Origin of the sequence: Paraburkholderia sp. RL17-383-BIF-A (assembly GCF_046028015.1) — a bacterium.
Classification (GTDB): domain Bacteria; phylum Pseudomonadota; class Gammaproteobacteria; order Burkholderiales; family Burkholderiaceae; genus Paraburkholderia.
Map to the genome: position 1 here is coordinate 1 of NZ_JARESR010000029.1, position 109,621 is coordinate 109,621.

The window sequence follows — 109,621 nt, forward strand, 5'->3', positions numbered from 1 at the left end:
GGGGGCGCGCCCACCCGGCTGTTCCGCGCCCCCCCGCCTACTCCAGGGGCGGCACAGGCTCGGGCTTTCTGTTCACACCCGACGGTTATCTGCTCACCAATAGCCACGTCGTACACGGCGCCACCCACATCGAGGTGACGCTTGCCGACGGCGCGAAATTCGACGCCGATCTGGTCGGCGACGATCCCGGCAGCGATCTGGCCGTCTTGCGGATCGGCTCTCCCGAGCCGTTGCCGCACGTCGAACTCGGCGAGTCGTCGAAGCTGCGCGTCGGGCAGATCGCGATAGCGGTCGGCAATCCACTCGGCCTCGCGCAAACCGTCACGACCGGCGTGGTCTCGGCGCTCGGCCGCTCACTGCGTTCGAACTCGGGTCGCATGATCTACGACGTGATCCAGACCGACGCAGCGCTCAATCCCGGCAATTCGGGCGGGCCGCTGATCAATTCCGCGGGTCAGGTGATCGGCGTGAATACCGCGATCATCCCCGGCGCGCAGGCGATCTGTTTTGCCACGGCGATCGACACCGCCAAGTGGGTCATCATGCAGATCTTCGCGCATGGCCGCGTGCGGCGGGCGTACATCGGCGTGGCCGGCACCACCACGCCGCTGTCGCGCCGTGTGCAGCGCTATTTCGGCCTGAACTCGGAAAGCGGCGTGCACGTCATGGAGATCGTCAAAGGCAGCCCGGCCGCGCTCGGCGGTTTGCGCACGGACGATACGATCATTGCGATCGATACGCAGACCGTGCAGGACGTGGACAGCCTGCAGCGCACACTCGATGCATCGCGTATCGACAGACCCGTCAAAGTGACGGTATTGCGCGGCGCGCAGCGGCTCGAATTAACGCTGACACCGGTCGAGCAGGCTGGCTGATGCAAGGGCACTGGGCGCACCCGCGAAGCAAAAAAGCCTCGCGTTCGATTGAACGCGAGGCTTTCCATTAGCGGCGATGCATCTTAGGAAATGCAGCGCCCGACTCCCTGCAACAACGCTTACTGAATAACACGCGTCACACCACGCCCGCGTGGATCGGCTGCGGCTTCCGGCGTATCGCCGTTGACCTTGATCGCCTGGATATCGCCGCTGAAGTCCTGCCCCTCCAGTTTGTAGCCCTTGGCTTCGATCTGCCTGGCCAGTTCACCATCGATCGGCTTGTACGGCTCCCAGAAGATCGTATTCGGCGGCAACAGTTGATGATGAAAGCGCATTGCGGCAACGGCCTGCTGCAGCGGCATGTTGTAGTCGTAGACGTTGTTGATCACCTGGAAGATCGACGTGAAGATGCGCGAGCCGCCCGGTGTGCCGATCACGAGCGAGACCTTGCCGTCCTTCGTGAGAATGGTCGGACTCATCGAGGAGAGCGGCCGCTTCTTCGGTTCGATCGAGTTCGCGTCGCTGCCCACTACGCCGAACATATTCGCGACGCCCGGTTTTGCGGAGAAGTCGTCCATCTCGTCGTTCAGCACGATGCCCGTGCGGTCCGCCACCACGCCCGAACCAAAATAGCCGTTGATGGTGTACGTATTCGACACGGCGTTACCCCACTTGTCGATCACCGAGAAGTGCGTGGTTTCCGCTTTCTCCGGCATCGACGTGCCGAGGCCGGGCTGCACGCTCTTCGTGTCCGAAGGCGCATTCGGATTCACTTCGGCGGCGCGTTTGGCGATATACGCGTCGTCGGTCAGTTGAGCGACGGGCACTTTGTAGAAGTCAGGGTCGCCGAGATACTGCGCACGGTCGGCGAACACGCGCTTTTCGATCTCCGCGATCAGATGCACGTATTGCGCGGAATTCAGCGTGACGTCCTTGAAGTCGGGCGCAATGTCGGCCTTCATCTTCAGCAATTGCACGAGGCCGATGCCGCCCGAACTCGGAGGCGGCGCCGTGTAGACGCGATAGCCATTCCAGTCGGCCTGAATCGGTTCACGCCATACTGCTTTGTACTGCTGCAGATCGGCCTTGGTGATAAGACCGTGACCGCGCATGGACGCCGCGATCAGATCCGCCGTCTTGCCCTGATAGAAGTCTTTGGCGCCTTGATCGGAAATACGCTGCAATACAGCGGCGAGATCCGGTTGCTTGAAGTTGACGCCCTGCTTCAGATTGCCGAAGTAAGTATCGAAGTTGGTCTTGCCGGCGAAGTCTTTCGCGGCATCGTCGCGGCGTTCCTGCAGTTGCTGGCTGACCTCGAAACCATCGCGCGCGTAGTGGATGGCGGGCGCAAGCACCTGCTTCCACGTGAGCTTGCCGAAGCGGCGCTGCGCCTGCCACATGCCGTCGACGGTGCCCGGCACACCCACCGCGCGGTAGCCGAACAGGCTCATGCCTTTGATGACCTCGCCCTTGTCGTCGAGATACATGTTTTTGGTCGCGGCGAGCGGAGCACGCTCGCGATAGTCGAGAAAATACGGCTTGCCGTCGACGTAGAGCGTCATGAACCCGCCGCCGCCGATGTTGCCCGCTTCCGGATACGTCACGGCGAGCGTAAAGGCAATCGCGACCGCTGCGTCGACGGCATTGCCGCCTTCCTTGAAGATCTGCTCGGCAGCATCGGCGCTGAACTTGTCGGCCACCGCGATCGCAGAGGCGGTGAGTACGGCGGGCTGGGCTTTCGCAGGCGGCTTCGCGAGTGCGGGCGTGGCCTCCAGAAAACCGGTCGAGACAGAAACGAGCGTGACCAGCGCGAATCCGCTGACCGACGATTTAACATTGTGGAACAACCTCATTGCCAATCCCCCAAGACGACCTTCGACTAATGATTACAAACATTGCCTTGGGCTTTTACCATGTGAACCGCTCGCTTGCGAAGCCGCTAGTTATCGTAGGGTCGATATAGCGGCACGCAAAGAAGTCGGTTTGGTCGCGCGGAGAATCGCCGCTCGAAACGCCCTGGACAGGCGTGGTCAGCAAAACGCATGCCGCGGCAATGCGCAACATGCGTTCTGCTTATGCGCGGCCGCGACTGCCGCGCGTAATCTCGTCGCCGGCGCCATGCGGCAGCCGCGCAGTGATGGGAATCGACATGAGCGAGAACAGGCCGACCACGAGAAAAGCCGGCCAGAAATCGGAGAACACGATGGCGGAATGACCCTGCACGTTATGCGAAATTTGCAGCACGATGCCCGCGATCGTCACGCCGAGGCCCAGTGAAATCTGCTGGATGACGCTCGCCACGCTCGTCGCGCGCCCCACGTCGCGACTGGGAATGTCCGCATAGGCCAAGGTATTGAGCGACGTGAATTGCAGAGAGGGAAAGAAGCCGCCGAACAGCACGACACCCCAGATCAGCCAGTGCGGCGTGCCGGGAAAAAACAGACCGTATACGGCAATGGCAAGACCCGCGCAAACCGCGTTGAACATTAGTACAGTGCGGAAACCAAACCGCCCGAGAATGCGCGACGCTGCAGCTTTCATGAAAATCGAGCCGAACGCGGACGCGCACGTGATCGACCCTGACTTGAACGCGGTCATGCCCAAGCCTTCCTGCAAGGCAAGCGGCAGCAGAAACGGCACAGCCCCGAAACCGATGCGAAACAGCGAGCCGCCCACCACGCTCGCGTGAAAGCTCGGAATGCGCAACAGCCGCAGATCGAGCACGGGCAATTCGACACGGCTCGCGTACAGCGCGTAAAGCAACAGCAACACCACGCCGACCACGCACATGCCGACCGACACCGTGTTCGACACCAGCTCGCCGCCCACCAGCGAAAGCCCAAGCATGAACAGCGACGCGCCGCTCGCGGACAAAGCGAAGCCGGTCCAGTCGAGCCGGCCGGGATGCGCCTCGCGCACGTTGGCGATGTGTTTGTTCGCCAGCCAGATCCCCAGCAGTCCAATTGGAATGTTGATGAAGAAGATGAGACGCCAATGCAGATAGGTGGTGATGAAACCGCCCAGCGGCGGCCCGACCACGGGTCCGAGCAAAGCCGGCACGGTCAGATAGTTGACCGCGCGAATGAAGTCGGATTTCGGCACGGAACGGAAAATGATGATGCGGCCCACCGGCACCATCATCGCGCCGCCAATGCCTTGCACGAAGCGCGCGACCACAAAGGTGCCGAGCGAGGTGGAGGCCGCGCACATCAGCGAGCCGGCCATGAAAATGCCAATGGCCGTGCGAAACACCGTGCGCGAACCGAAGCGGTCAGCCACCCAGCCGCAGATAGGAATGAAGACGCCGAGGCCGATGACATACGCGGTCACGGCCAGCTTGAGAGTAATGGGATCCTGGCCGAGATCGCGCGCCAGAACGGGCAGCGACGTCACGATGACCGTGCCGTCCACGTTTTCCATGAACATCGCACACGCGACGATCAGCGGAACAATGAAAGTGCCTAAAGCAAGAGGCATTGGCAGGACGACGGGTTGCAACGCCGTCGGTGTAAAGCGTCGATTATGGCATCGCATCGGCAACAGATGTTGTTGCGCAAGGTGTTTTCGTATGCATGCGCGCGCGATGGTTGAGCGCGCAACGAAGCAGCGGACGAGGCGAAACCGCGAGGGATAAGCGCAAAAAAGCTTGGGCCGGCATTCAGCCGGCCCAAGCTCGGATACTTCAGTGTCGACGACAATGCGCCGGAAAACTTAGCGCGACGCGCTCACCAGCGGCTGCAATTGCGGCAGGATCTCGGTGCTCGCGCGAGCCACGTCGTTCGGGAAGTCGATTTCGATCCACGGCGCGCCGGTCACGTCGGCGGTATGGAACACCTGGCTGCGCTCCAGCAGCAGGTCGCGCACCGCCTCTTCGTGCGGCATGTTGGCCCGGCCGCTATCCACATAGCCGGCCACGATTTGCGCGAAGCGTTGCGCGGTTTCCTGACGGAAGCGGAAGAACCCGACCGACTCGCCGATGGCGTCGTACTCCAGATTCACGGCGAGCTGCTTGCGCAGTTCGACCGGCACGTCGTCTTTCAGGCACAGCTTGACCGGCTCGTCGCCGGCTTCGAAATCGCGGTCGATCAACAGGCGGTTCACCGTCTCGCCCGCTACCAGCGCGCTCAGAATGCGCTCGTCGTAAAGCACGTCGGCGTCCATCAACAGCACGTCGCCGCCGCGCGTGAGCGCCTCGGCCACCGTGTGTACCGTCAGCACGCTGCCCAGGTCGTAACGCGTGTTCAGCACGGTCTCGACTTTATGCGGCCAGTTGATGCGCTCCAGTTCCGCCTGCACCGATTCCGGCTGAAAGCCGAGCGCCAGCACAACTTCGGTCACGCCGGCGTTTTCGAGCATTTGCAGATGCCGTTCGAGCAGGCTCACGCCGTCGAATTGCAGCAGGCACTTCGGGAACTGAGCTTGTGGCGGTTGCTGGAGTCGCAGGCCGAGGCCCGCTGCGAGGATGATGGCACGCATGCGCGGTCCTTTGAAAAAATACGGAGATTAATCGACAGCGGGCACGCGCCCCAAGGCGCGGCGCCGTTGCCAGCTTCTTTCGCTGAAGTGCAAAACCAGCAGACCCGGCAAGCCTAGCAGGATTTCGCGCGCGCGCTTGGCGAGCGACAGCGCCAACGCCGCGTCTGGCGGCAAACCGACCAGTGGCGCGAGCAACAGGTAGCCGCCCTCCTGCACGCCGAGCGAGCCGGGAATCATGAATGCGGCGCCGCGAATGGCTTGCCCCAGACTTTCGAGCAACAGTGCGTCGACCCAGTCGACCGGATGGCCGAGAAAGCGCAGCGCGAGCCACACTTCCACCGTGCCGACGATCCAGCCCACGAGACTCATGGCGAAGCTCGCCGCCACGCGGCCGCGTTCGCGGTACATGGCCTGTACGGCGGCGTCGACGGCTTCGGCCCGCGTCATCAACGACGACCAGTCGCGCTTGCCGAACACCTTCGAGACCACGCCGAGCAGCCGGCCGAACAGACCACGCCGCTGCGCATAGTAAAACCCGACGATCATCGCGCCCAGCACGCCGGTGGCGATCAGCGTGGCCGTTTGCAGGTCGTGCAGCGCGCCGTGCGCCGCATAAGCGCCGAACAGCAGCAGGCCGCCCAGCGCGAAGACGATTTGCGCGAGCGCCTGCGCGGTCGTGCTGACGGTGATCGCGGCGGCCGCGTCGCGCATGCGCATGCCACGCTGGGACAATTGCCGCACCATGACCACCGGCCCGCCGATCTGGCCGGCCGGCAACAGGCTATTCACCGATTCGCCGATCCAGCGCGCGAACATCGCGTCGCGCAACGACAGATCGTGATGCACGCCGTCGCGACGGCGTTGGAACAGCACCGAGATCGCGCCGGCGTCGAGAACGAGCGGTACGAGGTGAAAGGCCGCGACGAGCGCGAGCCCCCAGCCGGCGGTAAGCAGCGTCGAGGCGACCGAGCCGAAACCCTGCCACGCGAGCAAGCCGACAAACAACGCCGTCCCGATCGACAGCAGAATCAGGGCCGCGCGGCTCATGCGTGATCCTTCCCGCGCTGGGTCATCTGACGAAAAACCTGGCGGAAACCGAAGTACGCAATCGCGTCCTTCATGTTCGAGATGAAGCGACGCCACGGCCGCATGTTGGGGTCCGTCACGTACTCGAACGTGAGCGACACGCGCATTTCGTTCGGGCCGGCGGGCGTGATGCGGTGGCGCAGCTTGTCGCCGTCGAAAAACACGAGGCCGCCCGGCGGGATCTGCACCGAACCCGGTTGATCCGCGACATTGGGATTGCGCGTGTGCAGTTCGTAGTCGAGCCGGCACGACGATTCGTCGATCACGCCAAGCAGCAGCGTGTAGCGGCGGCCGTCATAGTACGAAGTATCGTAGTGCCAGCCGATGTGGTCGCCTGGCCGGGTGTAGTAGTACAGCGCGTAGGCATGCGGATCGTCGGCAGGCGAAACCTGCAGCTTGTCGCCGCTCAGTTGCTCGAGCCAGCCGATCAATTCCTTCGAGCGGTACAGCTCGGCAATGAACGGCGCGAGGCGGTCGATCGTATGACGGCTGACGCTGCCGCCCTGCTTATGCCCCGGCAAATAGTTGCGGTTCACTTCGTCGAGCAGCGATCGGGCGCTGTGGACGAGCTGCGCCGTGACTTCGGGCGCGAGGAAGTCTTCCAGATAAAGGAACGCGTCCTGGTCGGCAAAATCCTTGCGCAGACGCGAGTTGTCGAACGTGCGCGTGCGGCTCGCGACCGCACGATCGGCATTCGGTGCGGGCGACGCAGCCGGCGAACCTTCTACGGGCACAGGCGCAATCACGTCGTCTTCGGCGTGCATACTCATTCGCTGGCCCACATTTCACTGGTTTCGGAAGCGTCGGCTTTAACGGACGCCGGGCGGGCGGCACGGCGCGCCACACGCCAGTAGTCGACCACCACCCAGGCGGCGAAGAGCGGCGCGCCGATCGACGCCACCACGACGAAGGGCATGACGACGCTCGTCAGCGTGACGATAGGCAGCAGATACAACACGTCTTCGGTTTCGAAACCGCCGACGGACGCCTGCTTCGTGCCCGCCTTGCCGGCCATCTCCTCGATGCGCATGCGCAGGAAAAAGATCAGCGCGATCGCCACGCCGGCCACGGCGCCGAGCACACCCGGGGCAACGTTCAGTGCGCCGATGCGCGTGGCGCCCGCCCCGACGCCCATGCCGACGAACAGCATGACGGTCACGAGCGCGTCGCAAGCGAGGTCGTAAAAATGACCGATCCGGCTCGACTTGCCGCCGATGCGCGCGAGTTCGCCATCCGTATGGTCAACGAAGTTCGACAGCACGATCAGCAAGGCGCCTGCGTTGACCCACGCAAACTCGCCGTGAGCGAGGCACAGCGCGCCTGCCAGCCCGATCAAGAGGCGCAGCGTGGTCAGATGATTGGGCGTGACCCACGTGTTCACAAGCGGAGTCACGAGCCGGCGAGCGAGCCGCGCGTCCCATGTTCTGGGCGGCGGAACGGTAGTTGGAGTTTGGGGTCGCGAATTCATAACCCGGAAATATATACGGGATCGAAAAAGATTGCTTTCTTCGTGTACGTTTCTCGACGCTTCAATCGTTGCCGACGGGTGCCAGCCGCGAAGCAAGATTTGCCGAATCGCGATAAAGTGCAAGGCAGTTGCGCCTGCCACGCGGGAACATTTCGATGCGCAAGCTCTCTCCGGGTCTCGACATCGCGCCCGCCCGTTGCGAACACACTACATCGAATCGGGACGCCGCCCACGCTTATGAAACGCTTTCTTTCGTCTGTACTCCTTGCTCTGGGCGCCGCCGCGCTGCCACTCGTCAGCTACGCCACCGCGCTCGACGCACCGCTCTCCTGTAACGAAAGCGGTCATCAGTTCATTGCCGACCTCGCGCAGCAACAGATGATCGATCCGAAGCCCACGCGCGTGGAAAGCAATTCGATCAACGCTTTCTCGCCCGTGTCGGGCGCGGATCTGACCGCATACGGCTTTCATGTGTTCGCGGTGGTCGGATACGAAAAAGACGACCCGATGTTCCGCGTCGGCGACGGCGAGCCCGTCGCCCGTTCGGCCTATGGCGTCGTGGTGGTCGGCAGCGAGGCCAAGGTGCAGAAAGCGGTGGCCGGCTCGGGCAGCACGGCGATCGTGCATCGCGTAGCGCCGCTCATTACCGCGATTTTCTGCAAGCGGAGTTGAGGCGGGGCGGCTAGGCATGTCGGGTGGAATGGCCAATAGGCGGATAGAAAGCCGACGCACCACCCGTTACAACGACGGCAGATGGATTTTCCGCGGCCTGCCAGGGCGTCTATCTGCCTCCTGTCCAACAGGGCCCAGCCGTGCTGGTCCACTGCATGAGCCAGCCAAGGAGAAACCGCAAATTATCGCGAGATTCCCCTTTGCTGACTCCTCAGCCGGATGGCCTAAGACAGGCCGTCCCGTCTCACAACGTTACAACTTGATCGCCGCCGGGTCCGCTGTCAGATACCCCACCGTCGCGCCGAAGCGGTCCTTGTAGTTCGCCCGCACGAGCGGGTCGAGCGTCGATTTGACCTTGTCGTGCAACGGACTTTCCCAGTCGCCGACGTGCTGGAAGTTGCTCATCACATAAGTCCAGCCGTTGATTTCGTCGACGGCGTGCAGGCCTGTCGACTCGGCGCCCGCCGGGCAAGACAGCACGCGCGCGAGCATCTTCGTATCGACGTTGTACGCCCACAGGAAGTTGTTTACGTGCAGGCCGCTGTCCTCGCCGATAAAGAGCGTGCGCAGCTTTTCCGAGAACTTGAGATTGTCCGGGTTCGCAATGCGCTCCGGATTCGCGGTGTTGCCGAGCGCGTCGGGTGTCGACAGATCCTCGCCGACCAGCGCCGCGGGCGCCGCCATGTCCACCGGCACCCATTCGCTGTTGATCGCGCCACCGCTGCGGTCACGCTGGCCGCCCTTCATATTCAGCGCGTAGACCGCGCCGGCGTTGATCGTCTTGTCGACGGCCACGTCGGTGGAAGCGGCATTGCCGCGCACCATCGACTTCTCGATACGCGACATCGCCGAATACAGCACCTTGTCCTTGATATTGACCGTCGTGCCCTCGAGCTTCGTGAAACCCATGCTGCCGCCGGCCAGCGCCGCATAGCGATGCGTTTCGAGAAAGGTCGCCGCCTGCGTCATGCCGGGCTTGATGCGCACCCAGTTGAAGGTGCCGTTGTAGTTGATCTTCGTGTAGGTCGGATCGAGCGGGTCTTTGGTCGCGACGTCCATGATGTCGCTCGCGCGCAGCCGGTTGGCAAGCGCCTCGATTTCGTCGCTGGTCGCATGACCCAGGTTGATCCACGACAGCGTCGCCGCGCCCGCACCGCTCGCGGACACCTGGGTCCACTTCGCGACGTACAGCGTACCCGCCGACAGATCGGCTTCGCGATCCGCGATGAACATGAACAGGCCGCCGTTGGTCGCGTCGTCGCCCATCAGGACGGTGCGCTTGTCCGGCATCACCTGAATCAGTTCGTGCGAGATACGGCCGAGGCAATAGTGCTTCCTGATCGTGCCGGTGCCATCCGGATTGACGGTCACTTCCGGCAAATGGCCATAGTGATAAGGGTTCGCGGTCGTTTCGTCGCCATACAGACTGCGGCTGAAGCCCTTGAACTGGCTGTTTGTGGCAATCGTGGTGGCGTCCGGCTCGTATTCTTCGCTCGACAGATGCGTGTTCCACGGCGACAGGCTCGCGCCGCAGGTAATCCACAAACCATGTGCCTTCGACGTATCCACGTTGGAATAGCCCGCGAGCGTGAGCTTGCCGGTGGCCGGGTCCTGATCGAGCGTCAGCACGGCGATCGGCGACGGCAGCTGGCCGTACATCGACACCAGACTCTGATCGCGCGTCGTGTATTCGAACTGCACGACGGCGAACACGGCGTTGCCCTTGAGACCTTTCACCGTCGGATTGTCGAGACGGATCAGCGAGCTGCCGTCCGGGCAATCCGAGTAGAACTGCCGCTCCTTGCCCGCAACCGACTTATCGATGATCGGTTGATTGTTGATGTCGAAATAGCCGCCCGCCAGGATCGTCCCACCCTTGATGTTCGGCACGCTGTCGCCGGTCACAAAGAACGGCTGGTACGCGAGCTTGAACGTGCGGCTGCTGCCGTCGCTCAGTTGCACCGTCAAGGTCGAGGCGACCGTGGTCTTCGCCATCGCGGCCGGATCGGCCAGGGTCGGCGCGGCCATGCTGGCGAACGCCGCGGAGACGAAGTTGGCGGCCGGTTTGACCGGCGTCGCCAGATCGTCGCTGCCCCCGCAAGCGGTCAGCATCGAGGCCGTGGCAAGCCCGCCGAGCGGCAGCATCGGCACGCCCGCGATGAGTTTCAGGGCCTTGCGGCGGGAAAGGTCGAACGGCTCTGCCATGTTGTAGTGATCCAGTGTTTGGGTAGCGTGGGTGAATGCACAGCCGGCACGCACTCAGACCCAAACCACATGGTTCACGCTCGCGCCGCTATGACGCGAGGATTCTATGAAGTGAATGTGAAAGTATATTGACAGGCTTCGGTAATGTTCATTTAGCCTTTTGTCAGCCACCCGGCTCACCCAATCCGCTCTCACGCGCGACCGGTTTCTAACCCGGCCGGCGAAACTCGTTCTCGACCCACGCCGCGGCGCTCGCCTTGCTGAGCTTGAAATTGGGCGCGACCTGCACTTGCGCGAGCTGTTCGCCGAAGGTGTCGAGCGCGGTCAGCACGGCGTACGGTTCGTCTTCGTCGGGAACGATGTCGAGCGTGATGTCGAGTTCGTCGTTGCCATCCGCGCTCGCCACCCGCACTTCTTTATGCAGCTGCGCGCGCAGTTGCTGCTCATGGCGGCGCAGCACTTCAGACGCCGTCTTGACCAGCGTGTTGAACGCGGACGTGTCCAGCGGCTTCGGATCTTTCTTGTTGCGGCCCATCGTCCACGGTCCGACGAGGGCGGGTTCCGCTTCGCCGTCCTTGATCATTTCGACGGCCCAGCCTTCGTCGTCTTCATTCTTGATGACGCGCGCGGTCCAACCGTCGTCGCGCCACAGGCGTGCTTCGTGCACGGTTTCGCCCAGTTCGGACGAGCCTTCCGTCGTGAAATCTTCAGGGGAGTCGGACGATGGAAGGGGTGTATCGGTCATTGCAGGTTCACTCACGTTCGCGGGGCGGAAACATTCTCAGGCACGCAATTCTACCCGCCTCACACACGGCGAACGCCGCCCCCTGACGAACGGACAAGCCGGGACCATGCAATCGCCAATGGCAATCGTCAATGCCGCTATTCGCGGAAGCTATAAGCCGATTATAAAAGCCATAAAAAAACGCGGCCCTTGAGCCGCGTATTAAAAGATGAAAAAGACACCCTTGGTCAAGGGGTGAGCCGAATTGTATAACCCTAATTCACGAGGATAGAGCGCATGAAATGGAAGAGTACGTTGCGGAAAACAGAATAAATCCCAATGTATCTCTAAATAAAGCCAACCCTTGCTGCTCATGGTCTGCGACGTGGCGTCGCAGTCTGACAACATCTTTGGTATTGACATGGGCAGAGTGCATTTCTCACCAGACATATTTCTTCTTTATTTATCCGCACTTATCCAATTAACAGCCATCTATTACGAATTTCAAAACTAATTGTTGTGTCATTTGCAATTTAAGATAGGAATAACGGGACTACACTTCGCCCCGGATCGTCAGGCAGCCGGCGTAATCGGCGGTAAGCACTGGGATGCGATTCTCTACGCACTGTTTCGGAGCTATCTAACCATGAAAAAAACCCTCATCGCAGCAGGCCTCCTGGGCGCGGTTGCCATCACCGCCCACGCGCAGAGCAGCGTGACGTTGTACGGCACGCTGGACGCCGGTATCGTGTACTCGAACAACCAGGGCGGCCACAGCAACTGGCAACAAGGCAGCGGCGTGGCATCGGACACGTACTTCGGCCTGCGCGGCAATGAAGATCTGGGCGGCGGTCTGCACGCCATCTTCACGTTGGAAAGCGGCTTCAACCTGAACAACGGCAAGTACTCGGAAAACAACACGATGTTCAATCGCCAGGCCTTCGTCGGTCTGCAGAGCGATAAGTACGGCGCGCTGACGCTTGGCCGTCAATACGACTCCGTGGTCGACTACCTGGCACCGCTGTCCGCAGCCGGCGCGGGTTACGGCAACAACCTCGCGGCTCACCCGCTCGACAACGACAATCTGGACAACTCGTTCTCGATCAAGAATGCCGTGAAGTACACGAGCGCGAATTACGCGGGCCTCAAGTTCGGCGGCCTGTACGGCTTCAGCAACGCGTCCGGCGAGTTCTCGAACAACCGCGCATGGAGCGTGGGTGCTTCCTACGACAACGGTCCGCTGAGCTTTGCCGCGGCTTACCTGCAATTGAACAAGTCGGGCAGCTCGAACCTGAGCGGCGCCGTGTCGCAAGGCGACGGAACCGCAGCAGTCGCGGCCGATCTGCAACGCACGTACGGTGCGGGCATCAACTATACGTACGGCCCGGCGACGGTCGGCTTCGTCTACACGCACACGCAACTGGACGGCATCAGCGGCGTGGACGTCGGTGGCACGACCTTGCCTGGCGTCGCAGGCACCAACCTGCATATGGACAACTACGAAGTGAACGGCCGCTATGCACTGACGCCGGCACTGAGCCTTGCGGCGTCGTACACGTTCACCGACGGCAAGATGTCTGGCTCGAACGGCTCGGGCGATCCGAAGTGGCACACGGTGTCGCTGCAAGGCGACTACGCGCTGAGCAAACGCACCGACGTGTACGTGGAAGGCGTGTACCAGCATGCCTCGGGCGAGCTCGGCAACTTCGGCTCGAACGTCGCGGCGATCAACACGCTGGCGCCCTCGTCGACCGGTAATCAGGTGGCGGCGGCAGTCGGCCTGCGTCACCGCTTCTAAGCCTTTTCAGTGGTCTGTGCGCAGCGAGTCTACCGATTCGCTGCGCAGTCAACCCGCGCGTGACACGATCACGTCGCGGGTTTTTTCATGGCCTTACGTTTGGACACAATGCAGGCGGCTATGACTAGTGACGGCGCGCGCGCCCGGTGGGTATACTGAGCCCGGCTGCCTTCCTTACCGTCACACCTGCGTGTCGTTGCGGCTGAACGGCAGCTTCGTCGCGAAGCATCACGTCGCGTTCAATCGCACTGCGCTTCGCCCGCGCCCCAAGTTCCCGCATACGACCGGGGACGCCGACGACCGGACCATGAAAAGACTTCTCCTGCTTGTCCCCGCTGCTGCCACGCTTGCTGTTCTGGCCGGCTGCGGCTCATCCAGCGGCCCCGCCCGCGACGCGTCCCTGCCGATGATCTACGTGTCTTCATCACGCGCTCCTGCCGACATAGCCGATTGCCTTGAAAGCCGTTTGTCACGCATGCGTACGTCGCGCGTGGGCGGCACTACGGAGATCGCGGTCGGCTCGGATTCGAACAATTCGTATTTCGTCACGCTGACGCCGTCGCACGCAGGATCCGTCATCAAGGTGATGCATCCGGCGAACGCTCCGGACGATCCACCGGAACCGGAAATGCGCTTCGACATTGCACGCTGCGCGACCTGAGCTTCGGTCACACGCGCACGTCTCGAACGCCACGCCGATACGCGATTTTTTTAACTCGCGTGTCGGCTATTTTTTTATCCGCGCATCTGCGAACATAGCCGCCCTTTGTCTTTTACGCGGCGCTGCGCCGCGAGTCTCGATGGCATCCAGCAAGGCACATCACGCTACCGGTTTTGCAGCCGGCGTCATCGCGGCGGCGATCGTCGCGCGCATCGGCGGCGGCGGTTCATTTCATCTTGGGGTGCTGTTGAGTTTCATCACCGGCGTGGCCGGGAGTACGGCGCCGGACTGGCTCGAAGTGGCGTGGTGGTCGCGCGCCCGGCGTTTGTGGATCACGCATCGCACGCTCACGCATTGGGGCGTGGGATGGCTCGCGTTGCTCGCCGTGTCGTACCACTGGCTCGGGCATTCGGTCTATGCCGCGCCGGCGTTCGGATTCGCCTGCGGCGGCCTGATGCATCTGTTTGCCGATTGGCCGAATCCGCTAGGCGTGCCCTGGGTCGCCGGCAGGCATTCGTTGAATCTTTGGAATAGCGGGCACTGCGATCTGATCGTGGTGGCGGCTTCGTGGGCGGCGGCGTGGTTTGTCGGGCAGCACGTCTGGTTGCACGGCGTACATGGGGTTTCTCTGCTGCAGCATTTGAGAATCGGATAAACGTCAGCGCAACGCTGCGGCGAAGTTCGCGGGCGTCACGCCGAGCAGGCGCACAAACGCTCGCGTCATGTGACTCTGATCGGCAAAGCCCGCTGCGGCCGCTGCATCGGCAAGCGCCGCGCCCTGCGCGATGCAGTGCCTCGCGAGTGCCACGCGACGCTGCATTCGGTACGCGTGCGGCGGCAGCCCCGTCTCATGGGCGAAGCCTCGCAACAACTGGAATCGGCTCATGCCGGCATCGGCCGCGAGATCGGCCAGCGTGAGCGGAGAGGATGGATCGTCGTCGATGCGTGCTTTCGCGCGCGCAATCGGCCCCCATGCGTCAGTCGACCGTGCGCGTGCGGGCTGCGTGGCATGCACGCGAACCAGATGGCCGAACAGGTCGAGCAACGCCTCCTCGCGCATCAGCTCGTCCTGCACGGATCGCGCTTCCACCGCGACGGCGAAGAGCCGCTCGAACCAACGCTTCAGCAAGGGATCGTGCGCCACCGGCTGCGTGAGTTCGATTTCGCGCGCCGCCGTGCCCGTCAGTTCGGCCGCGGCGCCGATGAGCATGGCCGGTTCGAAATACAACATGCGCCATGCGCGCCCGCGCTCGTCGAGCGGACTGCCGTCGTGGACTTCGCCGGGGTTGACCATGATCGCGTCGTTGGCTCGCGCTTCGACGAGGCCGCGTCCGCTCGCCGACCGATGCCCGCCGCTGACGATCACGCCAACGCCGAAGCGGTCGTGCGAATGACGTGGAAACGCATGCGCCGTTTCAGCGACCGTCGCTTCGACGCCCGCAATCGCGCAGCGAGGCATGTGAACGCGGCCGCGCGGCATGGTCGCTTCTCAGCCGCTAACGTGAAGTTCGCGCGTCAGGGCACGCCAAGGCTCGCCAGCCGGGCCGCGTATCACTGCCGCCCCTCGTCGGTCCGCTCGCCTTCGCGAATCTTGCCTTGGGACACGCTGCTGCCTGGCGGCACGCTGTGCGTGAGCCACACGTTGCCGCCGATCACCGAGCCACGCCCGATCGTCACGCGCCCGAGGATCGTCGCGCCGGCATAAATCACCACGTCGTCCTCGACGATCGGATGGCGTGCATTACCCTTGATCAACGTGCCGTCGAGGTCCGCGGCGAAACTCTTCGCACCTAGGGTCACTGCCTGATACACCCGCACGCGTTCGCCGATGATCGCGGTCTCACCGATCACGACACCCGTACCGTGGTCGATAAAGAAACTCGGCCCGATCGTCGCGCCCGGGTGAATGTCGATGCCGGTTGCCGAGTGCGCGATCTCGTTGATGAACCGTGCCAGCAGCGGCACACCCAGGCGATGCAACGCGTGGGCGAGCCGATGATGTGTCATCGCCCACACGCCCGGATAGCAGAGCAGAATTTCGGTGATGTGCTGTGCAGCCGGATCGCCGGTGAAAGCTGCCTGTATGTCGCTGACCAGCAGCGCGCGAATGCCTGGCAATTGCGTGCCGAATTCACGCGCCACGTCGAACGCACGCGCTTGCAGATCCGCATCCGGTGTTTCGCCGAACTCGGGCAAGAACCGCAAGGCGCGGCGAATCTGTTCCGCGAGCAGCCGCAACGTGCTTTCAAGCGTGTGGCCGACGTAGTAGTCGACGGTTTCGTCAGTCAGATCAGGCGCGCCGTAATGCGTGGGAAAGAGCGCGGCGCGCAGGCCGGCGACGATGTTGACGACCGCTTCGCGCGAAGGCAGTTCGCGAATGCCGAGCGGATGCCGCGTGCGATGCAATTCTTCACGCGACGCGCGCAGGTCCGCGACGATCTGTTCGAGGCCCCAGTTCTGGGAAGGCACGTTAGGCATAAAGGACAGCGCCGTGCGATGAGCACGGTTCGAAGTGATTATGCCAAGAGATTACCGCGTTTTCCCGCGGCTCGCGCAGCACCGCGCGGGCGCGAGCACGACACGCGGGTCATGAGATACGGCCCATGACGTGCAGGTGCAGGTGCAGGCGCAGGCGCTGCTCAGATGGTCACGCTGCTCGCATCGATCCAGCGCACTGCCCAATCGCGCGCATGGGCAATGGCGCCCGCTTCGTCGGGAAAGCGCAAGTCGGTGGGGAAGAAACGATTAGCGACCAGTTCGCCGTCGCTCGAACGGGAGATGACCACGTAAGGTTGCCAAGTACCATCTCCCGCGCGCGCAGGCGCGCAATTCAACAAATAGCCGCGATGTGTGAATGCAGCATCGAAGTGCATGTGTCACCCGCCCTGACGGCCCCGTAGAATGTTTTGAGTAGCGCGCAGACGGGCTGCCGACTGTGAAAAAACAGCCGTGCCCTGTGTCGTGAATTTAACCGCGCTTCGCTCGTCGGAGTAAGATCATACTCTGTAGAAAATACGCGTCCATTAAAAAAAACGAAAAGAATAGCAGACGCAATCGCCAGCGGAATACCCTGTCACGCCACTGCGGCAAAAGCGCGGTGCGTGCGCAAGTAAATGAGGGTTTGTGCGAGGCGGAACGGGTTTTGCTGCACGTCACACCATGTCCTCTTTAAAGGAGAATGCATGATGAACAGCGATATCAACAAGCCAGCAGATTCGACTCAACCCGCGGCCAGCAGCGGCACGAACTCGACGGAACTGCACAACGACCGCACACATGACAGCACCGTCGACACCGACGGCAAGAATCTCGAAGCCGCGCGCATAGCAGGCCACAGCCCGATCTCGCCCGACGAGATCACCACCAGCAATGCCACCCTTTCGAACAGCGTGCCCGAGGCGCACGACGGTATGGCCGGCTTTGACAGCCGGGTTGGCGGCAATCATCTGCTGCTCGCGCTCGAGCCGGGCTATACGGTCATCGACAAAGGCATGGTCGAGCCCCAGGGCGCGTATTCGGCGGATCATCAATTCGACGATCCGCGCCCGGTCGGCAGCCGTCAGGAACGCGGCCGCATTCATTACGCGCTGAATCATCTGCGGCCTACCCGGCTGATCGAATTACATCGGGTGAAATAAAACATTCGCGTTGCGTCTCTATTTATCGTCGCCGTTTGAATTTCGACGGCGGCCCCGATTAATCCGTATATTGCGAAGCGCGCATCGTTTGATTCACGATGCGCGCTTTTTACTGTGATTAGAAACTCCGGGTTGCAGGACCTGCGCGCTGGCGAGTCTTTTTCCCTCTGACGAGTGTCGGCACAATCGACAGGACGTTAACCCTCAACGGAGCATGAGATGAAAAAAATCGTCGTGATCGGCGCCACGGGCACGTTGGGCCAGGCAGTCAGCGCAGAACTGAAGGCGCGCCATGAGGTGATCGAAGTCGGCGCGACGCGCGGCCAATATCAGGTCGACAGCACCGACCCGGCGAGCGTCGAGCGGCTCTTTCGCGAGATCGGCAAAGTGGACGGCGTCGTCACCACGACCGGCAAAGTGCATTTCGGTCCGCTGCCCGACATGAGCGTCGAACAGTTCTGGGTCGGGTTGCGCGACAAGCTGATGGGGCAGATCAACGTGGTGCTCGCCGCCCAGCAATATGTGAACGACGGCGGCTCGTTCACGCTGACGAGCGGCATCATCGGCGACGAGCCGATTCTGCAGGGCGCGAGCGCGACCACCATGAATCTGGCACTCGAAGGTTTCGTGCGCGGCGCGGCGATCGAATTACCTCGTGCCATTCGCATCAACGTGGTGAGCCCGACCGTGCTCACGGAAGCGATGGACGCTTATGCGCCCTACTTCCGCGGCTTCGAGCCGGTTACGGCGCAACGTGCGGCGATGGCCTATCTGCGCAGTGTGGAAGGCGCGCAAACCGGCCGCGTGTATCGCGTGGGATATTGACGCAAGGATTCGCGCGAGGCGGCCCGGCCGTATCGCGCGCCCCTCTCAGTGTTGTCGCCACTCTGCGGCGGCTACGTCACGCTCTCGACGGCCCTCGATAAACTCAGTGAATCTCCGGCTCGCCCGCGGCGTCCGGCTTCGGCGCTGCATGCGCGCCGCCGCGCTGCAGGAAATCGAAGTCACAACCTTGATTCGCCTGCATCACGTGCGCCTGATGCAGTGCGCCGTAGCCGCGTGTAAAGCGCGGCGCCGGTTTGACCCACGCGGCCTTGCGGCGCGCCAGTTCATCGTCCGTCACCAACAGGTTGAGTCTGCGTTGCGGAACGTCGAGTTCGATCATGTCGCCGCTCTCAATCAGGGCAAACGGCCCGCCGATGAACGACTCCGGCGCCACATGCAGCACGCACGCGCCGTAACTCGTCCCGCTCATGCGCGCGTCCGAGATCCGCACCATATCGCGCACGCCTTTTTGCAGCAACTTCCGCGGTATAGGCAATTGCCCCCATTCAGGCATGCCCGGCGCCCCGACCGGCCCGGCATGCTGAAGCACGATCACGCAGTGCTCGTCGATGTCGAGCATCTCGTCGTCGATGCGCGAGGCCATGTCGTTGTAATCCGCGAACACCACCGCGCGGCCGGTATGCACGAGCAGATGCGGCTCGGCGGCGCCGGGTTTGATCACGGCGCCGTCGGGCGCGATATTGCCGCGTAGCACCGCAAGGCTGCTGTTGGGCAGAAGCGGCTTGTCGCGGCGGCGAATCACCTCGTCGTTGAAAATCTGCGCGCCTTCGAGATTCTCGCCGAGCGTGCGGCCATTGACGGTTTGCTGCGATCGGTCGATCAGTTCACCCAGTTCCGCGAGCAAAGCGCGCAAACCGCCCGCATAGAAAAAGTCCTCCATCAGATACGCGCCGGTCGGACGAATGTTCGCCAGCACCGGCGTGCGGCGCGCAATGTCGTCGTATCGATCGAGCGTCAACTCGATGCCCGCGCGGCGCGCCAGCGCGATCATATGCACGATCGCGTTGGTCGAACCGGAGAGCGCGAGGCACGTGGTCACCGCGTTATCGACGGATCCGGCAGTGAGGAGATCGGAAGGCTTGAGGTCTTCCCACACCATCTCGACGATGCGTACGCCGGTTTTCGCCGCCATCTGCGCATGACGGGAATCCGCGGCGGGGATCGACGCGAAACCGGGCAGCGTGAAGCCGAGCGCTTCGGCCGCGCTCGTCATGGTCGACGCGGTGCCCATCGTCATGCAGTGGCCCGGCGAACGAGCGATGCCGCCTTCGATGCCTTGCCAGTCATCCTGCGTGATCGTGCCCGCGCGCAGTTCGGCCCAATACTTCCACGAGTCGGAGCCGGAGCCGAGCGTCACGCCGTTCCAGTTGCCGCGCAGCATCGGGCCGGCGGGCAGGAAGATGGCCGGCAGGTCCATCGAGATCGCGCCCATCAGCAACGCCGGGGTGGTCTTGTCGCAACCGCCCATCAGCACGACGCCATCAGCGGGATAGGAGCGCAGGGTCTCTTCGGCTTCCATGGCGAGGAAGTTGCGGTACAGCATCGTAGTCGGCTTCTGGAAGGGTTCGGAGAGCGTCTGCACCGGTAGTTCGACCGGAAAGCCGCCGGCCTGCCAGATGCCACGCTTCACTTCCTCGACACGCTGTTTGAAATGGGTGTGGCAAGCGTTGATCTCGCTCCACGTGTTGAGAATTGCTATGACCGGTTTGCCGGCGTATTCCTCGCGGTTGTAGCCCATCTGCGCGGTGCGCGAGCGATGGCCGAACGAGCGCAGATCGTTCACGCCGTACCAGCGGTGACTGCGCAGATCCTCGGGTTGCTTTCTCTTCGTCAATGTCCACTCCACGTTTCTCTTTCGCCCGTTTTTTCGGGTCTGCTTCAGCGCTTCTGTTCCTTCACGCGCGACACGATTTGCGTCGGGCTCACGAATTGCAGGGCGATCAGCACCCAGATCAGCGTGATCGCCATGTAAATCATCGCCATCGCATCGATCGACTGCGGCGCGCGCACGCCGGTCGAAAATACAGCGTAGTACAGCGCGACCACGAGCGTTTGCGTCGCGGGCCCCGCGGTGAAAAATGTCAGCTCGAACATGCCGATGGTCCGCACGAGCACCAACAAGCCGGCCGCCAGCATGCCGGGCACGAGCAGCGGCAGCAGCACGTAGCGGAAATAGCGGAACGTGTTGGCGCCGAAAATGCGCGCCGCCGCTTCGAGATTGGGATCGATCTGTTCGATGAACGGTGTCATCACGAGAATGACGAACGGCAGTGCGGGCACGAGGTTCGCCAGGATCACGCCGCTCAGCGTGCCGGCAAGGCCGACCTTGTACATGACCGTCGCCATCGGAATGCCATACGTGACGGGCGGCACCATCAACGGCAACAGGAAGATCAGCATCGCGAGGCGCTTGCCGGGAAATTGCACGCGCGCAAGCGCATAGGCCGCCGGCACGCCGAGCAGGACCGACAGCAGCACGACTGCGCCGACCACTTCGACGGTCACCCACAACACGCTCGCTAGTTGAAAATCGCTCCACGCCTGCGCATACCAATGCAACGTGAAGCCTTGCGGCAACAGGGTGCCGAACCAGCGCGTCGCCACCGAATTGACCGCCACGGTCGCGATCAGCAGCACCACGTTGAGGAGGAAGAACACCATCGCGCCCCATACGAGCACGCGCCAGACGCGGCCCGGCACGCTGGTGCGCTGCCGGCTGTGGCCGGTACGCTTATCCGGCTCGTGCGCGCCGTCGTCGTGATCTTTCGAAGCCGACGCCGGCCACGAACGCGGTGCCGCGCGATCCTCGGTCGTCATCAGCCTTTGCCTCCCGTCACCGGACCGCTGTAGAAGAAGCGGCGCGCGCCGAGCATCGCCGCAACCACCACGAGTTGCACGAAGCCCATCACCATCGCGATCGCGGAGGCCAATGAATAATCGTAGCTTTCGAATGCGGCCTCGGCGGCGGCGATCGACATGACGCGAGTCGGGCCGGCGGGCGCGCCGAGCAGCACCGCCGAAGGAAACACCGAAAACGCCTGCACGAACGACAGACACGCCGCCATCGTCAACCCCGGCACGAGCAGCGGCAGATAGATGCGGCGAAACTGCTGCCACGGACTGGCGCCGAGCGTCGCCGCCGCGCTCGCGAGCGTCGGGTCGATGCCGGTTACGTACGAGAGCGTCAGCAGAAACGCGAACGGAAAACCCGACACGATCAGCGAGATCAGCACGCCCCAGAAGTTATGCGTGAGGCGCACTTCGCGCGTATAGAGATGCAGACCCTGCAGCGCCTGCGGAAACCAGCCGTTCGGGCCGAAGTACGTGAGCATGCCATCCGCGATCAACACCGTGCCCAGAGTCACGGGAATCACCAGCAGCGTCGTGACCAGCTTCTGATAGCGCGAGTAGCGCCGCAGTGCAAACGCCACCGGCACCGAAACGCCCACGTTGATGAGCGTGGCGGGCACCGCGAGCTTGAGCGTGACGAGAATGGTGGGCCACATCGACGTGTCGGTGAAGAACGCCAGATAGTTGGCCCAGAGGCCGCCGCCGTTCATCGGCCGGAACGACAGCACCAGACCATACGCAAACGGATAAATGAACAACGCGACAATGAAGATCAACGCCGGCGCGACGAGCCACGCCTTGGCGTCGCGCGGCGCGAGCGGCGGCGACAGCGTGGGCGTATTCATGCCGCCTCTGCCTCGTAGACGAGCGTGCGCGAGGGCGGCACACGCAGGCTGATGCGCTCGCCCTCCGCGAATTCTCCGCCCACGCGCGCCCAGATATCGCCGAATGCGGTCTTCACCCGCAGCAACGAATCGCGGCCACCGTATTCGACGGTAGTCACCAGCGCGTCGAAAGCATTGTCCGCGCCGGGCGCGGCGCGTTCCATATCTTCGGGACGCAGCGCGACACTCACGCGTTTGCTGTTGAAACCGACCATTGGCATGCCGATCAAACGTACACCGTTTGCACTCACCAGCACGCCTTCGCCCTGCATGCCTTCGAGTTCGAATTCGGCCACGTTGCGATAGCCCATGAAACGTGCGACATGCAGATTCTGAGGCCGCGTATAGACCTCTTTCGGCGTGGCCACCTGTTGAACCACACCCTCCTTCATCACGACAATGCGGTCGGCCATGGAAAGCGCTTCGTCCTGATCGTGGGTCACGTAGAGCGTCGCGCGTTCGAGCTGGCTATGAATGCGGCGAATCTCCGCCCGCATTTCGATCCGCAGTCTGGTATCGAGGTTCGATAGCGGTTCGTCCATCAGGATCAGCGGCGGCTCGATCACGATTGCGCGCGCAATCGCCACACGCTGCTGCTGGCCGCCGGATAGTTGTCCGGGCAGCTTGCGTTCATGTCCGACCAGTTGCACGAGTTGCAACGCTTCGCGCGCGCGGCGCATGGCGTCGCTCTTGCCGACGCCGCGCATTTTCAGACCGAAGCCGACATTGTCCAGCACGCTCATATGCGGAAATAGCGCGTAGTTCTGAAACACCATGCCGAAGCCGCGCTTCTCCGGCGGCAGCACGTCGATGCGTTTGTCGTCGAGCCAGATGCCGCCGCCGCTCAACGGCTGCAATCCGGCGATGCAATTCAGCGCCGTCGATTTGCCACACCCCGAAGGCCCAAGTAACGCGATGAACTCGCCGCGCCGGATCGTCAGGTCGAGTCCGCGCAGCGCCGCGACCGCGTGGCCTTCAGCATTCGTGAAACTGCGGCTCACCGAATCGAGCCGCAACTGCTCAAAGTGATGCTTCATGGCGGTTTCCTGATGCGCGTGGCGCGTCGTGTCACGCACCACGCGTGGATCGCAACGCCATGCATGCATGGCCACACGCGCAGACTATTTGGTCTTCTGCGCGCCGACCTCGGTGTCCCATTTCTTGAATGCCGCGACCATCGCGGCGGCATTGAGCGGCAATGCATGCGGACGCTCGGTGAGTAGCTTCGCGTATTCCGGCCGGCCGTATTTCTTCAGCACGTCCTGGCTGTGCGCGGGCGCCTGCTCGACGCTCACGCCCTTGATCGCGGGACCAGGATAGAAATAACCGTCGTCGTAGGTCATGGCCTGCTGCGCCGGCTCGAGCATGAAATTCATCAGTTTGTAGAGCACGTCGAGCTTTTCCTTCGGCACGCCTTTCGGAATCACCATGTAATGCGCGTCGTTCACCCACGTCATGTTGTCGAACGCCTGCACGCGGAATTCGGCCGGCACGATGCCGAGCGCGCGCGGATTGATGTCCCAGCCTGTGACCGTCACGGTCATGTCGCGCGTGCCCTCGCCAAGTTCCTTCATCACTGCCGACGTGCCGCCCGGATAGTAAGGAATGCAATCGTTCAGTTGCTTGAGGAAGGCCCACGTCTTGTCCCAACCGTGAATCGGATCCTGCGGATCCTTGTCACCGAGCACGTAGGGCAAGCCCATCAGAAACGTGCGGCCGGGACCGGAGTTCGCCGGCCGTGCGTAGATCAGTTTGTCCGGATGCGCCTTGCACCATTGCAGCAATTGCTCAGGCGTTTTCGGCGGATCGCTGACTTTGGCGGGGTTGTACTCGAGCAGCGGACCGGCCGGCATATAGGCGACCTCGAGCCCGAAACCCTGCGCGAGATCCTGCATCTTGCGCGGGCCCGGCGCGTATTTGTCGAGCACGCCGGGGAACGCCGCTGCGTTGTCGGGCAGCAGCTTCATCCACAGAGACTGTTCGATGCCGGCGGCGAGCGCGTCGGTGCCGGTCAGCACGAGATCGATATCGGAGCGGCCCGCGGCCTGCATCGCCTTGATTTTGCCGGGCAGTTGTGGAGCGGGCGCGTTCGTGAAGGTGAGATTGGCGACGAGGTTCGGATACTTCGCCTTGAAGGCCTCGAAGCCCTTTTGCGTGAGTTGAAGGTCGCCGGCCACGTCGACGATATTGAGCGTGACCGGATCGGCCGCGTGCGCGGCGGATGCGAAGGCGGCGCTCGCCGCGAGACATACGGACACCAGCCTGAGCGCCAACCTGTCTGAAACAGTCATTGCGTCTCCTCGCTTCTTGGTATGTAAGTCCGCCGATCGGTTGCGCTGCGGACGGTGTCTTTCTACCAATGGAACATAGCGAAGCGGGACAGCTGATGTCAAGCAAATGCTCGCGGCAGCTTCCGGCTGCCGAAAATAACAGTTCTGGCGCTGAATCCTTGCCGTTCAATGATTTGCGCGCGGCATCCAAGGGCAAACCCGGAGCCGTTCATGAAATCTGATGACTACTTGCCAGACAACTAGCCGCCTTGCACACCTTGCGTATTCACATAGAGCGAATAAAGCCCGTGGCTTGCCGCCATGAACAGACGGTTGCGATGTCGTCCGCCGAAACACACGTTCGCGCAACGTTCAGGCAACGCGATATGGCCGAGCGGCTCGCCTTGCGGTGTGAAGACGCGTACGCCGTCGAGTTCGTCCGTGCCCATGCCCCAGCCGCACCACAAATTGCCGTGAATATCGACGCGAAAGCCGTCCGGCGTACCCGGACCCGCGTCGATCAACACCCGGTTGTTCGTCAGCGTGGTGCCGGTGCCGGTGCCGGCGCCTTCCACGTCGAACGCGCGGATCTTGCGCGGCTCGCCGCGCGATTCGACGATGTACAGGACCGACTCGTCCGGCGAAAACGCGAGGCCATTGGGTCCCAACACGTCGTCGGCAACCATGGAGACTTCGCCGGTTTGGCCGTCGACCCGGTACACGCATGCCGGCAGTTCGGACTCCTGCCGCTCACCCTCGTAGAAACCGTCGATACCGAAGGTCGGATCGCTGAACCAGATCGACCCGTCCGATTTCACGATCACGTCGTTCGGCGAATTGAAGCGCTTGCCGCGATAACGATCGGCGAGCACGGTGATCGAGCCGTCGTATTCCGTGCGCGTGACGCGGCGCGTCAGATGTTCGCAACTGACGAGGCGGCCTTGCCGGTCGCGCGTATGCCCATTGGCGTTGTTCGACGACTGGCGAAACGTCGACACCGTGCCGCTCGGTTCGTCCCAACGCAGGATCCGGTCGTTCGGAATGTCGCTCCACAGCAGATAACGTCCGTCGCCGAACCAGACCGGCCCCTCGGACCAGCGCGCGCCTTGATACAAACACTCGACGGAGGCGGAAGCGAGAATCAGCGGCTTGAAGCGCGGATCGAACTGACGGATGGAAGGATCGGGATAGCGTCGGCTGTTGTCGGTCATGCTGGCGGTTCAAGTAGGGGTTGGCTTGCGCGAATTCGTGCTCCAACGCGAGCCTCGCGAATTCCCTGTATTGCTTGCGAAGATCGCAGATTACTCTGCCTCTCTTTTGTATGACAATAGAGCCGGTGGGGAACGCATGCTGCGGCAATCGGCTGGCAATGCCGGTCGATTTCGGCAATTAGTGCGATTATGACTGATATTTTGGCAAGGATCGCCAATTAGAATCGTTTCACAATAAAGTTGCCAACGATTGGCATCAAAACGCTGTTGCGAGACATTTAGCGCCATTAACAGCCGGCAAATGTTAATTAGCGCATAAAATCGCGGCAAAACAGGCAACTCACTGATCGCCAAAGTGCGGCCTTAACCTTTTTGTTAGAAATCATTCCGGCTTTGCAAATTAAATTTTAGTGATAGATTGTGCAGATAAAAAACCACCGGACGGAATGCCGACCGCAGTTAACCGCAACGGGATGTTTGCGAGCCTGAGAGAGTAAAAATTGCCGCTACATTTTATCGAGGAGATGGCACCGCTACTGAACGCCGCCGACGAAGCGGAATGGTTCGGTGCAATCTCGGGTCTTGCGGAGACGTGGGGGTTCGACAAGCTGCTGATCGCCATGCTGCCGCGCCCGACGATCCGCCTCGAAGACGCCTATGTGCGTAGCACGTACGCGCCCGTATGGCGCCGTACATATGACGAGCAGGGACTGGTCCATATCGATCCGACCGTGTCGCATTGCGCGACACGCGCGGCGCCGCTGATCTGGTCACCGGATATTTTCACGACCGCGCCGCAGCTTTCCATGTACGAGGAAGCGCGTGCGCAAGGACTGCGCGCCGGCGTGACATTGCCGATTCATGGACCGAACCAGGAAGCCGGCATGATTTGCTTCGTCAATGACAGCAATCCCAACGACGAGTTCTGGCGTCATATCAACGTGGCATTGCCGAATCTGGTACTGCTGCGTGATCTCGTCATTGATACCAGCCAGCGGCATTTGAATACGCACGCCCAGACCTTATTGCCCAAATTGACGCCGCGTGAACGCGAATGCCTGAAATGGACCGCACGCGGCAAATCCACGTGGGAAATATCCCACATCCTGAACTGTTCGGAAGCCGTGGTGAACTTCCACATGAAGAACATCAGAACGAAGTTCGGTGTGAATTCGCGGCGCGCGGCGGCCGTAATCGCAGCCCAGCTCGGGCTTATTGACCCGGGTTGAGCAAAGCGGCGTCACGGCTGTAAAGCACGCGCTCGGCGCGGCCCAGATCGGCGTCGGACACGGTTTTGGTGAAATACAGGCCGAGCAGGATGGCGACCGGCGCCGGGATTTCGGCACCCGACTCGAAACGGCTGCCACGCGACTGCGTCACACCGAAGCGGGCCCAGAAACGGCGCTGACTCTCTTTTTTCTTTTTGCGGTAAGCAATGATCAGAACCCGGTCAACCGCCGTGGAAGGCTCTGCCGGGCGCGTTTGAAGGCCGGTTTGCGGCTGCCAATGATTTTCGAGAAGTTCCATTTTCGTGTCCTGTCGGTTGAGGGCAAGTGCTTGTCTCGAATTCTGCTTTACCCGATAAGCATGCACACCTATCCAGGTAGGTAGGTGGCGGAACGATTCAAAATGCATAAGTTTTCTTGCGTATTGGGTACCCCAACACGTTCAGGAGAACGTCATGCAAACAGCAATCCGGATTGGAATGCGTCAGGAATTCGATAACGAGGACATCAACGAGATGTACCGGCTGCGCGCCCGGGTATTTCACGGGCGGCTCGGGTGGGATATCCCGACTATCGCCGGCATGGAAATCGACGGCTATGACGCGCTCGGGCCGCATTACATGCTGATCCAGGGCGACAACAGGCAGGTGCGCGGCTGTTGGCGCCTGATGCCGACCGAAGGGCCGAATATGCTGAAGGACACTTTCCCGCAATTGCTCCACGGCGCGGCGGCGCCGGTTGGGCGGCATATCTGGGAATTGAGCCGGTTCGCGATCGAAACCGGCGGCGAGGAGCAATCGTTTGGCTTTGCGGACGTCACCATGCAGGCGATTCACGAACTGGTGACATTCGCCGACCAGATGGGCATTACGCGTTATGTCACGGTCACCACCACGCCGATCGAGCGCTTGCTGCGCAAGACCGGCATCGAAATCAGCCGGCTTGGGTCGCCGTTGCAGATCGGCGTGGAGCGGGCCGTGGCGCTCGATATCGCGGTGAGTCCAAAGACCCGTACTGCATTGTTCGGGCCGATCGCCGTTGCTGCCTAGCTGCTGCACCGCAGTTGCTGCGCCGCCATTTCGCCGCAACGGGTGGGGCGGCGCCAGCGCCGGGCCGGGCCTTGCCGGGCTCGCCTCGACCCGCCGGCGCCATGGCGCTTCGGCCCAACCGTTCGGCGTCGGCGCGCGGGAGACTCAGGAGCCGAACATTCTGTCGAGCGCGTTCTCGAGATGCGCTCGCATCGCATTTCCGGCGGCCAGCCCGTCCTTGCGGCGGATCGCTTCGAGCACCGCCTTATGCTCCGCCTGCACGAGTCGCTGCCGCTCTACCGTCTTCACCAGCGAAAGATTGCGCGACAGGTTCATGCTGAAGAGGATCTGCTCTTCGATGAACGACATGACCGTGATGAAAAACGGGTTCTTCGACGCACGCGCCACCGCGAGGTGGAACATGAAGTCGTCCTGGGCGCCGATACCCTGCGTTTCGATGATCCGCTCCAACTGGTCCCATGCATGCTGGATGGCAGCCATGTCGTCGGCATCGGCTTTGAGCGCCGCCTGCTCCGCCGCGCCCGCTTCGGTGACGATGCGGAATTCATAGCAGCGGCGTATGTCGGACAGCGTTTCGAGTGGGGCGAAGCGGCGCACGTCGGGGTCCGGGCGACGCGCGACCGTTGTCCCCGATCCGTGCCGCGTCGCGATGATGCCGTCGGCCCGCAAGCGCGCCAGCGCCTCGCGCACCGTTGGCCGTGATGTGGCAAAACGTTCGGCCAACGCATGCTCGGTTGGCAAGCGCTCCCCTTCCTTGTACTCGCCTTCGACAATGCGGTTGAGGATGTCGCCGTAGATTCTGTCGGGCAAACCCTTCGTTTTGCGCTCGTTCATCGGCGGGCTGCGGCAGCTTGTCTGAGTAGGTTCCAATTGTAAGGCAAACCCGACGCTGGTCTGATCACGTCCCTGCGTCCCGAAGTGCGGCGAATGCCACAGGTTCTGGCCGTCCGGCGCTTATCCGGCAAGACACCTCGACGCAAAATTTGACAAGAGTTTGATTTACATCCAGGTTGAGTGCATGTTCTTCAGCGACCATTTAAGCTTTCGTTGGCAATGAAGTGCCAATCGACGTGGCAATCGCCCCAGCCAATCGAAACGGCAGCGGCATTCAATTCCTCGAGACACGGAGTCGATATGTACACACGCATCCTTGTAGCGGTCGACGGCAGCAGTACCTCGCGCCGTGCGTTCGAAGCAGCGCTTGCGCTCGCCAAATCCAACGGCGCAATCTTGCGGCCGTTCTATGTCGTAGAAAACACGCCGCTTTATTTCGAAGCGCCCGGCTACGATCCCTCCGTATTGCGAAACCGTCTCGTCGAAGAGGGCAAGGAACTCGGCGCTGAATTCGCCAGGACCATGATCGAACACGGCGTGAAGGGCGAGCTGGTGGTAGGCGAGGCGTCGTCGCTCGATGATGTGGCAACGGTAGTGCTCAAAGCCGCCGCCCATTTCAAAGCCGATCTGCTGGTGATGGGCACGCACGGACGGCGCGGCTTTCAACGCCTGATCCTCGGCAGTGTCGCCGAACGCTGCGTGCGCCAGGCGAGCTTGCCCGTGCTGCTGGTTCCATCCGCCGCAGGTAAGACCGGCGACGCAGACTGAATGCAGCGGCGCGCGATGCACGCGGCGTATTCGCTGCTCGTGCGCCCGAGCTACAACGCACGACCTCGTGCAAGAGCGCGAGCAGGGCCTCACCGCTCGTTGCTTATAGCAGTTCCATCAGAATCGCCGCCAGCGATATCGATCAAGATACCTAACTTCCTGAACGCGTCATTTTGTCGCGAAGCAGGCAGTGTGGCCGGTGGGACAATCCTTCTATACCTGACCATTGGCTGCAGAACATGCTCACTCCTACTGCTGTTACGCGCTCCGACGGAACTGCTGAATCCACCGCGTCCGCCGCTAGCGCATTGCCGACGCGCGGCAGCCGCCGTGCGGTGTCGTCAAGGGCAAGCACGCGCACCACTGCGCGCTGTTCGAGTTGCGCCATGCGGCAACTCTGCATGCCTCACGGCCTGTCGCCCGACGAACTCGCGAAACTCGAAACGCTCATATGCTCCGCGCGCTCCGTACCGCGAGGTGAGGCGCTGTATCGCAGCGGGGACCGTTTCGACAATATTTACGCGGTGCGTTCCGGTTCGATGAAAACCATCATGGCGCACCGCGGTGGCCGCGAACAGGTCACGGGTCTGCGGCTCGCCGGCGAAGCGCTCGGCCTCGACGGCATCAGCAACGACGTGCATGCCTGCAGTGCCGTCGCTCTCGAAGACAGCACCGTGTGCATCGTGCCCTACACCGCACTCAAGTCGCTATGCCGGGAAATCAGTTCGATGCAGGAACGCATGCACAAACTGCTGGGGGAGCAGATCGTGCGCGAAGCAGCGCAGATGATGGTGCTCGGCTCGCTCTCGGCGGACGAACGGGTCGCCGCATTCCTGCTCGACGTGTCAGAGCGCAATGCACAGCGGGGGTATTCGTCGGCGGAATTCAATCTGCGCATGACACGCGAAGACATGGGCAGCTACCTCGGCATGACGCTTGAAACCGTGAGCCGCACCCTGTCAAGATTTCAAAAGCGCGGCCTGATCGACACACAGGGCAAGCACATACGGATCGTCGATCTGGAAGGTCTGCGGCGGGTCTAGCCTGCCGGCGGGAGCCCGGCCGATGCTCCCCGCCCACTTCTTTTAACGCGCTTTCGTCTTGGCATGGCTCCTGCGAGCGGGTACAGTCTTTAGTCCGTCCCCCGCAAGGAGACCCGGCGAAATGAATCGCGACCCCGCCCCGCATCACCCGCTCGTCCAGCGCCTGATCGAAGCGCGTCAAGTCACCGACGCACTGTTTTCTATCGTCAAACCCGAGTTTTTGTATGAACGCCCGATCCGTGAGCGCCACCGGATCGTGTTTTACATCGGCCATCTGGAAGCTTTCGATCGTAATCTGCTCGATCAGCGCCTGTGCGATCTGCCCGCGTTCGATCCGCAGCTCGACCAGCTTTTTGCCTTCGGCATCGACCCTGTCGACGGTGGTTTTCCGACCGATCAGCCCAGCGACTGGCCGTCGCGCGACACCGTTCGCGGCTACGGCTTGCGCGCGCGCGAGCAGATCGACCGCGAGCTGGATGCTCTGACGCATGCCGCGCAACCCGGCCGCGACGTCACCCAAGCCGCGACCGCCGGGCAATTGCTGAATGTCGCCATCGAGCACCGGTTGATGCACGCCGAGACGCTGGCGTACATGCTCCATCAGTTGCCGCTTGCGCAGAAGGTCACCGAACTGCGCGAGCCCGTCTTGACGCGCGGCGGAGCACGGGACGCGCTGTCGTCGATGGTGAGCGTGCCGGCCGGCGCGACTGTGCTCGGTATGGCGCGCGAAGGCGGCCGCTTCGGTTGGGACAACGAGTTCGGCGAACTGCGTGTCGACGTGCCCGCCTTCGAGATCGATCGCTACATGGTGACGAACGGCGCGTTTCGCGAGTTCATCGAGGCAGGCGGCTATCGCGAGCCGAAATGGTGGTCGCAAAAGGATTGGGCGTGGAGGGAGGCCGAGCACATCGAGCATCCCGCCTGCTGGTCGCGGCGCGCTCACGGCGAAGATAGCGAAGGCGGCGCGTGGATGCTGCGCACCATGTTCGACGAAGTCCCATTGCCGCTCGACTGGCCCGCGTACGTGAGCCACGCAGAAGCCAGCGCTTACGCCCGCTGGGCAGGCAAGGCGCTCCCCACCGAGGCGCAATGGCAGCGTGCCGCACACGGCGCCCCGCACGCCGCGTCGGGTAATTTCGATTTTCGCAGTTGGAACCCGCAACCGGTGGACGCGTATCCGGATAACGTCAGCGCATTCGGTGTCGAAGGTCAATTCGGTAATGGCTGGGAGTGGACCTCGACGGTGTTCGACGCCCTGCCCGGGTTCGAAGCGTTTTCGTTTTATCTGGGCTATTCCGCTAACTTCTTCGACGGCCAGCATTTTGTGATCAAAGGCGGCTCGGCGCGCACCGCGCAGTGCATGTTGCGGCCGACTTTCCGCAACTGGTTTCAGCCGCATTATCAGTATGTGTATGCGGGGTTTCGGTGCGTCAGGTGATTGACAAATAAAGCATAAGGCCGTTCTACCGGTCACCTTATGCTTTATTTGTCACCACCACATCAACGCTGGAGTCGTTCGGGAACGATCCCTGGCTGAAAAGGACGGGCAGGTTCGCGAACCGCGACCGCGCGACCAACAGCTTTGCCGTCCCGGATGACGGTGCCGCCGTCATGGCCTTCCTGGCAGAACGCACCGTCCGATCGCCGCATACGCGGCGCGCCTACGTCGCCGAGATCCGAAGGCTGATCGCACCTGTTAGCGATGCAGCGGACAGGCTTGCGGCTGTCGATGCCCTCTTCCGCTTCGCCGCTGGCATTGACCTTCGTGACAGGAATCTTCTATCGTCCTCTCTCGCAGAAAACGCCGTATCGGACTTTCGCCCGGCCGCTGCTAAAGCCGGGTTCGACTACCCGGTCATCGAGGGCAGAGAAGTTATCGTTGCTGCCTTGACTGCCTCTCTCGCGACACTGGATACAACGCACTCCGTGACAAACCCACGCGTCACCATCAACGGTGACACGGCGCGCCTGGATGCACTTGTGGAAGCCCTGCATGTCCCACGGGACGATCACACTCGTCACTATCTGATGAAGAACCGCTACGATGTCGAACTGGCAAGAGAGGGCGACGTCTGGGTCATCACGCGGAACACGGTCGACAATGTCTGGCGCTCTGGAGATCCTGCGGTTCTTTCTGTCGTATAGAGTTTGCTTGCCCGGAGACTGAATGGTGGTGTGATCGAGTTACCGTCACCCCCGACACGGCGCGGCTTTGATCGCTTCATTCGGAGCGTCGTAGGCTCTGCGCATAGGTCTGTCGATCACCGAATGACCTAATTGGGCCGATCAGCGGGCGTCCGTTCAGGCTTGGCGATCGACTCGTAAGCCGTCTTTCGCTCCGGGCCATTGGACCGGCTCACGTCAATCAGCTGTCGACCGGCATAGACGCTCCTGAACTGCGTTGACGCATTCCAGCGCGGCCGGCAACACGGAATTCACAGACGAAGTGCTATAGAACAATTGCACGGTCTCAAGAAAGCTCGCGCCAGGCAGGGCGAGGATGGCGAGACCGGCACGGCCTGCTCGCTTGCGCGCGACGGCCAGCGGCATTAACGCCAGAAACGGGTAGTTCGCCAACATGGTCTCGTTGGTCGGCAAGGAAATAGACTGCACGCAGCCATCGGGAAACGCGAGTCCCGACTGGGCCAGCCAGCTTTGCAAAGCGAGGTACGTCGGAGCCTCCTTCGGCGGCAGGATCCAGGGCGAACCGGCCAGGTCTTCCGGTACGACGTTTCTGCGGCTCGCCAGCGGATGATCTCGCCCGCACACCACCACGATCGGGTCGTCCATGATCGCGCGCGACGCAAAATCCCCTTTGCCGAATCCGACCGGCTCGGTGCGGCTCAACACGAAATCGAGTGAGCCGTTCGCGAGCAAGGGAAAGAGCCGGTCGCTAGTCGCTTCGTGCAACGCAACATTGACGTGTGGCGCGCGCCGCTTCAACTCAAGTATCAACTCCGGCGCGAACACCGGCAGCACAGTGGCGACCGCACCCACTGAAATTTTGCCGGAAAGGCCACTAGTGAGCGCGTCCACTTCGTAGCGTGCCTGCTCGAGTTGATGGAACACCTCTCGCGCGCGCTTCGTGAGCGTCTCGCCGACGGCCGTCAACTGAAGCCGGTTGCCGACCCGCGTCATGACCGACACGCCGAGGCCGGCCTCGAGTTCGGCAAGCTGTTTCGATATGGCGGGCTGCGTCACATTCAGCGTTTCGGCAACCAGCCGGATCTGGCCAAGACTGTCGAACAAGGTCAGCAGCCTTAGGTGGCTCAGTTTCAATCCGGCCTGAAAAAAACGCTCGATCGGGTCCACGGGGCTCCTCATTGCGAATAACTTATGGTTATGCGCATTCGATAAAATGTCAATTGCTTGTCATGCGTCCGCGTACCATCATCAAGCTCAGGAGACAGCCGCACTCACAGCGCGCCCTGACATACCCACCATGAATGCCACGAACATACTGTTCATTCTGTCGGACGAACATCAGCACAACTTGATGGGCTGTGCCGGCCACCCCTTCATTCACACACCCAATCTGGATTCGCTCGCTGCGCGCGGCACGCGCTTTTGCAACGCCTATACGCCGTCACCGATCTGTGTGCCGGCGCGTGCGAGCCTTGCGACAGGGCGCTATGTTCACGACATCCGCTGCTGGGATAACGCCATCGCGTACGACGGCGGCACGCCGGGCTGGGCGCAATATCTGACGGCGAGCGGCATGTTGACCGACTCAATCGGCAAACTGCATTACCGGAGCGACGCAGCGCCCGTTGGGTTCCGCCGTCAGCATCATCCCGTGCATATCCTCGATGGGATCGGCCAGGTCTGGGGCTCCGTACGCAATCCGCTGCCGCACACCATGGGCCGCTCACCCCTCTACGACAAGATCGGTCCGGGCCTGTCGAACTACAACCGCTTCGACATGCGCGTGGCCGATACGGCCGTCGAATGGCTCGGCGAGCAGCGCGGCAACACGAAGCCCTGGGTGCTGTTCGCGGGCCTCGTCGCGCCGCATTTCCCGCTGGTGGTGCCGCAGGAATTCCTCGATCTCTACGATCCCGACAACATCGAACTGCCGTTGCTGCATCCGTCCAGCGGTTATGCGCGGCACCCGTGGGTCGAACGGCAGGCGGTCCATATGGACCATGACGCCGCCATCGGCAGCGACGGGCGGCGCCGTCTTGCGATGGCCTGTTATTTCGCGCTGGTCACGTTCCTCGACGCGCAGGTCGGCAAGATTCTCGCAGCGCTGAAATCCAACGGTCTCGACGAAACGACCACGATCATCTACAGCAGCGATCATGGCGATAACCTCGGCAAGCGCGGCATGTGGAACAAATGCCTGATGTACCGCGAGTCGACCGGCGTGCCGATGATTGTCGCGGGCCCCGGTATTCCCAAAGGCAAGGTGTGTGAAACACCGGTGTCGCTGATCGATATCCAGAATACGATTCTGGAGCGCACCGGTTGCGCGGCACCCGGCAACACCAGCCCCGGCGAGTCGCTGGCAAAACTGGCCAATGCGCCGGATCGACCCGGGCGGCTTGCGTTTAGCGAGTACCATGCCGTCGGCTCGGAGACGGCGGCCTATATGCTCGCGGATGCCGACTACAAATACCATCACTACGTCGGCTTGCCGCCCGAGTTGTTCGATCTGCGCCGCGATCCGCAGGAGTTGCGCGACCTCGCGGCGTTGCCGGATTACGCGGGTGTCAAAGACCTGTTCGAGCGGCGTCTGCGGGAACTGCTCGATCCTGAAGGCGTGGACCGGCTCGCGAAAGCGGATCAGGCGCGTCTGGTCGAGGCGTTCGGCGGACGGGAGGCAGCGTTGCGAACCGGCACACCCGCGGCGACGCCCGTGCCGGTCGAATAGGATCCGGCTCAATAGCCGGTGCAGCACACAAGACAAATGATCGACGGAGACAACGCGATGGCCTCAGCAGAACTGGCAGCGACGGCGCATGAGCCGACGCGCCAAACCCGATGGAAGACGGTCATTCTCGCGAGCCTCGGCGGCTCGCTGGAGATTTACGACTTCATCATCTACGGCGTATTTGCCCGTGAAATCGCGCGACAGTTCTTTCCGGCCGCGGACCCGATCGCCTCCTTGATCAGTACCTTCGGCGTGTTCGCGATTGGCTATGTGTCGCGGCCGCTCGGCGGCATCGTGCTCAGCAGTCTCGGCGACCGCTTCGGGCGGCGGCTGGTGTTTCTCGTTTCCGTGCTGGCGATGTCGGCGTCGACTATCGGCATCGGACTGATCCCCGGGTACACGTCGATCGGCGTGATGGCGCCCGCGCTCCTGATTCTGCTGCGCCTCGCGCAAGGTTTTTTCCTCGCGGGCGAATTGCCCTGTTCGATCACCTATGTGGTGGAGGAAATCCCGCAACGCGCGAGTCTCGTGAGCGGGCTCGTCATCTTCTGTCTGAACTCGGGTGTGCTGACGGCGACGCTGATCAGCCTCGCGCTACATGCGGGCTTGAGCGCTGAGGCCGTGTTGTCGTTCGGCTGGCGGATCGCATTTATTTTCGGCGGCGTGATCGGGCTCGTCTCGTACTGGTTGCGTACCTCGCTCGAGCAATCGACGGAATTTCAGCGCTTGCGCAGCCATAAGGTCAAGCGTCCGTTCCGGGTCGTGCTGACGGAGTATCCGAAGCAGGTGGCGGTGGGCGTCGGCGTGGCGGGTATCGTGAATGCGTCGAACAGTCTGCTGTTCGTGGTGTTGCCGTCGTATATGACCACGGTGCTTCATATCTCGCCGGGTCTGGCGAGCGCCGGCCAGAATGTAGGCATTGCGACGATGTCGGCGTCGCTGCTGTTCTTTGCCTGGATCGGCGATCGGGTGGCGTCGCGTCATTGGCATCGCATCGGCTCGATCCTCATGCTGCTCGGCAGTTACCCGTTCTACCGGCTGATCGCCGCCCATGAAATCGATCCGGTCTTCGCGTTCGTCGTGATCGGTTTTGTCGGCGGGCTGGTCAACGGTTCGTATGCCTATCTGCTCGCGGATCTGTTTCCGACCAACGTGCGCTTTAGCGGCATCGCGTTGTCACTCAATCTCGCTACGGTCATCTTCACGGGCATCACGCCGCTCGTTGTGACCCAGTTGTTGCACAAGACGGGTTCAGCGGCTGCCCCGGGGCTTTTTCTGACCGGTATTGCCGTGATTGCGTTGGCTGCCGGATTGGGCTTGAAACGCTTCGGCGGACAGATCGGCCGCGCCTCGGAAAAGCGTTGATCGATACATGACACAGCAGACAAACGATATGACGGACCTGCAACGGACACTCATCGAGCAACTGGGCGAACAGTGCGTGTCGCTCGATGCGGGCGTGCTGGATGCGCACGCCGGCGACTGGAGCGAAGTCGAAAAGCGACGCCCGGAACTGGTGCTGATGCCGCGTACGCCGGACGAAGTGGCCAAGGCGCTCGGCGTACTCTCGAAGCTCCGCCAGAAGGTCGTCGTGCAAGGCGGCCTGACCGGTCTCGCGGGTGGCGCTACGCCACAAGCTGGCGAAGTGGCGGTCTCGCTCGCCAGAATGAATACGATCGAAGAGTTTGACTGCATAGGCGGCACGATCACGGTTCAGGCAGGCATCGCGCTCGAGCAATTGTAAACGCACGTGGAAGCGCAGGGATGGTTTTTTCCGCTTGATCTGGGCGCGCGCGGCTCTTGCCAGATCGGCGGCAATGCGGCGACCAACGCAGGCGGCAATCGCGTCGTGCGCTTCGGCGTAATGCGCGATCTGATTCTCGGCATGGAAGTCGCGCTCGCGGACGGCACCGTTCTTTCGATGATCAACAAGGTCACCAAAAACACCACAGGCATCGATCTGAAACAACTGTTCATCGGCTCCGAAGGCATTCTCGGCGTGATCACCCGGCTCGTGTTGAAACTCGAGCCGAAGCCAACCGTGTCGAATACCGCCTTGTGTGCGCTTGGTTCGTTCGATGCCGCGACACGGTTGCTGAAAGAGCTGCGGCGCCGTTTACCGGCGCTGTCGTCGTTCGAATTGATGTGGGACGATTACATGAGCGCCGCAATGGAGATCGGCGCACTCAAGGCGCCCTTCGCGAACCGCTCACCGGTATACGCGATTGTCGAAACGTTGGGCGCCTCGGAAGAAAGCGAGCGACGAGCGCTCGAAGAAGTCCTCGAATATGCGCTCGAAAGTGAAATCGTCGATGACGTGATCGTCGCGCAGTCCCTCGACCACTCCAGACAGCTATGGGCGTATCGGGAAACCATCGGCGAATTGCTGGTCCGCCTGGCACCGCATGCGGCGTTCGACGTGGGCTTGCCGCTCATTGCGATGGACCGCTTCGTCACAACGATGAGGGAAGCGCTGACGTCGCGTTTCCCGGATCAGACTCATCTGTTCTTCGGCCATCTCGGCGACGGCAACCTGCATCTACTGTCGGGTCCGTACGCTGAAGCTGGAGCAATGCAGGAGGTGGAGCGGCTGCTCTATGAGGGGGTGCGAGCCGCCGACGGATGTATTTCCGCCGAGCACGGCATTGGTGTAGTCAAGCAGGAGTTCCTCCATCTGAGCCGGTCTCCTGAGGAGTCGACCTGATGCTCAAGCTGAAAGCCTTGCTTGATCCGTGCGGAATACTCAATGGCGGCCGGGTAGTCAGTGAACTCGCTTTTCAGTCAAGCGCCAGGAATATCTAGCGTCTGTTGTACTCCAGCAGACGGCCGTTCGGCCGCCATGCGTCGAAGGGCAGCTCCGGGTCGCGAGTACTCATTCACTCGCATCGGCATCTGACATTCAAGGCTACGGGGCGCCCGAATTACCCCCGGGAGCTTCGTGAGCGACTGGCAGCGACCGCTCGCGTGCCGGGCGTATCAATCGCAAAACTGGCTCGGCGGAATGGCATCAACGCGAACATGCTGTTCACCTGGCGGCACGATCGAGATCCGGATCGGTCCTGCGGTGGTTAAAGTGGACGGCCTGGTTGACGCGGATATGCTGCGGATCGTGCTGGATAGTCTGCGCTCATGATCTCCCTACCGGCAGGCACGCGCATCTGGATCTCTGTGGGCGTCACTGATATGCGACGCGGGTTTCAGGGGTTGGCAGCGAAGGCGCAAACAGCGCTTGAGGAGAATCCGCTGGGCGGCTACGTCTACATCTTCCGCGGCCGTCGGGGCGATCTGGTAAAGATTCTCTGGGCCACGGAGGACGGAATCTGGCTGCTCGCGAAGCGGCTTGAGCGAGGCCGTTTTTTATATGGCCCAAGGCCGACGGTGGTAAGGTCCATCTGAGATCTGCGCAACTGTCGATTCTGCTTGAGGGTATCGACTGGCGACAGCCGCTTCGCACTTCCGCACTATCGATGTTGTAAACCGCGCGGCGGACTCGTCAACCATGGCGCATGTCGAACGGCGCCGATCTCCCTGACGATATCGAACTGCTGAAGGCCTTGCTGGTCGTGGCCCATAGTCTGCTTGCCGAGCGCGATGTCGAGATTGGGCGGTTCAAGGCGCAGATCGCGTCAGTCGAAATTAAATTCAGCTTCTGGTTTAATTCTGAAAAAATCGACCACCTTCTGGTTTAAGCGGACAAGCCGAGACAGATATCTAGCCGCAGATTACCGTTCGGCTTTTCCTTATTTTTTCCAGATTTCGCTTTATTCGACAGGTGATGACTAATAAAACCAACGTGCAATATCAGCACGACCGCCACGCCGACGATCCGCATACACCGAAGCCGAACGGTCTTATCAACCCAGCGCCGTTTTCCACGGGGATGTCACTTCGCCGTCAGCACGGCGAGCAGCGACACGCCGCACGGCAATGTACCCCGCGAAACCCAATGACGCTCTGCACTGAAAATCCGATAGAGGAGCATGTTTAGAGCCGCGGCTGGCGTGGCATCGCCGCTCGACCGGTCGTGCTTGAGCAGACGATCGATCAAGCGCACGGCAATCGCCAGCGGAAGCAACAGCGCGTTGAAGTAAGTCATGCGTTCGATTCGATAGCCTGCTTCGTCGGCGCACGCCGCAAGGGCCGCTCGACTGTAGCGTCTATGGTGGTGAAGATAGACGTCGTGCGCGCCCCACAACCATTGGTATGCCGGCACTGTCACGACGATTTTTCCGCTCGGGGCCAGGGTTTCCCGCATACGCGCAAGCGCGCCGACGTCGTCAGCGATGTGCTCGAGGCAATCGAAGAAACAGATCAGGTCGAAAACTTCGCAGTCGAAAGGCACATCGTCCGGGCAACGCCCCGCGCGAACATCGAAACGTGCTCCGGTGCTTTTTGCCGTCAGCATCCGCGCCGTCTCGTCCATCTCCAATCCGCTCACGCTGCCGAACTCGGCCAGCATTTCGAGGTTACCGCCTGTGCCCGAACCGATTTCGAGCACACGGGCGCTCGACGGCAACGCAAGTCGGTTCAACACCGAACGCACCACATCGCGCCGACCGCGGAACCACCAATGTTCGGCCTCGGTCTCGGCCATCTGAAGATAAGCATCAGGGGACATGATTCATACCTCCACAAATCAACGTCCAGCGAAGCGCACGCGCTTACGCGAGGATTCGAGCCGCAATGTGTTCGTCACGCGTGAACTGTTGCGCCCGACAGGCAGCGTGCTGACCTTGCTATTTTCCTGATAGCGGCGGCGCACGAGATAGACTGGCCGCCCTTTCGTCTCGTAGTAGATTCGGCCGATGTATTCGCCGACCACGCCGATTCCCACCAACTCGATACCGCCCAGGAACAGCATCACGGAAAGCAGTGACGCGTAGCCCGGCACTGGGTTGCCGAGCCAAAGCGTGCGCCCGATGATGAAGCCGCCATACACAAAAGCCACCGTGGCGATCGCAAGCCCAATATAGCTCCAACTCCGCAGCGGCACGGTGCTGAAACTCGTAATGCCCTCGAGCGCAAAATTCCACAGACGCCATCCGGAGAACTTCGAATGACCAGCGCTGCGTGGTTCGCGCTGGTACTCGACGATCACTGTCCGATAGCCGACCCAAGCAAAGAGTCCCTTCATGAAGCGCCGCCGCTCCGGCAGGTTTCGCAATGCGTTGACGACCTGGCGGTCCATCAAGCGGAAATCACCGACGTTTTCCGGAAGCTTCACTTCCGATAGGGCATTGTGAACACGATAGTAGATCGCGGCGGCGGTACGTTTCGCGAAAGTGTCGCACGCCCGATTGGTCCGTTTGGCAGCGACAACTTCCGCCCCCTCCCTCCAATGTTCGATCATGACGGGAATCAAGCTCGGCGGATCCTGCAGATCCGCGTCGATCGGGATCACCGCATCGCCCCACGCCTCGTCGATCCCGGCCGTCAGCGCCGCCTCCTTACCGAAGTTTCGCGTCAAATCGATCACACGGATGCGCGTATCGCGCGCGCTGGCAGCGATCAACTTGTCGAGCGTGCCGTCGCTGCTGCCGTCGTTGACGCAGACTATTTCGAACCGCGTCGACGCGATCCCCTCGAGCACCGGAACGATTTCGCTAAAGAATTGGCCGACCGCCTCGCCTTCGTTGTAGAACGGCACTACTACTGAAATCAGCTGCATATTATTTTGTTCAAACATGATTGCCTCCCCGTAAATCCGATTTGATGTCATGAGCCGGTCCGGGCCTTCAACGCATATCGCGCACGTTGACTACCGCCGTTTCCTTCTCTGTTTTAACGGCCGTCACTCGACCCCATAACGCTGGAAGACCGGGGCCGCGCGTCCTTCCAGCACGATGCGCCGCACCAACAGTCCGAGCGTTGTCAGCGAGATCCACGGCAAGAACTGGAAGAGCCCGCAGGCAACGATCAACATGCCCCCAAGCGGGGCGACCCAGAGCACGGCCAGCCATTCCCGCTCACCTCGCTCCCAACCCGCGACCAGCGCATGCCGGCAATACCACGCGATCAAGACACCGAACCATGCGAGGTCGTAGTCGTAGAGATAGGGGCTCATGAGCAGGCTTGCACAGATCAACGTTGCCGCGCGCAGTGAATACGCGCATTCCCGGCTCCAGGCGTAACAGACGGCAGCTGCGGCGAGCAATGCGCACGCGCCTTGCGCTGCGTAGGCGAGCACAGCCGGCGCATGGACCAATGTAGCGAACGCGAATACAGTCGGCACGCGTGCCAGCGTGGCGTGCGCTGACTCGATGCTGTAAGTGGCAATTCCGGTGTTATGCAGGAATGCGGTTAGGGTTTCCGCGCCGAACGCGAGCAAAGCCAACGCAAGTGTGGTCCCGGCCGTCAGCAAGAAAGCGGCGAGCGCGCGCCACGAACGCGAGCACAGTAACGCCAGCGGAAACAGCAGGACCAGTTGTGGCTTCATGCAGAGCAGGCCCAGACAGACCCCTGCAGCAACCGGCCGGGTGCGCAACCACACAAGGCCAGACCCAGCAAGCGCTGCTGTCAGCAAACCGTTCTGCCCGACGCTGATGACGAAAAGCGCACCAGGAAAGAACAGCACCGGCAGCATGGCGTGCCGGTCCGGCACGATGGCCCGGATCACCTTTACGAAGAGCACATATGCGCCACCGAGCCATAACACCGCGGCTGCCTTATACGGAAGCAGCGCGAGTGGAACGATCAGCAGCAGCGTGTTTGGCGGATACAGCCACGGCAGGATGCCATTGACGGTGCCCAGGTACGGCACCGTGCGGATCTCGATGACAGACAGCGCCTGAATGTTGTACGCGTCGACTGCGTGCCCGTGCAATGCAAGAACTGCTGCACTCCAGAACGGCAGGAAATCAACGACGAATGGACTCATGCCGCTCACCTCATTCTGCCGGCTCAGCCGGATCAGATAGATTGCGATGAACAACGCATAGCATCCAAATACGATAATCGGGTATAGCCGCAGACGGTTGGCGTTGAGCCAATGCGGACGCCTCGCCGGCCCCGCTGCGTGCAATGGAGGAAACGGCCGGCATTTGCGCGACGCGCGGCGCAACACGTTCATGTTCATGCCGCCTCCTGCTTATCGAGCCGCACACGCTGAACGATAGTAAGCAAAACGATCAACAGGACTAGCGGCCCGACTTGCGGCAGCTGCATCAGCCGATTGACGTACTCGTATAGCGGCAGCAGCCACGCCAGCACCAGAATGACCTGCTCGCCACGCCGCCAGCCCTTTTCCAGACCACATACCGCAAGGCAGGCAAGCGCCACGCCGAGCCAGGTCAATTCGTAGAACCATAGATAGGGGTTGGCAAGCATTGTCGCCACGGCCAACGCGGCGGCTCGCAGACGCAGATCGTCTGTGAGTTTCCACACATAACATGCGGCCACCGCCGCAATCAGTGCGACGCCGCCTTGCGCGACATAAGCCATGGTGACCGACGCGTCAGCGAGGCGTAACGCGGCGAACGGGGTCGGAGAAGCAAACCAGTACTGCATGCGGCTCTCGAGCACCATCTCCCGCGCGAAGCTCGTGCTGGCTGCGAACGCGTGGAGCGATTGAGTGCCACACACCAGCACACTGAGTGCTCCAAACGCCGCTGCGCTGATCGCCGCTACCCACATGGTTCTCCACGCACGCGCAGCGATCAGCACCACTGGAAACAGCACCGCCAATTGCGGTTTGATCGCCAGCAAGCCGATGCAGATACCGGCCAGTACGGGCTTTTTCTCGGCCCAGCGAACAGCGAAGGCCATCAGCGCAGCGGTCAATAGCGCATTCTGTCCAATGACGGCTGCGACATAGACACCCGGGTATGCCAGCACGACGAGCATCGCAATCCACGGGCGGCGAAAGTGCGCGGAAATACCGCTGACAGCTAGCGTGCCTGTAGCGAACAACCAGGCGCTGACGCACACGAACAATAAATAGCAAAAGGTGTAAGGCAGAAGAGCAAGCGGTGTGACGAGCAGCAATAGCGTTGGCGGATAAAGCCACGGCAGAAAGCCATGATTCACATACGCACCAAAAAGCGCTGATTCTGCCCGTGCAAAAGTAGGGTAATCGTAGACCGCCGCCGGTGAGCCGTTCAACATCATGTGCGACGCGGTCCAGAACACCGAGAAGTCGACGCCCGGCCGGGTGACATCGGTTGCCATGAAACCGCTGCTGGACCAACCCCATGCCGCCAGTACGATGATGTTCATCACCAGCATCGCGCAGCTGTACAGCAGCACGCGTTCACGTGTCAGCCAACTATGGATGCGACGTTCGGCGCCGAACGCTCCCCGATCTGAAAAGTACATGATCCCCGCCTCGCACGAAAGCCGGATATTTTTTTTCATCCGGTCTATCTGATTTTTTGTTTCTATTCCTAAGCGAACGAATGGTTCATCGCACGCTTGTGGTCGGATTCATTGTTGTAGGAAATACGTTGACTTTCAAGCCATCGTTTTCCTCACAGGCAGCGGCACCCGTCAAAAACGCGCGCCACGGGTCAAATTCGACACGTTTTTTCCTGCCCTGGATGTGACGCGTTTCAACTTTGAAACGATTTGGACTCAGAGGACTATGGAAATGCCGCCGATTTCGTCGACGCAAGCGTTCGCACCGGACTAGGGTAAGTCCCAAGACATTTACCGCTGCGCAAGGAACGGCGGGCCTCTGCGGGATTTTTTACCGGACCGATTTCCTCCGGAAATTGTTGCAGATTAGAGCCAACCTGTGCGCCAAGGACGAGAGCGAACCATGATGAAACTGGCCTCACGCCCGTATTTCCTCGCGTTTTGAGAAGCTGGCCCGGTGCTTGCAAAGGAAAGAGCGCGGAAGTCGACGACGTGACGACCGTTGCGATTCAGGCAGCAGGTGCAAGGGAGATCCTGAAAAACGCAACTGGAGTCAGCCACGGGGAAGTTTCTTCACATACGCAGCTGCAACTATCAAGACAGCGCGGATGGCAGGAGAACAGATGGTGGTCGCCGACTAACTAGCGGGCTCCGGCTTAGGCCGGAAGCCAATAACGAGCAATAGAAGTCGAGGACCAAGACATGAAGATCAATCAAATAAAACGACAGGATTGCCGTCGCTACGGCGACACCGGTCTCACGTTCCCTGCAGCACCCACGTCGTTCATTCGCCGCGCGCATCATCGCGCCGCCAACGATATCCACGGACCCTGTGCCTGGCAATTCGCCAGACACGCGCTCCGCAATCTGTTCACTCGCAGCAACTCTTCCGGCCAGATTGGCTGGCACGCATCAGTGTGCACGCCGGCGCGGCCGACCTAGACTCTGCGCCCTTCTTTTTCGCAGTGCCTGTAGTACCTTCCATCAGCCAATTCAGGCCGATGGCTTTTAATTAGCTATCCAAAGGAGTTGACCATGCAACATATCATCGACCATGCCAAGCGTTTCGTTCGTGACGAAGACGGTGTAACCGCCATCGAATACGGGCTGATCGCAGCCTTGATCGCTGTCGTGATCATCGGCGCCGTAACGACCGTCGGCAACAAGCTGAATTCGGTCTTTACGACGATTGGGAATGACCTATAAGCCGCGCGCCGACGGACGATTTCGATGCGTTGATTCGTCCGTCTCCGCCGGGCTTTCCATTCTGACAGCGCTCTACAACCTACATAGGAGAGGGCAATGAATGCGATGAGAGAAGCGGCACGATTCGTTACGCTGATGCAGTCCTTCCGGATTGACGCAGCCCGCATCAAACGTTTCGTGTCGGACGAACAAGGTGTGACGGCCATCGAGTATGGCCTTATCGCCTCGCTAATTGCGGTGGTCATCATCGGTGCCGTAACGCTAGTCGGGACAGACCTGAACGCGGTGTTCACCACGATCGGAAACGACCTGTAGAGACGGGATTTGACGGGTGAGCGGATTTCCGTCTCTCCCGTCTTCCCAGAAATCATTGGGTGTTCAACCGTCGAGCGAATCCGACGACGAACCAATTCGGGAGATAGCCATGTACGCATGGAGAGCCATTGCAAGGCAATTGCTGCGGGATGACGGCGGCGTCACTTCGATCGAATACGCACTGATCGGGTCGCTCATTGCAGTGACGATCCTCGGCGCGATCGCCACGCTTGGCAGCTCCTTGGGCAATCTCTATCAGCGCATTGCGACCAAAGTCGCGACGGCGCTTGGATAAACGCAGACGAACCGAATCGAGACTCGCCATGTTTCTGCCCCCACAACCCATTCCGGCATGCGTGATCGCCCTGGCTATCGTAACGGCCAGCACGGATCTCACATGCCGTCGGATTCCGAACCGCATCATCGCAATTGGCCTCGCCGCTGCATTTCTCGTGCAGGTCTGGTTGAACGGTCCGCTTGCCGGTAGTGCGCACTGGTTAGCGGGTGCCCTGACCGGTTTCGCGGTGTTGCTCCCCTTCTATCTGCTACGGGGCATGGCGGCCGGCGACGTGAAACTGCTCCTGACGATCGGCGCCTGGGTCGGGCCGGCGATGACCGTCCGTATCGCCTTGGCAACATTCGTTGTTGGTGGGATCTGGTCGCTATGCGTCACCCTGCGTCGCGGTCGTACAAGGCAACTGTTCGTGAATCTCTGGTGCATTGTAAGCAGCGCGTGGCGCCCCGGACGACAGATGGCCGGGAATCCTCAGTACCAGCAGATCGAATCGGTTGGATCACTGCCCTACGGTGTCGCCATTGCCGCTGGCACATTAGGTGTGTTGTTCGCATCGGCTGCATAGCCGAGGAAATCCGGGGTTGCCGCCAGCATGGACAGCCAGAACTTTACAGCCTGTGATGCCGGTCACAAACCGGTCCAGGAGAACAGAGCGATGAACCAGCAGAACATTGAAGGCGGGAGTGTCGCACAGGTTACGCACCTCCCCGATCCTGCGCCGTCGTACAGCCGTCATGCGGAGGAATCCACCGTGTCGCTGCGTGCTCCGCGCACGCTCACAGAGACCGGATTGCCGCAGGAGTTCGTGGCGCGGCTCGTACTCAAGTCCGTCCTGCTGCACGGCAAGTCGAGTTTCGCGAATCTCGCCGAGCGGCACAAGCTGTCGGTGGGCGTACTGGACGACGTGCTGGCATTTCTCGTGCGCGAACATCTGGTCGAGATCACCCACCGTGGTGCGAATGACATCGACGTGCAGCTTCGCCTCACGGACAGTGGCCGCAACCTCGCACAAGACGAAATGACACGCTGCAGATATTGCGGCCCTGCTCCCGTCGCGTTCGACGGCTATGCAGCAAGCGTGCGCGAACATTCGATTCGTCGGGTCCGCATCACGCAAGGCGATGTAAGTTCGGCCTTTCGCGACGTGGTCATCGATTACGCGCTGCTCGACGCAGCGGCGACATCGCTCAATGCTGGGCGCCCCCTGATGCTGCACGGCCTCGCGGGCAGCGGCAAGACCTTCCTCGCCGAGCGTCTGGGACTGCTGCTGCGCGGCAATGTGCCGATTCCCTACGCGCTCTACGTCGGCGGCGAAATCGTGCAGCTTTACGACCCACTCGTGCATCGCGATGCGCCCGAGCAAAGTCAGACGCAGGTGGCGGACCGGCGCTGGCGCATGTGCCGCCGCCCGGTAGTGATCTCAGGCGGCGAACTGACGCTCGAAGCGCTCGACCTGCGCCATGACGCCACGGCCGGCTTCTACCAGGCGCCGCCGCACATGAAAGCAAACATGGGGCTGTATATCGTCGATGATCTTGGGCGCCAGCGCATCGCGCCTCACGACCTGCTCAACCGTTGGTTGATGCCGCTCGATCGGGGCGTCGATCAGTACACGCTGCAATCCGGCTCGCGCTTCATTGCCCCTTTCGACGTATGGCCGGTGTTCTCCACCAATTTCGCTCCGACACAATTCGACGAAGCATTCCTGCGTCGTCTCGGCTCGAAGCTGTACGTCGGCCCCTTATCGGTCGATGACTATCGCGCCGTCTTCAACGCGCGTTGCGCTGCCCTCAAGCTCACTGCAGTGCAGACCTCATTCGACTACCTGCTGCACAACCTGCATCTGCCGAGCGGCAAACCGTTCCTGGCCTGCTATCCGGGCGATCTGCTCAGTCTGGTCTCCGCCACGGTGCACTACCGCGGCGCGGCGCGGGAAGTGACGGGGGAAGGACTGCGCGAAGCATGGCACAGCTATTTCGGCACCGCGATGGACCACGACAGTACTTACCCACCTATGACCGACCGGCCGGGCCAGCAGTTGGCAGTCGGTTGACCGGCAAGTATCCAATGACCTACGCAGGAGTATCACCATGAAAAACAGTCGCGCTTTAGTCATGTTGGCCGTCGCCATGGTGGCCGGTCTGGCCGCCGTAGTCTTTGCTTCTCGATGGCTGATACAAACCTCGTCGAACGCGGTTACGCCCATCGCGGTCGCGGCGGGCGACGTCAGTCTCGGCGAGCCGCTCAATGCCAATCTGATTCGCACCGTCAACTGGCCGACGGGAAGTGTGCCGCCTGGCGCGTTCACGGATCCGAAAGCGCTCGAGGGCCGTGTGGTGCGTGCGAGTCTCGGTCGCGGCGAACCCGTGATCGAGTCGAAGCTCGCGCCGATCGGCACCAAGGGCGGCCTCTCCGCCGTCATCGGTGAAGGCAACCGCGCCATCACGGTCCGCGTCAACGATGTGGTCGGCGTAGCGGGCTTCGCCCTGCCGGGCAACTACGTCGACGTCATCGTGAATACCCAGGAGCCGGGCAAGAGCGACGCTCAGCAAAGCATCTCGAAGATCGTGCTGGAAAAGATCCTCGTGCTCGCCGTGGCCCAGCAGGTCAATCGCGACGACACGGCGCCAAAGGTCGTCAACGCGGTCACGCTTGAAGTCTCGCCTGACCAGGCAGAAAAACTCGACCTGGCGCGCAGCGTCGGCACGTTGTCGCTGGTGCTGCGCAACCAGGTTGACAAGGCGACGCTACCGACCGGCGGCGCCACGAAGATCACGCTGCTAGGCACGCCGGTAGCCGCACCAGCCTCGGCACCCGCAGCTTTGCCCGCGCGGCCGGCGCGCGTGCACTACGCCGCACGACCAGCGGCGAAGCGAGATTGCGTCGGCGTGCTCTCGGGTGCGTTGGGCAGTGTGGAATGTTTCTAGGGCGGACGCGGCGGCATCTGCGAAGACGAGCCGCCGCAGTTGACTCAACCAAGGCAAATAACTGAAGTCTCGATCGACCGAAGTCGAGAAACGGGGGCAGGAAAATGAAAACGAAACTGAGGTTCTCAACCGGTGGTGCGATGCGTAGCCGTTCGCTGAGCGGCGTCGTTCTCACCTCGGCGTTGTGCACCGGATTGCTCGTTGCACAAAGTGGCACGGCGCAGGAGGCGGTCGAGGGCCCGGCGCTCGAGAAGGCCCGACCGAATACGCCGCTGCCGGCGGGCCGTGCGCCAATACCGATGATGGTCAGCATGGCGCCCATGCCGGCTGGCGGGGCAGCCGGCGCATCCGTGCCGCTGCGCGGCCCGAACTGCACTGGCGAGGTCCACGAAGAAACCAGCGTGGTCGTGCCGGTCGGGAAGTCGACACTCCTGCCTCTCGCAGAACCGGCACGCAACCGTACGCTCGGCAACCCCACGATCGTGCAAGCCACGCTCGTGTCGCCACGCACACTCTACCTTGTCGGCATGGCTGTCGGCACGACCAACATGATCGTTCAGGGACGCAGCGGCGGATGTCAGATTATCAACGTGATTGTCAACATCGACGCCAACGGCTTGCAGCAATCGCTTGGGCAGTTGTTGCCCGACGAGCGTGGCATCCGTGTATCGACCGCTGCGGGCAACCTGGTTCTCGGGGGGCACGTGTCGAGTTCGCCGTCGGCCCAACAGGCGCTGGAGATCGCGAAGGCGTTTGCGAGCGCACAGCCGACCCAGCAATCGCAGAACGGGTCCGGCACCCTTGGCAACGGGACCAACGTGAACCAGCAGAGTTCGAGCACCAGCAAGCCGGCCGAGGTGATCAACATGATGACGGTGGACGCGCCGCAACAGGTGATGCTCGAAGTCAAGGTCGCCGAAGTGTCGAAAACGCTCATCAACCAATTGGGCTCGGCGCTCAACATCCAGGGCGGCTTCGGCTCATGGAGCGGCGTGCTCGTGAGTAACCTGCTGGCCGGCGTATCGAGCCTCATTTCGGGCAGCAAGGCGAACAACCGCCCATTAAGCTTTGCCATCGATGCGCAGAAGACGGACGACCTCGTCAAGATCCTTGCCGAACCGAACCTCGTCGCCATCAGCGGCCAGGAGGCCACGTTCCTCGCAGGCGGGAAAATCTTCATTCCGGTGCCGCAAAGCAGCAGCACGGGGGCGACGACCATCACTTTGCAGGAAGAAGAGTTCGGTGTCGGCCTGAAGTTCACGCCGACCGTGCTCGCCAACGGCCGAATCAGCCTGAAGGTCGCACCTGAAGTATCCGAGCTGTCGCCGACCGGCATCACGCTCAGCGCGACCAACGTCAGCGGTGTGTCGATTCTGCCGCTCATCACGACGCGCCGTGCTTCCACGATGGTCCAGATGAGCGACGGCGAGTCGTTTGCGATCGGCGGCCTGATGAAGAGCAATGTGACAGGCGCGCTGAAAGCCATTCCCGGCATCGGCGAAGTGCCCGTGCTCGGCGCTCTGGCGCGCAGCACGTCATTCCAGCAGGACCTCACGGAACTCGTGTTCATCATCACGCCGCATCTCGTCAAGCCGCTGCAGACTGCCGACCTGCCACTGCCGACTGACAGCTTCTCGCAGCCGAACGAGGCTGACGTCTACGCAACCGGCAACATGGAAGGGCGTCACCCGAAAATGCGTACCGCGCCTGCCGGCACTCCTCCGGCCGCTTCACCCATGCCAGCCCCGGCTTCGGTGAACCCACCGGCGCCGTTGCCCTCGCCCGCACCGGCGCCGCAACCGCCAACCGGACCCGTCGCAACGGCGTCGCCGCAGTCCAGCGCGCAAGCGGCAGCGCTCGGCGCCGACCGGCCGCGCCTCATGCCGGATGCCACGGCCGGGACTACGGGCCCAGCGGACACACCGCCATCCGCGGAGACCGGAAAAACGGCCCGCGCCACCCGCATCGAAAGCGCCGCGGCAGGGATCGCCTCCCGCAAGGGTCGGCAAGACGTCGCGAACGCGGACGCTTCCAATCACGCGATCGAACATTGATGTGATGCCAAGGGGAATCTCATGAAACACGAACACTTTGCTTTCGCACGCTGGGCCACGCTCATCGTGCCGGTCTGCGCAGCGCTGGGCGGTTGCATGTCCAGCACACCGATCTGGGACGCGCATTTTGGCGAGGCACTCAAATCCGTCACTCAGGCGCAGATCATCGATCCGCACGCGGCTCAACATGCGCAGTCGGCTCAGGGTCTGGACGGCAAATCCGCCGCAGCGGCAATGGGCAACTACGACAAGTCATTTCAACAACCCGCACCCTCGCCGAACGCGTTTGTCATCGGCGTCGGAAGCGGGGGCGGCGGGGCCAGCGGTCAATAAGAACAATATGCACCGGGGGGCAACATGCGTAGCGTCAATCAATCTGGCAGGTGCGGTGCAGCTCGTCGAGGCGAGCGCGGCGCAGTGTCCATCATCGTCGCGTTGTCGCTCGTGGCGCTGATCGGCTTCGTCGGCCTTGCACTCGATCTCGGCAAGCTGTATGTGACCCGAAGCGAGTTGCAGAACAGCGCCGATGCCTGTGCGCTGGCCGCCGCACGCGATCTCACCGGTGCAACAGTCAATCTGTCTGTCTCCGAGGCGGCCGGCATGACTGCCGGCCATCTCAACTACGCGCTGTTCCAGAGCGGCGCCGTGCAGATGACAACAGACAGCAGCGTGCTGTTCAGCGATTCGCTGAACAATCCGTTCCTGCCCAAGAGCTCCGTCGCCACGCCGGCAAACATCAAGTACGCAAAATGCACGACAGCCAAAGCCAATATCGCAAACTGGTTCATACAGGTGCTTGGCGCGTTCAGCGGCACGAGCATAGCGAATGCCACCGTTTCCGCCACGGCCGTCGCAACTGTCGGCGCCGCGCAAACCACCTGCGCGATTCCGGCGTTCATCTGTAAGGCAGGAACCGAAACCACGCCACCGACAGCAGGCGAAACGTATACGGTCGGCCAGTGGATCGCGTCAAAAACCGGTGCGTCGCCGGCGTTCGGCCCTGGCAACTTTGGATGGGCCGCCCTCGACGGCAGCAATAGCGCCAATTCCATCAAGAATGAATTAACCGGGAATTATTGCGCTCTGCCCGCTGCCGGCGCGAACATCGGCTCGGCAGGCAACATGGTCGCCGACTCGGGCGCCTGGAACACACGCTTCGGGATCTACGGCACCTCGTACAAGGGGCCAGCCGACGGCGCACCCGACTTCACCGGATATGCGTACACCGCAACGTCGTGGCCCACGCTGAAGGACGCATACAGCAACTTCGTCAGCAAACGTCAAACGTTTCAGCCTTACCAGGGCGACACGCTCTCCGGCTCCAACACCAAAGGTACATACAGCGCGAGCAACTACCCGCTCGGTGCCGACCGGCGTCTCGCGCTTGCGCCCGAACTGGACTGCGGGGTGCTGGCAAGCAGCCACCAGGCTCCGGTCATTTCCTGGGACTGTGTGCTGATGCTTGACCCGATGGACTCCGGTGGCAACCCGGGCCCGGTCCATCTGGAGTACCGCGGTTCGTCGTCGGCACCGGGAAGCCCGTGTGCGACGCAGGGTGTTCCTGGTTCCGGCAGCTCAGTCGGCCCGCAAGTACCAGTGTTGCTTCAATAGGGGACTGTCATGAACAAACGCTCCAGCCGTCCAGCACGCATGCGCGGTGTCGCCGCCGTGGAATTCGCCATCGTGCTGATACCGCTCGTGACGCTCGTCGCCGGCGTGGCTGAATTCGGCCACGCAATTTACCAGTACGAAGCGCTCACAAAAGCCACCCGCAATGCTGCTCGCTATTTGTCCACTTACCTGCCGTCCGACAGCGCCTACCCACTCGCACAGGCGCAGTGCCTCGCCGTCTACGGCAGTACGACCTGCGCGGCGCCGGGCAGCGGCGCGGAGCTCGTAGCAGGCTTGACGACCGCGATGGTGGTCGTGTGCGACAGTGCTCACACGACCAATTGCGCCGATGCCTCGGACCCCGCGCAGTTCACCAACGTCCCGACGTACGACAACGACAACGGAACCGGTCCTTCGAACGCAGCCGGCAGCATCAACCTCGTCGAGGTCAAGATCAAGGGGTATCCGTACTCACCGATCCTGACCTACTTCAATCTGTCGCAACTGACGTTCGGCAACATCGTCACCGTGATGAGGCAAGTGTCATGAATCCGAGCCCTCTTTCCCGGTCACCGCGACTGCGCGCACAACGCGGCGCGGCCGTGGTGGAATTCGCGCTGGTGGCAGGCATCTTGTGCACCTTACTGATCGGCATTTGCGAAATGGGCCGCGTGCTCTTTTACTGGAACACGGCGAGTGAAGCGGTCCGCCTCGGCGCACGCACCGCCACGGTTTGCGACGCCAATGCCGCGGTGATCAAAAGCAGGATAACAAGCCTGCTGCCTCTGCTCGCCGCATCCAATGTGGCGGTCACGTATACACCGTCCGGTTGCGATTCCGACGCCACCACGGCACGCAGCACGTGCACGTTGGTCACCGTCAGCGTCACCAACGTCAGCGTGAAAACCATGATTCCGTTCGTGCCCCTCACGCTAAAGATGCCACCGCTCACGACCACCCTGCCGCGCGAAAGTCTCGCAACGTCGACGGGCGGCGCCGTCTGTCAATAACACAACACACCCAGGCAGCCACGACCATGATCAATATTCTCATTGCTTCGGAAGACGCCACGCGATTGGCCAAAATCGTGAATCTGATCGGTGAATGCGGCAACTATCGCACGACCCGCGTGGCCGGGAGACCATCCTCGCTCGTTGAACGCGGCGACAGTCTGGACGCCTTCGACGTGCTGATCGTCGATGCAGTGTCACTCGAAACCGCCGAACTTCCGGTCGTCGGCAAGCTGTGCAATCGACGCTCCCAGGTCACATCCATCCTGCTGATTCCAGATGCGTCGCCGCAGACGCTGATCGAAGCCATGCGGGCCGGTTTTCGCGACGTGCTCGGTTGGCCGCTCAACAAGGCTTCGCTCGGTGAGGCGCTGTCGCGCATCGAGAGTCAACTGGCATTGACTGGCACACATGAAACGCAAATCGTCTCATTCCTGTCCTGCAAGGGCGGAGCGGGCACCAGCTTCATCGCCAGCAATGTGGCTCATGCGATCGCCGATAGCCAGCAAAAACGCGTGCTGCTGATCGACCTCAACCAGCTTTACGGAGATGCTGCCTTTCTGGTCACCGACGAAAGACCACCGTCGACGTTGCCGCAGGTGTGCGCGCAGGTGGAGCGGATGGACGCGGCCTTCTTCGATGCCTGCCTCGTCCACGTGAGCGACACCTTTCATATCCTCGCCGGCGCGGGCGATCCGATCAAGGCATCTGAGATCAAGGAAGAAAGGCTCGAATGGATTCTGGGCGTCGCCGTTCCGCGCTACGACATGGTGATCTTCGATCTCGGACAATCGATCAATCCGCTCTCCATCGTGGCGCTTGACCGCAGCAATCAGATCCATCTCGTCTTGCAGGCGAGCATGCCGCACGTACGCGCAGGCCGCCGTCTCCAGGAGATTCTGGCGTCGCTCGCGTATCCGCCTGACCGTACGCGGCTGCTTCTGAACCGTTACACGCGCCATCAGGAACGCGCACGGACCGCGCTCGAGGAGGTTCTCGGCATGCGTCCCTATCAGATCATCCCGGAAGACGCCGACACCGTGTCGGAATCAGTCAATCACGGCGTGCCGGTAGCGAAGCTGAGCCACAACAGCGCGGTGTCACGCAGTCTGCTTGCGCTCGCGAACAACATCGTCAGCCTTTCAGCGGGATCCGAAGAGGCGCGCGTCAAGGCTGAGCCGCTGCTCAGCCGCTTCTTCGGACGCAGCCCGGCACCAAAGCTCAAGGCTATGTAACAGACACCATAGGAGACCATCATGTCGCTGCGTGAACAGATTTCCGCTCAACGCGTGCAGCCGTTCGGCGAACGCGAAAACGGGCAGCACTCGCCAAACCACATGGCACGGACCGCTTATCAGACGCTGAAACGCGAAATACATCAGTGCGTGCTCGAGCGAGTCGAACTGGAACGTCTGGCGCGAATGCCGCCTGAACAGGTCCGTCACGAAATCGGTGCGCTCATTACGCGCATTCTCGAAGAAGAAAAGGCGCCGGCCAACGATCTCGAACGGCGGCAGCTGGTGATCGACGTCTACGACGAGATGTTCGGGTTCGGCCCTCTGGAAAGCCTGCTGCGCGACCCGACGATATCCGACATTCTCGTCAACACGTACAAACACACCTACGTCGAACGAAAAGGCCGACTCGAACTGACCGACGTGAAGTTCTACGACGACGCACACCTGATGAAGGTGATCGAGAAGATCGTGTCGCGCGTGGGACGCCGGATCGATGAATCGAGCCCGATGGTCGACGCACGGCTTCCAGATGGCTCACGGGTAAATGCAATCATTCCGCCCTCCGCGGTGGACGGACCGCTGCTCTCAATCCGGCGGTTTGCGGTCAATCCGCTGCAAATCTCCGACCTCATCGACTTGCAGAGCCTCACACCGCCGATGGCGGAGGTGCTCGATGCACTGGCGCGCGCGAAGGTGAACATTCTGGTGTCGGGGGGAACCGGCAGCGGCAAGACGACGCTGCTCAACGTCCTGTCGGGCTTCATTCCGGACAATGAGCGCATTGTGACGATCGAAGACGCGGCGGAACTGCAAATGCGGCAACAGCACGTGCTGCGGCTCGAAACGCGGCCACCGAATATCGAAGGGCGTGGCGAGATCACGCAGCGCACGCTGGTGCGCAATGCCCTGCGGATGCGACCAGATCGCATCATCCTCGGGGAGGTGCGCGGAGCCGAGGCGCTCGACATGCTCAACGCGATGAACACCGGTCACGAAGGATCGCTTGCCACTATTCACGCGAACACCCCGCGCGATGCGCTGACACGCCTCGAAAACATGATCAACCTCGGGGGCCTGTCGCTGCCGACCAAAACCATGCGTCAGCAGGTTTCATCGGCCATCTCCGTTGTGGTTCAGGCAGCGCGGTTGACCGACGGCCGACGCAAGATCGTGAGCATCCAGGAGATCACCGGCATGGAGGGAGACATCGTCAACATGCAGGAAATCTTCACGTTCAAGCGAACCGGTGTCGATGAGAACGGTATCGTGCGTGGGCGGTTTTGCGCAACCGGCGTACGTCCAAAGTTCGCCGAACGCTTGCAGGCATTCGGCGTCGCGTTGCCCGACCAGACCTACGACCCGGGGCGGCACTTTGAAACCACGTGATCCGGCTGAACCGATCCGCTCTTTTTGAATCGCGCGGTCTAAGGAGACCTGCATGAACCCGATCTTCTACGCATTCGCCGTCTTCCTGTTCCTCGCAGTCGTTCTCGCACTCGAGGGCGGGTACCAGTGGTGGAACAATCGTCACGGCCCTGCAGCCCGCCGGATCGAATCACGTATTCGCGCATTGTCCGCTGGAGGTCAGGTCCACAAGGAACGTTTGACGATCCTGAAGCAGCGCATGTTGAGCGAGTCGGAACTGCTCGACAAGCTGCTGATGCAAATGCCTCGCATCCAGACGCTCGACCTGTGGATTCAGCAAAGCGGACTGAAGTGGTCGATAGCGCGGTTGATCGGCACGACCTTCGCTCTGCCTGCAACCGTACTCGCTCTGGCCACATTCACGCCCGTACCGACGATGTTCGCGGTACTCGCGGCCCTGTGCACGTCGGTACTGCCGTTTCTCCATGTGAGCCGTCAGCGCAGCAAGCGGCTGCGTCAACTTGAACGCCAGTTGCCCGATGTCGCTGACATGATTAGCCGCGCGCTACGCGCCGGACATGCGTTCTCCAGCGCCATCGGCATGGTCGGCTCTGAGTTCGCCGAGCCGATGGGTGCCGAATTCCGCATCACGTTCGACGAAATCAACTATGGCGTCTCACTGAACGAGGCCTTGATGAACCTCGCTACACGCGTACCGATCCGCGATCTGCGTTACTTCGTGATCGCGGTCCTCATTCAGCGGGAGACGGGTGGCAATCTGGCGGAAATACTGGACGGCATTGCAATGCTGATCCGCGAACGGCTGAAGCTGTTCGACAAGATCCGCGTGCTGTCGGCCGAAGGCAAGTTGTCGGCGTGGATACTTGGCCTGCTTCCGTTCGCCACCGCGGGCTTCATGATGGTCCTGAACCCGACTTTCCTCGACGTACTGTGGCAGGACCCGGCCGGCATCAAGATCATAGAGGCTGTGGTGTTCTCCATGTTTTTCGGCGTGCTGTGGATGCGGCGCATCGTGAAAATTCGCGTCTGATAGAGCTTCTCACATGCTCGCCGCGGAACAGAATATTTAGGAGTTGTTCATGCAAACGCTCGACTCGATGCATATGTTGTTGCTGGCCGGCCTTTTCGCGCTGGTGTTCGGCGCGGTATTCGCGGCAATGCTGCTGTTCTCTCCGCGCGATATGCGTCGGCGGATCGAACAGGCAGGAGGAGCCAACCTGCCCATATCAGAACAAGGCAACATGCCAACTGGGTCAGCATGGCTCGAAAAGCTCGCTGAGATCTCACAGCCGATTTCGAAACTATCGGTCCCCGTTGAGGGCTGGGAAAACTCGGCGCTGCGTGTGCAAATGATGAACGCAGGTTGGCGCACGCAGGGGGCCGCAGCACTCTACTTCGCCGCGAAAACCGTGCTTGCGCTCGCGCTGCCGCTGGTTGCGCTTGCGTGGCTCGCCAGTACGCCACTCGCGGCGCAGAAGTACATGTCGATGGCCCTGCTCGCCCTGCTCGGCGCGATCGGCTATTACCTGCCGAATTTCGTGCTGACACGTCGCATCGCATGGCGAAAGCGTGCAATTTTTGAAGATTTTCCCGACGCGCTCGACCTCCTCACAGTCTGTGTCGAAGCGGGCCTCAGCCTCGACGCGGCGCTAGTGAAAGTGGCGGGAGAAATCGAACTGCGAAGCCCAGTGGTCGCAAGCGAACTCCAACTGATGCTACTGGAAATGCGCTCCGGGTTTACCAAGGAGAAAGCGCTACGCAACCTTTCTCTGCGCACCGGCGTGGAGGATGTCGACGCCTTTTGCGCAATGCTGGTTCAAGCCGAACGTTTCGGCACCAGCATCGGCTCCTCGTTGCGCGTACTTTCTGACACCCTGCGCACACGCCGCCGGATGCGTGCCGAAGAGCAGGCCTCGAAGATCGCGTTGAAGCTCCTCTTCCCACTCATTTTCTGCATCTTTCCTGCCCTTCTTACTGTCCTGCTGGGTCCGGCGTTTATTCACATCTACAGGATTCTGCTCCCCACGTTGAGCGGGGGCTAGCACGTGATCAAACGGCTTAGACAGCAAGGGACACGCGAGACGGCATGACGCGCGCCGGACATCGGCGATGTGCATCGAATCTGACTTCCCAGGTATAAGTACGCATTTACCCATCAGCAAGTCGGGACGTTATTCCTGTACATGATCTTTGACCACGACGCTGGAGCAACAGTATCAAGACTATTTTCTTTGGCGTTCACAGCGAGTAGCATCGACATACCAAACGTCGTTGCGCTGTCGATTGTCAGGCTGGCAATGAAAAAAGAAAGTAGGACAGGGGGAGTGTCATGGCAAATTCACCCGACCATTTTCGAACGAGTTCCTGCGTGAGTGCCGACCCGGCGCAGTGCGCCCCCCCACTCCAGCCGGACACCCAGCGCCGGGTGATCTGCGTCGCTCGCGCACCCGACGAAGCGCTGATCGAAGAAATACGTTCAGCCGGCTGGGAAGTCGTCCTGGCGAAAACCGCCGCCGGAGCCGAGGCTGCGACGAAGAAATGTGGCGTAGCCGCGGGCCTGATAGATTTCGACGGTTTTACGCCGCGCGACTTTCCTACCCTGAAGGCATGTCTGAGCCAGACTACGATCGGCTGGGTGGCAATCACTGCTGAGGGCAAATCGGCAAGCAAGGCGGTTCGCGAACTGATTCGCAACTTCTGTTTCGACTACGTCACGCTGCCGCTGCCGGCCGAGTGGATTTCGCATGCGCTTGGCCACGCGCGAGGGATGGCGGCACTGGACTACGTCGATACGGCCACCGGCGCCCTGGTCACGGACGACAATACGATGGTGGGCACCTGCGAAGCAATGCAACAGCTGTTCAGCACCATCCGCAAGGTCGCAAACACGAACGCCAGCGTGTTTATCTCCGGCCAATCAGGTACCGGAAAGGAACTCACCGCCCTCGCGATTCACCGGTGCTCGCCGCGCCGAAAAGCGCCTTTCGTTGCGATCAATTGTGGCGCGATTCCACATCATCTTTTGCAGTCTGAACTTTTCGGCTATGAACGTGGCGCATTCACTGGCGCGCACGAACGCAGGATCGGCCGCATCGAATCGGCGAACGGGGGCACCCTGTTTCTCGATGAAATTGGCGACACGCCGCTTGAGACCCAGGCCGGCCTGCTGCGCTTTCTACAGGAAGGGAAAATCCAACGGCTCGGTGGCAACGAGTCGATTCCCGTCGACATACGCATCATTTCAGCGACCCACGTCGACCTCGAAGCCGCCATACTCGCAGGGCGTTTCCGCGCCGACCTGTTCCATCGCCTGTGCGTGCTGCGCGTTGACGAACCACCGCTGAGCGCGCGCGGTAAGGATATCGAAGTCCTGGCGTACTACGTCCTGCAGAAGTACAAAGCCGACAGCACCCACAAGATTCACGGCTTCACGCCGTCGGCCATAGACGCAATGCACAAGTACCACTGGCCGGGGAACGTGCGCGAGCTGATCAATCGCGTGCGCCGTGGGCTAGTCATGGCTGAAGGCAGGCTGCTGACAGCCCGAGATCTCGATCTCGACCTCGAATCGCAGACGGCCGGAAGAACAGCGACGCTCGATTGTATACGTGAACAAGCCGAGCGCAGTGTCATTGAAACCGCTTTGCTGCGACACGATTACCGGCTGGGAGAAACAGCGACGGCCCTCGGCATTTCGCGCGGCACGCTGTATCGGAGAATGGTCGCTTACGGAATGCACGTCGCGGAAGATACGGATTCAGACAATACGGGTGCGGAATTGGATGGGGATGTGCCCATCTGAATGGCAACCTTCCGATTTCACGCGGCCAGCATACCGGTGATGATCAGCGACGCGAGAAGTACGCGAAATTTCTTCATGTCTTATCTCCTGTCAGATCCGCGGCTCACCGGCTTGGGGAAGCACTGAAACGGGCAATCGGGAATCGCCGCATCTCCTATTCAGCTAATCATAGCCATTAGCGAGTACTGACTGCTGCCCGAGGGTGGATTTATTCGAGATCCGGGCCTCGCGTTCTCCCTGATGCGGCAGCAGGCTGTCGAGCGAGCGCAATTGCGCATTGGCCTGGCACTGCGGATGCACGCTGCATCACATGCAAATTGGCGCCCAAGGTTTCTCCCGGCACGCCAGCAGTTTGCGCAACATTCTGGTTACTGATCGTTGCAATTTATTCGATTCACTTACAGGGCGTTTCCGTATTCTTCAGCTCACAACAATGAAGGAGGATTCCCCATGAAAACGATACTCAGAACGCTGACGTGCATGCTGGCGTTTCCACTCGCGCTTGCCGCATGTGGAGGCGGAGGTGGCGATGGCGGCAGCACGGCCACTGGCACGCTCCATGTCCAGATGACAGACTCCCCGTCATGCGGCTTCGATCATGTCTATGTGACGGTCAGCAAGGTTCGCGTCAACACGAACGCGCAGGCCGGTGACGCTGACGGCGGCTGGACTGACGTGGCGTTGGCGAGTCCGCAGAAGATCGATCTGCTGTCGTTGACCAACGGCGTGCTGGCCGACCTCGGACAAACCGCGTTGCCCTCTGGCCAGTATCAACAGGTTCGTCTGGTGCTCGCGCAGAATCAGGGCAACGCATTGGCGAATTCGATTGTTCCAACGGGTGGCAGCGAGCAGCCGCTTGACACGCCGAGCGCCACGCAAAGCGGCTACAAGATCATCCGGCCGTTCACGGTCCAGCCCAACACACTGGTCGATCTCGTACTCGACTTCAACGCGTGCAAATCGATCGTCCAGAAAGGTAACGGCTCGTACAGTCTGAAGCCGGTCGTGACAGCGACGCCGACGGTCGTGAGCGGCACGATCTCTGGCTATGTCGCGCCAAGCGAAGCCGGAGCCGCTGTCTATGCGGAGCAGAACGGCCACGTCATCAAGGGCACCGTTGCCGACAGCAACGGACAGTTCGTCCTGACGCCGCTCGAGCAGAGTTCCACCAACGGCAACTATGATGTCGTCATCGTGCAGAATAACGTTGCGACGGGTATCGTGCGCTCGGTGCCGGTCGTTGTGAATACATCGACAGTCGTGGCCACGTCGTCGGCACCGATCGTGCTGCCGCCCTCCGCGATGCACGTCGCAAGCGGGACAGTTCTGCCGGTCAGTGCGCAGGCCATCGTACGAGCGCTGCAATCGATCAGCGGTCTTAATTATGAAATCACGACCGCGAACGCCAACCTGGATACCGGCAACTACGCACTGAACCTGCCCGCCGCCGCGCCAGTTACTGGCACCTATACAGGAAACCTGCCGGTTGCGCTTTCCGCTGGGAGTGCCGCCGGACAGTACACCGCGGAAGCCGATAGCGTGAGCGGGGCGACCCAATCGTCCGCAGTCAATGTATCGACAGCCGATCAGGCCAACGTCAACTTCAGTTTCTGACGATCATTACGTGATGAAGGAAGGGCGAATGCCCTTCCTCGAGGAACCCCATGAAAAAAATCTTCTGTCTCCTGATAACGAGTGCCGCCCTATTGGGCGGCTGTGCGCTCTATGTGCCTGATTCGCCGGGCGTGGTCGTCGTGCCGCAGGGTGGGCCCCAAGGCGGTCCGGGCAACGGCTTCTGCCCACCGGGACAAGCTAAAAAGGGGAATTGCTGACGAGACGACTGATGGGCCAACGGGGCGCTCGCAGGACGCTGGACCCTTGTAACCAACTGTAAGTGGCGCAATCTCGTGCCGACGGATCAGGGCTCGATTTCTCGGCCGACTCCTTGCATTGGCCTCTTCATCGGCTACCATAAATGTAGCCTGCATTAATACTTTTCGAATGAAGACAATACTCCATTTAAAGCAAATTAATCAGAGTAAATGTCATGGCGTTCCGAATCCTGCAGCTCACCAATAGCCGGCCTTGGCGGTGCTTATGCTCGACTCATCTGCGCTATCGCCCCGCCGTTGGCCGGGCGCTGGCCTTCTTCTAACCTTCGTTGCCGTCGGCGCGCTCGCGAAGCCTGCTTGTCCAGACTGGGTCGTCACCCCGGCAGGGAGCGCGTTTAATTTAGCGGCGCTCATTTCGGACAACGGATCTCCCGGTGCGGCACTCGAGAAGGTGCGCAACGCCATTGCGCGTGTCAATAATGGCGGCGGATGCCAATCAATCGCCGACCCGGCTGCTTGCGAAGAAACGATTGCGCTTGCCAACAAAGCCGTAGCAGCTTTGGAGGCATGCGGGACACCCAACGCTCCTTCCAAGCCCGCTCCGAGAGCGCGACACTTTATGGAGACAGAAAATTAACCTGGCTCGTAGAAAAGACCTTCAACGACCAGATTAAGACGCGCGACTCAAATGCTGGTTGCGAGGTCTCGGAGGATGATCCTTGGACTGCACGATCCGCCGCTAAGATCGCGCTTGAGCGAACGGCGCACGTGCCGCGTCGATGAAACAGGCTTCGATAAAATCCCCCGTGGGGGCGGCGCCACCACCGATGCTCCCAGCGCCGCACCGCAACGCGTGGTTCATAGATGTTTGAGCACACCGCTCGCCAGCCTGCGCAGTTCGTCGAACTGCGTAACGAGTTCGAGGCACAGAATAAAGGCCAGCATCGCTGAGGGCCCCGGGTAGCGTTCGATCCATCGCAGCGCAGGAGTCGCGTAGCGCACGCGGATCGCATCTCGCGTCACGACATAGGTAATTGCGATTCCCAAGGCGGCGCCCACCAGCAAATCGGTTGGGTAGTGAAAGCCCAGGTAGGCGCGCGGAACGCAAATGAACAGCACGGTATAGGAAAGCGCCAGCACACCGATACCTCGCCACACGAGGAAGATACCGGTGGCGACCGCCATCCATAGCATCGCGTGATCGCTCGGGAAGGAACTCCAACTTGTCAGCCGTGCGTCATTGAGAGCGCTACCTGCAAAGTGCAGATGCAGTTCGTCGCTATAGATAGGGCGCACCCTGAACGGCAACCAGTGAGTCAGCAGCCTTCCGACGAAGAGCGCCATGACGCTACTGAGAAGCGTCGCGATCACCATTTCTCGCCGCCATTCGCGGCGCTCGTCCTGCTGAAACCACATCCACCACAGCACGGGAATGAGGACGAGGCCTTTGAAAGTGTAAAGGTCGGCGATGACTTCTATGGATTGGGTCGCGAAATGACCGAAGTGTAAGTTGGACAGATATGTTTCAACAGATGAATCGAAGCTGTTCATTATTTCGTAAGAAAGTTTAGCCAGTCGCATCGGGGTTAGCATAGGCCATAAGATGCGCTGCATTATTTGGCGCTTACTTCCACTGACAACTTTTACGGTGCAATCTCGACCCCGTGAACGCTTGATTGCCAAGACGGTATCTGCACCAAGGTCCGGCCGGTTGAGGTATCTGTTTCCGGGAAGCCCACCCAGGGGGAACCCCCAGAACAACGAGGCGTCCCTCAACAGCCCGTCCAGTCACGGTTTCAGCATTCGCCCTACAAGATCGTTACCCTCGGGATAACAGACGCGTCCCCAAGGTGATTGAACCGCCATGTCCCGCTCCCTAGACTCGCTTCATGTCTAGAGCGAGATCACACATGTCCAGTCAAAGTGCGCATCAATCCCGCTGGGCCACGCGCCGCGAGGAAAAGCATCGCCGCCTCGCGAGCGTCGCCTCGATTGCGGATGGCGTCATCCTCCCCACCGATCGTATCGTCGACGTCCTGCAGAGGCTTATCGCGCCCGGTGATCGCGTCGTCGTCGAGGGTAATAACCAGAAGCAGGCCGACTTTCTGTCACGCTCGCTTGCCAAGGTCGATCCGGGCATCGTCAACGGTCTGCACCTGATCATCCCGAGCGTGAGCCGCGCCGAACATCTCGATCTCTTCGAGCGCGGCATTGCGAAAAAGCTCGACTTCGCATTTGCCGGCGCGCAAAGCCTGCGTATCTCGCAGTTCCTGCAGGATGGCATCCTCGAAATCGGCGCGATCCACACCTACATCGAACTCTATGGGCGGCTCTATGTCGATCTGACACCGAACGTCGTACTGGTGGCCGGCTATAAGGCGGATCGGCAAGGCAATCTATACACGGGCTCCAGCACCGAAGACACGCCCGCGCTCGTCGAAGCCGCCGCGTTTCGCGACGGCATCGTGATCGCGCAGGTCAATGAAATCGTCGATGACCCGAAAGACCTGCCGCGCGTGGATATCCCCGGTTCGTGGATCGACTTCGTGGTCGAGGCGGATAAGCCGTTCTTCATCGAACCGCTCTTCACTCGCGATCCGCGTCTCATCACGCCGATTCACGTGCTGATGGCGATGATGGCGATTCGCGGCATTTACGAGCGGCACCAGGTGCAGTCACTCAACCACGGTATCGGCTTCAACACGGCGGCGATCGAACTCATTCTGCCGACGTACGGTGAAAAGCTCGGCCTCAAGGGCAAGATCTGCCGCCACTGGACGCTGAATCCGCATCCCACCCTGATCCCCGCGATCGAAACCGGCTGGGTCGAAAGCGTGCATTGCTTTGGCGGCGAGTTGGGTATGGACGCCTACGTCGCGCAACGGCCGGACATCTTTTTCACGGGCCGCGACGGTTCGATGCGCTCCAACCGTGCGATGTGCCAACTCGCGGGACAGTACGCGGTCGACATGTTCATCGGTTCGACGTTGCAGATGGACGGCGCGGGCAACTCGTCGACGGTGACGCATGGCCGCCTCGCCGGCTTCGGCGGCGCACCGAACATGGGGCACGATCCGCACGGCCGGCGCCATGCGACACCCGCATGGCTCGATCTGCTGCAGACCGACAGCCCGCTCGAACGCGGCCGCAAGCTCGTTGTGCAGACAGTCGAAACCTTTCAGGCAGGCGGCCAGCCGAGCATCGTCGAATCGCTCGACGCAGTCGACGTGGGCCGCGAGTCGGGCATGCCGCTCGCGCCCATCATGATCTATGGCGACGACGTCACCCACGTGCTGACGGAAGAAGGCATCGCCTATCTCTACAAGGCCCGCTCGCTCGAACACCGCAAGGAGATGATCGCCGCGGTTTCCGGCGTCACGCCCGTCGGCCTGACGAGCAGCCCCGACAAGCTCGCGGCGCTGCGGCGTGACGGCTTTGTCGCGCTGCCCGAAGATCTCGGCATTCACCGCAGCGAAGCGAACCGGTCGCTGCTGGCGGCGAAGAGCATGGCCGATCTCGTCGACTGGTCGGACGGTCTGTACGAGCCGCCTGCACGTTTTCGGAGCTGGTGATGCGCGAGAACCTTGCAACGGCTCTCGCGACGGTTCGCGAACCGCAAGCCAAAGCGTGGGACTGGTTCGCCAAACGTCTAGGCGCGCACGTCACAGCAGCGCTGATCGACGAAGTCACGCTCGCGCCGAAGCCTGGACTCGTCGATCCGCGCAGCCGCGGCGCGCATCACGATCTCGACTGGCACCTGATGTGCGTCTCGGCCCGGACGTTGGAGCCGATCTTCACCGACATGGCGCGCGCGGGCACCGAAACCCGGCCCATGCTGGCGCTTCGCGAGCGGATCGGCGCACTCGGCCGCGAAGGTGAAGCGCGCATGCTGACGGCGACGAATGGCGTGAACACGCATCGCGGCGCGATTTGGGCGCTCGGACTGCTGGTGACGGCCGCCGCGCGCGAACCGGCCGACCTGTCGTGCGATCGTGTGGCCGCGCGCGCCGGATCGATCGCGCGCCTGCCCGACCGCCACACGCCCGCGCTGACCGGTCATAAAGGCGAGCAGGCCTGCATCGATTACAACGTCGGCGGCGCGCGGGGGCAGGCGCATGCGGACTTTCCGCACGTGGTCGAGGTGGCGCTGCCCGAACTTGCGCGCTCACGCCTGCGCGGCGAGAGCGAAACAGCCGCCCGGCTGAACGCCCTGCTCGCGGTCATGTCATGTCTCGACGACACCTGCGTGCTCGCGCGCGGCGGCCGCGGCGCGCTCGCCGAGACGCAAAGCGGCGCGCGGCGAGTGCTGGAGCACGGCGGCGCCGCGACGCTCGCGGGCCGCCGTCATCTGAAGGTGCTCGACGCACGGCTCGTCGAACGCCATGTCTCGCCCGGCGGCGCAGCCGATCTGCTTGCCGCCGCCCTATTTCTAGACAGGCTTCAGAGCGAAGCGCGTCACACGACGAAAGCATAGGAAACCAAATGGAAAACATCGTCCTTGAATTCCCGGCGGGCCGGGCCGCCCGGGGCCGAGCGCTCGCCGGCGTAGTCGCGTCGGGCGATCTCGAAGTGCTGCTCGAAGCGCACGACGCCCCTCGCACCGTGGTGAACATCACTACTTCGGTGGACGGCATGGGCCGCGTCTGGGAAGCCGTGCTCACGCGCATCTTTCGCGACGGCTCGCTGCCAGCGGCGAGGCTCGAGATCAATGATTTTGGTGCGACGCCAGGCGTCGTGCGCATGCGGATCGGACAGGTATTCGAAGAGCTGACCCGGACAGGCGGAGCGTAAAGACCATGAATACAGAAGAAATGCTCGAGCGCGAAAGCTTCATTGAACTGAGTGCGCGCGAGCGCGCGAAGAAGTTGCTCGACGAAGGCACGTTCACTGAATTGCTCGACCCGTTCCAGCGCATCAGGTCGCCATGGCTCGCGCGTCAGGGCATCGTGACTCAGGCTGACGACGGCACCGTCGTCGCAAAAGGAACGATCGACGGCCAGCCCGCCGTCGTGCTGGGCATCGACGCAGGATTTCAGGGCGGCAGCATGGGCGAGGTGTCCGCGGCGAAAATCGCCGGCAGCCTTGAACTCGCGGCGGAAGACAACCGCAACGGCATTCCGACGCGTGCCGTGATTCTTTTCGAAACGGGCGGCGTGCGCTTGCAGGAGGCCAACCTCGGGCTCGCGGCCATCGCCGAGATCCATGCGGGGATCGTCGATTTGCGGCGCTATCAGCCGGTGATCGGGATCACGGCGGGGCCGATCGGATGCTACGGAGGCATGTCGATCGCCGCGGGTCTTTGCAGTTGCCTGATCGCGACGCGTGAAGCGCGCCTCGGCCTGAACGGACCTGCCGTGATCGAGCAGGAAGCGGGCATCGCGGAGTTTGATTCGCGCGACCGGCCGATGATCTGGAGCTTCACGGGGGGTGAACAGCGATATCGCACAGGGCTCGTGGATGTATACGTTGGCGACGATACCGATGCGATCCGCGCCGCTGTGATTGCACGCTTTCGCGCAGGACGTCCGCACGCATGTCGCAGCGAACAGGTCACGGGCTTTCTGCAACGGCTCTCCGAAATCAATCCGGACGAGCAGGCCAGCCCGGAAGCGGCGGCCGCCATCTATGGCAAGGGGTTCCAGTCATGAGCACAAAAGAGCTTTCGAAGCGCGGCGCCGTCTGGCTGGATGCGCTCACCTACAGTGCACCATTGCGGCCAGGCTACCCGCCTTCGGTGCGGGTCGTCGACGCACGGCTCGGCGAACACCCGGCGCGTTTCGTTGCTGTCGTGCCGGACCCGGACAATCCGTTCGCGCGGGCACGCAGCGGCGAGGTCGGTCTCGTCGAAGGATGGGAAATCGCGCGAGCGGTGCGCGAAGTTGTCGATGCCGATGCCGAACGCCGCGAGAAGCGCGCGATCGTCGCGGTGATCGACGTCGCAAGTCAGGCCTATGGACGGCGCGAGGAAGCCTACGGCATCCATCAGGCCCTGGCCGGTGCCGCCGACGCATACGCAAGCGCGCGCCTTGCCGGCCATCCGGTGATCGGGCTGATCGTCGGCCGGGCAATGTCGGGCGCTTTTCTGGCGCACGGCTATCAGGCCAATCGCCTCATCGCGCTCGCCGATCCGCAGGTCATGGTCCATGCGATGGGCAAGGAATCCGCCGCACGCGTCACGTTACGCTCGGTCGCCGATCTCGAAGCGTTCACGGCCCGCGTCCCGCCGATGGCCTACGACATCGACAGCTATGCGTCGCTCGGCTTGCTGTGGAAGCTGTTGAAGGTGACCAACCCCGATGCGCCGACCGGCGCCGATCAATCCATCGTCGAAAAGGCGCTGCATGCCGCGTTCGACGATATTCGCGCCGACCCGTCGCGCGGTCTGGGCAGCCGGCTCGGCAGCGAGCACCGCGCGGCGTCGGTGCAAGTGAGGCAGAAGCTGCGCGAACAATGGCACTGAACTCGCCGCGACGCGAGCCCTGATGCGCCGTGGCTCACGGCACATACCAACCCGGCGGACCCCAAGCCGATAAAGCAAATACTGGAGACACGACATGATTATCTACGGCACTGCACTGCTGGCGTTCTGCCATCTGGCGGGACTTTTTCTCGGCGACCTGCTCGGGGTCGCGATCGGCGTGAAAACGAATGTCGGCGGCGTTGGCATCGCCATGTTGCTGCTGATCTTCCTGCGCCTCTATCTGCACAAGAAGGGCCTGCTGCCGAAGGAAACGGAAGCGGGCGTGGGCTTCTGGGGCGCCATGTACATCCCCGTCGTCGTGGCAATGGCCGCCAATCAGAACGTCGTGGCCGCGCTCAAGGGCGGCCCAGTCGCGCTGCTTTCGGCGTTGGGCGCCGCCGCCGTCTGCGCCTGCTGCATTGCCGTTCTTTCCCGCACCGGTCGCGACAGCACGTCGTTCGTGAACGCGCCGCATCTCGAAGAAATCTGAAGCAGGGGTCCACCATGTTGCATATGCTCGATAAAGTATTGATCCAGAACGGCCTCATCGCTTCGTTCGCGCTGGTGGGGCTCATCATGTGGGTGTCGTCGCTGATTTCGCGCAAGCTGACATTTGGACGCGTGCACGGCTCGGCCATTGCTATCGTGATCGGCCTCGTACTGGCTTATTTCGGCGGCATCCTCACGGGCGGACAAAAAGGACTCGCCGACCTTCCTCTCTTCACCGGCGTCGGCCTGATGGGCGGCGCGATGCTGCGTGATTTCGCCATTGTCGCGACCGCGTTCGAGGTGCAGGCAACGGAAGCCCGCAAGGCCGGACTCATCGGCGTGGTGTCGCTGCTGCTCGGCACTGTGCTGCCGTTCATCGTCGGCGCGAGCATCGCTCATGCATTCGGCTACACCGACGCCGTAAGCATGACGACCATCGGCGCGGGCGCCGTCACGTATATCGTAGGGCCGGTGACCGGCGCGGCCATCGGAGCAAGCTCCGACGTGATTGCACTCAGCATCGCAACGGGCCTGATCAAGGCGATCATCGTGATGATCGGCACGCCGCTCGCCGCCGGCTTCATGGGACTGAAGACACCGCGCTCGGCAATGATCTTCGGCGGGCTCGCCGGCACGGTCAGCGGCGTGAGCGCGGGACTGGCCGCTACGGATCGCCGCCTCGTTCCCTACGGCGCGCTGATCGCCACGTTTCACACAGGTGTCGGCTGCCTGCTCGGACCGTCCCTGCTCTACTTCGCGACCAAAGCGCTGGTCGGCGCTTGAGTGCGGCGATCTCCGCCTGCGCCGCGTGAAGGAGCAGACCATGTCACCCGCATCATGAGCGTACTGTTCACGTTTCCGGGCCAGGGTGCCCAGCGCACCGGTATGCTGCACACGCTGCCGGATCACCCCGAGGCCGCTCGTGCGCTCGAAGAGGCCAGCGATTCGCTGGGCTACGACGCCCTGTCGCTGGACGATTCGAACGCGTTGCGCTCCACTATCGCGGTTCAACTGTGCCTGCTGATTGCAGGCGTCGCACAAGCACGGGTAGTCTGCGCTCACGGTCAGGCGCCCGATATCGTCACCGGTCTGTCGATCGGCGCGTATCCAGCCGCCGTCATCGCCGGCGCGCTCGACTACGCCGACGCTGTCAGGCTCGTCTCGTTGCGCGGACAGTTGATGGAACGAGCCTTCCCGCACGGATATGGGATGACTGCCATCGTGGGCATGACGCAGCGCGCGCTCGAACGCTTGATCACGGAAGTGAACAGTGCCGCCATGCCGGTCTTTCTGGCAAACATCAACGCACAGACGCAGATGGTGGTGGCGGGCAGCGATGCGGCCATGCAACGTCTCGCCACGCTGGTGCTCAAATGCGGAGCGCAACGTTGCGAGCGTCTGGACGTAGCGGTGCCTTCGCATTGCGCATTGCTCGACGCACCCGCGGCCGCGCTCGCCGACGCCTTCGGCCAGGTCGCCATGCGTGCGCCCGGGATCGTCTATCTGAGCAGCAGCATGGCGCGCCCGCTCTTCGACGGGCCACGCATCGCGTCGGATCTGGCAACCAACATGGCGCGGCAGGTGCGCTGGCATGACACGGTGAGGCTTGCGTGGGAACGAGGCGCGCGTCTGGCCGTCGAGATGCCGCCTGCTAACGTGCTGACCCGCTTGAGCAGCGCGATCTTCACGGAGGGCATCGCCGTGAGTTGCAGCGAGACCGCGCTACCGGACCTGAGCGCGTTGATCGAACGGGAAAGGCTGAGCGAATGAGGCGACAACCTCAGCCGACGCTTCTCGTACGAAGACGGCAGACGGCCATGAGCGCCAGCAGGTTCGGATCGCGCTCACGGGCGCGCAGAAAGCTGACACCGATCGTCTGGCGCATCAGGTATTGCGGCTTGAGAGGAATGAATTGCACCTTGTCACCGAACACGCCGCGCACGCGGCCCGGCAATAGCGTATAGCCGACCCCGCCGCTCACGAGGTTCATCAGCGAAAAAATATCGCCGACTCGCATCGTCACGTTCGGAGTGAAGTCCGCGACGCGGAAGGCCTCCAGAAATCCGTGATACGTCACGAACCCCTCGCCGAGCGAAACGAATGTTTCATCGCGGCAGTCCCGCAAATCGACGGCTTCCTGATGCGCGTACGGCGACCCAGCGGGCGCCGCGAAAAAAATGTCGTCTTCGAACAGCGGGATGGATTCGACTTCGGGCTCGGCATCCGGCAAGGCCATCAACGCCGCATCGACCGCGCCTTGCTTCAGCTTGTCGAGCAACTCGGCATTCGACCCGAGCGCGAGTTCGACCTGAAGCGTAGGCCGGCGCACCTTGATGTCGATGACGATGCCGGGCACAGTCCTGATGGTCAGCGAGTAAAGCGAGCCGATCTTTAGCCGATCCGATGAATAGCCGGCGGCTTCACGCGTCGCGCGAATACCATCGGACATCAGCGTGAGCACCTCTTGCGCCACATCGGCGAGCATTTGCGCCGCCTCCGTCGACTTGAGATTGCGGCCTTCATGCCTGAACAGCGCGCATCGCACGCCCTGTTCGAGCGAATGCAGCGCGCGATGCACGCTCACCGTGCTCACGTTCAGCGCCTCTGCCGCCTTCGAGAGGTTTCCCGTCTCCATAAATGCGAGCAGGACTTCCAGCTTGCGAAAGGTGATCTCGTCGTCAATTCGGTCGCGCATCTCGATTCACGGCATGGTCATAATTGTCGATTATCGACGCGTGAGCCCGCTCGACAAATAGCGATAACCCCGCATGCTTCGCGACGAACGGGCACGGAACAGGCGGCGATCGTCGGATCATGCCGCCTGTCGCGGAGATGCGAACGTCATTCTGCCCACTCGAGGGCTGCGCAATCGCCTGGTGGGGTGCAGAGCCTCCTCCTTCAGAGGCCTGGCGCTAGAATGCCTCGCGCTGTTGTACGGGCCAAGCAACACTACATAGTGAACCGGCGGGCTGAATGAAGGCCCCGAATCGGCGCAGTTGCGAGGTCCGCCTAGAACGCGCCGCTGCGCACGTCTCCACCCATACGATAGTCCCGGTTACTCTGCTCCGGATTCCGGTTCACGAGCGGTCGCGCATAGAGCGGATGCCGCAAACTACGAACCTCATGTTCGAGCCTGAAGCAATGCGCACCGCTCGCGACATTGATGAGGTCGGCGAAGCGATATTGATGCGGCTCTTCGCCATAGGCCAGCCCGCGCGCTGCGAGCCGTGCATACGGTTCGGAGAATTGGGCCACATAGATCTGGAGGTGGTGCCCGTCATAGTCCGGGCTTGCATCAGGTGTTTCCGCGTAGATAAGTTGCTGATGCGTGCCGACCGCGATCACCGCCTGCTGCGAACCATTGTGATCGCGCACGTCGACGGACGCATCGAGCAACTCACGATAGAACCCCGCAATCGGCGCCGCACAACCGATGGGCACATCGAGTCGCACATAAGCGATGCCGAGATCGATGCCCGACCACGGCGCGCGCGCTGGGTACGCGGGCGGATCAAGGCAGTCGTACCGGTTTCCCCATGGGCAGGTGACCTCTATGCAGTCGGCCCGCTCGCTCCATCCAAAGCTAGTCCCTTCAAGCACTGACTGAACTGCGCGCAATCGTTCGATCAACGACTGCCGCGTGCCCACGATCAAACCGACCCGCCCACGCAGGCGTTGTGCGGCGCCGTGCGGCAAGTGAATCTGAGAACGACCGATGTTGATCCACATATTGCTTACGCCGGTCATCAAGAAGGGATCGCGGGTGAGTCCCAGTCCGCTGACATAGAAAGCAGTCGCGAGGCGCTGGTCCGGTATCGTGAGGTTGACATGTTCGAGCAGGACCAGATTGCCCGTGTCTTCGCGTGCGTAATCGAAACGTTCCATCTGATTGCCTTCGAGGCTCCATGGTTTAGGATGCATCAATCCTTGACTAGGGGGCTCATGCGACGTTCTTTGTCGCACGACCGTCTTCGCGCAATTCAATGCGCCTGCGATCCCCAAGAATCAAAATATACGATGCCCCGCTCCGCAAAGCCACTGCGCTGATTCACACGAGCCCCAAATGAACCAACCGATCAGCGCAAGAACAAGCGGAGCCCAACCTATCGCCGCGAGCGGTAGAACGCGAACGTCTGTCGCAATCCGTCTTCCAGCGACGTAGCGGGCAAACCTGGAAGCAGACGGCCGAGCGCCGGATCGCTCGGGAATTCGGTGGCGATGGGCAATGGCGGCCCGGCACTATCGAGGCGGGCGCCGGGCGCCAACGCGGACAGCAGCTCGATCACGGTATCGACCGCGGCGATCTCCCCTGCGAGCGTGAACACGTGTGCTCCTTGCGCCGGCGCGAAGAGTGCGGCTTCGTACGCTGCGGCGATATCGTCGGCAAATACGAGGCCGGTCGATCCCGTGAACGGAATCGTGTACGCCTCGCCGCGAGCCGCCGCGCGGCACGCGAGACTCGGGCCCGCACTCGAGCCGGTTTCCCGTCCCGCGCCATACACAACGAGTGGCCGGAAGCCAATGCTGGCGAGGCCGCAGTCGTTCCAATACGCTCGCGCCGAGCCTTCGCAGGCCAGCTTGAACGCGCCGTAGTGCGTTTCGGGACGGGGCAACGCGCCGTCGTCAGGGCCGAAAACGCCTGCGCTGCTGGCATAAAGCACGCTGCGCACACCCACCGCGCGCGCGGCGTTGAAAACGTTCAGCGTACCGATCAGATTGATTTGCGCGCCGCGTACGGGGTCGCTCGCGCAACTGGGCGTGAGCACACCTGCCAGATGAATGACACCATCGCAACCCTCCAGCGTGTGGGTCACGTCGCCCGCGACAGCAATGTCGCCCGTCATCCATTCGACTTCACCTGCCTGATCGGGCGCGAGCTCGCCCAGCAAACGCGCGTCGCGGTGCAGGTCGAACGCTCGCACGTCAACACCGCGCGCCAGTAGACGGCGCATGATCCATGCAGCAAGAAACCCGCTCCCGCCCGTCACCAATATCCGCATCGCTCGCTCCTCCTCTACAGGGAAATATTTGATTTTCGAGTTTTTTGGAATACTATTCCATTAACAAAACTTGTTCTACACATTTCTGTACAAAAGCAGACGGAGACACACGAGGCATGAACGAAGCAAGGCAAACACAATGGGACGAGGAAGTTGACCTGCTGGTCTTCGGTGCCGGCGCAGGCGGCATGACCGCCGCGCTGGTCGCGCATCACGAAGGCATCAAGGTTCTCGTGTGTGAAAAGACAGACGCCGTCGGCGGAATCACGTCCACCTCGGGCGGCACGACTTGGGTGCCAGGCACGCAATTGAGCGCGAGCGCGGGCGTGCCCGACAGCGTCGACGACGCGCGGCGTTTTCTCGCGTCGGTGGTCGGCGATCGCGGCGGCGACGAAGCGCGTGAGGCGTTTCTGGAAAGCGGGCCGATAGCGATCGACGAACTCCAGCGCATCAGCGAGGTGAAATTCGTCGCCGCGACCGCGCACCCGGATTACGTGACGGGGCCCGGCGCGGCCTTCGGTGGGCGCGCGCTCGCGCCGGTCGCGTTCGACGGACGCCTGCTCGGCGACGAATTCGTCCGTGTGAGACCGCCACGCAAAGAGTTCATGGGTCTCGGCGGCATGATGGTGGCGCGCACCGATCTCGACGCGCTGCTCGCGCCGTTCGCCTCCAGGAAGAACTTCTCGCGCACGCTGGCGGTGGTGGGCCGCTACGTGATGGACAGGCTGCGCTATCCACGCGGCACTCAGCTTGTCATGGGCAATGCGCTGGCCGCACGGCTCTTCTACAGCTTGCGCAAACAGAAAGTGGAGGTCCGCTTCGAAACACCGTTGATCGAGCTGGTGATCGAGCAAGGCGAAGTCACCGGCGCTGTGGTCGAACAGAAAGGCGCTGGTCGCAAGCGTATTCGCGCGCGTCGCGGCGTGGTGCTTGCTACCGGCGGCATTACCCGCCATCCGGTTCTGCGCAAGCAACTGTTCCCCGCCGGCGCCCAACCCTTATCGCTTTCGCCCGACACGCATACTGGCGACGGCGTAGGCAGTGCGCTCAAGATCAACGCGCAGCTCGATGATGGGCACGATAGTCCCGGCCTCTGGATGCCCTGCTCGATTTTGCGTTCGCGCGACGGACAGGACAGGATCTGGCCGCACATCATTCTCGATCGGGCGAAACCAGGACTGATCGCGGTGAACAAGCTCGGCGAACGATTCGTCAACGAGTCGGACTCGTATCACGACTTCGTCATGGGCATGCTGCGCAGCGCGGGCAACGCTCAAAGCGTGCCTGCCCACCTGGTCGTGGATGCCGCCTTCGTTCGCGACTATGGTCTCGGCCTGCTCATGCGCGAGCGAAGCCACAATCGTATCGCCAGTTTTGAAAAGGCGGGCTATCTGATCAAGGGCGGCACGCTGGCCGAACTCGCTGGAAAGCTAGGGGTCGACGCGGCGGGACTCGAGCGCACCGTCAGCATCTACAACCGCGACGCGGCGCAGGGTCTGGATCCCGCGTTTCACCGCGGCTCGAGCCCGATGAACCGTTTCAATGGCGATGCCGCCCAACAGCCGAATCCGTGCATTCGCCCGATCGGCCCGGGGCCGTACTACGCGGTGACGGTCTGGCCTGCCGATCTGGCCTGCAGCGCGGGTCTGGCCGGCAACGCCAACGGCCAGGTACTCGACAACGACGGCCATGTCATTCCTGGCCTCTACGCATGCGGCAACGACCTCGCCTCGATATTTCGCGGCACCTACCCCGGCCCTGGGACCACGCTCGGACCCGCGATCGTATTTGGCTGGCGAGTCGCAAAGCATGCGGCACGCGCCGCGTCGGGTTCGGTTGCGCTGAAGCAGTCCGACGCAATCGCGCCGCCGCCGCGCGCGACTGTGTGAAACCGTTGGTGAATCTGTAAACAGGAAGACTTTTGGTGAGCGCCCTCGTGGCTCACCGACATGAACATACCGCGAGCCGGGCGCCCCGCCCGGCTCCGCGCACGGTCACGCCGCCCGAGGCCGTCCTTTGCGCTTGGCCACGACGGGCCGCACATCGCTCGCCGCAGCAACGGGCACCACTTTCAGGCTGCGCTTGAAATACGGCGAACTGAGCGTGGCCGCTCCCATATCCGATGCCGCTTCGAGCAACGCAGGCGCAAGCTCCTTGAGCCGCGCATCCGGCAACCGGCTCGTCGGTCCCGCCAGACTCACCACGCCGACGACGAGGCCCGTCACTGGATGGCGGATCACCGCTGCCATCGAGGTCATGCCGACTTCATACGTATCGCTTGCGACGCCATAGCCGCGTTTGCGCGCGCCGGCCAGATCCTGAAGAAACTGCTGGATCGACTTCGGCGCTCTCGGCCCGGTCTGCCCCGCCTTGCCAATTCCTCCCTGGCGCGAAACCAGCTCGAGCGCCTCTTCGTCGCTCATGCTCGACAGCCACGCCTGCCCGCTCGCAGTGCAGTGAAGGGGCGGCTGACTGCCCATGTCCGGGTCATAGCGAAGACCGGAGCGAGCGCCCTGCGCTTTGCCGACAAACGTAATGTGATCGTCCTCGACCACGCCGAGCCGCGCGAGTTCGCCCGAGGCCGACGCCAGCCGGTCGAGCACGGGCTGCGAAATATCGAGCACACCCCCGGTGGACAGCCACATCAATGCAAGCGAGACCAGCTTGAGCGCCAGCACATACTCGCCGTGCTCGTCCTGCCGCACATACCCTTCCTCGGTGAGCTCGGCCAGCAAGCGATGCGTGCCGCTGCGCGGGATATTCAGCGTGTCGGCGATCGCGGCCAGTTGCAAACTGCCGCCCTGTTTCGCGAGCAGTTCGATGATGGCCAATGCCCGCTCAAGATTCCCAGCCATGGATTGCACTCTCAATTCGACTTAGATACCGAATGAGAACACGATTCCACACCGGAACTCAAGCGGATGCAAATCGCACTGCGGTTCGCGTCGATTGCCTAGTGGCTTGCGCTGCCTTCAACCCGCAGTACTGAGCCGCGATGGCGGGCGCCTTTGAGAAGCACCGCCGCGGCACCTACCGTTGCGGGAACCGCAAGCGCCGTGAGCACTTCACCGAAGCCCCAATTCGCGTGCAGCATGCTGGCGCCGAGCATCGCCCCTGCAATGCCGCCAAAGCGCCCAATGCCGAGCATCCAGCTAGTGCCGGTGGCGCGCATGCGGGTCGGATAAGAACCGGCGGCCAAGGCGCAAAAGCCGGTGTTGGAGCCGTTCATGCAGTAGCCCATGCCGAACGCAAGCATGCCGATACCCGTGATTCCATGCCCCGGCAAACCCATGTACCACGCAAAGACACCCCCCACGAACACTGTTGCGCCCAACACGCGGTGGGGATTGAGGCGGTCCATCAGCCAGCCGATTGCGAGCGAGCCGATCGTGCCGCCCGCCTGAAACAGCGCGCCGACGATCGCCGCCTGCCCGAGCGTGAACCCCGCGCCCCGAATCAATGTCGGCAGCCAGCTGCCCAACAGATAAACAGTCAGCAAGCCCGCGAAATAGCAGATCCACAACATCACCGTGCCGAATACGTAGTCGCGCGACAGGATCAGGCGCACCGGGCTGCGCTCGCGCTGCTGGGTGTCCTGTGCGACGAAACGCGTTGCTTCGTCCGCCATGTCCGGCTGGATGCGGTTCAGCACGCGCACGAGCCGCGCACGGCGCGTCTCCTTGAGCGACAGATAGCGCGCCGATTCGGGCAACCACTTGATCATCAGCGGAACATAGAGAATCGGCAGTACGCCTCCGAGTATCAACACTGAGTGCCAGCCGTAGGCCGCAATCAGCCAGGCGCTCACGAAGCCGCCACCCGCGGCACCGAGCGTGAAGCCGCAAAACACGGTCGTCACCATCAGTGCGCGGCAGCGCTGCGGCGCGTACTCGGCCATCAATGTCGCCGCATTAGGCATGGAGGCACCGAGCCCGAGGCCGGTCAGAAAGCGCAGCACGGTCAACTCGGTCACGTTGCTCGCGAACGCCGAACCGAGGCTCCACACGCCGAAGAACAGCACGGCGATCGTCATGACCGTCTTGCGGCCGAAGCGGTCGGCAAGAGGTCCCGCGCACAGCGCGCCGAAAGCGAGCCCGAGCAGTCCGCCGCTCATGACGGGACCCAGCGCATCGCGTGGAATGGCCCACGCGCCCGATAGCGCCGGCGCGATGAAACCGATCATCACGGTATCGAGGCCATCGAGCGTGACGATGACCATGCACATCATCAGGACGAGAATCTGGAACCGTCCGACTGGCTGTTCGTCGAGAAGCTTTTGTACGTCGATGACAGCTGACGCCCGTGTGTTCGGCCGGTTGGCCTTGAGTGAAGCATTCATAGGTTGTCTCCGGAAGGTTATTTCTTGTTGTCGATAATGGATGCCAGTCCGAGCAGCATCTTGGGCGCGCTTCAACGGACTGCGTCGTACCCTGTCACGCGCATCAGTCCACTGCGTAAGCCCGGGCGAGCACGTCGAGCGTCGCCTCGCGCAGCTTGCGTGCACGTTCGAGCGCAGGCGCGGTTTTCGCCCATTGCTCCGTTGGCACTTCGATGCTGAGCGGCAAATGATCGGGAAGCGCGCGCAGGATGCCTACGAGATCGATCCCGCCTTCGCCCGGAATCATCCGCTCGCAGCGGGCCTGGAACAGCAGTGTCTCGAGGTCGGTCGGACGCTCTGCGGGCCCATCGCAAAACTGCACGTAACCAAAGTACTCGCGCGGCAGTGCAGCGAGTTCTGCAGTCGACGAACCGGCACGATCGAAGTGAAGCGGGTCGATGATGAGACCAGTATTGCTGCGGCCCGCTGCCTTGACGATGCGAGCGCCCTGCGTGATGTCCTTCGCATTCGTCCACGGCATCGGTTCGAGCGAGGGGGACAGTCCGAGCGGTTTCGCGAGATCGCAGAGTTGCGCGAGACGCTTCGCCGTGCGTGCTTCGTCAGGGTCGTTACCCGCCACAAGCACGTAGCGTGCGCCCAGTTCCGCCGCGGTCTCGAGCATGGGCGCGTAGTCCGTCACATCGGTGTCCGGCTTCAGGCGGAGAATCTCCACGTCGAGCACCTTGATGCCCGTGTCTCGCAAGCGCGCCAGCGTTTCACGTTTCAACGGCGTATCGCCGACGATCTCGTGCCGCACTTCCTGATCGGTGGCGGGCAACAGACGCAACCCGACGTAGTCATAGCCCGCCTGCGCCGCGCATTCCACCATTTGCGGCGGCGTCAGCTCAAGCACGGTCAGCGCCGAGAGAGAAAGCGCGCGAGCGTTGTGCTGTGTCATGTCGTTTCCTTCGGTTCGGTTAGTCATTTCATTGCAGAGCGTGTTCAGCGCAGCGGTGAAAACGGTGCCGGCACATAGATCGTCGATTCCATCGTAGTCAGATGCGCAGGACCGCCCTTGGGCGGCCAGACGCCGTCTTTCACCGCTTCGGCGCGAATCCGCGAACGTTCGTCGACGCCCGCATATGCCCAGATGTTCAGGAAGCGCGGCACCGTGCCATCGAGCGAATACATCGCACCGATTAGCGGCGAGCGCTGCGTGCGTTCAGGCAACGCCTTTTCCCACGCGTCGATGGTGTGCTGCAGGCTCGCGAGCTTCGTGCCGTAGACGCGCATCTCGTAGATGCCGCCGTGCACGGCAGGTTCGATCGGCGGCAGGAAGGGGAACAGCGCGTAGCTGTCGATCTTCACGTCGGTGACAAACTCGCCGCAACCGAACGGGTTGCCTTCGAGCAGCATGCGCTTGCGCTCGGTGATCAATGCGGCCTCCGATTCGAAGCCGCGCAACACCATCACTTGCCCCAGCGCGCCGATGTCCGAATACCAGCAGCCGAACAGTGTCGAGCCGGGCTGCTTGCCGCTTGACCTGATGCTTTCGAAAACCTGCGGATTCGAGCCTATTTTCACGGTGAGCGTCACTACGTCGTAGAGAGTCATTGCATTTGTCCTTGCGCATGATGTGAGGATTCTTCAACCGACTCCGTCTGATTCAGACCGGAGAGAGAAAGGCCCGCGAGATAACCGAAGGTCATCGCGGGGCCGAGCGTAATGCCGCCAGCCGGGTAACAGCCGCCCATCACACTCGCGCTGTCATTGCCGACGGCGTAGAGTCCGGCCACCGGCCGGTTCTCCTTGTCCAGAACGCGAGCGGCAGCATCGGTCGCGAGGCCGGCGAATGTGCCGAGGCTGCCGGGAAGCAGTTTGATCGCGTAGAACGGGCCGTTTTCGAGCGGCGCGACGCACGGATTCGGCTTGTGCCGGGCATCGCCCTGTACGCGGTTGTAGGGTGTGGAGCCGCGATGAAACTGCGGATCGGCGCCGTCCTTTGCATGCGTGTTGTAGGCCGCCACGGTGCTCGCGAGACCCTGTGGATCGATGCCACACTGTATTGCCAGCTCGGCGAGACTGCTCGCCCGCTTGAGATACCCCGTACGACGATACGGGCGACTCGGAAACGGAAACGGCTTCGACACGCCCAGACCGTAACGGCGCTGGAAACGATGGTCACACACCAGCCACGCGCACACTTCTTCGCCTGCCGGCGTCGTATCGAAGAGCGCGCTCATCAGGTCGTAATAGGACGACGCTTCATTGGCGAACCGCTTGCCTGCGCGCGTCACCGCGATCACACCCGGTTTGGCTCGTTCGATCAGATGCGGGAATGCAACGGCAGGCCGGCCATTTCGCTGCGGCACGAGCGACACAGGCGCCCACGCCGCCGGCGCTTCAAGCGCGGCATCGAAATGGCCGCCAATCGCCTCGCCCATGCGAATGCCGTCGCCCGTATTCGAGCGTGGCGCGGCCGACCAATGCTCACGTCCCGACGGCGTGTAAGCGAAGGTTTGCGCGCGCCGCGCAGCGTCATGCGGATAGCCGCCGCAGGCCAGGACGACGCCGCGCAAAGCTCGCACCTCGTTGGCGACACCGTCGATCTCGACGCGTGCGCCCACCACGCGACCCGCCTCGCGAAGCAACCCTACGGCTTTCGCGTTCACGCGCAGATCGACGCCATGGTCCGCGGCCGACTTCAGCAGCCGCGCAACCAGCGCGTGCCCGTTGACCAGATGCATCGAGCGACCATAGCGAAGCTTATGCACGGCAAATGTCGCTAATCGCCGGGTGACATGCAGTGCGGAACGCAGAGAGCGTGTCGCGTTGAAGAAATGAGCGAGGTCACTACCCGAGGCGATCGCCATCCCCTTGAGCGTCGTGACGCCGAGCGGCGGTCGTAGCTTGTGGATCAACGGTCCCAGCTCGCGGCCGTCGAACGGCATCGCGCAGACCGAGCGGCCTCCGGTCCCAAAGCCCGGCGTGGTGTGGAAGTCTGGAATGCGGTTGCCGTCGACAAAACGCATCGACGTATGCTGTTCGAAGAACTCGACCATTCGCGGACCGTGCTCCAGCAGCGCGCCAATTCTGGCCGCATCGAAATGAGAGCCGAGTTCGTTGCGCAGATAGGTGCGCGGCGCTTGCGCCGCCTCGGTGATCCCTGCGCGCACGGCGAGCGGGTTGCGTGGTATCCACATCCATCCACCGGACCACGCCGTCGTGCCTCCGAAAACCGCCTCCTTTTCCGCAACGATCACACGCAGTCCGCGCACAGCGGCGGTGACCGCAACGGCCAGACCACCCGCGCCTGAGCCCAACACCAGCACATCACATTCGAGCATCGGTTCACGCTTCATTACCAACCCGTTTCGTCTCAGAAGGGATACCTCATTTATGTTGAATACTATTCCACTTTACTATTTTATTCAAACAGGACTTATCCCTACCCTGTCGCGACACGTCCGGCTCCTGCTCGCCTGCTCCACGTTGATCTGTACGCTGCGGCGCATCCGGCCCGACAGGCATCGGCCACACATCGAGTCAACTTTAATTGTTGAATACTATTCCACTAAAGATTAAAGTTCATCGAAACTGAGCAGCGACGACGATCGCGGCGCCTTGATGGGAACGGACCGCGGTACTCGTTGCGCATGGGACACATAGACACCACAGGAGGTCGAACACAGCATGAGCCAGCAGAACCCATCTTCGTTTTCCCCGTCGCTCGATGAAGGCCTTAGCGGCGCGACGCGTATCTATTTCATTGTCGGCGACCCGATCGCCCAGGTCCGCTCGCCTGCCGGCGTCACGGGCGCGCTGCGGGCAGCGGGGCGCGACGCGCTGGTGGTGCCCGCCCACGTGGCGCCGGCCGATCTGCCCGCGTTCTTCGCGGGCGTCACGCCGATGCGCAACGTCGACGGCGTGATCATTACCGTGCCCCACAAGTTCAACGCGGCCGGGTACTGCGCGACGCTTTCCGACGAAGCGAGTTTCCTCGGCGCGGTCAATACGCTGCGTCGCACGCCCAACGGCGACTGGCACGGCGCCATGTTCGACGGCACAGGATTCGTGGCAGCGCTAACGAATGCGGGTTGTGATCTGACCGGCAAGCGCGCGTTGCTCGTGGGCGCAGGCGGGGCGGGATCGGCGATCGGTCACGCGCTAGTGAGTGCGGGCCTGATATCGCTCGATATACGTGATAACGACGCGGGCCGTACGACGTCTCTGGTCGACCGGCTCAATGCGCTGCAACGCGGCAGGGTGCGTAGCGTCGCCGCCGATGTGCAAGCGCACACGTTCGACATCGTGGTCAACGCGTCGCCGCTCGGCATGCGTGCGGACGACCCATTGCCGATCGATGTGTCACGCCTTCGAGCCGGGACCTTCGTGGGCGATGTCGTGACCAAACCGCCCCTGACACCCTTGATCGAAGCAGCGCGCGCACGGGGATGCCAGACGGTGACAGGCACGCAGATGTTCGGCCGCGTCTGCGACCGCATGGTGGAGTTTTTGCTGGACGTGCTGCAATAAGTAAAACGCGCTGTGCACACGCGAAACAGCGTGTGCACAGCGCGCTAGAAGAAGTCCTGCCGTCAGTGGGTGGGAAGCGGCATCCGGTTCGACACCTCTGATGCGCCGGTGGTGGCGAGCTCCTCATTGTCATGAGGTTCGTAGTCCATGGCATTCGCCGCATGGCGGCCGGCGACGTAACCGAACGTCATTGCAGGACCGAGGTTGATGCCGCCCGACGGATAGAAACCGCCCATCACACTGGCCATGTCCGTTCCCACCGCATACAGGCCGGCAACAGGTTGGCCATTCTCGTCGAGCACCTGAGCGGAGCCGTTGGTCTTCAGGCCTGCGAACGTGCCGAAGCTGCCCGGGAATACCTTGACCGCGTAAAAAGGTCCGTGCTCGATCGGCGCGACGCAAGGATTCGGGCCTTTGTGCAAAGGGTCGCCCCCCTTTCGGTTATACGGCGTGGAGCCGCGCCCAAACTGAGGGTCCTCACCACGGCGCGCATGCTCGTTGTAGAAGCTGACCGTGGCCGCCAGCGCATCAGGATCGATACCGCAACGCTTCGCCAGCTCTTCGATCGTTGAACCTCGTTGCAGATAACCGCTGCGGATCAAAGATCCGACCGGCACAGGGAAAGGCCGTGCGTAACCCAGACCATACCGGCGCAGAAACCGGTGATCGCAGACAAGCCACGACGCGACTTCCTGCCCCTCCGGCGCCGCCGCGACCATGGCGGAGGTGTAGTCGTAGTAACCGTCCGCCTCGTTCACGAAGCGCTTGCCGTTGGAGAGCACGCCGACGACACCGGGCTTGGCGCGGTCGATAATGTGCGGGAAGTGGCCAATGCTGCCGTCAGCGTGCTTAACTTTCGACACGGGCGCCCAGGCGGCAGCCGAGGCGACATCCGTGACAAGGCAGCCACCCGCCGATTCGCCCAGACTCACGCCGTCGCCAGAGCAACTCTCGGGCGGCAAGGCGAGGTGTTCGCGGCCGGTGGGTGTGCGTGGAAAAAGCGCCTTGCGCCGTGTCACATCATTTGGGAACCCGCCGGCGGCCAACACGACGCCCTTCGCCGCGCGAATCGTTATTTCGCCCCGGGCCGTCGAGACGACTGCCCCTCGAACCGCCTTACCCTCGAACACCAACCTCGTTGCAGGTGCGGACTCCATCAAGGTCACACCCAGGTCCTGCGCCGACCTGGCAAGGCGCGCGACCAGTGCGACACCGTTCACCAGTTGCATGGCGCGGCCGTACAGCGCCAGATCGAGCAGATGCCGCGTGAAACGCCTTGTGACGTGCGTGAAGGACTTGAGAGAGCGCGTCACGCTCAGAAAAGCCATCAGGTCCGCGCCCGCCATGATCGGCATGCCCATGAACGAGGTTTCGCGCATTGTCTTGCGCAGACGTTTGATCAGCGGGCCGACCTGCCGCCCATCGTACGGTGCGGCAATGACCTGATGACCCTGTGTTGCTGCACCTTCGACGTTGCCATGTACATCAGGAATGCCGTTGCCGTCTACAAACTGCAGCGACGTATGCTGTTCGAAGAAGGACACCATGTGCGCGCAGTTGTCGAGAAATGCATCGATACGCTCCGGGTCGTAGCGGCGGCCGAGTTCGTTCCTGAGGTAGGTGCGGGGCTGTTGCGGGTCTTCATTGATGCCCGCGCGCCTCGCCAGCGGATTGCCTGGAACCCACATCCAGCCGCCCGACCATGCCGTTGCACCACCGAATACGGCGTCTTTTTCCACTACGACGACCTTGAGACCATGCCATGCCGCAGTGACCGCCGCGGCCAGCCCCGAGGCGCCGGAGCCGATCACGAGCAGGTCGCAGTCCATCTGGGTTGAAGTGTTCATTTCCACAGTTACTACGAGATGAGCCCTGGTGGGGCGCTGAATCTGTCATGGCCGGGCTTATCGACGACCGAGCCCCCGGTCAACGTCTGAAGATATAAATGACGTTATTTGTTGAATACTATTCCAGATTAGAAGAATTGTGTCAATGTCGTCCGCTTGCATTCATGGAGCACGCGGGGCGTCGGAACGACGAGTCTCAAACGAAGATTCTATTTTTGCGCGAGGTCGACATTGCGTCACGCTCATGACTTCGCGCACGCTGGCGTCGTCGGCAGCCATGTTGGGGTCGCGCAGAATCGCGACGGCGCTCATCATCTGTCCGGTCGTACAGTAGCCGCATTGATATGCGTCGTACTCCCAGTACGCTTGCTGAACAGGATGGAGCTCACCGTTTCTCTCCAGCCCTTCGATCGTGGTGATGTGATCGCCTTCGTGCCGGATCGCCACTGAGAGACGAGTGCGGCATCAGGCGCGCGTTGTTGAGCATGACATCGACCCGCCCGTATTGCTCGACCGCCGTGTCGACGAGATGTTTGACCTGTGCCGCATCGGTGACATCGGTCGCGACGGCCAGCGCCACTCCGCCATCCGCGACGATTGTCTCGGCCAGCGCATTGGTCCGGTCGAGCCGCCGCGCGCCCAGCACGACAATCGCGCCCTGCGACGTGCGCGCAATTCACAAATCGTCTTTAAGCACGCAACACTAGCAGGGAGTTTCAACCCAACGCGCGGGAAAGACTCTCCAAATTGAAATCGACAAGCTCTACGAAACACCCGAGCATGCGCGCGGCGTGGCCGCCTGAAGCCGGCAATCAACGCACACCGGCGGTGTTGGCCCAATCCCGCACCGCCTGTGCGAACAGCCGGAGCGCAGTGGGAGGATGGCGGTTCGCGGGGTAATAGAGGCTCAAGCCCGGAAACGACGGGCTCCATTCGGCCAGCACCTGAATGAGCCGCCCCGCCGCGAGGTGTTCGGCAACCAGATAGTCAGGCACCCAGGCAATGCCGATGCCCACCAGCGCCGCCTCGACCATCAGGTTCGTGTTGCCCAGCGTCATGGGGCCGTCGACATCAATACTCGCGCTTTTGCCGTGATATTCGAGATCCCACCGATAGAGCGTGCCGCTCTCGAAGCGGAACCGGATGCAGCGGTGTTTCGCCAGATCGTGCGGTGCCTTCGGCGCCTCGTGGCGCGCAAAGTAATCAGGCGACGCCACCGCGGCAAAGCGCAGGTCGGGGCCGAACCTCACGGCGATCATGTCGCGCGGCACATCCTCAAGAACGCGGATGCCGGCATCGAAACCGTCGGCCACGATGTCGACGAGCCGCGTGTCCACGACGAATTCCACGTGGATATCCGGGTAAGTCGCCAGAAAATCGGGCAGCACGTGCCGGACGATCGACTTCGCCGCTGATTCGGAGGCGCTGATACGGATCGAACCCGACGGGCGGTCGCGTGCGAAAGCCACCTCGTTCACGGCGTCTTCGAGGTCGGCAATGGCGGGCCCGACTCGCCGCAGCAGTTGTTCGCCCGCCTCGGTCAGCGCGACCGAGCGGGTGGTCCGGTTGAAGAGGCGCACGTCGAGTCTGGCTTCAAGTCCCCGCATGGCGTGACTCAACGCGGACGGCGACACCCCCAAGGTCCGCGCCGCCGCACTGAAGCTGCGCTGATGAGCGATCGCGACGAATGCGGTCAGTTCAGATAAGCCGGCTCGCAACATAAGTGAATTTTCCTCATAACCTTTTGCAATTCTAGCCATATTGTTGAGCTACGCACAACAGCCTAAGCTTGAGGCTGTTGAACGTCGCGTGGCGCCCGTGCGAACAGGCCGCCTTCCACGCTCGTCACTTTTCGAAAGGAGAATGCAGATGCAAAAGCGCAAACTTGGAAACAGCGGTCTCGAAGTCTCGGCACTAGGCCTCGGCTGCATGGGTTTGAGCTACGGCTATGGACCGGCCACCGAGAAGACGGCAGGCATCAAGCTGATTCAGTCGGCTTTCGAAAAAGGCGTCACGTTTTTCGATACCGCCGAAGCCTACGGTCCGTTCTTCAACGAAGAACTGGTCGGAGAAGCCGTTGCGCCGTTTCGCGATCAGGTGGTGATTGCAACCAAGTTCGGCTTCACGGAAGGCGACGTGACCAAAGGCGTCGACAGCCGGCCCGAACGCATCCGTGCGGTCGCCGAGGCATCGCTCAAGCGGCTGAAAACCGATCGTATCGACCTCTTCTACCAACATCGCGTCGATCCGAATGTGCCTCTCGAAGACGTGGCCGGCGCCGTCAAGGATCTGATCGCACAAGGCAAGGTCAAGCACTTCGGCATGTCCGAAGCCGGCGCGCAGTCGATCCGCCGCGCCCACGCCGTACAGCCGGTGACAGCATTGCAGAGCGAGTATTCGTTGTGGTGGCGCGAGCCGGAAGAGACGGTGCTACCCACGCTGAAAGAACTGGGCATCGGTTTCGTGCCGTTCAGCCCGCTCGGCAAGGGCTTCCTGACCGGCGCGATCGATGCGACCACGTCGTTCGACAAGACCGATTTTCGCAATGTCGTGCCGCGTTTCTCCGAAGAGAACCGTAAGGCCAACGCCGGCCTCGTCGAGGTACTCGGCAAAATTGCCGATGGCAAGGGTGCGACGCGCGCGCAGATCGCGCTTGCGTGGCTGCTGGCGCAACAGCCGTGGATCGTGCCGATTCCGGGCACGACCAAGATCCATCGGCTGGAAGAAAACATTGGCGCGGCCGCGGTCGAATTGTCGGCGGCCGATCTCGCTGCTATCGAAGCGGCGTTGAAGCAGATCAAGGTCGTGGGTGATCGTTATCCGGCCCATTTGCAGCAGCGCGTCGACCGCTAGACCAACGTTTCGCCCCACCCGTTTGCGCCTGCGTCGTCGCAAGGTTGCGGCAACGCAGGAGCGCTATTGGCTTAAAAGAAATGCCAGATCATGTCGTTGAATAATCGCTCACCCGCTCCAGCGGCATCATTGCCCGGCACTGCAACGGAACGCGTGACGCCCGCGGCCGACCAGCAAGGTCTGCGGATCCTCGCCATATTGAGCCTCCTGATGGCGTTCGCGTCGATCTCGACGGACCTGTATCTGCCTGCCCTGCCCGCGATGGCGCTCTCGCTGCACGCCGACACCGGTGCGATCGAGCTGACGATCTCCAGCTATCTGATCGGGTTCAGTGTGGGCCAACTGCTGTGGGGTCCTATCGGCGACCGTTACGGCCGCCGTATGCCGATCGCCATCGGACTCGTGCTGTTCATCATTGGATCGGCCGGCTGTGCGCTGTCGGCCAGCAGCGGTGCGCTGGTCGGCTGGCGAGTCGTGCAGGCCGGGGGCGCGTGCGCGAGTGTCGTGCTCGCCCGCGCGATGGTGCGCGATCTCTACACCGGCCATCGCGCGGCCCAGATGATGTCGACACTGATGACGATCATGGCGATCGCGCCGCTGATCGGACCGAGCGTGGGTGGCCTCATTCTTCACGTGGCGTCATGGCGCGCGATTTTCTGGGTGCTGGTCGGTGTCGGGCTGGCGACGCTCGCCGCATTGGGCGCATTGCCCGAAACGCTACCCGAGGCGCGCCGCAATCACGAACCGCTCGGCCGCGCGCTCGCCGCCTATGCCACGCTATTGCAGCATCGCCGGGTGCTCGGCTACGCGGGCGCAGGCGGATTCCTTTACGGCGGCGTGTACGCGTATGTTGCCGGCACGCCGTTCGCATACATCACCTATCACCACGTTTCGCCGCAGCGCTATGGCGTGCTGTTTGCAGCGGGCATCGCTGGCATCATGATCACGAACCAGATCAACGCGAGGCTGGTGAGACGCTACGGGAGTGATCGCCTGATGCGTGCCGGCACGTGGGGCGCGGCAATCGCGGGCATGCTGCTAGCCATCGACGCATGGACGGACTGGGGCGGGCTGGCCGGCCTCGTGATTCCCCTGTTCCTTTTCGTTTCAGCGACCGGCTTTATCGTCGCCAATGCGATTGCGGGTGCGCTCGGCACATTTCCCGCGCGCGCCGGCACCATGTCGGCGCTCATCGGCGCAAGCCAGTACGGTACCGGCGTTCTCGGCTCGGCACTCGTGGGCTTATTCGCCGATGGCACGCCCTGGCCGATGGGCGCCGTGATCGCGGCGATGGGGATCGGCAGCCTGCTTTGCGCCACGCTGCTCGTGCCGCGGCCTGTCGCGATCTCCGGCGTAGCGACCACAGCTAAATGAGACCTTGCGGGTAATACCCGGCTCACCTGCTTTGCTGACCGAATCGACCTCGGCATCAACTACGTGGACTCTGCTCCGGCGCACAAACGACAGTCGTGACAACGGAGATGCAGACGCCAGGCGCACCTGCATCTCCTCTCCTCAAGCGTTGGACGCCTCACGCTGCCAGACGCTCGACGCATACGCCGTTTCGTCGAAATCCGCCGGGACATCCGCCGCAAGTCGCGCGGCATGCGAATCGAGATCTGCAAGAAAGAGGTCGCGGCTGATACGGCGGACCACCGCGGGAATATCGCGCTTCATACTCGGCACGTCACCTACCGGCACACCGGCGCTGACGAAACCCGCCGGGTTGTAGACGTGGATGTCTTTCAGATACGGCGCCTGTCCCGGCGATTTCTCCAGATACTCCAGCGCCGCGCCGAGATACGGATGCGCGCCGAGCCCTTCGTCGGCATCGCTGGCGGGTGGTGCGTACTGATCGCTCCACAGCCGGATGTGCGACGCGAAATCCACCAGCTCTGCCCGCGCCGATGGATCGATGAAATAGCCCGTGCCCGCAATCGCAAAGTCGAACTCGAACGTCTCGCCCGACACCTGCGCCGCGATGCGCCCTTCCACTTCACGCGCGGATTCCCATTGCGCGCCGGTATGCAGGTGAAAGTTCGGAAAACGTGTGACGCGCTGAAGCGAGTCCAGCGGTGCGGTCGATCCCGAGCGCTTGAAGCGAAGCGCCTGCGCCCAACGCAGCGCGTCGGGCAAATCGAAATAGTTGTCGTAGGCGCCGGGGTAGGCGCGCGCACGTGAGACCGGCACGGCCGCCAGCGCCGCACGTCGCACGAACAGATGCACGTTGGCCGCGCCCGCTTCGAGTGCGGTCGCCGCCGCATCGAATGCGGAGGCCGCGCCGCCGAGCACCGCGACTGACTTGCCGCGCAACGCGGCAAAGTCGATGTCGTGCGACGTATGCGCCACTAACAACGCCGGCAATTGTGCCAATACGCGCGGCACGAACGCGCCGCCATTGCCCGCTACACCGTTGCACAGCAGCACCTTGCGCGCCGTCTCGACGCGCGCGTTGCCACTCTCTTCGAGATGCAGGCGGAAATGTGTGCCCAGCGGTTCGATTCTCACGAGCCGTGTGCCGTAACGAATCGGGATGCCGAGAAATTCGCGGTACCACGCCAGATACTGCGCCCACTGCTCACGCGGAATGCGATCGATCTCGCGATACGACGCCGCGCCGAAACGCGCTTCGTGCCACGCCTGAAAGCTGAGCCCCGGCAAACCGACTTCAGGCCCGACCAGCGACTTCGGCGTACGCAGCTTGTTCATGCGCGCGCGGGTCAGCCACACGCCGGCCTTCGACGCGTCATTGGCTGCATCGATCACGCTCACTCGGCCGATGCCGGCCCGCCGCAGCGCAAACGCGAACGCACAGCCGGTCTGCCCACCACCGACGATGAACACGTTGTGATCGATACCCGGCTGGTCCGGGACCCAGTTCTCGGGCGCCGGACCGAGCAGTTCGAGGGTGCGGCGCGCTTCGTCGTCGGGGTGAGTCGTGTGTGTCATCGATCTGTTTTCCTTGTTGGCGGCATATTGCCGATTCAGTTCGCGCAACCGTTGCGAAGGCGGCATGTGTCACTTGTTCCCTTCGTCGGTCAGGAAGCCCGTGCAGTGCCGGTCCTGGGCGATCCTGTCGTCGGCGCGATCGATGCGTGCAGAACGCGCGTCAGCAATCCATCGCCGCGCGCCGACATCAGCCGACCGCCTGGGTCGCGCGTTGCATGTGCGTCGCGTTGTAACGCACCACGAGACCTGTATCAGTTTCGAAGCCAAGTCTCCCTGTCAACGTTTCGAGCGGCCGGCCGTACAGGTGAAAGTGCAGCGTAGGTTCCGCGCCGCCCACATGAATGCTGTGGATATCGTCCGGCAGAAATGCGATCGGCACGCCTGGGCGCACCACCACTTCCTGGGCCAGTTCGAGTTGCGCGCGATCCGGGTCGCGGCCATCGTCGATACGCCGGTAGAGGCGGTTGAGTTCCGCGCCGTCGATTGCAGCGATCACGGCCCATGTGTCGTGGTTATGCGGGATCGTCGTCTTGCCCGGCAATAGCGAGTTCAGATAAAGCGCGAAACCGTCTTCACCCGGGTTGAGCCGGTAGCGAGTCGACGTGTCGCCGCTGCCGGGTTGCGGCGGCGGAAAGTCAGCGGCATCGAACAGCGTGCGATGGGTCGCGAGTTCGAGCAGCCGTTCACTCAGCGCTTTGATCGCTCCGCGCGTCACGCCCTTTTCGCCGATGATGCGGCGGGCGTCGGCGAGTAGTGCCTGCACGGCTTCGTGTCGTTGAGCGGAGAGGTCGTTGCGGGTTTCGTCAGTCGTGGTGGTGGTGGTCGTGGTCATGATCGTGAGGAATGGGACGAATTGCGCTCGCGGCGAGGACCGGATCGAGCGCCGACATCACTTCGTCGAAAAGGATCCGGTCGGGCTGCATTGCCAGCGAGCGTGCTATTGCTACGCGTTGCTGCTGACCGCCCGACAATGCGCCCGGATACCTCGGGCTTTGTCCGCGAGACGCACTTTGGCGAGCAGCACATGGGCGTTGGTTTTCTTCGCGCGCACGTCGATGCCGTCGACGTGAATCTCGCTGGTTTGCGGCACGTTGCGCAGTGAAAGCAATGCCCCGTTACCGCGCTGTCGCGCGACTTGCAGGGTATCGCTATCGGCGAGCGCGGCCGGCGCCTGCGCGCGCGCCATGGCCGCTGCGTTGGGCGCGATACCGATGCGCGCCGCGCGCTCGGAGAGAGCCAGTTTCGTCATTCGTTGGGTGTCCTGTCGTGAGTGCGAGGCGGTCGTGCCGGTATTCGAGTGGACGTCCGATCAACCGGCCGCCGAACCAGCCGCAAATTATTTTAGGAACGCAAAAGACATTCGCTAACCAATGAATGCGCGAAACCTTATCTATCGATCTGCTATGTGAGAGAAAAACTCGCAGCCGCGCGGCATCAACGTGGACCTTGCGAACGACATCGCCAAGCGGCCCGGTGCGAAGATCCAATTGGCTTCGGTACAGCCCTCTACTCGTGTACAGTTCCTGCAGCAATGCAAGGTCGACATCCTGATCGCCAATATGGAATACAACCGGCAGCGTGGGGAGATTCGCGATCACGTGCCGACACCGTACTATCGTGTGGGCGGTACGGCGATCATCCCGAAATCGAGCGGCATCACGAAATGGGAAGATTTGCGCGGCAAGCCGGTGTGCATCTCGCAGGGCAGCAGCTATATCCGGCCGGTCGTGGAGAGGTACGGCGCGCTTCCACGCGCGTTTCCCGGCGCGTCGCAATCGCTGCCCGCATTGCGCGGCGGGAGTTGTGTCGCGGCTGTACATGACGCTGCACCGCTGCTTTATCCGTTACAACAGCGCGACCCGGAATGGCGCGATTACCGGACCATTCAACCGGCGCTCGAACCGGCTTCGTCGGATTTCGCAATTCACGCGCTGGCTGGAGAAGCGGCTTGACGCGGGATGACGCATTGACCTGCTTGCGAATCTACCGCACGGAATCGTTGATCCGCGTGTGCAGATTCCTGACCTGATCGTCAGATGGCTACACGGCGATGACGGCTGCGTCCAGTTCGACCAGAGGCACAACGGTCCTCCTCTTTCCGCCGCGACAAGCTGACATCGGAACACACTGTTCCGTCTAAGATGGCGCACATTCGATCGCAAGCTCATTTGCGTAAGTTTGCAACTGCTCGCCGACCTGAGCTTTTAGCGCATCAACAAAGCGCTTGATTTTCGCGTCTACGAACTGCCGTGACGGATAGACCGCGTACACATTCCGCTCGTAGGTGTGAAATTGCGGCAGCACACGAACGAGCGTTCCCTTACGCAGGTCGTCGATCGCGGAGAATGCCGCAAGCAACCCTATTCCAGCGCCGTCGCGCAACGCCACGGCCATGGCCTCCATGTCGTTCACACTGAAGTGCGGGCCGGAGGGCCGGAAAACGGCGGTGTCGGAGGAACTCTGAAGATGCCATTCGTCGGGTGTGTAATCCACGGTGCTCAGCAGGACGTGCGCATGATCGGCCAGATCTTCCGGCTTCTCGGGCGCGGGATGCCGCGCCAGGTACGCAGGGGAAGCAGCCAGCACACAATGGCTGCTTCCAATCTTCTGGCTGACATAGGCAGAATCGGGCAACGCGCGGGCGATCACGACAGCCAGATCGAGTTGTTCCTCGAGGAGGTTGGGCATGCGTTGCGAGAGCAGCAAGTCGACCGAAACCTCCGGATACGCTTCGCGGTAAGAAAGCACCGCACGCGTTACAAGCTCACGCCCCAGCCCCGGCACGGCGTGAACGCGCAACGTCCCACGCGGCTCGAGCAACGCGCTGCTCGCCTCGGCTTCGGCATGCTCGATGTCGGCCAGGATCGACACGCAGCGCTCGTAAAAGCGGCGGCCCGCGTCGGTGACGACGAGGCGTCGCGTTGACCTTTGCAACAGTCGCGTGTTGAGCCCTTCCTCGAGCACTGAAACGGCTCGCGAAACATTACCGACCGTGGTATCGAGATGGTTGGCGACGGCAGTGAAACTGCTCATCTCCACGACCTTCACGAATACCGACATGTTGTAGACCTTGTCCATTCCGATTCTTCCCGTTGAGCTTTCATTCTTCTTTCCTCAATCGCGTGCGACAGGTTCAAAGCTACGCCACAAGCACACCCAGCATGATACGCGTGGGGTTCGCCGAGAGCAGAGACGGGGTCAGGCAGCTCTATTCCCCCAGGTAGCACGTTCAAAAACAGCACGGGCGTTCCAAAAAAAACGGCGCGATTTTCCCTCCAGCAACAAGACTGATTCTTTCCTGCTCCCCTAAAAGCCGATCGTCTTCAGGCCTAGACTTCGTTCCGTAGTCAGGCACTCGCTGCACTTCACACCGAATGGAGCACCGCTTTCCTTCCAGGAACCGAAAGATGAAACGCACGCTTTCCATGCTCATGCTCGCCGCCACGCTCGCGGTGCCTATCCGAGCAACCTGATCAGACGTGCTTCGATTGCGCGAACATACCGCTCTCTTGATACGGATGCCTAATTTTTAATTATTGATGGAGGTAACATCATGAACGCAAGCTACGAACCGCTATACCTGTTTATCGACGGCAAATGGATTACTGCACAAGAACGCGAAACCGCACCGGTCGTCAACCCTGCCACGAAACGCGAACTGGGCCGCGTGCCGCTCGCCACTAGCGCCGATCTCGACCACGCGCTCGCTGTCACACGCCGCGCATTCGAGGTCTGGCGCAAGACGGTACCCGCCGAACGCGCGCGCATTCTCAGGAGCGCCGCCGAGCTTATGCGCGAACGCGCGCCGCGAATCGCAGAACTGATGACGCTCGAAGAAGGTAAGCCGCTTGCCGAGAGCCGCGATGAAGTACTGCGTGCCGCGGAGTACTTCGAATGGTTCGCGGAAGAGGCGCGCCGCATCGACGGCCGCGTGGTGCCGTCGAACTGCCCTGGCGTGCAGCAACTTGTGAAAAAGCAGGCAATCGGTCCGGTGGCCGCTTTCACACCTTGGAATTTCCCGGCCATCACGCCCGCTCGCAAGCTCTCGGCGGCGCTGGCAGCAGGCTGCAGCGTGATCATCAAGCCCGGCGAGGAAAGCCCCGCCACCGCCCTCGCGCTGGCCCGCGCGCTCGACGACGCAGGTCTGCCCAAAGGTGTTTTGCAGGTGGTGTTCGGCGTGCCCGATGAGGTCTCGAAGCAGTTGATCGCATCACCGGGGATCCGCAAAGTCACCTTCACGGGTTCGGTGCCCATCGGCCGTCTGCTCTCGGCGCGCGCGGCGGAAGGCGTCAAGCCCATCACACTCGAGCTCGGCGGCCACGGCCCGGTACTGGTGTTCGACGACGCCGACGTGGAGAAGGCGGCCGTCGACGGTGCGGCTAACCGCTTTCGCGGCACCGGCCAGGTCTGCATCTCGTCGACGAGATTCCTGATCCAGCGCGGCGTCTACGAGGAGTTCGTCGAACATTTTGTGCGGGCAACAAAGGCACTCAGGGTGGGCGACGGCATGGAACCCGACACCCAGGTCGGGCCGCTTGCCAATCCGCGCCAGCTTGCCAAGATGGAAGAACTGGTGGCGGACGCGGTGGCGCGCGGCGCAAAAGTGCTCGCGGGCGGCAAACGGATTGAAGGCGACGGCTACTTTTTCGAGCCGACCGTGCTCGCCGACGTGCCGATGGACGCACGCGTCATGCACGAAGAGCCGTTCGGCCCGATCGCCGTGCTGATGCGCTTCGAATCACTCGCCGACGGTCTTGCCGAAGCGAACCGTCTGCCGTACGGCCTTTCCGCCTATGCATTCACGCAGAACGCACGCACCGCGATCGACGTAGGCGATGGCCTTGAGGCCGGCATGATCGGCATTAACCAATACCGCATTGTCGCGACCGAACTGCCGTTTGGCGGCATGAAGGAAAGCGGTCACGGTTCGGAAGGCGGTGTCGAGGGTATCGAGTACTACCTCACGCACAAGTTCATCAGCCAGGCTTGAAAGGAGAATCGTCATGTCACACGCAGATTTCAGCAGCCCACGCGAAGCAGCGCGCGCCTTCACGCCGAAACTCGCAGAGTTCGTCGACGCCACGCTCTATCCGAAAATCTGGAACGACCCCGCGCTTTCGCTGCGCGACCGTAGTCTCGTGACGGTCGCCGCGCTGATCGCGGGCGGCCATCTCGACGAACTCCCCGCGCATTTGCGCCGCGCCGTGAATAACGGCGTGACATCCGAAGAACTGTCCGCCGCGATCACCCACCTCGCGTTTTACGCAGGTTTTCCGGCCGCGATCTCGGCCTCTGCCGTTGCGCAGGCCACGCTTGCCACGCCACACGAGCGTGCTTTGAACCCGAGCCAAACAACCAAGGAAGCGCAATCATGAAAGCCATCACATTCGAAGAATTCGGCGATGCCGACGTGCTGAAACTTGCCGACGTGCCGGTACCGGAGGTACGTCCCGACGATCTGCTGGTGCGCGTGCATGCCGCCGGCGTGAACCGAGCAGATCTGACACATCGCCGGGGCGGCTATGGCCGTCCCAACTTCGGCGACTCGACCATCATGGGCCTTGAAATAGCGGGTGAAGTGATCGAGGTCGGCAACGAGGTGCAGGGTTACAAAGTGGGCGATCGCGTGATGGGCGTAGTAGGCGGGGGCGCGTACGCAGAGGTTGCACGCATCGACTGGCGCATGGCAATGCCGATTCCCGCCGTGCTCGACTACGTGCACGCCGCGGCGATTCCCGAAGTGTTCGTCACCGCTCACGAAGCGATGCTGCATCTTGGGGGCTTACAGCGCGGCGACTCCGTTCTGATTCACGCGGCGGCAGGGGGTGTGGGCTCGGCCGCGGTCCAACTGGCGTATGCGACCGGTGCACGGGTCTTCGCTACAGCCGAAGGCAGCAAGCTTGAGCGCGTCGTGCAACTTGGGGCCGACGTGGTCATCGACTATCGCACTGAAGATTTCACTGAAGTCATCAAGAAGACGACGAACGGCCGAGGAGTTGACGTCGTGATCGACTTCGTGGGCGCCCCGTATTTCGCGCGCAACGTGGCTGCGCTCGCGAATGGCGGTCGGCTGATCCAGGTCGGCATTCTTGGCGGTGGCGCTCAGGTGGCCGTCGAACTGGAACAGATCCTTTACCGTCACCTGCAGATCAAGGGAACGGTGATGAAGTCCCGCCCGCAAGAGGAAAAACACGCGATGGTGCGGCGTTTTCGCGAGCATTGGCTCGAGCGCTTCGACGGCGGTGCCCGCCTGGAGCCGGTCGTGGACAGCACATTTGCGCTCGCTCGGGCCGCTGATGCACATCGGCGCATGGAATCAGCCGCCAATGTTGGAAAGATCATCCTGACCATGGCGGCAGACGACCTGGTGTGATGTGCATCGACCGTTGTCGATTCGATACGCACAACCGCCACCTCAGGTTTATGGCGTTTTGCCGGCGCGGCCGTTGTCTTGCCCCCGCGCCGGCGCGTCCACGACTTCCGTTCTGACTGGTTCGTCGAGGCCGAGTAACGCCGGTGAAAGGAAGCAGCCCATGACCGCGGACAGAATAATAAAAATCGCGGCCGCATCGACCAACAGTCCGAAGCGCATGAAAATAAAGAAGCAGCACAGAAGATTCAGCAGATGCAGGCATATACCCAGAGCGGTGACACCCTTAGGGAGGGTTCTTATGAATAACGCGAACCGAGAATGGGGGCGAGGCACATACCAGATGATCAGCATACCGAACGTCATGATCAACGCGCATTCAGCCCATTTCAACCACGTGGGGCGGCGCAGAAAACGTCCCTCGAAAATCGTCTCGATGACCTGCGCCTGAATCTCGATACCCGGCACCAACTTGCCCAACGCGGTCGTGCGCATGTCAGTCACGCCGGCACCGGTCAGTCCGACCAGCACCAATTTGTCCCGGATCCGTTCCGGATCGACTGTTCCCTGCAGGAGGTCGCGTGCCGATACGTAGCGGCTCAGCGTCGATCGAATGGACGCGAAATGCAACCAGATGTCCCCGCCGGGCTGTGTGGGCACCAGCGCATCAGCAACGCCCACCGCTTGCACGCCCGATGTGTCGGCAAAAACGTCGATCGCAGCTGAACCCGTGGCGAGGCGGAGCATTTCAATCGGCAGACCGGGGACCAGCTTCTCCCTCAATCCCATGATGAGAGGAATGTGCCGGACGACGCCTTGTTCGACCGCCACGCTCAGCATCGCCTGCCCGTGCGCCGCCGCCTGCAGCTCCGGCAGGCTGGCGAGCACATAGTCGAACCGTCTCACGTAGTCCAGTGGGTCGGTGCCGTGCACGAGGATCGGAGCGCTTCGCATATCAGTGCTGGTGGCGAAGGCGGCATGATCGAGCGCAGCGGCACCCAGGATGGTCGGCGCCGCGCGCAACGATCTGGCGAGAATGGCTTCGTGACTGGGTAGAGCCCGTAAGCCGGCGGCGAGCGTTTCAGCCGTTTTCGGCAGATTGCCGGCGACCTTGTCGGGTGAGGTTTGATCCGGCTCCGGCATGTAAATGTCGAGACCGATAGCCAGCGGTTTCAGTGCCGCAATGGCATCGATAAGACTCGCAAGTCGATTTCGCGGCCAGGGCCATTGACCGACGGTTGCGAGCGTCTCCTCGTCGATCTCGACAATGGTCACAGGCTGAGCAGTCGGAATGCGTGGGAAGTGGCGTTGATACTGATCGAATAGAATTTGCCGGGCCGTTTTAAAAGAGTCGGGAAGCGCCTCGTCGAGCGTATCCACGAAAGCGGGACGCGCTATGTCGCTCGGCCATTCGCTGCACAGGTTGAGCAGGCTCAGGCCAAACAGCACCGCCAGTGCCACCGGACGACCCTGAGCCGCCTTCAGCAGATGTCTGATACGGGCATGCCATAGGTCGAAAAAGCGTTTCATCGACGGGAACGCCATTCAGCGCCGATGAATGGCGCGGATCATTGGAGTGTAATGACTGCGCGCCGGTTCATGCGATTGGGAACGCCATCTGCGGTGGGCACCAGCGGCTCTCGCTTGCCGCGGGCAGCGGTCTCGATTTTTTGGGTGGGAACGCCTTGCTTGATCAGGAATGCTGCAACCGTCTTCGCCCGCTGCATGGAGAGTTGGTCATTGAATTCCTGAGAGCCCGCCAGGTCGGTATGACCGACCACCACCAGCTGCGGCGCGGGCCAGGTCGCCAGAACGGCTTTTAGCTGTTTGACCGTGGCCGCCGACTCAGGGGCCAATTCAGTCGCGGAATCAAACAGAAAGAAGATCGTAAATGTCATGGGGCGAGGCGGCCGGGCCGCAAGCAGCTCGCCATATCGTGTCTCCACGGTGGATTGGCTATCCGTCGTTTTTTCTATGGCTCCGCCCTTGGTGACGTCGACGCCGGCGTAGGCCTTGTCTATTTTCTGCTCTGCCGAGGCGCTGTGAACGATGACCGCTCCGACTTTGCCATCAGGATCCGGCAATAGAATAATTTTGTCCGGCGTGCTGCACGCAGCGAGGAAAAGCGGCATGACGCATGCCGCGGCAAAGACCAGCCCGTGAGGTCGAATTGCAGCCTTCAACGTGCCCCTCCCGTTTATTTATCGCCGACTTCGATGATGAATTCGGTCCCGCGCACGCCCAGCGTGGTAGTTGGCGTGCTGAAGCGGACCGCATCCGGATTCGCCTTCGCCAACTTCCCGGAAATCACGGCCAGGGAGCCGCGTTTGACGGAGGCGTCGAGCGTGCCTTCGTGAGTCGTGGTATTGAACGCGAATTTGTTGAGTTCGAGGATGGTATTGGCGCCGGCCGAGAGTTGGGTGGTGTCCCGCAGCGTGATACCGACCGAGGATTCCGGGCCTGTCACGATGCGATCGTTGCCGTAAACCTCGCTGCCGATGGCCGCACCCGAACTTCCTTCAGCCCGCTCGATCTTCACCGTGCCCTTCACCGTCTTGACGACGCCGGCAGCATCGGCGGCCAGCGCATCGGCGACCGCCACGCACCCGCAGGCAAGAATCAAGGCATATTTGATGGCTCGAAGACACATCGGCGGCACCTGATTTGCGTATAGCGGCTTTCCGTGGGGCAGCACGGCCCCCAATGTCGACCCGGCGTTGTGAGCGTCCATTCCCCAACTTTTCGTAGAGCGGGGGCTTGTGAAGGACCTGCAGAAATACTGCTCGTGGAGCTCAGGTGGAGGTTTGTCTGCTGCATCGAACAGAATATGGCGCTGATCCAAATGGCTCTGTGCGGTTCCGCGCATATCGCAACACACACATCTTTGGCAGCCGGCTCCAACCGGAGCGACCAATTCGTTATCGATTTTTCCACGCAGAGCGCTGATCTAAACCGTGGCTAGGCGATGCAGTGCCTACAGCACGCCTGATTGACGAGCTCCATTCACACTGGCAGGCACGCGACGACCGTTACTCGGAATTGCACGCCGACCGGCGTGGAACAGGATCGGGAAAGAGCTATCCGGACAGTACGCGTGTCGCTGGTCGGTGGCCGACCTGTTCCCGGTCTCACGAGGAAACCATCAAGGGCAGGACATGACGACACCTCATTCAGTTAGGCTTCGATCCACTAACCGCCGCGCAAAGCCGCGATAACCAGGCGAACCGCAAGCGATGACTGGCGCCGCGTCGCATAGTACGCGTGATGCCCAGTCAACGTAGGAAACCAGTCTTCAAGAATCCAGCAAAGTCGTCCCGCCTGGACACTCGGTTCCGCGAGCGCCTTTGGAAGGTAAGCGACTCCGAATCCCTTCAAAGCCGCGTCCAGCATCTGGTACGAGTTATTGAAAACGAGCTGGCCGCTCACTTTCACCTCCAGCCGGCGTCTGCCTTTTCTAAGCTCCCACGGCATGAGCGTGCCCCTCGTGGGTAACCTCAAATTGATGCAATTGTGGGTGGTGAGTTCATGCGGTGCGCTCGGCGGTGGCGTTTTGCGAAGGTATTCCGGTGCCGCGACGATCGCCAGCGTTTCATCCGGCGCAATCCGTACAGCGATCATGTCCTTCTCAACCTGATCCCCCAAACGCACCCCTATGTCAAAACGCTCCGCGACAATGTCCGACAGGCCGTAGTCGTTGATCAGTTCAATGTGCAGCTCTCGATGTTCGCGCAACAACCCTTGCAGCTTGGGCCAGATGTACTGGTTCGCGGCGTAGTCTGTCGCGGAGATCCGCACCGTCCCTACCGGTCGTTCTCGAAGTTCAGCGACCGCCTGCAACTCCGCTTCGATCTCTTCAAGTTTCGGAGCAACGGAGTCGAGAAGGCGTTGACCGGCTTCTGTCGTGGAAACACTGCGAGTCGTGCGATTGAGCAGGAGCATTCCAAGCTTCGTTTCAAGCGAAGTCACCGTTCTGCTCAGAGATGACTGCGATACACCTAGTTGCGCGGCAGCGTGCGTAAAACTCCGCTCGCGTGCCACGGTTAGAAGCGCGACCAGATCATTCAGGTCCGGAGTAGGCATTTATGCACCTGTGCATGAGTGTATGCCCATTTTGCCACCTGGTCGGGAGCCGGCTGAAGAACTAAATTATCTGTCATCGCGCTCCATGGCCGCACGTGCATCGCAGTCACGCCCCCAATACGTCAAAGGATCAGAACCATGACCCAAGAAGCTCAGACCATCGTCCGTAACGGCGCCAAGCCGTCCATCAAAGGCCCTGAAAGCTGGTTTACCGGCGCCGTTCGTATCGACAGCCTCTTCCAGGCGGAGGCCCCGGCGCGCCTTGGCGGCGCCATCGTCACATTCGAGCCCGGCGCACGCACCTTCTGGCATACGCACCCGCTCGGGCAGACTCTGGTCGTGCTTTCAGGTGTAGGTTGGACGCAATGCGAAGGCGGCTCGCGAACCGAAATTCGCGCTGGAGACGTCGTCTCGTGTTCGTGCGGCAAGCGGCACTGGCATGGCGCTGCCGCGACAACGGCAATGTCGCATCTTGCGGTCACCGAAATGCTCGATGGCAAAAACGTCGAGTGGATGGAGCCGGTGACTGATGAGCAGTATCACGCTGGCCCGCTCGTTACTGAGTAACTTGGCGTTTTTCGTTTTTTTCGTTGTGGGGAAAGCTGAGGGGCGATACATCAGCTCGATGGGCAGGGATTTTTTCAGTCAATTTGATTGCATGAGTCCATGTCTGTTCGCCAATCGATCCGAACGAAACGCTCGTAATCGATGACTCGATTGCTTCAAGTTGGTCGCTTCCCAGCGCATGTCACGCGCAAGAGACTCAACTTTGCCTGGCCATGTCGTTCAGTGCGTGCGCACTGCGGGCGTAACGCCTCGGAGCCATCCCTGACCACCGATGAAATGCTCGCGCAAACGCTTTCTCGGAGGTATAGCCAACCGTTTCCGCAATCTCGATCAGCGTGCGTTTGCCTCGCTTCAATTCACCGCTCGCGAGATACATCCGATAGGCGGTCAGATGGCCGATTGGCGTGTCGCCGACCACGTCCATAAAACGCGCGCTGAAGCGCGAGCGCGACATGCCCGCCGCCGCCGCGAGCCCCGCGACACTCCATTCCCGACACGGCTCCCGATGAATCAGCGCCACCGCGCGTCCGATCTGAGGATCGGCTAGACCGCGCAGCCAGCCGGAATGATTCGCGGTCGACTGCAGATGCGCGCGCAGCAACTGAACGAACAGCACGTCCGAAAGCCTCGAGGCCGCGATCGCCCAGCCGGGTTGGCAGGCCATCGATTCCTGAATGAAGCTTTGCAGTGTGCTGGCGAGCCAGGGCGCCACGGCCGGATCGTCTGCGCGCACGTGGATCAACGTCTGCAACACTGAGAAAAGCGGACTGCGAATGATGTCGCGATAGACCACGATGCCCGTATAGAGCTCGCTGGTCGCGCCGCCGCCGCCCGCGGTGAATTCGAGCGGCGTATCGAAGCGTGGATAAATGCCCTTGTCGGCCATCAGCGAATCGAACGGGACCGGCGGTTCGTCGGGCGCCGATGCCATGATGTGTTCGTTGCCATGCGGCAGCAACACGAAATCCCCCGGTTTCACGTATACCGGTGGCTCGCCTTCGACCATCAGATAAAACGGACTGCCGGTGCACATGCGAAATGCGGCGCCAGACACGGCGGGTTTGCGGATCGCCCACGGCGCACTCAACGTGAACCGCCCGGTGACGACCGCGTCCGCACGCAGGTCAGCAAGAATGTCGCTCAGCAGATCTGTTGCCATAGTGATACTCCGTGGATCGCACCGTGATGCCGACTGCGCGGTAGATCCAGCGGTTAGGTCCTCGCGAAGCGCCGCGCGCTCAGAAACGCTGCTGGATGCCGGCCATCACGCCGAGCTGGTTTTGCCCCGCGCCGACCGACCCGCCCGCGGCGACGGCAGCCGCGCCGCGCGAGCTATTCGTCACGTAGCCGACCGACGTGTACACCGTGGTGCGCTTCGACAGCAGGTAATTCACGCGCCCAACGAATAACGTGGAGTCCGATGTCTCGCGCAGCAAATAACGCAGCGCCTGGGCATCAAATGATAACGCCGGTGTCGCATAGTACGAAGCGCCGAGAAAATAAATATCGGACTGGCTGTGCGCAGCCGCCGACGTATTGCGGCGAATCCAGCCGCCGCCCACTTTTGCGGAACCGAACTTCGCGTACGCATCCACAATCGTGCGCGTATCGGTGTACGCCGCGCTCGATAGTGGCGCGGACGCGCCCGTGCCGCCGCGCATCACATCATATGAAGCGGCAGCGCCGAATTGCGGCGCGTCGTACGCGAGCATCATGGTGTATTGCCGACATGCGACCGGGTCGCCCGCCACATTGCCGGCGCAGTTGGTCGCGGACGGACCGGCGGGGCCCGCCGCGTCACGCCCGGTGCTATAAGTTCCACCCACGGTAAAGCCGTTGAACTTGCCCAGGTAACCCGCTGCATTGTCGCTGCGCGCGTTCGGCAAATAGCTGTCGAAGCTCGCCATGGAATGGATCGACGGGCCGATCACGTCCGCGTTCAACAGCACGTACATCGACATGTTCATCTGCCGGCCGAGCGTCAACGCGCCGTACGGAGAACTGACGCCGACGTTCGCCTGACGCCCGAACAGGCGTCCGCCGTAGTTGAGCGCGCCGCCATTTAGCGCAAAGCCATTTTCGAGCACGAAGAACGTCTTGTAGCCCCCGCCGAGATCCTCGGTGCCGCGCAGTCCGAAGCGCGACGGCACTTCACCCGTCAGCGAAGGCATGCCGATGACAGAACCGCCGCTCGCTGCTTTGTTGTAGTACTGGACGCCTGTGTCGACAATGCCGTACAGCGTCACGCTGCTTTGCGCCTGTACGCCGCCGCTGGCGAATGCTGTCACTGCTGCGAGCCATGTCGCGGAGAGAACCGATCGTGTCACCTTCATTTTTCACCAAGCCTTTTATGCAGCAATGCTTATCATTGTGGGTTTGGAGTCGGTCACGACAACCGGCCTCCCCGAAAATGCGCGACTCGAACAGCTGTGTGTTCTTATGGCCGCACATCGCGCATCGGCCGCCGGCGGTTCGACACGAACCGGCGAGCAGATGGGGGGATTCTTGGCGACGCAAAAAAGCACGCCAAGGACCGTGGCTCCCGAAAAAGTATCCGATCGTCTCGTTTTGAAATTAAGCAACGGCTCCATGGCGGAGCCTGATCCGCATACGGAACAAGGGCTACAGACTCGAACGGGAGAGCGCGTCTGCGGCGGCTTTCACGCTGGCTTCGGCGGTGGCGCGCAGCGTCTCATCCGCGGAAAAAGCGCTGTTCGGGCCCGCGACGCTCAATGCCGCGACCACGATGCCCCGGCTGTCCCTGACCGCCGCCGCGCACGAATCGATGCCCGCTTCGAGGCCGGAGAAACTCCAGGCGCAGCCGTTCGCGCGCACGGTGTCGAGCGCTGCGGCCAGTGTGTCCCAGTCGGGCCGGTCCTCGTCTTCGGGATAGCTCGCGTAGAGCGCTTCGAGCGCCGCCGGCGCGAGGCCGGCGAGCATCGCGAGCCCAGGCGTCGCGCGATGTGCGGGAATCCGGCTACCCACGCGAATCCGGCTCACGAGTGGCATGTCCGGCGTCTCGCACAGCAGATAGACGATCCGGGGTCCTTCGAGCACCGCGAGATACGCTGACAGGCCGGTTTTCTCCACCAGTCCGGGCAGTATCTGGCGCGCTCGCGCCGTCAGGTCAGAGCCGCCGAGCGCGCTCGCCGCGAGCGTCAGAAACGGCATGCCGAGACGATGTGATCCACCCTGCGGGTTCGCCTCGATCAGCTCTGCGGCCTTGAGCGACTCGAGCAGGCGCATCACCGTCACGCGGTTCACGTTGATCTGTCGCGCCACGTCGCTCAGATTGGCGGTCGAACCACCTTCGGCGATGAACCGCAGCAAACGGAACGCGCGTTCCACCGGCGAAGCGGAATTGTCGGCGGGCTTTGGGGTGTCGGGTGTCTCTGTCATCGAGGCATGTTCAGTGGTGAGCGGCTACGCCAGTTCGCGAGCCTGTTCCGTCAGCGGTACGGTCCACGCATCGTAGCCGTACACCCAGTCGGCGTTGCCGCCGGCCTTGAGCCAATTATTGCCGCGCGACCCGATCTGGATTTGCGCCGTGCGCGACTGACGCGCCTCGGCATAGCGCGCCAGCGCCGCGCCGAGGCCATCCGGGCCGATGTCCTTCAATGCGCGCGAGAGCACTACGGCATCTTCGATAGCCATGCCCGCGCCTTGCGCCATGAACGGCATCATCGGATGGCAGGCGTCGCCGAGCAGCGCCATACGTTGACCGGTCCATTTCGGCAGCGGATCGCGAATATACAACGCCGACGCGAGCACGGTGTCACACGCGGCGAGCAACGCGCGGGCTTCCGGATGAAACGCCGCATACGCCTCGCGCAACGCGTCCGGGTCGCCGGGCGTGGTCCACGATTCGTGGGTCCAGTCGGCCTGCGACGTGGTCGCGAAGATGAACACGTCGCGGCCACGGTTCAGCGGGAATGTGACAATCTGCAGATCGTCGGTCGGCCCCCACCATTTGACGAACGCGCCAAGATCGCCACCCGAGAGCCGGTCGGCCGGCACGACCGCGCGGTACGACACGATGCCGGTGAACTGCGGGCGTTCGTCGCCGAACAGGAACTTGCGCACACCCGAATGGATGCCGTCCGCACCGATCAGCAGGTCGAATGCGTGGGTCGAGCCGTCCGCGAGCCTGACCGTCGCACTGTTCCCGGTTTCGCCGAACGTCTCCGTGCGCTTGCCGAGGTGAAGTTCGCCGGGCAATAGCGCCTGCTCGAGCGCCGCCATCACGTCCGCGCGATGCATGGTCAGTTGCGGCGCGCCGTATTTGCGTTCTGCCTCGTCCGACATGGCCAGCCGCGAGGTTTCCTCGCCGGTGTCCCACATCCGGCTGATCCGCGCGCTCGGACGCGCCGCCGTCTCGCGCAACTGCGCGCCGACGCCGAGTCCGTCGAGCGCGCGCACCGCGTTGGGCGTCAGGTTGATGTCCGCGCCGACGCGCCCGAAGCGCTCCGCCTGTTCAAACACGGTGACCTGATGCCCCGCCTTGCGCAATGCGATTGCTGCGGCCAGCCCGCCAATTCCGCCACCGATGATCCCGATCTTCAGCATGTCCATCCTCACGTTATGACGTTCTATATGTTCAATATTGAACATATAGAACGTAAATGAACAGTCATTCTGAGGCGAATTGTTTTTGACAGCAAGCGGGAAAGACCAGGAAAAACCCGCCCCTCGGCGTCAGGCAAGCGGATAGGCACGCGAGACGAACGGCAACCTTTTTGGATTTTGGAGAGGTTGTGCAACGCCGGGCCCGTCGCGAAGAATTCACACATCGCCGGCAGTGCATGGCTCATGCGCCAAGCCGCGTTTCCAACGTTCGAGGACACAGGACATGTTGAGTCAGGAAAAAAACAATCTACTCACCCAGGTGGGTCCGGGCACGCCGATGGGCGACTACTTGCGCCGCTACTGGCACCCGGTCGCGGGCGTCAGCGAGTTCGATCAGAAATCGGTGCGACCGATCCGGTTGTTCGGCGAGGACCTCGTGCTCTTCAAGGACCTGAGCGGCACGTTCGGCCTCGTGCAGCGCCGTTGCCCGCATCGCAACGCCGATCTCGCGTTCGGTTTCGTCGAGCAATGCGGCTTGCGCTGCGCGTATCACGGCTGGGAATTCGATGCGAGCGGCCAATGCACGCACCAGCCGTATGAAGAGATCGTGGACGTCGACGCGCGGCTGCGTCAGAAGACAAAGATCACCGCGTACGAAGTGCGCGCGAAGGCCGGCATGATCTGGGCCTACATGGGCCCCGCGCCCGCGCCGGAATTGCCGGACTGGGAGCCGTTCAACTACACGAATGGCTTCGCGCAGGTCGTGATGGCGGAAGTTCCGTGCAACTGGTTTCAGTGCCAGGAGAATTCGATCGATCCGATCCACTTCGAATGGACGCACAACAACTGGACCGAGCGGCAACAGGACAGCCAGTCCGAACACGTGCCGACGCACTTGCGCACGCTGTACGAAGAGTTCGATTACGGCTTCATCTACAAACGTCTGCGCGCGCACGAAAACGAGGAGAACCCGATGTGGACCACGGGCCGCGTGACTCTGTGGCCGAACGGCTTTTACCTTGGACACCATTTCGAATGGCGCGTGCCTATCGACGATGAAAACACGTTGAGCCTGCTGTGGGTATTCAACAAGGTGCCGAAGGAACAGGAGCCCTATGTTCAGCAACACATTCCTTCGTGGTATGGGCCAGTGCGCGACGAAAACGGCGAGTGGATCACGAGCCACGTGGCAAACCAGGACTTCGCCGCATGGGTCGGCCAGGGCGCGATCACCGACCGCACCAAAGAGACGCTGGGCGCGAGCGATCGCGGCATTGTGATGTTGCGCCGGCGCTTCTTCGAGGAACTCGAAGCGGTGGCCGAGGGCAAGACGCCGAAGGGTTTGATTACCGACAGCGCCGCGAATCACAACGTCTATTTGCCGTCGGCGTGCCGCGACGAAATGCTGAACGGCATGACGCGCGAAGCGCTCGCCGCGCATCCGCTGCTCGGCGCCTATCTGCGCGATTTCATCGGACAGTACGGACAACCCGAAGAAGTTCGGGAAGCGTATGAGGCGGCGATCGGACAGAAGGTCAATCGCGCGCGCTTTTTCTCGGTGCACGGTGCGCGTCAGAAAGACGAGCGCGAAACCGAGACGTCCTGATTGCGCGGCGCAGTCATCTATCGAGAGTATGAACACATGGACGAACAATCAGTTGCCGGCGGCGCGGCGCGCCCTGGCGCGAGCCTCAGTGCACGGGTTCGCACGATCCGCCATGAAGCCGCGCGGGTTCTGAGTATCGAACTCGTACCGGTGGAAGGCACCGTGTTTCCGCCTTTCACACCGGGTGCGCATATCGATCTGCATTTGCCGAACGGCATCACGCGCAGCTATTCGCTCGTCAACTCGCCGGACGAAAGCGCTCGCTATGTAATCGGCGTGCTGGACGATGCAAAGAGTCGCGGCGGTTCGCGCTACGTGCATGAGCAATTGCGTTGCGGCACGACGATCCAGATCGGCAAGCCGCGCAACAACTTCGCGCTCGATGAGCAGGCAAGTGGGACCGTGCTGGTTGCGGGCGGCATCGGCATCACGCCGATGCTGTGCATGTACCGCCGTTTGCGTCAGACGCGCAAGAACGCGTGTCTCGTGTATTGCGCGCGCACTCGTGCGCAAGCGGCGTTTCTCGACGAACTGGCGGCGCTGCGCGGCGACGTGATTCTGCATTTCGACGACGAACACGACGGACGCCCATTCGATCTCGCCGCATTCCTCGCGCAACAACCGGCTGGCGTTCACGCCTACTGTTGCGGACCGGGCGCGATGCTGAGCGCGTTCGAAGCTGGCTGCGCCGTTGCCGGCATTCGCAACGTGCATATCGAGCGCTTTGCCGCGAGCCTTCCTGTCGCCGATACGCAGCAGCCGGGCTACTCGGTGACGCTCGCGCGCAGCGGCAGAGAGCTCGTCGTACCGGCGGGCAAAGCGCTGCTGGACGTGTTGCTAGAAGCCGGCGTCGATGTCGAATACAGCTGCCGCGAAGGACTGTGCGGCGCATGCGAAACCCGCGTGCTGAGTGGTTGCCCGGACCACCACGATTCCGTACTGACGCAATCCGAGCGAGCCGCCGGCAAGGTAATGATGATCTGCGTCTCCCGCGCGAAGAGCGAATCGCTGACTCTCGACCTGGCCTGAATTTCATCTAAAGCCGCGTTCTTCCCCGCAGTATCCCTTTCGAGGACATGATGGAAATCTCAAGCACAATGAAACAGAACGACGCTGACGTCGTCACGCGCGCAAGCGGTCTGCATGACGCGGCGACCATCTCGGCGAGAATCGAACGTTTGCCGCTCACACGCTGGCATACACGGGTGCTGGGAGTCATCGGCTTCGTCCACATGACCGATGCGTTCGACGCGTTGACGATCGCTTTCGTCATGCCGGTGCTGATCGGCCTGTGGCATTTGACGCCCGCGGACGCGGGTTGGCTGGTCTCGGGCGGCTATGTCGGCCAGACCATCGGCGCGCTGTTTTTCAGCGCCGCCGCCGAACGCTTTGGGCGCTTGCGCGTGCTGCGCTGGATTCTCGTGATTCTGGCGCTGGGCAGTCTCGCATCGGCGTATGCGCCCAGCTATGCGGTATTTATCGCGTTGCGGTTCTTCCAGGGCATTGGGCTCGGTGGCGAGTCGCCCGTCTCGGCCACTTACATGAACGAACTGTGCCCCGCGAAAACACGCGGCCGGTTGATTTTCATTCTTCAATCGACGTTTGCGATCGGCAATCTGATTGCCGCGATTGCCGCGATGTGGCTGATTCCCACCTATGGATGGCAGGCGATGTTCGTGGTCGGCGCGCTGCCCATCGTGCTCGCGGCGATCCTGCCGCGCACCGCGCCTGAATCGCCGCGCTGGCTTGCGATCAACGGACGCGCTGCCGAAGCAAATCAGATCGTCGAACGCATCGAACAATCCATGCCCGCTTCCGACTATGCACGCCTGCCCGCTTTGCAAATTGTCGAAACCCAACCCGACGGAAAGAAGGAGTCGTTTCGCGCGCTATTCAAGGCTGGTTTTGCGGCGCGCACGTTGGTGGTGTGGGTGATGGCCTGCTGCGCGAGTCTGACGACGTACGGCATTCTGGTCTGGCTGCCGTCGCTGTACCGGACGGTTTATCACTTGCCGCTCAATGTCGCATTGCGCTATGGAATGGTGAGCATGATCGCGACGTTCATCGGCACGGTGATCGGCGTATTCGTGATCGACTATCTCGGCCGCAGAAAGACTTTCGCCATCGCCTTTCTCGGCGCGGCGGTCCCGATGCTCTATCTCGCCTTCAGCGGTGCGCGCGTACCCGCCGAACAGGTATTGGTCCTGGCGTCGATCAGCGTTGCCATGATTGCGATCGTCCAGTGCGGAGTTTATGTCTATGCGCCCGAAGTGTATCCGACCCGAATCCGCGCCAGCGGCGCCGGCGCTGCGTCCGCCATCACACGGCTTTCGTCGGTGGTCGGTCCGGTCATGATCGGCGGACTGCTGACGTATCTGAGCGTTGAAGCGGTGTTTGGCTATTTCGCCATCGTCTCGGTGCTCGGGTCGATTGTGGTCGGCGCCTTCGCGATGGAAACGGGCGGCCGCATGCTCGACGAGATTTCAAAGTAGGCG

103 protein-coding genes and 3 pseudogenes are annotated in these 109,621 nt (G+C 61.9%); 57 read left to right on the forward strand and 49 right to left on the reverse strand.

The window, feature by feature from the left end:
- Positions 1–875, forward strand: an 875-nt coding sequence (locus P0D71_RS26905; protein WP_408482968.1) for a S1C family serine protease, incomplete at its 5' end; no start/stop codon positions are given.
- Between the two features lie 119 nt (positions 876–994).
- Here the strand turns inward: P0D71_RS26905 and ggt are convergent.
- The 6 genes from ggt to P0D71_RS26935 all read right to left on the reverse strand — a co-directional run bounded on the left by ggt (position 995) and on the right by P0D71_RS26935 (position 7,905).
- The gene (gene ggt / locus P0D71_RS26910; protein WP_091806693.1) at positions 995–2,728 is read right to left on the reverse strand and encodes a gamma-glutamyltransferase; all 1,734 of its coding nucleotides are present in this window, start codon (positions 2,726–2,728) and stop codon (positions 995–997) included.
- A gap of 220 nt (positions 2,729–2,948) precedes the next feature.
- Positions 2,949–4,352 (reverse strand): MFS transporter, encoded by a 1,404-nt coding sequence (locus P0D71_RS26915; protein WP_408482971.1) that lies wholly within the window; start codon positions 4,350–4,352, stop codon positions 2,949–2,951.
- Between the two features lie 234 nt (positions 4,353–4,586).
- Complete coding sequence (locus P0D71_RS26920; RefSeq protein ID WP_408482973.1) at positions 4,587–5,351, reverse strand: phosphocholine cytidylyltransferase family protein; 765 nt, start codon at positions 5,349–5,351, stop codon at positions 4,587–4,589.
- Positions 5,352–5,378: 27 nt separating this feature from the next.
- The gene (locus P0D71_RS26925) at positions 5,379–6,398 is read right to left on the reverse strand and encodes a flippase-like domain-containing protein (RefSeq protein WP_408293762.1); all 1,020 of its coding nucleotides are present in this window, start codon (positions 6,396–6,398) and stop codon (positions 5,379–5,381) included.
- Positions 6,395–7,207, reverse strand: coding sequence for a HalD/BesD family halogenase (locus tag P0D71_RS26930; RefSeq protein WP_091806681.1), 813 nt, complete (start codon positions 7,205–7,207; stop codon positions 6,395–6,397). Before P0D71_RS26930 ends, P0D71_RS26925 begins: the two co-directional genes overlap by 4 nt.
- The gene (locus P0D71_RS26935; RefSeq protein WP_408482975.1) at positions 7,204–7,905 is read right to left on the reverse strand and encodes a CDP-alcohol phosphatidyltransferase family protein; all 702 of its coding nucleotides are present in this window, start codon (positions 7,903–7,905) and stop codon (positions 7,204–7,206) included. The genes P0D71_RS26930 and P0D71_RS26935 overlap by 4 nt, the downstream gene beginning before the upstream one ends.
- A 237-nt stretch (positions 7,906–8,142) precedes the next feature.
- On the opposite strand from P0D71_RS26935, the gene P0D71_RS26940 reads away from it, so the two are divergent.
- Positions 8,143–8,577: a hypothetical protein gene (locus tag P0D71_RS26940; protein WP_091806675.1), complete on the forward strand. Its 435-nt coding sequence runs from the start codon at positions 8,143–8,145 to the stop codon at positions 8,575–8,577.
- A 252-nt stretch (positions 8,578–8,829) separates the two neighbouring features.
- On the opposite strand, the gene P0D71_RS26945 is transcribed toward P0D71_RS26940, so the two are convergent.
- Positions 8,830–10,782, reverse strand: a complete 1,953-nt coding sequence (locus tag P0D71_RS26945) for a PhoX family protein (protein ID WP_408482977.1) — start codon at positions 10,780–10,782, stop codon at positions 8,830–8,832.
- A gap of 208 nt (positions 10,783–10,990) precedes the next feature.
- The gene (locus P0D71_RS26950; protein ID WP_091806669.1) at positions 10,991–11,527 is read right to left on the reverse strand and encodes a hypothetical protein; all 537 of its coding nucleotides are present in this window, start codon (positions 11,525–11,527) and stop codon (positions 10,991–10,993) included.
- Positions 11,528–12,152: 625 nt separating this feature from the next.
- On the opposite strand from P0D71_RS26950, the gene P0D71_RS26955 reads away from it, so the two are divergent.
- The 3 genes from P0D71_RS26955 (at position 12,153) to P0D71_RS26965 (ending at position 14,620) form a co-directional block, all read left to right on the forward strand.
- Complete coding sequence (locus P0D71_RS26955) at positions 12,153–13,304, forward strand: porin (RefSeq protein ID WP_091806666.1); 1,152 nt, start codon at positions 12,153–12,155, stop codon at positions 13,302–13,304.
- 190 nt (positions 13,305–13,494) lie between these two features.
- Positions 13,495–13,965, forward strand: a complete 471-nt coding sequence (locus tag P0D71_RS26960) for a hypothetical protein (RefSeq protein WP_091806663.1) — start codon at positions 13,495–13,497, stop codon at positions 13,963–13,965.
- A gap of 139 nt (positions 13,966–14,104) precedes the next feature.
- A complete protein-coding gene (locus P0D71_RS26965) occupies positions 14,105–14,620 on the forward strand; it encodes a metal-dependent hydrolase (protein ID WP_091806661.1) in 516 nt (171 codons plus the stop codon).
- A 3-nt stretch (positions 14,621–14,623) separates the two neighbouring features.
- On the opposite strand, the gene P0D71_RS26970 is transcribed toward P0D71_RS26965, so the two are convergent.
- The 3 genes from P0D71_RS26970 to P0D71_RS26980 all read right to left on the reverse strand — a co-directional run bounded on the left by P0D71_RS26970 (position 14,624) and on the right by P0D71_RS26980 (position 16,838).
- Positions 14,624–15,445, reverse strand: a complete 822-nt coding sequence (locus P0D71_RS26970; protein WP_091806659.1) for an AraC family transcriptional regulator — start codon at positions 15,443–15,445, stop codon at positions 14,624–14,626.
- A 71-nt stretch (positions 15,446–15,516) separates the two neighbouring features.
- Positions 15,517–16,443 (reverse strand): serine O-acetyltransferase EpsC, encoded by a 927-nt coding sequence (epsC, locus tag P0D71_RS26975; protein ID WP_091806657.1) that lies wholly within the window; start codon positions 16,441–16,443, stop codon positions 15,517–15,519.
- 161 nt (positions 16,444–16,604) lie between these two features.
- Positions 16,605–16,838 carry a hypothetical protein gene (locus P0D71_RS26980; RefSeq protein ID WP_091806656.1) on the reverse strand — a complete coding sequence of 78 codons (234 nt, stop codon included), beginning with the start codon at positions 16,836–16,838 and terminating at the stop codon, positions 16,605–16,607.
- Between the two features lie 312 nt (positions 16,839–17,150).
- Between P0D71_RS26980 and P0D71_RS26985 the strand changes: the two genes are divergently transcribed.
- Positions 17,151–17,603 carry a DUF3005 domain-containing protein gene (locus P0D71_RS26985; RefSeq protein ID WP_408483070.1) on the forward strand — a complete coding sequence of 151 codons (453 nt, stop codon included), beginning with the start codon at positions 17,151–17,153 and terminating at the stop codon, positions 17,601–17,603.
- Between the two features lie 219 nt (positions 17,604–17,822).
- Positions 17,823–18,428 (forward strand): short chain dehydrogenase, encoded by a 606-nt coding sequence (locus P0D71_RS26990; protein WP_408482979.1) that lies wholly within the window; start codon positions 17,823–17,825, stop codon positions 18,426–18,428.
- A gap of 103 nt (positions 18,429–18,531) precedes the next feature.
- Here the strand turns inward: P0D71_RS26990 and araD are convergent, their stop codons facing one another.
- From araD to P0D71_RS27020, 6 genes are all read right to left on the reverse strand, one after another.
- Positions 18,532–20,283 (reverse strand): L-arabinonate dehydratase, encoded by a 1,752-nt coding sequence (gene araD, locus P0D71_RS26995; RefSeq protein WP_408482981.1) that lies wholly within the window; start codon positions 20,281–20,283, stop codon positions 18,532–18,534.
- A 44-nt stretch (positions 20,284–20,327) separates the two neighbouring features.
- On the reverse strand, positions 20,328–21,266 hold the full coding sequence (locus tag P0D71_RS27000) for an ABC transporter permease (protein WP_408482983.1): 939 nt from the start codon (positions 21,264–21,266) through the stop codon (positions 20,328–20,330).
- On the reverse strand, positions 21,266–22,144 hold the full coding sequence (locus P0D71_RS27005; RefSeq protein WP_408184317.1) for an ABC transporter permease: 879 nt from the start codon (positions 22,142–22,144) through the stop codon (positions 21,266–21,268). The genes P0D71_RS27000 and P0D71_RS27005 overlap by 1 nt, the downstream gene beginning before the upstream one ends.
- Positions 22,141–23,220 carry an ABC transporter ATP-binding protein gene (locus P0D71_RS27010; RefSeq protein WP_408482985.1) on the reverse strand — a complete coding sequence of 360 codons (1,080 nt, stop codon included), beginning with the start codon at positions 23,218–23,220 and terminating at the stop codon, positions 22,141–22,143. The genes P0D71_RS27005 and P0D71_RS27010 overlap by 4 nt, the downstream gene beginning before the upstream one ends.
- An 84-nt stretch (positions 23,221–23,304) precedes the next feature.
- On the reverse strand, positions 23,305–24,474 hold the full coding sequence (locus tag P0D71_RS27015; protein WP_408482987.1) for an extracellular solute-binding protein: 1,170 nt from the start codon (positions 24,472–24,474) through the stop codon (positions 23,305–23,307).
- Between the two features lie 239 nt (positions 24,475–24,713).
- Positions 24,714–25,664 carry an SMP-30/gluconolactonase/LRE family protein gene (locus P0D71_RS27020; RefSeq protein ID WP_408482989.1) on the reverse strand — a complete coding sequence of 317 codons (951 nt, stop codon included), beginning with the start codon at positions 25,662–25,664 and terminating at the stop codon, positions 24,714–24,716.
- A gap of 524 nt (positions 25,665–26,188) precedes the next feature.
- On the opposite strand from P0D71_RS27020, the gene P0D71_RS27025 reads away from it, so the two are divergent.
- Complete coding sequence (locus P0D71_RS27025; RefSeq protein WP_408482991.1) at positions 26,189–26,893, forward strand: helix-turn-helix transcriptional regulator; 705 nt, start codon at positions 26,189–26,191, stop codon at positions 26,891–26,893.
- Here the strand turns inward: P0D71_RS27025 and P0D71_RS27030 are convergent.
- Entirely contained in the window at positions 26,877–27,191 is a 315-nt protein-coding gene (locus P0D71_RS27030; RefSeq protein WP_091806631.1) for a helix-turn-helix domain-containing protein, read from the reverse strand. The two genes, P0D71_RS27025 and P0D71_RS27030, sit on opposite strands and share 17 nt — an antisense overlap.
- Positions 27,192–27,345: 154 nt before the next feature.
- Between P0D71_RS27030 and P0D71_RS27035 the strand changes: the two genes are divergently transcribed.
- A complete protein-coding gene (locus tag P0D71_RS27035) occupies positions 27,346–27,939 on the forward strand; it encodes an acyl-homoserine-lactone synthase (RefSeq protein WP_091806628.1) in 594 nt (197 codons plus the stop codon).
- 144 nt (positions 27,940–28,083) lie between these two features.
- On the opposite strand, the gene P0D71_RS27040 is transcribed toward P0D71_RS27035, so the two are convergent.
- Complete coding sequence (locus tag P0D71_RS27040) at positions 28,084–28,773, reverse strand: FadR/GntR family transcriptional regulator (RefSeq protein ID WP_091806624.1); 690 nt, start codon at positions 28,771–28,773, stop codon at positions 28,084–28,086.
- A gap of 300 nt (positions 28,774–29,073) precedes the next feature.
- On the opposite strand from P0D71_RS27040, the gene P0D71_RS27045 reads away from it, so the two are divergent.
- The 4 genes from P0D71_RS27045 to P0D71_RS27060 all read left to right on the forward strand — a co-directional run bounded on the left by P0D71_RS27045 (position 29,074) and on the right by P0D71_RS27060 (position 32,729).
- Positions 29,074–29,541, forward strand: a complete 468-nt coding sequence (locus P0D71_RS27045) for a universal stress protein (protein WP_408482993.1) — start codon at positions 29,074–29,076, stop codon at positions 29,539–29,541.
- A gap of 239 nt (positions 29,542–29,780) precedes the next feature.
- Positions 29,781–30,584: a helix-turn-helix domain-containing protein gene (locus tag P0D71_RS27050; RefSeq protein ID WP_408184324.1), complete on the forward strand. Its 804-nt coding sequence runs from the start codon at positions 29,781–29,783 to the stop codon at positions 30,582–30,584.
- Positions 30,585–30,705: 121 nt separating this feature from the next.
- Positions 30,706–32,022, forward strand: coding sequence for an SUMF1/EgtB/PvdO family nonheme iron enzyme (locus P0D71_RS27055; protein ID WP_408482995.1), 1,317 nt, complete (start codon positions 30,706–30,708; stop codon positions 32,020–32,022).
- A 173-nt stretch (positions 32,023–32,195) separates the two neighbouring features.
- Positions 32,196–32,729 (forward strand): nuclear transport factor 2 family protein, encoded by a 534-nt coding sequence (locus P0D71_RS27060; RefSeq protein ID WP_408293802.1) that lies wholly within the window; start codon positions 32,196–32,198, stop codon positions 32,727–32,729.
- Positions 32,730–32,945: 216 nt separating this feature from the next.
- On the opposite strand, the gene P0D71_RS27065 is transcribed toward P0D71_RS27060, so the two are convergent.
- Positions 32,946–33,896, reverse strand: coding sequence for a LysR family transcriptional regulator (locus P0D71_RS27065; RefSeq protein ID WP_408293805.1), 951 nt, complete (start codon positions 33,894–33,896; stop codon positions 32,946–32,948).
- A gap of 130 nt (positions 33,897–34,026) precedes the next feature.
- Between P0D71_RS27065 and P0D71_RS27070 the strand changes: the two genes are divergently transcribed.
- The 6 genes and pseudogenes from P0D71_RS27070 to P0D71_RS27100 all read left to right on the forward strand — a co-directional run bounded on the left by P0D71_RS27070 (position 34,027) and on the right by P0D71_RS27100 (position 39,146).
- Positions 34,027–35,457, forward strand: a complete 1,431-nt coding sequence (locus P0D71_RS27070) for a sulfatase family protein (RefSeq protein WP_408342165.1) — start codon at positions 34,027–34,029, stop codon at positions 35,455–35,457.
- Positions 35,458–35,514: 57 nt separating this feature from the next.
- A complete protein-coding gene (locus tag P0D71_RS27075; RefSeq protein ID WP_408482998.1) occupies positions 35,515–36,822 on the forward strand; it encodes an MFS transporter in 1,308 nt (435 codons plus the stop codon).
- Positions 36,823–36,979: 157 nt separating this feature from the next.
- Positions 36,980–38,161 (forward strand): annotated as a pseudogene (locus P0D71_RS27085) (FAD-binding oxidoreductase).
- Positions 38,162–38,421: 260 nt separating this feature from the next.
- The gene (locus P0D71_RS27090; protein WP_408483000.1) at positions 38,422–38,529 is read left to right on the forward strand and encodes a transposase; all 108 of its coding nucleotides are present in this window, start codon (positions 38,422–38,424) and stop codon (positions 38,527–38,529) included.
- A 57-nt stretch (positions 38,530–38,586) separates the two neighbouring features.
- Positions 38,587–38,853, forward strand: coding sequence for an IS66 family insertion sequence element accessory protein TnpB (tnpB, locus tag P0D71_RS27095; RefSeq protein ID WP_408483002.1), 267 nt, complete (start codon positions 38,587–38,589; stop codon positions 38,851–38,853).
- A 110-nt stretch (positions 38,854–38,963) separates the two neighbouring features.
- Positions 38,964–39,146, forward strand: a complete 183-nt coding sequence (locus tag P0D71_RS27100) for a hypothetical protein (RefSeq protein WP_408184331.1) — start codon at positions 38,964–38,966, stop codon at positions 39,144–39,146.
- Between the two features lie 194 nt (positions 39,147–39,340).
- Here P0D71_RS27100 and P0D71_RS27105 read toward each other — a convergent pair whose 3' ends face one another.
- The 4 genes from P0D71_RS27105 to P0D71_RS27120 form a co-directional block, all read right to left on the reverse strand.
- Positions 39,341–40,075: a class I SAM-dependent methyltransferase gene (locus P0D71_RS27105; RefSeq protein WP_408293821.1), complete on the reverse strand. Its 735-nt coding sequence runs from the start codon at positions 40,073–40,075 to the stop codon at positions 39,341–39,343.
- An 18-nt stretch (positions 40,076–40,093) separates the two neighbouring features.
- Positions 40,094–41,143, reverse strand: a complete 1,050-nt coding sequence (locus tag P0D71_RS27110; protein WP_408184333.1) for a glycosyltransferase — start codon at positions 41,141–41,143, stop codon at positions 40,094–40,096.
- Positions 41,144–41,248: 105 nt separating this feature from the next.
- A complete protein-coding gene (locus tag P0D71_RS27115; RefSeq protein WP_408293823.1) occupies positions 41,249–42,532 on the reverse strand; it encodes a glycosyltransferase family 87 protein in 1,284 nt (427 codons plus the stop codon).
- Complete coding sequence (locus P0D71_RS27120; RefSeq protein WP_408184335.1) at positions 42,529–43,770, reverse strand: glycosyltransferase family 87 protein; 1,242 nt, start codon at positions 43,768–43,770, stop codon at positions 42,529–42,531. Before P0D71_RS27120 ends, P0D71_RS27115 begins: the two co-directional genes overlap by 4 nt.
- 741 nt (positions 43,771–44,511) lie before the next feature.
- On the opposite strand from P0D71_RS27120, the gene P0D71_RS27125 reads away from it, so the two are divergent.
- The 18 genes from P0D71_RS27125 (at position 44,512) to P0D71_RS27210 (ending at position 61,267) form a co-directional block, all read left to right on the forward strand.
- Positions 44,512–44,751, forward strand: a complete 240-nt coding sequence (locus tag P0D71_RS27125) for a hypothetical protein (protein ID WP_408483004.1) — start codon at positions 44,512–44,514, stop codon at positions 44,749–44,751.
- Between the two features lie 93 nt (positions 44,752–44,844).
- Positions 44,845–45,015 carry a Flp family type IVb pilin gene (locus P0D71_RS27130; RefSeq protein WP_408184337.1) on the forward strand — a complete coding sequence of 57 codons (171 nt, stop codon included), beginning with the start codon at positions 44,845–44,847 and terminating at the stop codon, positions 45,013–45,015.
- Between the two features lie 135 nt (positions 45,016–45,150).
- Positions 45,151–45,330: a Flp family type IVb pilin gene (locus P0D71_RS27135; RefSeq protein WP_408184356.1), complete on the forward strand. Its 180-nt coding sequence runs from the start codon at positions 45,151–45,153 to the stop codon at positions 45,328–45,330.
- A gap of 109 nt (positions 45,331–45,439) precedes the next feature.
- Positions 45,440–45,625 (forward strand): Flp family type IVb pilin, encoded by a 186-nt coding sequence (locus tag P0D71_RS27140; protein WP_408184338.1) that lies wholly within the window; start codon positions 45,440–45,442, stop codon positions 45,623–45,625.
- A gap of 28 nt (positions 45,626–45,653) precedes the next feature.
- On the forward strand, positions 45,654–46,190 hold the full coding sequence (locus P0D71_RS27145; protein WP_408184339.1) for an A24 family peptidase: 537 nt from the start codon (positions 45,654–45,656) through the stop codon (positions 46,188–46,190).
- Positions 46,191–46,280: 90 nt separating this feature from the next.
- Positions 46,281–47,678 carry a DUF8689 domain-containing protein gene (locus P0D71_RS27150; protein WP_408483006.1) on the forward strand — a complete coding sequence of 466 codons (1,398 nt, stop codon included), beginning with the start codon at positions 46,281–46,283 and terminating at the stop codon, positions 47,676–47,678.
- Between the two features lie 37 nt (positions 47,679–47,715).
- Positions 47,716–48,552: a Flp pilus assembly protein CpaB gene (gene cpaB / locus P0D71_RS27155; protein WP_408184341.1), complete on the forward strand. Its 837-nt coding sequence runs from the start codon at positions 47,716–47,718 to the stop codon at positions 48,550–48,552.
- 104 nt (positions 48,553–48,656) lie between these two features.
- Complete coding sequence (locus tag P0D71_RS27160; RefSeq protein ID WP_408293833.1) at positions 48,657–50,606, forward strand: type II and III secretion system protein family protein; 1,950 nt, start codon at positions 48,657–48,659, stop codon at positions 50,604–50,606.
- A 21-nt stretch (positions 50,607–50,627) separates the two neighbouring features.
- Entirely contained in the window at positions 50,628–50,939 is a 312-nt protein-coding gene (locus P0D71_RS27165) for a hypothetical protein (protein WP_408184343.1), read from the forward strand.
- A gap of 24 nt (positions 50,940–50,963) precedes the next feature.
- Positions 50,964–52,217 (forward strand): pilus assembly protein TadG-related protein, encoded by a 1,254-nt coding sequence (locus P0D71_RS27170; RefSeq protein WP_408184344.1) that lies wholly within the window; start codon positions 50,964–50,966, stop codon positions 52,215–52,217.
- Positions 52,218–52,256: 39 nt separating this feature from the next.
- Positions 52,257–52,766, forward strand: a complete 510-nt coding sequence (locus tag P0D71_RS27175) for a TadE/TadG family type IV pilus assembly protein (protein WP_408184357.1) — start codon at positions 52,257–52,259, stop codon at positions 52,764–52,766.
- A complete protein-coding gene (locus tag P0D71_RS27180; protein WP_408184345.1) occupies positions 52,763–53,227 on the forward strand; it encodes a TadE/TadG family type IV pilus assembly protein in 465 nt (154 codons plus the stop codon). Before P0D71_RS27175 ends, P0D71_RS27180 begins: the two co-directional genes overlap by 4 nt.
- Positions 53,228–53,253: 26 nt before the next feature.
- On the forward strand, positions 53,254–54,462 hold the full coding sequence (locus tag P0D71_RS27185; protein ID WP_408342145.1) for a CpaE/TadZ family protein: 1,209 nt from the start codon (positions 53,254–53,256) through the stop codon (positions 54,460–54,462).
- Between the two features lie 21 nt (positions 54,463–54,483).
- Entirely contained in the window at positions 54,484–55,851 is a 1,368-nt protein-coding gene (locus P0D71_RS27190; RefSeq protein WP_408342143.1) for a TadA family conjugal transfer-associated ATPase, read from the forward strand.
- Positions 55,852–55,903: 52 nt separating this feature from the next.
- Positions 55,904–56,881: a type II secretion system F family protein gene (locus P0D71_RS27195; protein ID WP_408293845.1), complete on the forward strand. Its 978-nt coding sequence runs from the start codon at positions 55,904–55,906 to the stop codon at positions 56,879–56,881.
- A 49-nt stretch (positions 56,882–56,930) separates the two neighbouring features.
- The gene (locus tag P0D71_RS27200) at positions 56,931–57,893 is read left to right on the forward strand and encodes a type II secretion system F family protein (RefSeq protein ID WP_408483009.1); all 963 of its coding nucleotides are present in this window, start codon (positions 56,931–56,933) and stop codon (positions 57,891–57,893) included.
- Positions 57,894–58,180: 287 nt separating this feature from the next.
- Positions 58,181–59,653 carry a sigma-54 dependent transcriptional regulator gene (locus P0D71_RS27205; RefSeq protein ID WP_408483011.1) on the forward strand — a complete coding sequence of 491 codons (1,473 nt, stop codon included), beginning with the start codon at positions 58,181–58,183 and terminating at the stop codon, positions 59,651–59,653.
- 450 nt (positions 59,654–60,103) lie between these two features.
- On the forward strand, positions 60,104–61,267 hold the full coding sequence (locus P0D71_RS27210; RefSeq protein ID WP_408184351.1) for a DUF4382 domain-containing protein: 1,164 nt from the start codon (positions 60,104–60,106) through the stop codon (positions 61,265–61,267).
- Between the two features lie 1,076 nt (positions 61,268–62,343).
- Here P0D71_RS27210 and P0D71_RS27215 read toward each other — a convergent pair.
- On the reverse strand, positions 62,344–63,036 hold the full coding sequence (locus tag P0D71_RS27215; RefSeq protein WP_408342139.1) for a phosphatase PAP2 family protein: 693 nt from the start codon (positions 63,034–63,036) through the stop codon (positions 62,344–62,346).
- A gap of 359 nt (positions 63,037–63,395) precedes the next feature.
- Between P0D71_RS27215 and mdcA the strand changes: the two genes are divergently transcribed.
- From mdcA to mdcH, 8 genes are all read left to right on the forward strand, one after another.
- A complete protein-coding gene (mdcA, locus tag P0D71_RS27220; protein ID WP_408293854.1) occupies positions 63,396–65,057 on the forward strand; it encodes a malonate decarboxylase subunit alpha in 1,662 nt (553 codons plus the stop codon).
- The gene (locus P0D71_RS27225) at positions 65,057–65,959 is read left to right on the forward strand and encodes a triphosphoribosyl-dephospho-CoA synthase (RefSeq protein ID WP_408483014.1); all 903 of its coding nucleotides are present in this window, start codon (positions 65,057–65,059) and stop codon (positions 65,957–65,959) included. The genes mdcA and P0D71_RS27225 overlap by 1 nt, the downstream gene beginning before the upstream one ends.
- Before the next feature lie 8 nt (positions 65,960–65,967).
- The gene (locus tag P0D71_RS27230) at positions 65,968–66,276 is read left to right on the forward strand and encodes a malonate decarboxylase subunit delta (RefSeq protein WP_408187276.1); all 309 of its coding nucleotides are present in this window, start codon (positions 65,968–65,970) and stop codon (positions 66,274–66,276) included.
- A 5-nt stretch (positions 66,277–66,281) separates the two neighbouring features.
- Positions 66,282–67,133, forward strand: a complete 852-nt coding sequence (locus tag P0D71_RS27235) for a biotin-independent malonate decarboxylase subunit beta (protein WP_408342133.1) — start codon at positions 66,282–66,284, stop codon at positions 67,131–67,133.
- On the forward strand, positions 67,130–67,945 hold the full coding sequence (mdcE, locus tag P0D71_RS27240; RefSeq protein ID WP_408483017.1) for a biotin-independent malonate decarboxylase subunit gamma: 816 nt from the start codon (positions 67,130–67,132) through the stop codon (positions 67,943–67,945). The genes P0D71_RS27235 and mdcE overlap by 4 nt, the downstream gene beginning before the upstream one ends.
- 94 nt (positions 67,946–68,039) lie before the next feature.
- The gene (gene madL / locus P0D71_RS27245; RefSeq protein ID WP_408187279.1) at positions 68,040–68,435 is read left to right on the forward strand and encodes a malonate transporter subunit MadL; all 396 of its coding nucleotides are present in this window, start codon (positions 68,040–68,042) and stop codon (positions 68,433–68,435) included.
- A 14-nt stretch (positions 68,436–68,449) separates the two neighbouring features.
- A complete protein-coding gene (gene madM / locus P0D71_RS27250) occupies positions 68,450–69,217 on the forward strand; it encodes a malonate transporter subunit MadM (protein WP_408483019.1) in 768 nt (255 codons plus the stop codon).
- 54 nt (positions 69,218–69,271) lie between these two features.
- Positions 69,272–70,204, forward strand: coding sequence for a malonate decarboxylase subunit epsilon (mdcH, locus tag P0D71_RS27255; protein ID WP_408483021.1), 933 nt, complete (start codon positions 69,272–69,274; stop codon positions 70,202–70,204).
- Positions 70,205–70,214: 10 nt separating this feature from the next.
- Here the strand turns inward: mdcH and P0D71_RS27260 are convergent, their stop codons facing one another.
- From P0D71_RS27260 to P0D71_RS27270, 3 genes are all read right to left on the reverse strand, one after another.
- The gene (locus tag P0D71_RS27260) at positions 70,215–71,129 is read right to left on the reverse strand and encodes a LysR family transcriptional regulator (protein ID WP_408187282.1); all 915 of its coding nucleotides are present in this window, start codon (positions 71,127–71,129) and stop codon (positions 70,215–70,217) included.
- Positions 71,130–71,443: 314 nt separating this feature from the next.
- Positions 71,444–72,319, reverse strand: coding sequence for a VOC family protein (locus P0D71_RS27265; protein ID WP_408483023.1), 876 nt, complete (start codon positions 72,317–72,319; stop codon positions 71,444–71,446).
- A gap of 218 nt (positions 72,320–72,537) precedes the next feature.
- Complete coding sequence (locus tag P0D71_RS27270; RefSeq protein WP_408483025.1) at positions 72,538–73,434, reverse strand: NAD-dependent epimerase/dehydratase family protein; 897 nt, start codon at positions 73,432–73,434, stop codon at positions 72,538–72,540.
- Between the two features lie 116 nt (positions 73,435–73,550).
- On the opposite strand from P0D71_RS27270, the gene P0D71_RS27275 reads away from it, so the two are divergent.
- Complete coding sequence (locus P0D71_RS27275; protein WP_408293876.1) at positions 73,551–75,323, forward strand: FAD-dependent oxidoreductase; 1,773 nt, start codon at positions 73,551–73,553, stop codon at positions 75,321–75,323.
- Positions 75,324–75,428: 105 nt separating this feature from the next.
- Here P0D71_RS27275 and P0D71_RS27280 read toward each other — a convergent pair whose 3' ends face one another.
- The 5 genes from P0D71_RS27280 to P0D71_RS27300 form a co-directional block, all read right to left on the reverse strand.
- The gene (locus P0D71_RS27280) at positions 75,429–76,289 is read right to left on the reverse strand and encodes an IclR family transcriptional regulator (RefSeq protein ID WP_408187286.1); all 861 of its coding nucleotides are present in this window, start codon (positions 76,287–76,289) and stop codon (positions 75,429–75,431) included.
- Positions 76,290–76,387: 98 nt separating this feature from the next.
- Positions 76,388–77,773: an MFS transporter gene (locus tag P0D71_RS27285; protein WP_408483027.1), complete on the reverse strand. Its 1,386-nt coding sequence runs from the start codon at positions 77,771–77,773 to the stop codon at positions 76,388–76,390.
- Positions 77,774–77,876: 103 nt separating this feature from the next.
- On the reverse strand, positions 77,877–78,710 hold the full coding sequence (locus P0D71_RS27290; protein ID WP_408483029.1) for a sugar phosphate isomerase/epimerase family protein: 834 nt from the start codon (positions 78,708–78,710) through the stop codon (positions 77,877–77,879).
- Positions 78,711–78,754: 44 nt separating this feature from the next.
- A complete protein-coding gene (locus tag P0D71_RS27295; RefSeq protein ID WP_091806593.1) occupies positions 78,755–79,366 on the reverse strand; it encodes an NIPSNAP family protein in 612 nt (203 codons plus the stop codon).
- Positions 79,363–81,114: an FAD-dependent oxidoreductase gene (locus P0D71_RS27300; RefSeq protein WP_408483031.1), complete on the reverse strand. Its 1,752-nt coding sequence runs from the start codon at positions 81,112–81,114 to the stop codon at positions 79,363–79,365. Before P0D71_RS27300 ends, P0D71_RS27295 begins: the two co-directional genes overlap by 4 nt.
- Before the next feature lie 331 nt (positions 81,115–81,445).
- Here P0D71_RS27300 and P0D71_RS27305 point away from each other — a divergent pair, with 331 nt between their 5' ends.
- Entirely contained in the window at positions 81,446–82,288 is an 843-nt protein-coding gene (locus tag P0D71_RS27305) for a shikimate dehydrogenase family protein (RefSeq protein WP_408483033.1), read from the forward strand.
- Positions 82,289–82,350: 62 nt separating this feature from the next.
- Here P0D71_RS27305 and P0D71_RS27310 read toward each other — a convergent pair whose 3' ends face one another.
- From P0D71_RS27310 to P0D71_RS27325, 4 genes are all read right to left on the reverse strand, one after another.
- Positions 82,351–84,135, reverse strand: a complete 1,785-nt coding sequence (locus tag P0D71_RS27310; RefSeq protein WP_408483035.1) for an FAD-dependent oxidoreductase — start codon at positions 84,133–84,135, stop codon at positions 82,351–82,353.
- A 162-nt stretch (positions 84,136–84,297) separates the two neighbouring features.
- Positions 84,298–84,582 carry a (2Fe-2S)-binding protein gene (locus P0D71_RS27315; protein WP_408483037.1) on the reverse strand — a complete coding sequence of 95 codons (285 nt, stop codon included), beginning with the start codon at positions 84,580–84,582 and terminating at the stop codon, positions 84,298–84,300.
- A complete protein-coding gene (locus P0D71_RS27320; RefSeq protein WP_408483072.1) occupies positions 84,521–84,811 on the reverse strand; it encodes an SDR family NAD(P)-dependent oxidoreductase in 291 nt (96 codons plus the stop codon). Before P0D71_RS27320 ends, P0D71_RS27315 begins: the two co-directional genes overlap by 62 nt.
- Positions 84,812–84,947: 136 nt before the next feature.
- Entirely contained in the window at positions 84,948–85,856 is a 909-nt protein-coding gene (locus P0D71_RS27325; protein ID WP_408483039.1) for a LysR family transcriptional regulator, read from the reverse strand.
- A gap of 148 nt (positions 85,857–86,004) precedes the next feature.
- Here P0D71_RS27325 and P0D71_RS27330 point away from each other — a divergent pair, with 148 nt between their 5' ends.
- Both P0D71_RS27330 and P0D71_RS27335 read left to right on the forward strand, forming a co-directional pair.
- Complete coding sequence (locus P0D71_RS27330) at positions 86,005–86,988, forward strand: aldo/keto reductase (protein ID WP_408483041.1); 984 nt, start codon at positions 86,005–86,007, stop codon at positions 86,986–86,988.
- A 90-nt stretch (positions 86,989–87,078) separates the two neighbouring features.
- Positions 87,079–88,362 carry a multidrug effflux MFS transporter gene (locus P0D71_RS27335; RefSeq protein WP_408483043.1) on the forward strand — a complete coding sequence of 428 codons (1,284 nt, stop codon included), beginning with the start codon at positions 87,079–87,081 and terminating at the stop codon, positions 88,360–88,362.
- Between the two features lie 141 nt (positions 88,363–88,503).
- Here P0D71_RS27335 and P0D71_RS27340 read toward each other — a convergent pair whose 3' ends face one another.
- From P0D71_RS27340 to P0D71_RS27350, 3 genes and pseudogenes are all read right to left on the reverse strand, one after another.
- On the reverse strand, positions 88,504–89,937 hold the full coding sequence (locus tag P0D71_RS27340; RefSeq protein WP_408483045.1) for an NAD(P)-binding domain-containing protein: 1,434 nt from the start codon (positions 89,935–89,937) through the stop codon (positions 88,504–88,506).
- Between the two features lie 187 nt (positions 89,938–90,124).
- A complete protein-coding gene (locus tag P0D71_RS27345) occupies positions 90,125–90,769 on the reverse strand; it encodes a cysteine dioxygenase family protein (RefSeq protein WP_408483047.1) in 645 nt (214 codons plus the stop codon).
- A gap of 40 nt (positions 90,770–90,809) precedes the next feature.
- Positions 90,810–91,186, reverse strand: a pseudogene (locus P0D71_RS27350) (ATP-binding cassette domain-containing protein); the annotation flags it as partial.
- A 163-nt stretch (positions 91,187–91,349) separates the two neighbouring features.
- Between P0D71_RS27350 and P0D71_RS27355 the strand changes: the two are divergent.
- A pseudogene (locus tag P0D71_RS27355) lies at positions 91,350–91,850 on the forward strand (transporter substrate-binding domain-containing protein); the annotation flags it as partial.
- A gap of 223 nt (positions 91,851–92,073) precedes the next feature.
- Here P0D71_RS27355 and P0D71_RS27360 read toward each other — a convergent pair.
- On the reverse strand, positions 92,074–93,015 hold the full coding sequence (locus P0D71_RS27360; protein ID WP_408293911.1) for a LysR family transcriptional regulator: 942 nt from the start codon (positions 93,013–93,015) through the stop codon (positions 92,074–92,076).
- 475 nt (positions 93,016–93,490) lie between these two features.
- On the opposite strand from P0D71_RS27360, the gene P0D71_RS27365 reads away from it, so the two are divergent.
- From P0D71_RS27365 to P0D71_RS27375, 3 genes are read left to right on the forward strand one after another with little or no spacing between them, the layout of a single operon-like run.
- Positions 93,491–94,927, forward strand: coding sequence for an NAD-dependent succinate-semialdehyde dehydrogenase (locus P0D71_RS27365; protein WP_408483049.1), 1,437 nt, complete (start codon positions 93,491–93,493; stop codon positions 94,925–94,927).
- A 13-nt stretch (positions 94,928–94,940) separates the two neighbouring features.
- Positions 94,941–95,312, forward strand: coding sequence for a carboxymuconolactone decarboxylase family protein (locus tag P0D71_RS27370; RefSeq protein WP_408483051.1), 372 nt, complete (start codon positions 94,941–94,943; stop codon positions 95,310–95,312).
- Positions 95,309–96,310, forward strand: coding sequence for an NAD(P)H-quinone oxidoreductase (locus P0D71_RS27375; RefSeq protein ID WP_408483053.1), 1,002 nt, complete (start codon positions 95,309–95,311; stop codon positions 96,308–96,310). The genes P0D71_RS27370 and P0D71_RS27375 overlap by 4 nt, the downstream gene beginning before the upstream one ends.
- A 48-nt stretch (positions 96,311–96,358) precedes the next feature.
- Here P0D71_RS27375 and P0D71_RS27380 read toward each other — a convergent pair whose 3' ends face one another.
- The 4 genes from P0D71_RS27380 to P0D71_RS27395 all read right to left on the reverse strand — a co-directional run bounded on the left by P0D71_RS27380 (position 96,359) and on the right by P0D71_RS27395 (position 100,387).
- Positions 96,359–97,837, reverse strand: coding sequence for a CHASE2 domain-containing protein (locus P0D71_RS27380; protein WP_408483055.1), 1,479 nt, complete (start codon positions 97,835–97,837; stop codon positions 96,359–96,361).
- A gap of 38 nt (positions 97,838–97,875) precedes the next feature.
- Positions 97,876–98,490 (reverse strand): OmpA family protein, encoded by a 615-nt coding sequence (locus P0D71_RS27385; RefSeq protein ID WP_408483057.1) that lies wholly within the window; start codon positions 98,488–98,490, stop codon positions 97,876–97,878.
- Between the two features lie 14 nt (positions 98,491–98,504).
- Positions 98,505–99,038, reverse strand: coding sequence for a FecR family protein (locus P0D71_RS27390; protein ID WP_408483059.1), 534 nt, complete (start codon positions 99,036–99,038; stop codon positions 98,505–98,507).
- 458 nt (positions 99,039–99,496) lie between these two features.
- A complete protein-coding gene (locus P0D71_RS27395) occupies positions 99,497–100,387 on the reverse strand; it encodes a LysR family transcriptional regulator (RefSeq protein ID WP_408483061.1) in 891 nt (296 codons plus the stop codon).
- 138 nt (positions 100,388–100,525) lie between these two features.
- Here P0D71_RS27395 and P0D71_RS27400 point away from each other — a divergent pair, with 138 nt between their 5' ends.
- A complete protein-coding gene (locus P0D71_RS27400) occupies positions 100,526–100,954 on the forward strand; it encodes a (R)-mandelonitrile lyase (protein WP_408483063.1) in 429 nt (142 codons plus the stop codon).
- A 196-nt stretch (positions 100,955–101,150) separates the two neighbouring features.
- Here P0D71_RS27400 and P0D71_RS27405 read toward each other — a convergent pair whose 3' ends face one another.
- The 4 genes from P0D71_RS27405 to P0D71_RS27420 form a co-directional block, all read right to left on the reverse strand.
- The gene (locus tag P0D71_RS27405) at positions 101,151–102,113 is read right to left on the reverse strand and encodes an AraC family transcriptional regulator (RefSeq protein ID WP_408483064.1); all 963 of its coding nucleotides are present in this window, start codon (positions 102,111–102,113) and stop codon (positions 101,151–101,153) included.
- A 79-nt stretch (positions 102,114–102,192) separates the two neighbouring features.
- Positions 102,193–103,287: a porin gene (locus P0D71_RS27410; protein WP_408483065.1), complete on the reverse strand. Its 1,095-nt coding sequence runs from the start codon at positions 103,285–103,287 to the stop codon at positions 102,193–102,195.
- Between the two features lie 289 nt (positions 103,288–103,576).
- On the reverse strand, positions 103,577–104,353 hold the full coding sequence (locus P0D71_RS27415) for an IclR family transcriptional regulator (RefSeq protein WP_408483066.1): 777 nt from the start codon (positions 104,351–104,353) through the stop codon (positions 103,577–103,579).
- Positions 104,354–104,377: 24 nt separating this feature from the next.
- Positions 104,378–105,520 (reverse strand): FAD-dependent monooxygenase, encoded by a 1,143-nt coding sequence (locus tag P0D71_RS27420; RefSeq protein WP_408483067.1) that lies wholly within the window; start codon positions 105,518–105,520, stop codon positions 104,378–104,380.
- Between the two features lie 283 nt (positions 105,521–105,803).
- Between P0D71_RS27420 and P0D71_RS27425 the strand changes: the two genes are divergently transcribed.
- From P0D71_RS27425 to P0D71_RS27435, 3 genes are all read left to right on the forward strand, one after another.
- The gene (locus P0D71_RS27425) at positions 105,804–107,126 is read left to right on the forward strand and encodes an aromatic ring-hydroxylating oxygenase subunit alpha (RefSeq protein ID WP_091806544.1); all 1,323 of its coding nucleotides are present in this window, start codon (positions 105,804–105,806) and stop codon (positions 107,124–107,126) included.
- Positions 107,127–107,162: 36 nt separating this feature from the next.
- The gene (locus P0D71_RS27430) at positions 107,163–108,155 is read left to right on the forward strand and encodes a PDR/VanB family oxidoreductase (RefSeq protein WP_408483068.1); all 993 of its coding nucleotides are present in this window, start codon (positions 107,163–107,165) and stop codon (positions 108,153–108,155) included.
- 68 nt (positions 108,156–108,223) lie between these two features.
- Entirely contained in the window at positions 108,224–109,618 is a 1,395-nt protein-coding gene (locus P0D71_RS27435) for an MFS transporter (RefSeq protein ID WP_408483069.1), read from the forward strand.
- Positions 109,619–109,621: the final 3 nt, after the last annotated feature.

What these genes read in the sequence shown, in the direction of transcription:
- P0D71_RS27175 (WP_408184357.1), top strand. Translation starts at nt 52,257, where the DNA reads ATGCGCGGTGTCGCCGCCGTGGAATTCGCCATCGTGCTGATACCGCTC.
- P0D71_RS26925 (WP_408293762.1), bottom strand. Translation starts at nt 6,398, where the DNA reads ATGAGCCGCGCGGCCCTGATTCTGCTGTCGATCGGGACGGCGTTGTTT.
- P0D71_RS27170 (WP_408184344.1), top strand. Translation starts at nt 50,964, where the DNA reads ATGCGTAGCGTCAATCAATCTGGCAGGTGCGGTGCAGCTCGTCGAGGC.
- P0D71_RS27400 (WP_408483063.1), top strand. Translation starts at nt 100,526, where the DNA reads ATGACCCAAGAAGCTCAGACCATCGTCCGTAACGGCGCCAAGCCGTCC.
- P0D71_RS27105 (WP_408293821.1), bottom strand. Translation starts at nt 40,075, where the DNA reads ATGTCCCCTGATGCTTATCTTCAGATGGCCGAGACCGAGGCCGAACAT.
- P0D71_RS26955 (WP_091806666.1), top strand. Translation starts at nt 12,153, where the DNA reads ATGAAAAAAACCCTCATCGCAGCAGGCCTCCTGGGCGCGGTTGCCATC.
- P0D71_RS27045 (WP_408482993.1), top strand. Translation starts at nt 29,074, where the DNA reads ATGTACACACGCATCCTTGTAGCGGTCGACGGCAGCAGTACCTCGCGC.
- P0D71_RS27290 (WP_408483029.1), bottom strand. Translation starts at nt 78,710, where the DNA reads ATGACACAGCACAACGCTCGCGCGCTTTCTCTCTCGGCGCTGACCGTG.
- P0D71_RS27125 (WP_408483004.1), top strand. Translation starts at nt 44,512, where the DNA reads ATGAAGATCAATCAAATAAAACGACAGGATTGCCGTCGCTACGGCGAC.
- P0D71_RS27380 (WP_408483055.1), bottom strand. Translation starts at nt 97,837, where the DNA reads ATGAAACGCTTTTTCGACCTATGGCATGCCCGTATCAGACATCTGCTG.
- P0D71_RS27145 (WP_408184339.1), top strand. Translation starts at nt 45,654, where the DNA reads ATGTTTCTGCCCCCACAACCCATTCCGGCATGCGTGATCGCCCTGGCT.
- mdcH (WP_408483021.1), top strand. Translation starts at nt 69,272, where the DNA reads ATGAGCGTACTGTTCACGTTTCCGGGCCAGGGTGCCCAGCGCACCGGT.
- P0D71_RS27060 (WP_408293802.1), top strand. Translation starts at nt 32,196, where the DNA reads ATGGCCTTCCTGGCAGAACGCACCGTCCGATCGCCGCATACGCGGCGC.
- P0D71_RS27305 (WP_408483033.1), top strand. Translation starts at nt 81,446, where the DNA reads ATGAGCCAGCAGAACCCATCTTCGTTTTCCCCGTCGCTCGATGAAGGC.
- P0D71_RS27325 (WP_408483039.1), bottom strand. Translation starts at nt 85,856, where the DNA reads ATGTTGCGAGCCGGCTTATCTGAACTGACCGCATTCGTCGCGATCGCT.
- P0D71_RS26915 (WP_408482971.1), bottom strand. Translation starts at nt 4,352, where the DNA reads ATGCCTCTTGCTTTAGGCACTTTCATTGTTCCGCTGATCGTCGCGTGT.
- P0D71_RS27055 (WP_408482995.1), top strand. Translation starts at nt 30,706, where the DNA reads ATGAATCGCGACCCCGCCCCGCATCACCCGCTCGTCCAGCGCCTGATC.
- P0D71_RS27020 (WP_408482989.1), bottom strand. Translation starts at nt 25,664, where the DNA reads ATGACCGACAACAGCCGACGCTATCCCGATCCTTCCATCCGTCAGTTC.
- P0D71_RS27070 (WP_408342165.1), top strand. Translation starts at nt 34,027, where the DNA reads ATGAATGCCACGAACATACTGTTCATTCTGTCGGACGAACATCAGCAC.
- P0D71_RS27310 (WP_408483035.1), bottom strand. Translation starts at nt 84,135, where the DNA reads ATGAACACTTCAACCCAGATGGACTGCGACCTGCTCGTGATCGGCTCC.
- P0D71_RS27075 (WP_408482998.1), top strand. Translation starts at nt 35,515, where the DNA reads ATGGCCTCAGCAGAACTGGCAGCGACGGCGCATGAGCCGACGCGCCAA.
- P0D71_RS27035 (WP_091806628.1), top strand. Translation starts at nt 27,346, where the DNA reads ATGCAAACAGCAATCCGGATTGGAATGCGTCAGGAATTCGATAACGAG.
- P0D71_RS27120 (WP_408184335.1), bottom strand. Translation starts at nt 43,770, where the DNA reads ATGTACTTTTCAGATCGGGGAGCGTTCGGCGCCGAACGTCGCATCCAT.
- P0D71_RS27390 (WP_408483059.1), bottom strand. Translation starts at nt 99,038, where the DNA reads ATGGACGCTCACAACGCCGGGTCGACATTGGGGGCCGTGCTGCCCCAC.
- P0D71_RS27265 (WP_408483023.1), bottom strand. Translation starts at nt 72,319, where the DNA reads ATGGAACGTTTCGATTACGCACGCGAAGACACGGGCAATCTGGTCCTG.
- P0D71_RS27140 (WP_408184338.1), top strand. Translation starts at nt 45,440, where the DNA reads ATGTACGCATGGAGAGCCATTGCAAGGCAATTGCTGCGGGATGACGGC.
- P0D71_RS27270 (WP_408483025.1), bottom strand. Translation starts at nt 73,434, where the DNA reads ATGCGGATATTGGTGACGGGCGGGAGCGGGTTTCTTGCTGCATGGATC.
- P0D71_RS27395 (WP_408483061.1), bottom strand. Translation starts at nt 100,387, where the DNA reads ATGCCTACTCCGGACCTGAATGATCTGGTCGCGCTTCTAACCGTGGCA.
- P0D71_RS27330 (WP_408483041.1), top strand. Translation starts at nt 86,005, where the DNA reads ATGCAAAAGCGCAAACTTGGAAACAGCGGTCTCGAAGTCTCGGCACTA.
- P0D71_RS26945 (WP_408482977.1), bottom strand. Translation starts at nt 10,782, where the DNA reads ATGGCAGAGCCGTTCGACCTTTCCCGCCGCAAGGCCCTGAAACTCATC.
- P0D71_RS27165 (WP_408184343.1), top strand. Translation starts at nt 50,628, where the DNA reads ATGAAACACGAACACTTTGCTTTCGCACGCTGGGCCACGCTCATCGTG.
- P0D71_RS26920 (WP_408482973.1), bottom strand. Translation starts at nt 5,351, where the DNA reads ATGCGTGCCATCATCCTCGCAGCGGGCCTCGGCCTGCGACTCCAGCAA.
- mdcA (WP_408293854.1), top strand. Translation starts at nt 63,396, where the DNA reads ATGTCCAGTCAAAGTGCGCATCAATCCCGCTGGGCCACGCGCCGCGAG.
- P0D71_RS26940 (WP_091806675.1), top strand. Translation starts at nt 8,143, where the DNA reads ATGAAACGCTTTCTTTCGTCTGTACTCCTTGCTCTGGGCGCCGCCGCG.
- P0D71_RS27160 (WP_408293833.1), top strand. Translation starts at nt 48,657, where the DNA reads ATGAAAACGAAACTGAGGTTCTCAACCGGTGGTGCGATGCGTAGCCGT.
- P0D71_RS27000 (WP_408482983.1), bottom strand. Translation starts at nt 21,266, where the DNA reads ATGACGACCGAGGATCGCGCGGCACCGCGTTCGTGGCCGGCGTCGGCT.
- P0D71_RS27300 (WP_408483031.1), bottom strand. Translation starts at nt 81,114, where the DNA reads ATGAAGCGTGAACCGATGCTCGAATGTGATGTGCTGGTGTTGGGCTCA.
- P0D71_RS26935 (WP_408482975.1), bottom strand. Translation starts at nt 7,905, where the DNA reads ATGAATTCGCGACCCCAAACTCCAACTACCGTTCCGCCGCCCAGAACA.
- tnpB (WP_408483002.1), top strand. Translation starts at nt 38,587, where the DNA reads ATGATCTCCCTACCGGCAGGCACGCGCATCTGGATCTCTGTGGGCGTC.
- P0D71_RS27135 (WP_408184356.1), top strand. Translation starts at nt 45,151, where the DNA reads ATGCAGTCCTTCCGGATTGACGCAGCCCGCATCAAACGTTTCGTGTCG.
- P0D71_RS27345 (WP_408483047.1), bottom strand. Translation starts at nt 90,769, where the DNA reads ATGACCACGACCACCACCACCACGACTGACGAAACCCGCAACGACCTC.
- P0D71_RS27260 (WP_408187282.1), bottom strand. Translation starts at nt 71,129, where the DNA reads ATGCGCGACCGAATTGACGACGAGATCACCTTTCGCAAGCTGGAAGTC.
- ggt (WP_091806693.1), bottom strand. Translation starts at nt 2,728, where the DNA reads ATGAGGTTGTTCCACAATGTTAAATCGTCGGTCAGCGGATTCGCGCTG.
- P0D71_RS27130 (WP_408184337.1), top strand. Translation starts at nt 44,845, where the DNA reads ATGCAACATATCATCGACCATGCCAAGCGTTTCGTTCGTGACGAAGAC.
- P0D71_RS27360 (WP_408293911.1), bottom strand. Translation starts at nt 93,015, where the DNA reads ATGGACAAGGTCTACAACATGTCGGTATTCGTGAAGGTCGTGGAGATG.
- P0D71_RS27295 (WP_091806593.1), bottom strand. Translation starts at nt 79,366, where the DNA reads ATGACTCTCTACGACGTAGTGACGCTCACCGTGAAAATAGGCTCGAAT.
- P0D71_RS27415 (WP_408483066.1), bottom strand. Translation starts at nt 104,353, where the DNA reads ATGACAGAGACACCCGACACCCCAAAGCCCGCCGACAATTCCGCTTCG.
- P0D71_RS27195 (WP_408293845.1), top strand. Translation starts at nt 55,904, where the DNA reads ATGAACCCGATCTTCTACGCATTCGCCGTCTTCCTGTTCCTCGCAGTC.
- P0D71_RS26965 (WP_091806661.1), top strand. Translation starts at nt 14,105, where the DNA reads ATGGCATCCAGCAAGGCACATCACGCTACCGGTTTTGCAGCCGGCGTC.
- madL (WP_408187279.1), top strand. Translation starts at nt 68,040, where the DNA reads ATGATTATCTACGGCACTGCACTGCTGGCGTTCTGCCATCTGGCGGGA.
- P0D71_RS27150 (WP_408483006.1), top strand. Translation starts at nt 46,281, where the DNA reads ATGAACCAGCAGAACATTGAAGGCGGGAGTGTCGCACAGGTTACGCAC.
- madM (WP_408483019.1), top strand. Translation starts at nt 68,450, where the DNA reads ATGTTGCATATGCTCGATAAAGTATTGATCCAGAACGGCCTCATCGCT.
- P0D71_RS26970 (WP_091806659.1), bottom strand. Translation starts at nt 15,445, where the DNA reads ATGCCGCGCGGCCGCGTTCACATGCCTCGCTGCGCGATTGCGGGCGTC.
- P0D71_RS27235 (WP_408342133.1), top strand. Translation starts at nt 66,282, where the DNA reads ATGAATACAGAAGAAATGCTCGAGCGCGAAAGCTTCATTGAACTGAGT.
- P0D71_RS27210 (WP_408184351.1), top strand. Translation starts at nt 60,104, where the DNA reads ATGAAAACGATACTCAGAACGCTGACGTGCATGCTGGCGTTTCCACTC.
- P0D71_RS27050 (WP_408184324.1), top strand. Translation starts at nt 29,781, where the DNA reads ATGCTCACTCCTACTGCTGTTACGCGCTCCGACGGAACTGCTGAATCC.
- P0D71_RS27405 (WP_408483064.1), bottom strand. Translation starts at nt 102,113, where the DNA reads ATGGCAACAGATCTGCTGAGCGACATTCTTGCTGACCTGCGTGCGGAC.
- P0D71_RS27410 (WP_408483065.1), bottom strand. Translation starts at nt 103,287, where the DNA reads ATGAAGGTGACACGATCGGTTCTCTCCGCGACATGGCTCGCAGCAGTG.
- P0D71_RS27230 (WP_408187276.1), top strand. Translation starts at nt 65,968, where the DNA reads ATGGAAAACATCGTCCTTGAATTCCCGGCGGGCCGGGCCGCCCGGGGC.
- P0D71_RS27030 (WP_091806631.1), bottom strand. Translation starts at nt 27,191, where the DNA reads ATGGAACTTCTCGAAAATCATTGGCAGCCGCAAACCGGCCTTCAAACG.
- mdcE (WP_408483017.1), top strand. Translation starts at nt 67,130, where the DNA reads ATGAGCACAAAAGAGCTTTCGAAGCGCGGCGCCGTCTGGCTGGATGCG.
- P0D71_RS27275 (WP_408293876.1), top strand. Translation starts at nt 73,551, where the DNA reads ATGAACGAAGCAAGGCAAACACAATGGGACGAGGAAGTTGACCTGCTG.
- P0D71_RS27370 (WP_408483051.1), top strand. Translation starts at nt 94,941, where the DNA reads ATGTCACACGCAGATTTCAGCAGCCCACGCGAAGCAGCGCGCGCCTTC.
- P0D71_RS27340 (WP_408483045.1), bottom strand. Translation starts at nt 89,937, where the DNA reads ATGACACACACGACTCACCCCGACGACGAAGCGCGCCGCACCCTCGAA.
- P0D71_RS27225 (WP_408483014.1), top strand. Translation starts at nt 65,057, where the DNA reads ATGCGCGAGAACCTTGCAACGGCTCTCGCGACGGTTCGCGAACCGCAA.
- P0D71_RS27100 (WP_408184331.1), top strand. Translation starts at nt 38,964, where the DNA reads ATGTCGAACGGCGCCGATCTCCCTGACGATATCGAACTGCTGAAGGCC.
- P0D71_RS27040 (WP_091806624.1), bottom strand. Translation starts at nt 28,773, where the DNA reads ATGAACGAGCGCAAAACGAAGGGTTTGCCCGACAGAATCTACGGCGAC.
- P0D71_RS27375 (WP_408483053.1), top strand. Translation starts at nt 95,309, where the DNA reads ATGAAAGCCATCACATTCGAAGAATTCGGCGATGCCGACGTGCTGAAA.
- epsC (WP_091806657.1), bottom strand. Translation starts at nt 16,443, where the DNA reads ATGCCTAACGTGCCTTCCCAGAACTGGGGCCTCGAACAGATCGTCGCG.
- P0D71_RS27185 (WP_408342145.1), top strand. Translation starts at nt 53,254, where the DNA reads ATGATCAATATTCTCATTGCTTCGGAAGACGCCACGCGATTGGCCAAA.
- P0D71_RS27365 (WP_408483049.1), top strand. Translation starts at nt 93,491, where the DNA reads ATGAACGCAAGCTACGAACCGCTATACCTGTTTATCGACGGCAAATGG.
- P0D71_RS26930 (WP_091806681.1), bottom strand. Translation starts at nt 7,207, where the DNA reads ATGAGTATGCACGCCGAAGACGACGTGATTGCGCCTGTGCCCGTAGAA.
- P0D71_RS27010 (WP_408482985.1), bottom strand. Translation starts at nt 23,220, where the DNA reads ATGAAGCATCACTTTGAGCAGTTGCGGCTCGATTCGGTGAGCCGCAGT.
- P0D71_RS27025 (WP_408482991.1), top strand. Translation starts at nt 26,189, where the DNA reads ATGGCACCGCTACTGAACGCCGCCGACGAAGCGGAATGGTTCGGTGCA.
- P0D71_RS26950 (WP_091806669.1), bottom strand. Translation starts at nt 11,527, where the DNA reads ATGACCGATACACCCCTTCCATCGTCCGACTCCCCTGAAGATTTCACG.
- P0D71_RS27285 (WP_408483027.1), bottom strand. Translation starts at nt 77,773, where the DNA reads ATGAATGCTTCACTCAAGGCCAACCGGCCGAACACACGGGCGTCAGCT.
- P0D71_RS27430 (WP_408483068.1), top strand. Translation starts at nt 107,163, where the DNA reads ATGGACGAACAATCAGTTGCCGGCGGCGCGGCGCGCCCTGGCGCGAGC.
- P0D71_RS27180 (WP_408184345.1), top strand. Translation starts at nt 52,763, where the DNA reads ATGAATCCGAGCCCTCTTTCCCGGTCACCGCGACTGCGCGCACAACGC.
- P0D71_RS27005 (WP_408184317.1), bottom strand. Translation starts at nt 22,144, where the DNA reads ATGAATACGCCCACGCTGTCGCCGCCGCTCGCGCCGCGCGACGCCAAG.
- P0D71_RS27205 (WP_408483011.1), top strand. Translation starts at nt 58,181, where the DNA reads ATGGCAAATTCACCCGACCATTTTCGAACGAGTTCCTGCGTGAGTGCC.
- P0D71_RS27420 (WP_408483067.1), bottom strand. Translation starts at nt 105,520, where the DNA reads ATGCTGAAGATCGGGATCATCGGTGGCGGAATTGGCGGGCTGGCCGCA.
- P0D71_RS27200 (WP_408483009.1), top strand. Translation starts at nt 56,931, where the DNA reads ATGCAAACGCTCGACTCGATGCATATGTTGTTGCTGGCCGGCCTTTTC.
- P0D71_RS27215 (WP_408342139.1), bottom strand. Translation starts at nt 63,036, where the DNA reads ATGAACAGCTTCGATTCATCTGTTGAAACATATCTGTCCAACTTACAC.
- P0D71_RS26990 (WP_408482979.1), top strand. Translation starts at nt 17,823, where the DNA reads ATGAAAAAAATCGTCGTGATCGGCGCCACGGGCACGTTGGGCCAGGCA.
- cpaB (WP_408184341.1), top strand. Translation starts at nt 47,716, where the DNA reads ATGAAAAACAGTCGCGCTTTAGTCATGTTGGCCGTCGCCATGGTGGCC.
- P0D71_RS27435 (WP_408483069.1), top strand. Translation starts at nt 108,224, where the DNA reads ATGAAACAGAACGACGCTGACGTCGTCACGCGCGCAAGCGGTCTGCAT.
- P0D71_RS27425 (WP_091806544.1), top strand. Translation starts at nt 105,804, where the DNA reads ATGTTGAGTCAGGAAAAAAACAATCTACTCACCCAGGTGGGTCCGGGC.
- P0D71_RS26985 (WP_408483070.1), top strand. Translation starts at nt 17,151, where the DNA reads ATGAACAGCGATATCAACAAGCCAGCAGATTCGACTCAACCCGCGGCC.
- P0D71_RS26980 (WP_091806656.1), bottom strand. Translation starts at nt 16,838, where the DNA reads ATGCACTTCGATGCTGCATTCACACATCGCGGCTATTTGTTGAATTGC.
- P0D71_RS27115 (WP_408293823.1), bottom strand. Translation starts at nt 42,532, where the DNA reads ATGAACATGAACGTGTTGCGCCGCGCGTCGCGCAAATGCCGGCCGTTT.
- P0D71_RS27335 (WP_408483043.1), top strand. Translation starts at nt 87,079, where the DNA reads ATGTCGTTGAATAATCGCTCACCCGCTCCAGCGGCATCATTGCCCGGC.
- P0D71_RS27015 (WP_408482987.1), bottom strand. Translation starts at nt 24,474, where the DNA reads ATGACTGTTTCAGACAGGTTGGCGCTCAGGCTGGTGTCCGTATGTCTC.
- P0D71_RS27110 (WP_408184333.1), bottom strand. Translation starts at nt 41,143, where the DNA reads ATGTTTGAACAAAATAATATGCAGCTGATTTCAGTAGTAGTGCCGTTC.
- P0D71_RS27280 (WP_408187286.1), bottom strand. Translation starts at nt 76,289, where the DNA reads ATGGCTGGGAATCTTGAGCGGGCATTGGCCATCATCGAACTGCTCGCG.
- P0D71_RS27190 (WP_408342143.1), top strand. Translation starts at nt 54,484, where the DNA reads ATGTCGCTGCGTGAACAGATTTCCGCTCAACGCGTGCAGCCGTTCGGC.